Annotated in this window: 80 protein-coding genes, 1 tRNA gene, 2 rRNA genes and 1 pseudogene (1 of these 84 only partly in view); 63 read left to right on the top strand and 21 right to left on the bottom strand. The window is 60.4% G+C overall.

Going from position 1 to position 96,695, the window contains the following annotated elements:
- Nucleotides 1–297, top strand: a 23S ribosomal RNA gene (locus CFE47_RS11455); the annotation flags it as partial.
- Nucleotides 298–454: 157 nt separating this feature from the next.
- Nucleotides 455–570 (top strand): 5S ribosomal RNA (rrf, locus tag CFE47_RS11450).
- 153 nt (nucleotides 571–723) lie between these two features.
- Here the strand turns inward: rrf and CFE47_RS11445 are convergent.
- From CFE47_RS11445 to CFE47_RS11435, 3 genes are all read right to left on the bottom strand, one after another.
- Nucleotides 724–3,210, bottom strand: a complete 2,487-nt coding sequence (locus CFE47_RS11445; RefSeq protein WP_286837074.1) for a TonB-dependent siderophore receptor — start codon at nucleotides 3,208–3,210, stop codon at nucleotides 724–726.
- Between the two features lie 91 nt (nucleotides 3,211–3,301).
- Nucleotides 3,302–4,276 (bottom strand): FecR domain-containing protein, encoded by a 975-nt coding sequence (locus tag CFE47_RS11440; RefSeq protein WP_286837073.1) that lies wholly within the window; start codon nucleotides 4,274–4,276, stop codon nucleotides 3,302–3,304.
- A gap of 5 nt (nucleotides 4,277–4,281) precedes the next feature.
- Nucleotides 4,282–4,797 (bottom strand): sigma-70 family RNA polymerase sigma factor, encoded by a 516-nt coding sequence (locus tag CFE47_RS11435; RefSeq protein WP_286837071.1) that lies wholly within the window; start codon nucleotides 4,795–4,797, stop codon nucleotides 4,282–4,284.
- 280 nt (nucleotides 4,798–5,077) lie between these two features.
- Between CFE47_RS11435 and CFE47_RS31770 the strand changes: the two are divergent.
- Both CFE47_RS31770 and CFE47_RS31765 read left to right on the top strand, forming a co-directional pair.
- Nucleotides 5,078–6,055, top strand: a pseudogene (locus CFE47_RS31770) (cache domain-containing protein); the annotation flags it as partial.
- A 117-nt stretch (nucleotides 6,056–6,172) separates the two neighbouring features.
- Nucleotides 6,173–6,958, top strand: a complete 786-nt coding sequence (locus CFE47_RS31765; RefSeq protein ID WP_376750151.1) for a methyl-accepting chemotaxis protein — start codon at nucleotides 6,173–6,175, stop codon at nucleotides 6,956–6,958.
- Nucleotides 6,959–7,002: 44 nt separating this feature from the next.
- Here CFE47_RS31765 and CFE47_RS11425 read toward each other — a convergent pair whose 3' ends face one another.
- The 5 genes from CFE47_RS11425 to CFE47_RS11405 all read right to left on the bottom strand — a co-directional run bounded on the left by CFE47_RS11425 (nucleotide 7,003) and on the right by CFE47_RS11405 (nucleotide 13,584).
- Nucleotides 7,003–7,461, bottom strand: a complete 459-nt coding sequence (locus CFE47_RS11425; RefSeq protein WP_286837070.1) for an SRPBCC family protein — start codon at nucleotides 7,459–7,461, stop codon at nucleotides 7,003–7,005.
- A 19-nt stretch (nucleotides 7,462–7,480) separates the two neighbouring features.
- Nucleotides 7,481–10,858 carry an amino acid adenylation domain-containing protein gene (locus CFE47_RS11420; RefSeq protein ID WP_286837069.1) on the bottom strand — a complete coding sequence of 1,126 codons (3,378 nt, stop codon included), beginning with the start codon at nucleotides 10,856–10,858 and terminating at the stop codon, nucleotides 7,481–7,483.
- Nucleotides 10,855–11,802, bottom strand: a complete 948-nt coding sequence (locus CFE47_RS11415) for a diiron oxygenase (protein WP_286837068.1) — start codon at nucleotides 11,800–11,802, stop codon at nucleotides 10,855–10,857. The genes CFE47_RS11420 and CFE47_RS11415 overlap by 4 nt, the downstream gene beginning before the upstream one ends.
- A complete protein-coding gene (locus tag CFE47_RS11410; RefSeq protein ID WP_286837067.1) occupies nucleotides 11,799–12,557 on the bottom strand; it encodes a DUF3050 domain-containing protein in 759 nt (252 codons plus the stop codon). The genes CFE47_RS11415 and CFE47_RS11410 overlap by 4 nt, the downstream gene beginning before the upstream one ends.
- A 319-nt stretch (nucleotides 12,558–12,876) precedes the next feature.
- Complete coding sequence (locus CFE47_RS11405) at nucleotides 12,877–13,584, bottom strand: GntR family transcriptional regulator (RefSeq protein ID WP_286837065.1); 708 nt, start codon at nucleotides 13,582–13,584, stop codon at nucleotides 12,877–12,879.
- A 244-nt stretch (nucleotides 13,585–13,828) separates the two neighbouring features.
- Between CFE47_RS11405 and CFE47_RS11400 the strand changes: the two genes are divergently transcribed.
- The 12 genes from CFE47_RS11400 (at nucleotide 13,829) to CFE47_RS11345 (ending at nucleotide 27,565) form a co-directional block, all read left to right on the top strand.
- The gene (locus CFE47_RS11400; RefSeq protein WP_286837064.1) at nucleotides 13,829–14,722 is read left to right on the top strand and encodes a TauD/TfdA dioxygenase family protein; all 894 of its coding nucleotides are present in this window, start codon (nucleotides 13,829–13,831) and stop codon (nucleotides 14,720–14,722) included.
- A gap of 14 nt (nucleotides 14,723–14,736) precedes the next feature.
- Complete coding sequence (locus CFE47_RS11395; RefSeq protein ID WP_286837062.1) at nucleotides 14,737–15,762, top strand: ABC transporter substrate-binding protein; 1,026 nt, start codon at nucleotides 14,737–14,739, stop codon at nucleotides 15,760–15,762.
- A 1-nt stretch (nucleotide 15,763) separates the two neighbouring features.
- Nucleotides 15,764–16,615 (top strand): ABC transporter ATP-binding protein, encoded by an 852-nt coding sequence (locus tag CFE47_RS11390; protein ID WP_286837060.1) that lies wholly within the window; start codon nucleotides 15,764–15,766, stop codon nucleotides 16,613–16,615.
- 10 nt (nucleotides 16,616–16,625) lie between these two features.
- Nucleotides 16,626–17,474, top strand: a complete 849-nt coding sequence (locus CFE47_RS11385) for an ABC transporter permease (protein WP_135290068.1) — start codon at nucleotides 16,626–16,628, stop codon at nucleotides 17,472–17,474.
- 131 nt (nucleotides 17,475–17,605) lie between these two features.
- Entirely contained in the window at nucleotides 17,606–18,232 is a 627-nt protein-coding gene (locus tag CFE47_RS11380) for a TonB family protein (RefSeq protein ID WP_286837056.1), read from the top strand.
- A gap of 52 nt (nucleotides 18,233–18,284) precedes the next feature.
- Nucleotides 18,285–19,205 carry a LysR family transcriptional regulator gene (locus CFE47_RS11375; RefSeq protein WP_286837054.1) on the top strand — a complete coding sequence of 307 codons (921 nt, stop codon included), beginning with the start codon at nucleotides 18,285–18,287 and terminating at the stop codon, nucleotides 19,203–19,205.
- A gap of 231 nt (nucleotides 19,206–19,436) precedes the next feature.
- Nucleotides 19,437–20,972 carry an MFS transporter gene (locus tag CFE47_RS11370; protein WP_286837053.1) on the top strand — a complete coding sequence of 512 codons (1,536 nt, stop codon included), beginning with the start codon at nucleotides 19,437–19,439 and terminating at the stop codon, nucleotides 20,970–20,972.
- 15 nt (nucleotides 20,973–20,987) lie between these two features.
- A complete protein-coding gene (locus CFE47_RS11365) occupies nucleotides 20,988–22,046 on the top strand; it encodes an HlyD family secretion protein (protein WP_286837051.1) in 1,059 nt (352 codons plus the stop codon).
- A complete protein-coding gene (locus tag CFE47_RS11360; RefSeq protein ID WP_286837049.1) occupies nucleotides 22,043–23,488 on the top strand; it encodes an efflux transporter outer membrane subunit in 1,446 nt (481 codons plus the stop codon). Before CFE47_RS11365 ends, CFE47_RS11360 begins: the two co-directional genes overlap by 4 nt.
- A 73-nt stretch (nucleotides 23,489–23,561) precedes the next feature.
- Nucleotides 23,562–24,071 carry a sigma-70 family RNA polymerase sigma factor gene (locus tag CFE47_RS11355; RefSeq protein WP_286837048.1) on the top strand — a complete coding sequence of 170 codons (510 nt, stop codon included), beginning with the start codon at nucleotides 23,562–23,564 and terminating at the stop codon, nucleotides 24,069–24,071.
- Nucleotides 24,068–25,018, top strand: coding sequence for a FecR domain-containing protein (locus tag CFE47_RS11350; RefSeq protein WP_286837046.1), 951 nt, complete (start codon nucleotides 24,068–24,070; stop codon nucleotides 25,016–25,018). The genes CFE47_RS11355 and CFE47_RS11350 overlap by 4 nt, the downstream gene beginning before the upstream one ends.
- A 93-nt stretch (nucleotides 25,019–25,111) precedes the next feature.
- Nucleotides 25,112–27,565, top strand: coding sequence for a TonB-dependent siderophore receptor (locus tag CFE47_RS11345; protein WP_286837044.1), 2,454 nt, complete (start codon nucleotides 25,112–25,114; stop codon nucleotides 27,563–27,565).
- Nucleotides 27,566–27,680: 115 nt separating this feature from the next.
- Here CFE47_RS11345 and CFE47_RS11340 read toward each other — a convergent pair whose 3' ends face one another.
- Both CFE47_RS11340 and CFE47_RS11335 read right to left on the bottom strand, forming a co-directional pair.
- The gene (locus CFE47_RS11340; protein ID WP_286837042.1) at nucleotides 27,681–28,385 is read right to left on the bottom strand and encodes a DUF3142 domain-containing protein; all 705 of its coding nucleotides are present in this window, start codon (nucleotides 28,383–28,385) and stop codon (nucleotides 27,681–27,683) included.
- A complete protein-coding gene (locus CFE47_RS11335; RefSeq protein ID WP_286837040.1) occupies nucleotides 28,382–30,553 on the bottom strand; it encodes a PA5441 family protein in 2,172 nt (723 codons plus the stop codon). Before CFE47_RS11335 ends, CFE47_RS11340 begins: the two co-directional genes overlap by 4 nt.
- A 193-nt stretch (nucleotides 30,554–30,746) precedes the next feature.
- Between CFE47_RS11335 and CFE47_RS11330 the strand changes: the two genes are divergently transcribed.
- The 19 genes from CFE47_RS11330 (at nucleotide 30,747) to lepB (ending at nucleotide 61,303) form a co-directional block, all read left to right on the top strand.
- Nucleotides 30,747–32,357, top strand: a complete 1,611-nt coding sequence (locus CFE47_RS11330; protein WP_286837038.1) for a glycosyltransferase family 39 protein — start codon at nucleotides 30,747–30,749, stop codon at nucleotides 32,355–32,357.
- A gap of 34 nt (nucleotides 32,358–32,391) precedes the next feature.
- Nucleotides 32,392–32,631 (top strand): DUF2789 domain-containing protein, encoded by a 240-nt coding sequence (locus tag CFE47_RS11325; RefSeq protein WP_286837037.1) that lies wholly within the window; start codon nucleotides 32,392–32,394, stop codon nucleotides 32,629–32,631.
- A 103-nt stretch (nucleotides 32,632–32,734) separates the two neighbouring features.
- Nucleotides 32,735–34,207 carry a Fic family protein gene (locus CFE47_RS11320; RefSeq protein WP_286837036.1) on the top strand — a complete coding sequence of 491 codons (1,473 nt, stop codon included), beginning with the start codon at nucleotides 32,735–32,737 and terminating at the stop codon, nucleotides 34,205–34,207.
- A 536-nt stretch (nucleotides 34,208–34,743) separates the two neighbouring features.
- Complete coding sequence (locus CFE47_RS11315; RefSeq protein WP_124526276.1) at nucleotides 34,744–35,154, top strand: MarR family winged helix-turn-helix transcriptional regulator; 411 nt, start codon at nucleotides 34,744–34,746, stop codon at nucleotides 35,152–35,154.
- Nucleotides 35,151–37,229: an FUSC family protein gene (locus CFE47_RS11310; RefSeq protein ID WP_286837035.1), complete on the top strand. Its 2,079-nt coding sequence runs from the start codon at nucleotides 35,151–35,153 to the stop codon at nucleotides 37,227–37,229. Before CFE47_RS11315 ends, CFE47_RS11310 begins: the two co-directional genes overlap by 4 nt.
- On the top strand, nucleotides 37,226–37,435 hold the full coding sequence (locus CFE47_RS11305) for a DUF1656 domain-containing protein (protein ID WP_010214247.1): 210 nt from the start codon (nucleotides 37,226–37,228) through the stop codon (nucleotides 37,433–37,435). Before CFE47_RS11310 ends, CFE47_RS11305 begins: the two co-directional genes overlap by 4 nt.
- Complete coding sequence (locus CFE47_RS11300) at nucleotides 37,432–38,322, top strand: efflux RND transporter periplasmic adaptor subunit (protein ID WP_286837033.1); 891 nt, start codon at nucleotides 37,432–37,434, stop codon at nucleotides 38,320–38,322. The genes CFE47_RS11305 and CFE47_RS11300 overlap by 4 nt, the downstream gene beginning before the upstream one ends.
- On the top strand, nucleotides 38,319–39,761 hold the full coding sequence (locus tag CFE47_RS11295) for an efflux transporter outer membrane subunit (protein ID WP_286837032.1): 1,443 nt from the start codon (nucleotides 38,319–38,321) through the stop codon (nucleotides 39,759–39,761). Before CFE47_RS11300 ends, CFE47_RS11295 begins: the two co-directional genes overlap by 4 nt.
- Nucleotides 39,762–39,842: 81 nt before the next feature.
- Nucleotides 39,843–40,487 (top strand): NADH:ubiquinone oxidoreductase subunit N, encoded by a 645-nt coding sequence (locus CFE47_RS11290; protein WP_286837031.1) that lies wholly within the window; start codon nucleotides 39,843–39,845, stop codon nucleotides 40,485–40,487.
- 147 nt (nucleotides 40,488–40,634) lie between these two features.
- Nucleotides 40,635–42,131: a YdgA family protein gene (locus CFE47_RS11285; RefSeq protein ID WP_286837030.1), complete on the top strand. Its 1,497-nt coding sequence runs from the start codon at nucleotides 40,635–40,637 to the stop codon at nucleotides 42,129–42,131.
- Nucleotides 42,132–42,430: 299 nt separating this feature from the next.
- Nucleotides 42,431–44,911: a poly-beta-1,6 N-acetyl-D-glucosamine export porin PgaA gene (gene pgaA / locus CFE47_RS11280; RefSeq protein WP_286837029.1), complete on the top strand. Its 2,481-nt coding sequence runs from the start codon at nucleotides 42,431–42,433 to the stop codon at nucleotides 44,909–44,911.
- Between the two features lie 12 nt (nucleotides 44,912–44,923).
- Nucleotides 44,924–46,921, top strand: a complete 1,998-nt coding sequence (gene pgaB, locus CFE47_RS11275) for a poly-beta-1,6-N-acetyl-D-glucosamine N-deacetylase PgaB (RefSeq protein ID WP_185704454.1) — start codon at nucleotides 44,924–44,926, stop codon at nucleotides 46,919–46,921.
- Between the two features lie 2 nt (nucleotides 46,922–46,923).
- Nucleotides 46,924–48,264 (top strand): poly-beta-1,6-N-acetyl-D-glucosamine synthase, encoded by a 1,341-nt coding sequence (gene pgaC, locus CFE47_RS11270; protein ID WP_185704456.1) that lies wholly within the window; start codon nucleotides 46,924–46,926, stop codon nucleotides 48,262–48,264.
- A 2-nt stretch (nucleotides 48,265–48,266) separates the two neighbouring features.
- Nucleotides 48,267–48,749, top strand: a complete 483-nt coding sequence (pgaD, locus tag CFE47_RS11265; protein ID WP_185704458.1) for a poly-beta-1,6-N-acetyl-D-glucosamine biosynthesis protein PgaD — start codon at nucleotides 48,267–48,269, stop codon at nucleotides 48,747–48,749.
- A gap of 366 nt (nucleotides 48,750–49,115) precedes the next feature.
- Nucleotides 49,116–50,837 carry a ShlB/FhaC/HecB family hemolysin secretion/activation protein gene (locus tag CFE47_RS11260; RefSeq protein WP_286837028.1) on the top strand — a complete coding sequence of 574 codons (1,722 nt, stop codon included), beginning with the start codon at nucleotides 49,116–49,118 and terminating at the stop codon, nucleotides 50,835–50,837.
- Between the two features lie 30 nt (nucleotides 50,838–50,867).
- Nucleotides 50,868–59,264, top strand: a complete 8,397-nt coding sequence (locus CFE47_RS11255) for a two-partner secretion domain-containing protein (RefSeq protein WP_286837027.1) — start codon at nucleotides 50,868–50,870, stop codon at nucleotides 59,262–59,264.
- 2 nt (nucleotides 59,265–59,266) lie between these two features.
- Nucleotides 59,267–59,797: a hypothetical protein gene (locus CFE47_RS11250; RefSeq protein WP_286837026.1), complete on the top strand. Its 531-nt coding sequence runs from the start codon at nucleotides 59,267–59,269 to the stop codon at nucleotides 59,795–59,797.
- Nucleotides 59,798–60,088: 291 nt separating this feature from the next.
- Nucleotides 60,089–60,454: a hypothetical protein gene (locus CFE47_RS11245; RefSeq protein ID WP_286837025.1), complete on the top strand. Its 366-nt coding sequence runs from the start codon at nucleotides 60,089–60,091 to the stop codon at nucleotides 60,452–60,454.
- 60 nt (nucleotides 60,455–60,514) lie between these two features.
- A complete protein-coding gene (gene lepB, locus CFE47_RS11240; RefSeq protein WP_286837024.1) occupies nucleotides 60,515–61,303 on the top strand; it encodes a signal peptidase I in 789 nt (262 codons plus the stop codon).
- 96 nt (nucleotides 61,304–61,399) lie between these two features.
- Here lepB and CFE47_RS11235 read toward each other — a convergent pair whose 3' ends face one another.
- Nucleotides 61,400–61,987 (bottom strand): hypothetical protein, encoded by a 588-nt coding sequence (locus CFE47_RS11235; protein ID WP_286837023.1) that lies wholly within the window; start codon nucleotides 61,985–61,987, stop codon nucleotides 61,400–61,402.
- A 3-nt stretch (nucleotides 61,988–61,990) separates the two neighbouring features.
- Nucleotides 61,991–62,602: a hypothetical protein gene (locus CFE47_RS11230; protein ID WP_286837022.1), complete on the bottom strand. Its 612-nt coding sequence runs from the start codon at nucleotides 62,600–62,602 to the stop codon at nucleotides 61,991–61,993.
- A 392-nt stretch (nucleotides 62,603–62,994) separates the two neighbouring features.
- Here CFE47_RS11230 and CFE47_RS11225 point away from each other — a divergent pair, with 392 nt between their 5' ends.
- The 7 genes from CFE47_RS11225 (at nucleotide 62,995) to CFE47_RS11195 (ending at nucleotide 68,318) form a co-directional block, all read left to right on the top strand.
- Entirely contained in the window at nucleotides 62,995–63,576 is a 582-nt protein-coding gene (locus CFE47_RS11225) for a hypothetical protein (RefSeq protein WP_286837021.1), read from the top strand.
- 41 nt (nucleotides 63,577–63,617) lie between these two features.
- Nucleotides 63,618–64,298 (top strand): CsgG/HfaB family protein, encoded by a 681-nt coding sequence (locus CFE47_RS11220; RefSeq protein WP_185704472.1) that lies wholly within the window; start codon nucleotides 63,618–63,620, stop codon nucleotides 64,296–64,298.
- Between the two features lie 29 nt (nucleotides 64,299–64,327).
- Nucleotides 64,328–64,690 carry a DUF4810 domain-containing protein gene (locus tag CFE47_RS11215; RefSeq protein ID WP_192298535.1) on the top strand — a complete coding sequence of 121 codons (363 nt, stop codon included), beginning with the start codon at nucleotides 64,328–64,330 and terminating at the stop codon, nucleotides 64,688–64,690.
- Entirely contained in the window at nucleotides 64,687–65,337 is a 651-nt protein-coding gene (locus CFE47_RS11210; RefSeq protein WP_185704476.1) for a DUF799 domain-containing protein, read from the top strand. The genes CFE47_RS11215 and CFE47_RS11210 overlap by 4 nt, the downstream gene beginning before the upstream one ends.
- Before the next feature lie 133 nt (nucleotides 65,338–65,470).
- Nucleotides 65,471–67,111: a vWA domain-containing protein gene (locus CFE47_RS11205; protein ID WP_286837020.1), complete on the top strand. Its 1,641-nt coding sequence runs from the start codon at nucleotides 65,471–65,473 to the stop codon at nucleotides 67,109–67,111.
- A gap of 44 nt (nucleotides 67,112–67,155) precedes the next feature.
- Nucleotides 67,156–67,728: an RNA polymerase sigma factor gene (locus tag CFE47_RS11200; protein WP_185704482.1), complete on the top strand. Its 573-nt coding sequence runs from the start codon at nucleotides 67,156–67,158 to the stop codon at nucleotides 67,726–67,728.
- On the top strand, nucleotides 67,725–68,318 hold the full coding sequence (locus CFE47_RS11195; RefSeq protein WP_286837019.1) for a hypothetical protein: 594 nt from the start codon (nucleotides 67,725–67,727) through the stop codon (nucleotides 68,316–68,318). The genes CFE47_RS11200 and CFE47_RS11195 overlap by 4 nt, the downstream gene beginning before the upstream one ends.
- A 57-nt stretch (nucleotides 68,319–68,375) precedes the next feature.
- On the opposite strand, the gene CFE47_RS11190 is transcribed toward CFE47_RS11195, so the two are convergent.
- A tRNA-Arg gene (locus CFE47_RS11190) sits at nucleotides 68,376–68,452 on the bottom strand.
- A 369-nt stretch (nucleotides 68,453–68,821) separates the two neighbouring features.
- Between CFE47_RS11190 and gabD the strand changes: the two genes are divergently transcribed.
- The 3 genes from gabD to CFE47_RS11175 all read left to right on the top strand — a co-directional run bounded on the left by gabD (nucleotide 68,822) and on the right by CFE47_RS11175 (nucleotide 73,074).
- On the top strand, nucleotides 68,822–70,264 hold the full coding sequence (gene gabD, locus CFE47_RS11185; protein ID WP_185704486.1) for an NADP-dependent succinate-semialdehyde dehydrogenase: 1,443 nt from the start codon (nucleotides 68,822–68,824) through the stop codon (nucleotides 70,262–70,264).
- A 184-nt stretch (nucleotides 70,265–70,448) separates the two neighbouring features.
- The gene (gene gabT, locus CFE47_RS11180; RefSeq protein ID WP_286837018.1) at nucleotides 70,449–71,726 is read left to right on the top strand and encodes a 4-aminobutyrate--2-oxoglutarate transaminase; all 1,278 of its coding nucleotides are present in this window, start codon (nucleotides 70,449–70,451) and stop codon (nucleotides 71,724–71,726) included.
- 139 nt (nucleotides 71,727–71,865) lie between these two features.
- Nucleotides 71,866–73,074 (top strand): HDOD domain-containing protein, encoded by a 1,209-nt coding sequence (locus tag CFE47_RS11175; RefSeq protein ID WP_286837016.1) that lies wholly within the window; start codon nucleotides 71,866–71,868, stop codon nucleotides 73,072–73,074.
- Between the two features lie 68 nt (nucleotides 73,075–73,142).
- On the opposite strand, the gene CFE47_RS11170 is transcribed toward CFE47_RS11175, so the two are convergent.
- A complete protein-coding gene (locus CFE47_RS11170; protein ID WP_286837014.1) occupies nucleotides 73,143–74,144 on the bottom strand; it encodes a sensor domain-containing diguanylate cyclase in 1,002 nt (333 codons plus the stop codon).
- A gap of 188 nt (nucleotides 74,145–74,332) precedes the next feature.
- Nucleotides 74,333–75,517: a delta-9 fatty acid desaturase DesA gene (gene desA, locus CFE47_RS11165; protein ID WP_185704495.1), complete on the bottom strand. Its 1,185-nt coding sequence runs from the start codon at nucleotides 75,515–75,517 to the stop codon at nucleotides 74,333–74,335.
- Nucleotides 75,518–75,683: 166 nt separating this feature from the next.
- On the opposite strand from desA, the gene dibA reads away from it, so the two are divergent.
- The 6 genes from dibA to CFE47_RS11135 all read left to right on the top strand — a co-directional run bounded on the left by dibA (nucleotide 75,684) and on the right by CFE47_RS11135 (nucleotide 82,023).
- The gene (dibA, locus tag CFE47_RS11160; protein WP_286837011.1) at nucleotides 75,684–77,594 is read left to right on the top strand and encodes a phosphodiesterase DibA; all 1,911 of its coding nucleotides are present in this window, start codon (nucleotides 75,684–75,686) and stop codon (nucleotides 77,592–77,594) included.
- A gap of 307 nt (nucleotides 77,595–77,901) precedes the next feature.
- On the top strand, nucleotides 77,902–78,084 hold the full coding sequence (gene oscA, locus CFE47_RS11155; RefSeq protein ID WP_010565387.1) for a sulfur starvation response protein OscA: 183 nt from the start codon (nucleotides 77,902–77,904) through the stop codon (nucleotides 78,082–78,084).
- Nucleotides 78,085–78,159: 75 nt separating this feature from the next.
- The gene (locus CFE47_RS11150; RefSeq protein ID WP_185704499.1) at nucleotides 78,160–79,170 is read left to right on the top strand and encodes a sulfate ABC transporter substrate-binding protein; all 1,011 of its coding nucleotides are present in this window, start codon (nucleotides 78,160–78,162) and stop codon (nucleotides 79,168–79,170) included.
- A 164-nt stretch (nucleotides 79,171–79,334) separates the two neighbouring features.
- Complete coding sequence (cysT, locus tag CFE47_RS11145; RefSeq protein WP_104995186.1) at nucleotides 79,335–80,153, top strand: sulfate ABC transporter permease subunit CysT; 819 nt, start codon at nucleotides 79,335–79,337, stop codon at nucleotides 80,151–80,153.
- Between the two features lie 13 nt (nucleotides 80,154–80,166).
- A complete protein-coding gene (gene cysW / locus CFE47_RS11140; protein ID WP_185704501.1) occupies nucleotides 80,167–81,039 on the top strand; it encodes a sulfate ABC transporter permease subunit CysW in 873 nt (290 codons plus the stop codon).
- Nucleotides 81,040–81,042: 3 nt separating this feature from the next.
- On the top strand, nucleotides 81,043–82,023 hold the full coding sequence (locus tag CFE47_RS11135) for a sulfate/molybdate ABC transporter ATP-binding protein (protein WP_185704503.1): 981 nt from the start codon (nucleotides 81,043–81,045) through the stop codon (nucleotides 82,021–82,023).
- A gap of 109 nt (nucleotides 82,024–82,132) precedes the next feature.
- Here the strand turns inward: CFE47_RS11135 and CFE47_RS11130 are convergent, their stop codons facing one another.
- The gene (locus tag CFE47_RS11130) at nucleotides 82,133–82,660 is read right to left on the bottom strand and encodes an Mpo1 family 2-hydroxy fatty acid dioxygenase (RefSeq protein WP_286837000.1); all 528 of its coding nucleotides are present in this window, start codon (nucleotides 82,658–82,660) and stop codon (nucleotides 82,133–82,135) included.
- Between the two features lie 83 nt (nucleotides 82,661–82,743).
- Between CFE47_RS11130 and CFE47_RS11125 the strand changes: the two genes are divergently transcribed.
- Complete coding sequence (locus tag CFE47_RS11125; RefSeq protein WP_286836999.1) at nucleotides 82,744–83,436, top strand: Crp/Fnr family transcriptional regulator; 693 nt, start codon at nucleotides 82,744–82,746, stop codon at nucleotides 83,434–83,436.
- 1 nt (nucleotide 83,437) lies between these two features.
- On the opposite strand, the gene uraH is transcribed toward CFE47_RS11125, so the two are convergent.
- Together uraH and CFE47_RS11115 are read right to left on the bottom strand one after the other, a co-directional pair.
- Nucleotides 83,438–83,848 carry a hydroxyisourate hydrolase gene (gene uraH / locus CFE47_RS11120; RefSeq protein ID WP_286836996.1) on the bottom strand — a complete coding sequence of 137 codons (411 nt, stop codon included), beginning with the start codon at nucleotides 83,846–83,848 and terminating at the stop codon, nucleotides 83,438–83,440.
- Nucleotides 83,849–83,871: 23 nt separating this feature from the next.
- Complete coding sequence (locus CFE47_RS11115; RefSeq protein WP_286836995.1) at nucleotides 83,872–84,345, bottom strand: GlcG/HbpS family heme-binding protein; 474 nt, start codon at nucleotides 84,343–84,345, stop codon at nucleotides 83,872–83,874.
- Between the two features lie 100 nt (nucleotides 84,346–84,445).
- Here CFE47_RS11115 and CFE47_RS11110 point away from each other — a divergent pair, with 100 nt between their 5' ends.
- Nucleotides 84,446–84,811, top strand: coding sequence for a response regulator (locus CFE47_RS11110; RefSeq protein ID WP_286836994.1), 366 nt, complete (start codon nucleotides 84,446–84,448; stop codon nucleotides 84,809–84,811).
- Nucleotides 84,812–84,926: 115 nt separating this feature from the next.
- Here the strand turns inward: CFE47_RS11110 and CFE47_RS11105 are convergent, their stop codons facing one another.
- Nucleotides 84,927–85,931: an AraC family transcriptional regulator gene (locus tag CFE47_RS11105; RefSeq protein ID WP_286836993.1), complete on the bottom strand. Its 1,005-nt coding sequence runs from the start codon at nucleotides 85,929–85,931 to the stop codon at nucleotides 84,927–84,929.
- Between the two features lie 101 nt (nucleotides 85,932–86,032).
- Between CFE47_RS11105 and CFE47_RS11100 the strand changes: the two genes are divergently transcribed.
- A complete protein-coding gene (locus CFE47_RS11100) occupies nucleotides 86,033–87,127 on the top strand; it encodes a fatty acid desaturase (protein ID WP_286836991.1) in 1,095 nt (364 codons plus the stop codon).
- On the opposite strand, the gene CFE47_RS11095 is transcribed toward CFE47_RS11100, so the two are convergent.
- Together CFE47_RS11095 and CFE47_RS11090 are read right to left on the bottom strand one after the other, a co-directional pair.
- Nucleotides 87,018–87,953 (bottom strand): LysR family transcriptional regulator, encoded by a 936-nt coding sequence (locus CFE47_RS11095; protein WP_286836989.1) that lies wholly within the window; start codon nucleotides 87,951–87,953, stop codon nucleotides 87,018–87,020. The genes CFE47_RS11100 and CFE47_RS11095 overlap by 110 nt on opposite strands.
- 97 nt (nucleotides 87,954–88,050) lie before the next feature.
- Nucleotides 88,051–89,220, bottom strand: coding sequence for a CynX/NimT family MFS transporter (locus CFE47_RS11090; protein ID WP_286836987.1), 1,170 nt, complete (start codon nucleotides 89,218–89,220; stop codon nucleotides 88,051–88,053).
- A gap of 108 nt (nucleotides 89,221–89,328) precedes the next feature.
- Here CFE47_RS11090 and CFE47_RS11085 point away from each other — a divergent pair, with 108 nt between their 5' ends.
- The 9 genes from CFE47_RS11085 to CFE47_RS11045 form a co-directional block, all read left to right on the top strand.
- Entirely contained in the window at nucleotides 89,329–90,195 is an 867-nt protein-coding gene (locus tag CFE47_RS11085; RefSeq protein ID WP_286836985.1) for a LysR family transcriptional regulator, read from the top strand.
- Between the two features lie 224 nt (nucleotides 90,196–90,419).
- Nucleotides 90,420–91,232 (top strand): energy transducer TonB, encoded by an 813-nt coding sequence (locus CFE47_RS11080; protein ID WP_185704533.1) that lies wholly within the window; start codon nucleotides 90,420–90,422, stop codon nucleotides 91,230–91,232.
- A 51-nt stretch (nucleotides 91,233–91,283) separates the two neighbouring features.
- Nucleotides 91,284–92,006, top strand: coding sequence for a MotA/TolQ/ExbB proton channel family protein (locus tag CFE47_RS11075; protein ID WP_286837079.1), 723 nt, complete (start codon nucleotides 91,284–91,286; stop codon nucleotides 92,004–92,006).
- 1 nt (nucleotide 92,007) lies between these two features.
- A complete protein-coding gene (locus CFE47_RS11070) occupies nucleotides 92,008–92,409 on the top strand; it encodes an ExbD/TolR family protein (RefSeq protein ID WP_105698355.1) in 402 nt (133 codons plus the stop codon).
- Nucleotides 92,410–92,659: 250 nt separating this feature from the next.
- Complete coding sequence (locus CFE47_RS11065) at nucleotides 92,660–93,241, top strand: alpha/beta hydrolase (protein WP_185704535.1); 582 nt, start codon at nucleotides 92,660–92,662, stop codon at nucleotides 93,239–93,241.
- A gap of 49 nt (nucleotides 93,242–93,290) precedes the next feature.
- The gene (locus tag CFE47_RS11060; RefSeq protein ID WP_286836982.1) at nucleotides 93,291–94,217 is read left to right on the top strand and encodes a sigma 54-interacting transcriptional regulator; all 927 of its coding nucleotides are present in this window, start codon (nucleotides 93,291–93,293) and stop codon (nucleotides 94,215–94,217) included.
- A 127-nt stretch (nucleotides 94,218–94,344) separates the two neighbouring features.
- Nucleotides 94,345–95,127: a MetQ/NlpA family ABC transporter substrate-binding protein gene (locus CFE47_RS11055; protein WP_105698359.1), complete on the top strand. Its 783-nt coding sequence runs from the start codon at nucleotides 94,345–94,347 to the stop codon at nucleotides 95,125–95,127.
- Between the two features lie 488 nt (nucleotides 95,128–95,615).
- Nucleotides 95,616–96,281, top strand: coding sequence for an amino acid ABC transporter permease (locus CFE47_RS11050; protein WP_003187615.1), 666 nt, complete (start codon nucleotides 95,616–95,618; stop codon nucleotides 96,279–96,281).
- On the top strand, nucleotides 96,262–96,695 hold the 5' portion of the coding sequence (locus CFE47_RS11045) for an amino acid ABC transporter permease (RefSeq protein WP_017736877.1). The gene runs 226 nt beyond the window's last position; only the first 434 of its 660 coding nucleotides appear in the window; it begins with the start codon at nucleotides 96,262–96,264; its stop codon lies off the right edge, out of view. The genes CFE47_RS11050 and CFE47_RS11045 overlap by 20 nt, the downstream gene beginning before the upstream one ends.

The raw sequence follows: 96,695 nt of genomic DNA, 5'->3' as shown, positions 1-96,695 counted from the left end.
GTCCCTATCTGCCGTGGACGTTTGAGATTTGAGAGGGGCTGCTCCTAGTACGAGAGGACCGGAGTGGACGAACCTCTGGTGTTCCGGTTGTCACGCCAGTGGCATTGCCGGGTAGCTATGTTCGGAATAGATAACCGCTGAAAGCATCTAAGCGGGAAACTAGCCTCAAGATGAGATCTCACTGGAACCTTGAGTTCCCTGAAGGGCCGTCGAAGACTACGACGTTGATAGGTTGGGTGTGTAAGCGCTGTGAGGCGTTGAGCTAACCAATACTAATTGCCCGTGAGGCTTGACCATATAACACCCAAGCAATTTGCTGACCTGAAAAGGCACCAGATTGCGGTGTGTGAAGACGAAATGAACCGAAAGTTCGACGTTCACAAAACACCGAAAGCTGTCACATACCCAATTTGCTGAAGCGAGACCAACAGGTCACGACTCAGTACCCGAATTTCTTGACGACCATAGAGCATTGGAACCACCTGATCCCATCCCGAACTCAGCAGTGAAACGATGCATCGCCGATGGTAGTGTGGGGTTTCCCCATGTGAGAGTAGGTCATCGTCAAGATTGAATTCCGAAACCCCTGTCTGCTATCGCAGACAGGGGTTTTGTCGTTTAGGGGCGTGCGTCTTGTTATACCCCCTAATCCCTGGAGCGTACGGCAGACACAAAAAAACCAGCGCCTGATAGTAGACGCCGGTTTGGTTTAGGGCTGATGGATCAGAACTGATAGCTCACCGTCGCGCTCACGTTACGTTCTTCCCCCAGATAGCAGAAGTTAAGGCTGGCACAAGACGCCACATAGCTCTCATTGGTCAGGTTGTTAGCATTGAGCCGTACATCAACCCCCTTCAACCCAACCTTACCCAAGTCATACCCCACCGAGGCATCCAGTAAGGTGTAGGACGGTACCTTCATCGTGTTCTCCGCATCCGCCCAGCTGTAACCCACATATCGCACACCACCGCCGAGCCTCAACCCGTTCAGGGTTCCACTATCAAACTTGTAATCCGCCCACACAGAGGCCATATGCCGAGGTGCTTGTGTCGGTGAGTTGCCTTTGTTTTCAATAAGGTTGCCAGCAGTACTCAAGGTGCTGACCATCGATTTGGAATACGCGATGTCGGTAAAGGTATAGCTACCCAAGAGCTTGAGATTATCGGTCAGTTGCATATGCGCTTCCAATTCCAACCCTTGAGAGCGCACAGCCCCCACCGCACGATAGAAGTTCTCCTGAGGTAGTTTGGTCGCCAGGTTTTCCTGATCAATGCGAAACCACGAAGCGGTGAACAGGTTGTCGGTGCCTGGCGGCTGATACTTCACTCCCACTTCCCATTGCGTTCCATCAGTAGGGGCTAGCGGGTTGCCAGAGCTGTCTGAATAAGAGTTGGGGTTGAAGGATTCCGAGTAACTGACATAAGGGGCAAGGCCGTTATTGAACAGATACAACGCTCCTGCGCGGCCTGTAAGCTTGGTCCGCTTGTCACTGATCTCGGTGCCTACTGGACGGCTCGCCTCGGCGATTCGATTTTCATCGGACGTCTCTACCCAATCCTGGCGCAACCCAAGGGAAAACCGCCATTTATCCATTTCAATCAGGTCTTGCAGATAAACACCGGTCTGTTCCAATCGCCGTAGATAACTGGTGGGGCTGTAGTAACTAATAGCGGAATTACCGTAGACCGGGTTGAACGCATTGATTGGCTGAAGCGACCCACTCGTCCAATCGACAACTGTTTTACGCCGCTGATAATCGGCGCCCATCAACAGGGTATGTTTGGTCGCCCCAGTAAAAAATTCAGCCTGCAGCATGTTATCGATGATGAACGCATGCAGCTTTTCATCACCCCCTGAATAGTACCGATTGAGTTCGTTACTGGTCGGCGTGGTCCAGCCATAGGCGTACACCTGATCCAGTCTCACCTTGGAGTCCAGGTAGCGAAAGTTTTGCCGCGCGGTGAAGACATCATTGAAGCGATGTTCAAACTGGTAACCAAAGGACTGCTGATCTCGCTTGTAACCATCAACCCCCGGCTCACCTTCAAAGAAGTGGTTGGAGATGCGCTGACCATTACGCTGATGCAATGCGCCATCCGCCGGCATGCCGCCATGGTAGCCACCGTCAGGATCATGTTGCAGATAGGCTTGCAGTGTCAGCGACGTGTCATCGGTGAAATCGATGCTGAGAGTCGGTGCCAACGCGTAGCGCTTTTCTTTGGCATGGTCGAATTGCGTGTCAGACTTGTCCGCCAACCCCGTCAGTCGATAAGCAATGCGCTTGTCGTCATCCACGGGCCCGCTGAAGTCAAAACCCATGCCTCGTTGCCCGTTGCTTCCTACTGTCGCCTGTACCTGATGATAAGGCTCAAACAAAGGCTTCTTACTAGTCAATGCCACCAGGCCGCCAGGCGAACTACGGCCATATAGAACGGAGGATGGGCCTTTGAGAATATCCACTCGCTCCAGGAAATACGGATCAACCTGCATCGTACTGTAGGTACCGCTGTCACCCATGGACTTCAGTCCATCCAGGTAGATGTTATCCACCGAGCCATCATTGAAACCGCGCATCGCTACATAGTCATAGCGGTGCGTCGCGCCATAGGGGTTGGTCAACACGCCTGGCGTATAGCGCATAGCTTGGGCAACGGTCTGGGAGCCTTGATCATCCATTTGCTCGCGCGTTACCACGGAGACAGTTTGCGAGGTCTCCAGCAAGGCCGTGCTGGTCTTGGTGGCGATCTGGCTGTGCGTCGCGTTGTAGCCTTCCATGCTGCCAAGGGCGTTGCCGAGGGCGAATCCCTTGATATCGGTGGTGGGCAGGGTGAGCGCGCTATTCTCCGGCGGCACATGCAAGACGAAGCTGACGCCATCATCGGAACTTGCCTGCAGCCCAGAGCCGTTGAGCAGATGACTCAGCCCTTGTTCGACGGAGTATTCACCCTGCAGCCCAGCTGATTGCCGGCCCTGAGTTTGCGCGGGTGTGCTGGAAAGGGTGATCCCGGACTGTCGTGCAAACTGATTGAGCACCTCACTCAATGCTCCAGCAGGGACCTGATAGCGCTGTTTGACGTGCTCGGTACCGGGTTCTGCAGCCGTGACGGTGATCGGTACCACGCTGATACCCATCGCGGTCGATAGCAGTGCTGCACGAACGGCTTTTCTTAATAGCGGGTAGGAAGTGTTAGGGGGAAAGCACACAGTCATGATCAAGATCCGTAGAGGCCGGTGAAGGCAAAGTGAATGGCTTACTGTCTAAGCCGGACTCACGGAAAAAAGCCGCCAAAAAAACAATCAATCAGGCCGAACGCTCCAGACTCACCCACCAACGTGTGCGATAACGCACTTGAACCGGCAGCGTTTGCGGAAGGATCGCCAGTAACTTATCGGTATCCTCCAGACGAAAAACGCCCGATAGTCGTAAATCGGCGATCTCTGTTGAGCAGCCCAGATAGCCGTGCCGATAACGGCCAACTTCCTCAAGGAAATCAGCGAGGCGCATGCCCCGCGTAACAATCAGCCCATCGGCCCAGGCGCCCACATCCATGTTCATTGGTGGGGCTGGGATGGCTTCGGTCTGACGCACAAGGTAGCTTTCCCCGGCCTGAACTCGGGTCGAAAGCCCATCTGCCTGGTGCGGTGAACGTATGGTCACGTTGCCGTTGACCACACTCAGCCGCGTGCAATCACTGGCCTGGCGTACAGCGAAACGCCCATCGATGCCTTCGAACAAGCCGTGGCGTGTTTCAACCAGCAATGGCACCGACGCAGTCGCGCCGCAATTCACCAGGATTTCCCCACGCACCAATCTGATCAGCCGCTGCTGCGGGCTGAAGTCCAGGTCCACCGCACTGTCAGTATTGAGTTGCAAGCGCGTGCCATCCGGCAGTTGGATACTGCGGCGTTCGCCGGTGGCCGTCGCGAGGTCGGACGTCCAGCGCTGCCAGCCCGTGATGTCACGGCTGATCCACGCCGCCGAGCCTGCCAACAGCACGCCGGACAACATCTTCATTGCCTGGCGCCTGCCCAACCCTTGCGCGCTGTTTTCCAACGCCACATGTGCGCCCGGAATCGCCGTGAGCTGACTGCTCAACTCCTGTTGCAATGCCTGCACCCGCTGCCAAGCCAATTCGTGATCGCGATGGGCTTCGCGCCAGTGCTCACACTGTGTGCGCAAGCGCAGATTGGCACGGTTGTTACGCAGGCGCAGCGCCCAACTGATGGCTTGTTTGACCACCTGGGGATCAGGCCCTGGGCGTGTGGCGTTTTCCATCGCCGTCACGCCCCATACCGTAGGACGTAACAGTGGTAGAGCGCCTCAGCGACGTAGCGCTCAACCGAGCGCAATGACACGCTCATCTGCTGTGCGATTTGCTTGTACGTCAGCCCATCGCACTGTGCCAACAGAAATGCCTTACGCACCTTAGGTTTCAGTCCCTCAAGAAGCCGCGCTATGGCTTCCAGTAACTCCAGCACAAGCGCGCGGTCCTCAGCGCTTGGGGCCAACGCTTCGGGCAAATGGGCGATGGACTCCAAGTACGCGCGCTCGATCTCCTCCCGGCGCCAGTGATCAATCACCAATCCTCGGGCAATGGTGCGTAAAAATGCCCGAGGTGCCTTGAGTTCAAAGCGTTCGGTTTTTTGCAGCAAGCGCACGAAAGTGTCTTGGGCCAGGTCCGCGGCATCGCAAGCGTTGCCCAGCCGGCTGCGCAGCCATGTGTTCAGCCAATTGTGATGAGTGTGATAAAGCGTCTCTACGACGCGCTCACCCGGGATGTACTCAGTAGATGGCATTCACACAGACCTGGCCAAACGTCACAAATGATAATTACTCGCATTGTTTGTGAGGCAGAAAAATTTTGCAACTCTGATCCTTGTACGACAACCACTGGTCGGTTTCCTACGTAAAACAAGGATGGTTCCTACAAAGCGCTAAGTTTTGCCTCGGCTTGGCCGAAAGCCTGACGAGCCATGCGTGCACCGAAATAGAGCAGCCCAAGAAGCTGCCTATGCCTTTACATGGAATGTTCCACCCGGCACGCAATCCCCCCTTTGGCAAAAAGAAGTCGATGAAATGAATCTAAAGTTCAGTCATAAAATTCTGTTGGCCGCGTCAGGCGTAGTGGTTCTAGCCTTCGCGTTATTCACCCTCTACAACGATTACCTGCAGCGCAGCACGATCAAGCAGAACCTGGAGTCGTCTATTCAACAATCCGGTGAGCTTACCGCCAGCAGTGTCCAGAACTGGCTCAGTGGCCGAATCCTGGTGCTCGAAAGCCTGGCGCAAAACGTCGCTCATCAAGGCAGCGGTGCAGACCTTCCCGGGCTGGTCGATCAACCCGCGTTCACCTCGAACTTCCAATTCACCTATGTGGGTCAAACCAATGGCGTGTTCACCCAACGGCCTGACGCAAAAATGCCTGACGGCTACGACCCCCGCCAACGCCCCTGGTACAAGCAAGCCGTAGCCGCCGATAAACCCATGCTCACTCCGCCTTACATGGCCGCAGTGGGTGGGCAGATCGTGACCATTGCCATGCCGGTGAAAAAGAATGGCGAACTGCTCGGCGTCGTCGGCGGCGACCTGAGCCTGCAAACCCTGGTGAAGATCATCAATTCGGTGGACTTCGGCGGTATCGGCCATGCGTTCCTGGTGAGCAGCGATGGCCAGGTCATCGTCAGTCCTGATCAGGACCAGGTGATGAAAAACCTCAAGGACATCTACCCTGGCATCCCGGTACGTATCGAGAAAGTCAGCCAGGATGTCGTCCTTAATGGCCAAGACCGCATCCTGTCATTCACCCCTATCAACGGCTTGCCTGGTGCTGATTGGTATATCGGTCTGTCAGTTGATAAAGACAAAGCCTACGCACCGCTGGGCAAATTCCGCACCTCCGCGTTGATTGCCATGCTGATTGCCGTCGTTGCGATCGCCGTGCTCTTGAGTCTGTTGATCCAAGTGCTGCTGCGCCCCCTGACGACCATGGGCGTTGCCATGCAGGATATTGCGCAAGGCGAGGGTGATCTGACTCGCCGTTTGGCCGTCACCAGCAAGGATGAATTTGGCGAAGTGGGCAGTGCCTTCAATCAGTTTGTGGAGCGCATCCACGCCTCGATTTCCGAGGTGTCTTCGGCTACCCGCCAGGTCCACGATTTGTCTCAGCGCGTTATGGCGTCGTCCAACGCCTCGATCATCGGCTCCGACGAGCAAAGTGCGCGCACCAACAGCGTGGCTGCTGCGATCAACGAACTGGGTGCCGCCACCCAGGAAATCGCGCGTAATGCCGCCGATGCTTCACAGCACGCCAGTGGTGCCAGCGAGCAGGCCGACGATGGGCGCAAGGTGGTTGAGCAAACCATCCTGGCGATGTCGGCGTTGTCACAGAAAATCAGCCTGTCGTGCACGCAGATCGAAACCCTCAACGCCAGCACCGACAACATCGGCCATATCCTGGATGTGATCAAAGGTATCTCCCAGCAGACGAACCTGCTGGCACTCAACGCCGCGATCGAAGCAGCACGCGCCGGTGAGGCTGGGCGTGGGTTTGCCGTGGTCGCCGATGAGGTACGCAACTTGGCGCACCGTACGCAGGAATCGGCCGAAGAAATCCACAAGATGATCACCTCATTGCAAGTGGGCTCGCGTGAGGCGGTATCCACCATGAATGCCAGCCAAACCTCCAGCGAAGAAAGCGTACAGGTTGCCAACCAGGCCGGTGAGCGCCTGGTCAGCGTGACGCAACGTATCGTCGAGATCGATGGGATGAACCAGTCCGTCGCTGCGGCCACCGAGGAGCAGACAGCGGTGGTGGAAACCCTCAACGTCGATATCAATCAGATCAACCTGCTGAACCAGCAGGGCGTCACCAACCTCAATGAAACGCTGAAGGACTGCGATGCACTGTCGCAGCAGGCCAGTCGTTTGAAGCAACTGGTCGACAGCTTCAAGATCTGAACCGGTAGCAGATGGGCAGAAGCGAATGGATTCGCTTCTGCCATTCAGCCGAGTAACCGGCGCACGTTTTCCAGAGCGCTGTAGGCAAAGCCCTCTATAAATTGCTCAAACCCCACCTGCGTCACATCCACTGGCTCGGCAATGATGGTCCAGGTCACTTTGGAACACGCTGCGCCAAGTGCTTCCACGTGCATTGCCGCCCACAACCTGGCTATGCCCAGGGTGTTGTAGATCGTGGTCCAGGTCATATGCATGGCGTGCTCATCCCGGCTATTGAGCTGCTCCACCACGCGATGGCCATCACGGAAATATTTGGTGCGCAAGGCGCCCACGCCGGTGCCGGTCATTTCGGTGTGCGTCATCTGCGGGATGAAGGCATCAAAGCCACTAAACTGCCCCACCAGTTGCCACAGGCACGCGGCAGAGCAGTTCACTGTTACACAGGCGACGATTGGAGCACCGTTGGGGTTGCGAATTAACGTATCGGGTTGCAGCGTTTTCATGAGGTTGTCCTGAGGCGTTTCAAAGAAAGCCGATGGTCTTGAGGTACTCGCAGCCTTTGCTTAACAACGCCGGGTTTTTTTTGGGGTACTGCTCCCCCATCGCACGAACGCCATGACGTGCGTTGTCATGACGAATCATCGAGGTGTCGCCAATGTCTTCATCCAGCCGGCCGAGGTAAAACCCAAGTACGCCAAACAACGCATTGTCCTGGCTCACCGTTCGCAGCGCCCGCTGCCACTGCGCAACGCTTACCCGCTCAAACTTGTGGCCCGCCCGGCTGAACGCGTCCAGGTAATGCTCCCAGCTCAAGGGTTCTGGATTGTGCAGGTTGAATACCCGCCGATCAGCATGGAACGCGCCGCAATGAAATGCGATAAAGCGCGTCAGGAAATCCACCGGCATCAGATCGAAATTCACCTCCAGCCGAGGCACCAGACCCAATTGCAGTGAGCCCTTGAGCATCAGCATCAAGCGGTTTTTTTGCGGCTGGCACACGCCGCTGTGACGGTTGAAACTGATATTGCCGGGGCGATGAATATTCACCCAGGCACCTTGTTCTACCGCCCGCTCCAGCAACCGTTCGGCGACCCATTTGGACAGGTTGTAACCATTCTTGATGTACAGCGGCAGCGTGCCTGCGGCGGGGGTTTCGAGGACATTTCCCAGAGCGTCGATGCTGCTTGAAGCCGACAATGTCGAGATAAAATTGAGCACTTTCTTGCGTTGGCTTTCGCACAACTTCAGGCATTCAACGAGCGGGTCGACGTTATCCCTGGCCAGCGATGCGTAGTCCAGCACGTGGTTGACCCGCGCTGCGTTGTGTATCAGTACGCCAAAGTTTTCGGCGAGATAGGCATACGCTTCACAGGTCAAACCCAGGCGCGCCAGGCTGATATCGGCGGCGTATACCTGCACCCGGCTCACGTCCAGGTGTTCCAGACGGTATTCGCGCAATGCCTGGGTAAACCGGGCCATCGCCGATTGCCCAGGCTCTTCACGCACCAGGCATGCCACCGTTGTTGCACCATTGGCCAGCAGCGCTTCGACAATATGGACACCGACAAAGCTGTTGGCACCGGTCACGATCACATTGTGCGGATCGCCCGCGCGGTCCTCGGGCAGCGTCTCGATCACCCATGGACGTTGTGCGTCCTGCACGGCTTGGCTGGAGGGCGCGCCGCAGGGCTCACGGTCTTCAATCAGGGTGGCGAGTGTGCGAATGGTCGGCGCCTCAATGAAGCGGCTCAAAGCAAAGCTGCGACCAAATTGCTCGCGAACCCGTAGCAACAAGGTCGATAGCAAAATCGAATGGCCACCCAGGTCGAAAAAACTGTCATCAATCGACAGCTCATCAACGGTCAGCCCTAGCAGTTCGACCCACAGGCTGTTCAATCGGGTTTGAAGCAGCGTTTGTGCGCCGCTGCCAGTCGCCTTCGAATTGGACTGCAACGGCAACGCCAACAATGCTTGCCGGTCGATCTTGCCGTTGCTGGAGTACGGCATGTCTGCCAGTTCGACCCAGTAACCGGGCTGCATATAACCCGGTAAACGCTGCCGTGCATGCTGCTGCAGCGCCGTCAATGCAGCTCCCGGTTCGGGCTGGGCGACAAAGCTGCGAATCCGACATTCCTGGTCGATCACCACTGCCACCTGACGGTACAGCCGGCTGTTGCGCAGGGACTGTTCAATTTCCTGGGGTTCGACACGAAAGCCACGGATTTTCACCTGATCATCGCGGCGTCCGCCCAGCACGATTCCATCGGCGGTCCACTTCGCCATGTCACCGCTGCGCAAGGCTCGCAAGGTCTCACCGCCGGGCAGAGTGAGCTCGACGAATGGACTGTCGCCCTCCGGTGGCGCGTTGATATACCCCAGGCTCACACCAGGACCAGCGAGGTACATCTCGCCCATCACCTGTTCGTCCACTGGTTGTAGATCCTCATCGAGGATCAGTACCCGGCTGTTGGCAATTGGCTGGCCGAGGTTGCGGTTGCCGTCACCGGTGCGCAACGTCCGATGGGTGATCAGCACCGTGGCCTCTGTGGGCCCGTAGAGGTTGTGAAACCGGCACTGTCCTGCAAGTCGATCGATGACATGGGGTTCGCACACATCGCCACCGGTCAGCAGGTGCGTAAGCCCCAGCGGTTGATCCAGCGGCAAGATACTGAGCAGTGCGGGCGGCACAAACGCATGGGTGACGCGCTGCTGGTGCAGCAGATCCAGCAACAGCCGGGGATCGCGCTGTTGCACTTCGTTCGGGACGATCAGCACGGCGCCTGCAAGCAGGGTGGGGAAAATGTCGATCAGTGACGAGTCAAAACCCAGCGGCGAAAACTGCAGGACGCGGCTCCGCTCATCCAACGCCATACAGGATCGAAACCACGCCGTGAAATGCGCCAAATTACCCTGGCTGAGCAACACACCCTTGGGCTGCCCGGATGTGCCCGAGGTGAAGAGTGCCATGCACGGCGCGTCAGACGGCGGGCGATGGTGCATCAGCGCGTGGGTGATCTCGGTGGCGCGCACGTCCACAGCGGTCACATCCAGGGCATTGAAATGCCCCCGCATAGGGTGGTGGCCAGCGTCCAGTAGTACGTGGGCACCGGCGCTTTCGAGCATGGCCTGATGGCGCTGAGGGGGATGGTCCGACCCTAGTGGCAGATACACTGCGCCACAGCCCAGCACCGCGAGGATGCTTGCATACAACTCGATGGATTTTTCCAGGCATACGCCAATCACCGGCGGCGTTTCAGCGGGTCTGAGTAGCGGACGTAAACGCGCCTGAATCGCCAAGGCAAGCACCCGCAACTGATCGTAGGTCACCTCGTTGCCGTCGATGTTCAGCGCCGGTCGTTCAGCAAAGATCCTTAAGCTCGCCTGCAACCGTTCGATCACAGGTACCTGGGCTTCCCGCATCAGTTCGGGGTTCGCCGTGCCGTTGAATCGATGCAGGAACGCAAGCGCCTCAAGCTCGCTTAGGTCCTTCTCCGGCCAGTCGTTAGCCACCGCTCCTGTCGAGAAAAAACCAGGGTCACGCGCGAAGCCACTGACGTGCAGCGCCACCCATTCCATCAGCGTATTCGTCACTCGCAGGCGCAGCCGCTGGCCGTTTCCGCTGGTTTCTTCAGCGATATCCAGCACCGCATATAAGCGTCGATATGCGTCGTAAGCACGCAGTTGCAGCGCAGGCAGCCCGCAATTGGATACTGGGCCAACACCCAGGCGCAAGCTTATCCGTGGGGCTTGCTCAGGGTCATCCGTCAGCGGTTGGCTTCCGTCGTCAACCCACAGGTCGACGGCGGCTTCGCCACAAACATGCCCGTACTGCTCCAGCATCTGCCTGAGGCTGTTTGTGGCGTTGCTGCTGCCGTTCCATCCAATCGTCAGGCGCCTCATGCGGACCTCCCCGGCATCGGCAAGTAGGCGCTCAGCGCGTGTGCCACGCTCGGGGTGTGCAGCAATCCACTCTGTTGCAGAAAGCCCAAAATATTGGCCAGCAATGGGTGTTGGTGAGTGATGGGGAATGCCAGCGCCGTCACTTCATCGCTCAGAGCGCGACGTGAACTCGCACTGATGTCGAGGTTTTCGATCAGGAGCAAGTCGAAGTTTTTCTGCAAGTCGTTGGTCAAGTAATGCGCAAGGAAGGTCGGTAGTGCTCGAGCGATGCTGTCGCGGTCATCCGAGGGCGCGGTTTGCCAGTAAAGGCGTACCAGCCGTGTCCAGAATCGCGCGTGGCGGCCCTCATCAAACAGGTGGTCGGCCATCAAGCCACGGATGGAGGCCTTGATGCTGTCATCCTTGGAAAATGCCGCCACCTCTTGGGTCACGGTATTTTCGGCGATGGCCACGCCAATCAACTCCATCGCGCCATGCAGGTGCGCGGGCACCTGCGCCTGTGCTGCTGGCAGGGCGTGGCTCAGTTCGATTTGCCCGGGCAGGTCGAGCGGTTGGATACCGGTCAGCGCGACGGTCTGTTGCAGGAAGTCCAGTGCGACCAGCGCGTGATAATCCTCGTCTACCACGACGGTCATCGCGTCGTAGCGACAGGCGAGGGGGAAGGGCAGCGAGAAACGATTCTTTGCGATGCTGCGCGCGGTCCTGTCGACGATTTCAGTTTCGAATATCACCACGTCGTTAAGAAATTTGTAGAAGCTTTGCACCAGCACGAAGTCGCGGCACTGGGGACAGTGCTCCAGGAAGGCCGCGCTGAGCACCAGCGGCTGACGGCATAGCGGGTAGATCAACTTGTCATCGTTTTCCAGCAAGCGGCGAGGGCGTGTACGAATGGTGGCGCGGCGCTCCCAGTCGTCGGCGATGGTTTGGTATTGCGCACTGTTCATGGGCGCGCCTCTTGCAGTGCGGCTCGCACCTGGTCCCAGAAGGTGATGCGGCTTTCCACTGCGGCGAGGGCGGTGTCGTGAGCCTGAGATGGGTATGTCGGGTCTGCGCTGACCAGGCGTTCAAGCAACAACTGCGCTGCCGGTGCGTGATCTTCGGTGTCCAATTCGATGTGGCGTGCGAGGTAACCGTACAACGTAGGGGCTTGGTGCTGGATAAGCTCCTCAGATTGCAGGATGTGCTTGAACATCGCCGGGATGACGTGCTCGCGGCCATGCAAGAATGCTGCGGCGACGCAATGGGTCGGGGCGCTCAGCGCAATATGCAACGTGGCGCTGACGAAACGGGCCACGCCAGGGGGGGCAGCCGCTTCCTGCAAGGCTGCGCTTGCGTCCAGGCCCTGACGTTGCAGGGCAATAAAGCGGTTGATTGCACAGGTGCTCGCGCCGACTTCGGCCATGGCTTCGAGGTACAACTCGAAGTGGCTGCAATAGCCTTGCCGGGGGTGCTCGTCCGATTCTTCACCCAGCACGATCTCGTTGATCAGCCGTGCGGCGTGGGGGTCAGCGGGGGGGAGCCAGGGAAGCTGCGTGCAGGTCAGGTCCTGTTGCAGGCGTTTGGTGAGTGTCATGAAATCCCAGACAGCAAATACATGGCTCTCCATGAATAGTTGTAACTTATTAATAGAGGTTATTTCATTAAATAACGGATGGCTGCATAGCTGCAGTTGTTTTTGTTCAAGTAGCGTGTGATGCATGGTTGATGCCTATAAGTTGTTGCGTCTGCTGTAAACACAGCGATGAGCTTTTGTGGTCGGCAAGAAAGATAAGGGGTCGTAAACCCGTCAGAGGGCGCAAGGGCGCTCAAGCGTGTGGGTGTGCGATGAAAGAGGTGTCTGGTTTAGTGCGGGAAGATAATAAGCGGGTTAAACAGTTCGGCGAACATATGAATGTATTAGATGTTTTTCTAAATAATATTAAATGTAAGTTGATGGCGTCGATTGCGGTGGGAAGTTTCTTAAGTGCGGGGCGTTACTACAGTGAGTAGCGCTACCCCGCAGCCTTTTAATCATTCGATTACGCGTTTTTATTGCCGGCGGCGTCCAGCCCGCTGAGGTACGTCGTGATCACTTCCATCCCCCGCATCAAGTGATTGCGCAGTGTCAGGATGCTTTCCTCGGTTTTCTTTTGTGCCACCAGGTTCAGCAACTCACGGTGGTCTTCCTGAGAGGTCTCGCCCAGCCCCATTGCCTCAAGGTTGAAACGCAGAAAGCGCTCCTCCTCGTTCAGCCCATGCTCCACTAGCTTGAGCAGGCGTTGGTTGGGGGCCTTGCCGTAGAGGGCCATGTGGAACAGTCGATTGAGGCGACCAATCTCGGTGTAGTCTTTTTCGCGCTCCAGCGCGTCAATCAGGGCATCCGCCTCGGCAATATCGGCTTCGGTGAGCAAGGGAATCGACAAGCGTAACGCTTCAGACTCCAGCAACATCCGCAGCCCATAAGTCTCTGCCGAATTGTCCTCGATCAACGGTGCAACCACGGCGCCCTTGTGCGTCACCACATGCAAAAGTGACTGCGCCTCCAGCTGGCGCAAGGCTTCACGCACTGGCATGCGGCTGACCCCAAACAAACTGGCCAGCTCTTGCTGGCGCATGGCTGTACCGCAGGGCAAGCGACCATCGAGGATGGCATTGCGCAAGGTTTCTTCAATCACGGAGCGAGCGAGATGGGCGGGAATAGGACCGCTGATCTTGATGCTGTTCAAAGGGCTCGGCTTCTGCGTCACGGTTACGCTATCCTCCTTGTCGGAATGGGGTGGCTAATTGGATCCAATGCACACTAGAGACTGCCCTCATGCTTGTCAAACGGGTACGGTTTCGGGTTGTAAGCGCTTCAACATCGAACTCCCGGCGCCCACATTGCGCGTTTCCTGCGTCTTACATTCCCGTCTATCGATATTCACTATCGGTATTTAAACTGACGTTCTTATATCTATAAAGTTACTCCCCTGTCTGACCGGGAGTGACCTCATGTCCGCCACCTCTACTGTTCCAACAGCGACCCCAACCGCCCAAGCGTTCGAGATTCGCCCACTGCCCGGCAGTGTCGGTGCAGAAATCATCGGCCTGGACTTGTCTCGACCGGTCAACGACGAAGATTTCGCGCGCATCCACCGAGCGCATCTGGATCACCATGTAGTGGTCTTCCGCGACCAACGCATCACCCCTGAACAACAGATCGCCTTCAGCCGCCGTTTCGGCGTGTTGCAGATCCACGTGCTCAAACAGTTCCTGTTGGCCAACCATCCGGAAATCCTGATCGTCTCCAACATCATCGAAAATGGCCAATCCATCGGCCTGGGGGACGCTGGCAAATTCTGGCATTCGGACCTGTCCTATAAAGAGCTGCCGAGTTTGGGTTCGATGCTGCACGCCCAGGAATTACCTTCCGAAGGCGGCGACACCTTATTCGCCGATATGCACAAGGCTTGGGAGCAACTGCCTGATCACCTGCGCAAAGCCGTTGAGGGCCGCAGCGCAGCGCATTCCTACACCGCGCGTTACAGCGAAACCAAATTCGAAGGCAACTGGCGCCCGACGCTGACGCCCGAACAGTTGGCACAAGTGGCAGAGGTGGTGCACCCCATCGTGCGTACCCACCCGGAAAACGGCCGCAAGGCGCTGTTTGTCAGCGAAGGTTTCACCACCCGCATTGTTGGCCTGCCCGAAGACGAAAGCCGCGACCTGCTGGCCCAGCTCTATGCCCACAGCGTGCTGCCGGAAAACATCTATCGCCACCAATGGCAGCCCCACGACCTGGTGTTCTGGGACAACCGCTCGCTGATCCACTTGGCCGCCGGTTGCCCCAGCCACCTGCGCCGCAAGCTGTTTCGCACCACCATCCAGGGCGACGCGCCTTTCTGATTCGGAGCATGACCATGTCCAGGAAAATTCCATTCGCACGGCTCGCCGCGACTGTCGGGCTCGGTGTCAGCCTGCTGACCGGCAGCCTGGTTGCACCCACCGCTGCGCAGGCCGAAGGCGAGATCCGCATCGCCGAGCAGTTCGGCATCGTCTACCTGTTGCTCAACGTGGTACGCGACCAGAACCTGATTGAGAAATACGGCAAGCAGGAAGGTATCGACATTAAAGTCGACTGGACCCAACTGTCCGGCGGCGCAGCCGTCAATGACGCGTTGCTGTCTGGCTCCATCGATATCGCCGGTGCCGGCACTGGCCCTCTGCTGACTATCTGGGACCGCACTCGTGGCAAGCAGAACGTCAAGGCCGTGGCATCCCTGGGCAACTTCCCTTACTACTTGGTGAGCAACAATCCCAAGGTCAAGACCATTGCCGATTTCACCGAAAAAGACCGCATTGCGGTGCCTGCGGTCGGTGTGTCGGTACAGTCGCGCTTCTTGCAATACGCCGCTGCCAAGCAGTGGGGCGACAAGGAATTCAATCGCCTCGACAAGTACACCGTCGCCGTCCCGCACCCTGACGCCACCGCTGCCCTGATCGCCGGCGGCACCGAACTGACCGGGCACTTCTCCAACCCGCCGTTCCAAGAACAAGCCCTGGCCAACCCCAACGTACACGTGGTGCTGAACACCTACGACCTGTTCGGGCCAAACTCGCCGACCGTTCTGTTTGCCACCGAAAAATTCCGCAATGACAACCCGAAAACCTACAAGGCGTTCGTTGAAGCATTGACCGAAGCCGCGCAATTCGCGCAGAACGACAAAGGCGCTGCGGCCGACACCTACATCCGCGTCACCAAGTCCAAGATCGACCGTGCAGAGCTGCTGAAAATCATCGACAACCCGCAGTTCGAATTCACTGTCACCCCGAAAAACACCTACCCGCTGGCGGAATTCCTCTACCGCGTCGGCGCCATCAAGAACAAGCCTGAATCGTGGAAGGACTACTTCTTCCAGGACGCCAAGCCCCTGCAAGGAAGTTGAGATGAACGCGCCCTTGCAAGGCCACGAGGCCAGCAACCTGCACACCACCGCGCCGCTGCTGGCGGTGGATAACGTCAGCCTGGAATACCGCACCCCCGAGCGCGTGGTGCGGGCCACCCACCAGGTCAGTTTCGAGATCGACCCGGCCGACCGCTACGTGCTGCTCGGCCCGTCGGGCTGCGGCAAATCCACGTTGCTCAAGTCCATCGCGGGCTTTATCAAACCCTGCGAAGGCGAGATTCGCCTGCTGGGGCACAAGGTCGAACAACCGGGCCCGGACCGCATCGTGGTGTTCCAGGAGTTCGACCAACTGCCGCCGTGGAAAACCGTCAAGCAGAACGTGATGTTCCCGCTGCTGGCGTCCAAAACGCTCAAGCGCCACGAAGCCGAGGAGCGTGCACTGCACTACCTCGAAAAAGTGGGCCTCAGCGCCTTCGCCGATGCTTATCCACATACCCTTTCCGGCGGCATGAAAGCCCGCGTAGCCATCGCCCGTGCGTTGGCCATGCAGCCGAAAATCCTGCTGATGGACGAACCCTTCGCCGCCCTCGACGCCCTGACCCGACGCAAGATGCAGGAAGAGTTGCTGCTGCTGTGGGAAGAGGTGCGCTTCACTCTGTTGTTCGTCACCCACTCCATCGAAGAAGCGCTGGTGGTGGGCAATCGCATCCTGTTGCTGTCGCCACATCCGGGGCGTGTGCGCGCAGAAATCCACAGCCATCAATACGACCTGCACAGCCTCGGCGGTGTGGAGTTCCAGGCGTCGGCACGGCGGATTCATCGTCTGTTGTTCGATGAAGCGCCCGAGGCCGAACAAGAGTTGGGCTTCGCTGATATACGCATCGCTTATTGAGGGACAACCCATGCGCCAGGAATACGAAATACAACTCGAACCGCTGCTCAGCGTCCCCGTGGAACGCGAACTCCCCCTGCGCCAGCGCCTCTGGCAACAAGGCTGGCTGCGCAAGGGCCTGATCCTGATTGTGCTCGCAATCCTCTGGGAAGCCGTTGCGCGCTACCAGAACAATGATCTGCTGCTGCCGAGCTTCCTACAGACTTCGCATGCGCTCTACGACGGCCTGCTCAGCGGCGAATTACTGAGCAAAGTCAGCATCTCGCTGGTGGTGCTGATCAAGGGCTACCTGATCGGCATCGTGCTGGCGTTTGCCCTGACCACCCTGGCTGTGTCGACCCAATTGGGCCGCGATCTGCTTAGCACCCTGACCTCGATGTTCAACCCGTTGCCCGCCATCGCACTGCTGCCGCTGGCATTGTTGTGGTTCGGCCTGGGGCAGAACAGCCTGATCTTTGTGCTGGTGCATTCAGTGCTGTGGGCGCTGGCGCTCAACACCTATTCGGGTTTTCTCGGCGTGTCCGAAACCCTGCGCATGGCGGGTCGCAATTACGGCCTCAAGGGCATGCGATTTGTGCTGTTCATCTTGATCCCGGCGGCGCTGCCGTCGATCCTCGCAGGCCTCAAGATTGGCTGGGCGTTCGCTTGGCGCACGCTGATCGCCGCCGAGTTGGTATTCGGTGCAACCAGCGGCAAGGGCGGCCTGGGTTGGTACATCTTCCAGAATCGCAATGAGCTGTACACCGACAAGGTATTTGCCGGCCTGGCCGTGGTGATCCTGATCGGCCTGTTGGTGGAGAACCTGGTGTTCGACACTTTCGAGCGGCTCACCGTGAAGCGGTGGGGGATGCAGCGCTGATCCCATAGGCCTGTAGGAACCTTCCCTTACAAATAGGAATCGTTGCTCTTGGAATGTGCGTAGTCCGATAATGCCGCCCGCACCTGACGCCACGCTGGCGTCAGCTATGACCGGTAGAAGGATTTACCCCTATGCGTTTTGTTGTATTGGCAGCAGCCATTTTCCTGTCGACCACAGCGTTTGCCGAGTTCGCGCCCGAAGCGGTGTCCATGCCCAAGCCGCGCTACCCCCAAAGCGTTTCCGGTGTTCAAGGGCACGCGCGCATCAGCCTGAAAATCCACAGTGACGGTACGGTCAGCGATGTAAAAGCGCTCTCAGCGACCAAGCCGCAGTTCGGCGAGGCTGCCGTAAAAGCAGCCGAGCAATGGCGCTTCAAATCTTGGACGGTGAGTGCTGATCGGCCAGCGGTTATTGACGCGCATAACGACATGATTTTTTCACCCGTGCCGGAAAACGGTGAACCTGTTCAACTGACATTTACCCAAACCACCTATCAATCCTGCAGCGCGCTAAATGATGAAGTCAGCCAGTTCCGTCGCGACCATCCTACTCGCCCGCTGATTGCCATGAAGAGCTTTGCGATCACCCGTGTGGCGGTGATGTTCTCCGCGTTCAGCGGTAAAAGTGACTATGACGCCGCACTGACCATGGCCGATAAACTCGAAAACGCCCTGCCGGAAATCGTGCGCAAGTGCCAGGCTCGTCCCAAGGCCACTTACGCCGATTACCTTCCGCGTGGCGTACGGCTTTACCTGTAAACCCTGCTAGGATTGCGCCCAGTTCACTCCCCACCGACCACGAGTGCTTGGCATGCAACTACCGGACATGAACCTGCTGGTCGCCCTCGACGCCCTGCTCGACGAGGGTAGCGTGGTAGGCGCCGCGCGCCGCATGAACCTCAGTCCCGCCGCCATGAGCCGCACCCTCACGCGCATTCGCGAGGCGGTGGGCGATCCGATCCTGGTGCGCGCCGGCCGCGGCCTGGTGCCGACGCCCAAGGCGCTGCAGTTGCAAGGCCAGGTGCGCAGCGTGGTGGAGCAGGCGGCGCTGGTGTTTCGTTCGGCGGATGAAGTGGACCTGAGTACGCTGCGTCGGCGGTTCAGCGTGCGCGCCAATGACTTTTTTATCGGCGTGTATGGCGGTCGTCTGTTCGACACCATGGAGCGCATGGCCCCGCTGTGCGAGTTGTGCTTCGTGCCCGAAGGCGACACCGACGACGAGGCGTTGCGTGAAGGCCGGCTAGACCTGCGAGTGAGCAACACCATGCCCATCAGCCCGGAAGTGAAGGTGCAGAACCTGTTCTCCACCACCTTTGTCGGCCTGGCGCGGGAAGACCATCCGTTGTTCGATGAAGAAATCACCGCTGCACGTTTCGCCAGCTATTCCCACATCAGCATCTCGCGGCGTGGCATCGCCCGTGGGCCCATCGACACGGCATTGAATGCCCAGGGCCTGGAGCGCCGCGTGGCGATGATCGCCCCGGGTTTCCATGGCGCAATGTTCATGTTGCCCGACTCCGACTTGATCCTGCCGGTGCCCAAGGAAGCGCTGCTCAGCGCCAATCGCCTGAAGCTGCCGTTGCGTGCATTTGCCCTGCCGATCTCGCTGCCGACGCTGGTATTGGCCCAGTCCTGGCACCCGCGTTTCGACAAGGACCCTGCGCACAAATGGCTACGCGAGACCATGCGCGAAAGCTGCCATGCGACTTGGCTGGAAGCGCAGCCAGCTTGAATCTCACGCTGACTCGGTCCATGTGGGAGCTGGCTTGCCTGCGATAGCGGCCTGTCAGCTGACGCACCGTGGCTGGGCCACCGTAATCGCAGGCAAGCCAGCTCCCACAAATATTTGCGTTAGATTCAAGGGTTGCGTCTGGTGCACTTATACCCTGCCGACATGTAACTTTTTGTCATGTGTGTGCCTGATTAAACTGCTCGGGTATTGATCATTCCGAGTTGCCTGTTCATGACTTCCCTCGCTGCTCCCACCCTGGCGGCCGCAGCCAAACCCACTGCAATGAGCCCGCCAGTATTCGGCCCGCGCATCATCATCGGCCTGGTCGGCGTGTTGCTCGCGGTGCTGGTGTCCGGTCTCAACGAGATGGTCACCAAGGTCGCCCTCGCCGATATTCGCGGTGCGTTGTACATCGGCTTCGACGAAGGCACCTGGTTGGTCGCCGCCTACACCGCCACCTCCGTTGCAGCAATGGCGTTTGCGCCCTGGTGTTCGGTGACGTTTTCCCTGCGCCGTTTCACCCTGTGCGCCATCGGCTTGTTCACCGTACTCGGCATCCTGTGCCCGTTTGCGCCGAACTATGAAAGCCTGCTGGTGCTGCGCACCGTACAAGGCTTGGCCGGCGGTGCATTGCCGCCGATGCTGATGACCGTGGCGCTGCGATTCCTACCGGCCAACGTCAAGTTGTATGGTCTGGCAGGCTACGCGCTCACCGCCACGTTCGGGCCCAGCCTCGGTACGCCGCTGGCGGCGTTGTGGACCGAGTACGTCGGCTGGCAATGGGCGTTCTGGCAAATTGTCGGGCCGTGTCTGCTGGCGATGGTCGCCGTGGCCTACGGTTTGCCACAAGACCCGCTGCGCCTGGAGCGCTTCAAGCAGTTCAACTGGCGTGGTTTGCTGCTGGGGTTCCCGGCGATCTGCATGCTGGTGATCGGCATTCTGCAAGGCAACCGCCTGGACTGGTTCGAGTCGGGCCTGATCACCTTCCTGCTCTGCGGCGGTACGGTGTTGCTGGTGCTGTTCATGGTGAATGAATGGTCGCACCCGCTGCCATTTTTCAAGTTGCAGATGCTTGGCCTGCGCAACCTGGCGTTTGCCTTGATCGTGCTGGCCGGGGTGCTGATGGTGCTGACCTCGGTGATCATCATCCCGTCGAGTTTCCTCGCCCAGGTCCAGGGTTATCGCCCGCTGCAGACCGCACCCGTGATGCTGTTGATGGCGCTGCCGCAGCTGATCGCACTGCCGTTGGTAGCTGCGTTGTGCAACCTGCGCTGGGTCGATTGCCGTTGGGTGCTCGGGATTGGCCTGGGCATGCTGGTGCTGTGCTGCGTGGGCAGTGCTCACCTGACGTCAGAGTGGATTCGCGATGATTTTTACGGCCTGTACCTGCTGCAAATCTTCGGGCAACCGATGGCGGTGCTGCCACTGCTGATGCTGTCCACCGGCAGCATCCAGCCCATGGATGGCCCGTTCGCCTCGGCCTGGTTCAATACCGTCAAAGGCCTGGCTGCCGTGGTCGCCACCGGCGTGCTGGACGCGCTGACCACCCAGCGCCTGCATTTTCACTCAACCATGTTGGTGGACGGTCTGGGCAATTCGCCCCTGGCCGATGGCGACGCACCGGGCCTGGCGCACCGCCTGCACGAACAGGCTGTGGTGCTGACTTCCTCGGATCTCTATTACGTCATGGCCGCCGTCGCGGTGGCGTTGATCCTGCTGATTTTCTGGATGCCCACGCGGATCTTCCCGCCTCGCGCACCGACTTGATTGAAAGGACTGTTCATGAAACGCAAAGATAAAATTGCCGTCTCGGTTATCGCTGTATTTGCCGTTGGCGTGCTGGTGTACCTGGTCGCGCCGGGCGTACTCGGCAGCAAGCGCCAGACCACCAACGACGCCTTCGTCGCCGCCGACTTCACCCTGGTGGCGCCACGCGTGGCCGGTTTCATCAAGGACGTGCTGGTGGAAGACAACCAGCGCGTCAAAGCCGGGCAGCTGCTGGCGCTGATCGACGACCGCGATTTTCGCGCCGCCGCCCAGGCTGCCGACGCCGACACCCTCGTCGCCCAGGCCCAACTGAAAAACGCCACCGCTACTTTGGAGCGCCAAAGCTCGGTGATCGCCCAAGCCCAGGCCACCGTTGCGGCAGACCGTGCCGAAGTGGCTTTCGCCGAACACGAATTGAACCGCTACAACCACCTCGCCGGCGTCGGCGCGGGTACCGTGCAGAACGCCCAGCAGGCCAAGACCCGCATCGACCAGGCCACCGCACGCCTGGCCAATGCCACGGCGGTGCTGGCGGCCGAGCGCAAGCAGGTGGAAATTCTCACGGCCCAGCGCGATGCCGCTGAAGGTGGGCTTAAACGTGCGCAGGCCGCGTTGGAATTGGCCAGTTATCAACTGTCTTACACGCGCATCGTCGCGCCGGTGGACGGCATGGTCGGCGAGCGTGCGGTGCGGGTTGGCGCCTACGTGACGCCGGGTAGCAAGATCCTCGCGGTCGTACCGCTGGAGGAGGCGTACGTGGTGGCCAACTTCCAGGAAACCCAACTTTCCCATATGCACGCCGGCCAAGCCGTGCAAGTGCGTGTCGACAGCCTCGACGGCGAGTTGCTCAACGGCCATCTGGAAAGCCTGGCGCCCGCTACCGGCGTGACCTTCGCTTCGGTCAAGCCGGACAACGCCACCGGTAACTTCACCAAGGTAGTGCAGCGTATTCCGGTGAAAATTGTGCTTGAGCCGGGCCAAGCGCATACCGAACGCCTGCGGGTCGGTATGTCGGTGGAAGCCAGCGTCGACACCCAGCCAGTTGGGAAGCAGCGCGAGGTGGCCCAGCAATGAAACGAGTCGCCTGGCTCACCCTGAGCCTTATCAGCCTGAGCGCCTGCACCGTCGGCCCAGATTTCCAGAAGCCTCAAAGCCCGCCAGTCACCCAATGGAGTGAGCCCCAAGGCCGGCAAGCCGCCAGCCGTGCGGTCAGCGATCCGCTGCAGGAGCGTTGGTGGGACGTGTTCCACGACGAGCAACTGTCGGCCCTCACGCGTCGTGCGCTCACCGACAACCTCGACTTGAAACTGGCCAGCAGCCGCCTCCAGCAAAGCCGCGCTGTGCGCCAGGTGACCACCGCCGAACGCTATCCCAGCGTCAGCGCCACGGGTGATTACCAGCGTCAACGCAACAGCGCAAAAGGCTTGAGCGATCCCTCCGGCAACAATGGGCGCTCTGCCTTCAACCAGTGGGACATGGGCTTCTCGGCCTCTTGGGAGCTGGACTTCTGGGGCCGCGTCAAACGCGAGACCGAAGCCGCCGACGCCACCTTGCAAGTCGCCGAAAACGACCGTCGCGCGGTGTTGCTTTCAGTGCTGGCCGAAACCGCCCAGGACTACATCCAGCTGCGCGGCGTGCAAAACACCCGCGCCGTCACCGAGCAGAACCTCGACGTCGCGCGCCACAGCCTAAAGCTCTCGCAACTGCGCCTGGCCGACGGCGTGGCAACGGACCTGGATGTGGCCGAAGCCGCCGCCCAGGTCGCCGCCATCGAAGCGCGCCTGCCAGACTTACAGCAGCGCCAAGACCAGTTGATCAATGCCCTGAGCCTGCTGATGGGCGAACCGCCGCAATCCCTGCACGCGCAACTGTCCAAAGACGCCGCAGTACCGCAGACCCAGCGCCAAGTCGCCATTGGCCTGCCATCCGAGTTGGCTGAGCGCCGCCCGGACATTCGCCAGGCCGAAGCCCGTTTGCATGCTGCCACCGCCAACATCGGCGTGGCCAAGGGCGACTTCTACCCACGCATCACCCTGTCGGGAAGCTTGGGTTCCCAAGCCATGCAACTGTCGGATTTCGGCTCATGGGGCTCCCGCGCATTTGCCTTCGGCCCGCAGTTCAGCCTGCCGCTGTTCAATGGCGGGCGCCTGCAAGGCATGTTGAACCTGCGCGAAGCCCAGCAACAGGAAGCGGCCTTGGCCTACCAGCAAACCGTGCTGCGTGCCTGGCATGAAATCGACGACCAACTGACCCGCTACAACGCCAGCCAACTGCGCCGCGACAGCCTCGCCGAAGCCGTGCGCCAGAACCAGATCGCCCTGGCGACGGCGCAACATCAGTACGTTGAAGGCGTGGTGGATTTCGTCAACGTGCTCACCGTGCAAAGTGCGCTACTGGCCACGCAGGAGCAGTGGGTGGAGAGCTCCACAGGTGTTTCGCTGGCCATGGTTGGGCTGTACAAAGCACTGGGTGGGGGTTGGGAATCGGTGTATCCGTTGCAAACTGCCGCACGCTAATCGACAAAGAGTTTTGTCAGTCGCGAAATAAGGTGTAATGATAATTGCTCTCAATAGTGTATCTGAGCTTTTCATGGACACCGCGACTGACGGCCAGCAACAGCTTCATCTCCTGTACCGCGATCATCACGGCTGGCTGCAAGGCTGGCTGCGTAAGCGCCTGGGCGACCGCGAGCATGCGGCTGATGTGGCTCAGGACACCTTCCTGCGCCTGCTGGTGTCCGGGCGTTTTCCCGGCGACAAGGAAAGCCGCAGCTACCTGGCGCAGATCGCACGCAATCTGGTGATTGACCAGTGGCGGCGCTTGCGCATCGAGCGCGCTTATCTGGAAAGCATCGCGCATTTGCCGGAGCCCGAGTCGCCGTCTCTGGAAACCCGCGCGCTGATCCTCGAAACGCTGATGCAGATCGACGCCATGCTTGATCGCATGCCTGACAACGTGCGCCGCGCCTTCATGCTGTCGCAGTTCGAAGGGTTGAGCTACGCGCAGATCGCCGAGCGCCTGGACGTCACCGTCAGTTCCGTACAGAAGTACATGACCCGCGCCATCGTCGCCTGCTACCAAGTGGCCTTTGAGGAATGAGGCACGACGCGCCCATCGCCCCGGCCGTTGTCGAGCAAGCCAGCGAGTGGCTGATGCTGCAATGGGGTGGCGATCTGCACGGTGAGCAACGCCGGGCATTTGCCCAGTGGCAAGCCGCTGACCCAGAGCACCGTCGCGCCTGGCAACGCTTGCAACACCTGCAGCAAACCCTCGGTGGCGTGCCCGCCGACAGCGCTCGCGCCGTGCTGCGTGACGCGCCGGACAGCCAGCGCCGCGCCGCGCTCAAGTTGCTTGGCGTGTTGCTGGTTGCCGGCGGCAGCGGCTATCTGGTGCAGCGCAGCGAGCCTTGGCAAGCGGCGTTCGCCGAACACCGTACCGCCACCGGTGAGATTCGCCACGTCACACTCAGTGACGGCACGCGCCTGGATCTCAATAGCGACAGTGCCGTGGGCCTGCGTTTCAGCGCCACGGAGCGACGCATCCGCCTGATCCGTGGCGAGATCCTGCTGACCAGCGGCCACGACCCGCATCGGCCGCTGATCGTCGAAACCGCCGCCGGTGATGTGCAAGCGCTGGGCACCCGCTTTGCCGTGCGCGAACTGAACGATGGCAGTCGTGTCGACCTGTACGAAGGCCGCCTGCGCGTGACCCCGCTGCATGGCGCGGCGGTGCAGATGGAGGCCGGCGATAGCCTGTGGTTCAACCCGGGCCAAAGCTCGGCGCTGCCCGCAGTCGACGCCAACAGCAGCAGTTGGACCGAGCACCGTTTGATCGCCGAGCGCCAGCCGCTGGGCGAGTTCGTGGCGCAGTTGAGTCGCTATCGTCCGGGGCTGTTGCGCTGTGACCAGGCCGTGTCCGGGTTGCGGCTCACGGGGGTGTTTCCGCTGGACGATACCGACGCGATTCTCGCGGCCCTGGAGCGTTCGCTACCCGTGCAAGCACAGGCGGTAACGCGCTACTGGGTGACGATCAAGGCACGCGCCTGACATTTTTTTTCATCTGCGCTTGTCGGTTTTTGCGGCCCGTTCGGGATACCTCTTGAAAGCCAATCAAGAAGCGATCTCACGGGGAGTCCTGCAATGCCGCACCACCCAATCCAACCCTTGGCCCGCGCCCTGCGTCGTGGCCTGTTTGCCAGCCTGCTGGCGACGGTGCCACTGGTGCCGACCCTGTCCCACGCCGTAGAGGCCACCGAAGCTCTGCGCGCCTACAACATCCCGGCGGGCAGTCTTGACCAGGCGTTAAACCGGTTTGCCAGCGCCTCAGGGATCTTGCTCTCGGTGGACGCCACGCTCACTGAAGGCAAGCGCAGTGCGGGCTTGCAGGGGCAGTATGCTGTCCGTGCCGGGCTGGAGCGGTTGTTGGCAGGCAGTGGTTTGGTAGCGGTGCAATCCCAGGGCGGTTGGTCGGTACAGGCGATGCCCGCTGGCGGTACCTTGCAACTCGGCGCTACCCAGATCAGCGGCCAGCAAGCGCAGGAAAGCGCCTGGGGGCCGGTAGATGGCATTGTCGCCACGCGTAGCGCGTCCGGTAGCAAGACGGACTCGGCGCTGGTGGAAATTCCCCAGACGATCAACGTCATCACCGCCGACGAAATCAAGGCGCGCGGTGCGCAAAGCGTTACCCAGGCGCTGCTCTACACGCCTGGCATGGCGGCCGGCGGCTTTGCTGATCGGGTCAAGCTCTTCGATGAACCGACTTCGCGCGGCTTCTCGCCGACACCGTTGTATCTCGACGGATTGCACCTGCCTTACGGTGGTGGCAGCACCGGTGGTGCGTTGCAGATCGAGCCCTATTCCCTGGAGCGCATCGAGGTGCTCAAGGGCCCGGCGTCGGTGCTGTACGGGCAGAATCAGCCCGGGGGCATCGTCAATATGGTGAGCAAGCGTCCCAGTGAAACCCCGATACACCAGGTGGTACTGGAAGCGGGCACCTACGAACACAAAAGCGCGGCCATCGACCTGAGCGGCCCATTGGATGATCAAGGCGAGTTTCTCTATCGCCTGACCGCCTTGGCCAACGACGCGCAGGATGAAATCAATTACGTCGAAAACAAGCGCCAGTTCATTGCCCCCAGCCTCACCTGGCGTCCCAACGATGACACCAGCGTGACGCTGTTCGCGCAGTACCAGAAAGACAAAGGCGTCCCTGAGGCCCAGGGCCTGCCGGCATCCGGCACGGTGTGGGCCAACCCCAATGGCAAGATCAAGCGCGACCTGTTTATCGGCGAGCCTGGCGTGAACCGCTACAACCGCGAGCAGTACGCGCTGGGCTACGAGATTTCCCATCGTCTCAACGACACCTGGACCCTCAAGCAAAACGCCCGCTACGCCGAGGTCGATGACCATTACATCGCGCCGTTGCACGGCTATAGGTTTGCCGCCAACCCCGTCACAGGTGTGGAAGACCAGCGCTATCAGGAACGCTTCGGCGTGGACTGGCAGCAGAACAACAAAGTGTTTGGCGTGGACAGCCTCGCCCAGGCCGAATTCGACACGGGCGCGTTGTCCCACACGGTCATCGTCGGCCTGGATTACTACCACTCCGGCTCGCTGTTCAGCGGGCGTCGGGACAACAATCCGCCGGTGATCGACTTGTTCAACCCGGTCTACGGCCAGCGTCTGAACTTCGGCCCGGTTGCTCGCTGGGACCGTACCCTGAGCCAGACCGGGCTATACGTGCAGGACCAGATCAAGCTGGACAAATGGGCCTTGGTCCTCGGTGGACGCTACGACTGGGCCAGCGTGGTGAACAAGGACCCGGTGCAGGACACGCGCTTCGCCAGCAAGGACGAAGCCTTCACTGGTCGGGCAGGCCTGGTGTACCTGTTTGATAACGGCCTGGCGCCATTTGTGAGCTACTCCGAGTCGTTCCTGCCGTTGACCGGCACGGATGCCGACAGCAAACCGTTCGACCCTTCTACCGGCAAGCAATACGAAGTTGGCGTGAAGTACCAACCGCCGGGCCAGAAGAGCTTTGTGCAGGTGTCGGTCTACCAACTCGACCAGGAAAACGTGCTGACCACCAACCCGCAGAACCCGCTGTACAGCACCCAAAGCGGCGCCATGCGCTCACGCGGCGTAGAGCTGGAAGCCAAGGCTACCCTCAGCGACGCCTGGGACATCATCGCCTCGGCTTCGCGCAACGACATCAAATACACCAAGGACAATGACGGCCGCGAAGGCCGCCACCCCGCAGGCCTCTCGCCGCTCACGGCCTCGATGTGGGTTAACTACACCGTGCTCGGCGACACCCCGCTGGCCGGACTCGGCGCAGGCCTGGGCGTTCGCTACGCGCGCGAAAGCCTGGGTGACTACTATGAAGGCGCTTTCACGGTGCCGTCATACAGCGTCTACGACGCCAGCCTGAGCTATGACCTGAGCCGTTCGCCGCTCAAACTCAAAGGCGTGAAGATTGCGCTGAACGTGCAGAACCTGACCAACAAGACCTACGTGTCGCAGTGCACCAGCGACCTGGACTGTTATTACGGGCAAGGGCGCACGGCGGTGTCGAGCCTGACCTACGATTGGTAATCCTGTAGTGAGCGGGCTCGCCCCGCGCGGCGTTCTGCCAGGCGATCCGGTTTTGCCTGGCAGAACGCAGCGCGGGGCAAGCCCGCTCACTACAAACAGCGGGGGCACATGGGCGCTAGGGGTTTTGCAGAAACACCACATACCCCCGAAACCACTCATTGCCCTTCAAATACCCCGGTTCCTCCCATACCCCGCCCTGGATCAACCCCACCTTGAACGGCAACCCCATCCGGTTCAGGCGCGGCAAATACGCTGCGTAATCCGGGATGCTGTGCCGTCCCTGATAGGTCTGCACCACCACCTCATCCACCACGCCTTTGAGCTGGGCGATGGCGGCGGGGTCGGCGTTGCTGCTCCAGTCCATCAGGCCGGTGATGCTCAGGCGCAGATCAGAAGGCAGGCGTTGGCGCAGGTCGCGCAGGAAGTCGGCGTATTCGTGCAGGTATTGGGTGCGGGCATCGAAGTCGATTTGGACCCCGACGACCGGGTTGCCCGCGTCGCGCCAGCGTTGGACCTGGCCGAGCAGTTGGGTATAAACCGGTTCGGGCCAGTGCAGGGTGTGGGCGCGGTACACCACCCACACTTCGCCTCTGGTGATGCGTGGCACGCTCATGCCCTGGGCGATCATTTGCACGCCGCGTTGGGGCGCGCGGCGGGTGGAATTGATCTGGCCCTGGAGGATGTACAGCGTCTTGGCCTGCTTGAGTACTGGCTGAGGGGTGACGCCGCTCCACAGCCAGAAGGCGTCATAGTCCCGGGCGTCGACCGCGCCGAAGGCCGGGCTCGCCAGCAACAGCAAGCCAAGCCACAGCGACTTCACCAGTAGTACTGCAGGGATTTGCCCCACTGGGTGTCGGCAAAGCCGCTTTTCAACTGGCGGAACCAGGCCTTGCGCACGGCGGGTGTCACGTCCTGGCCGCCGCAGCTGTTGTAGCCGGCGGGTGCGTAGCAGTTGATGGCGCGGAACAGGGCATACGCCTTGTCGTTTTTCGGCGCCTTGGCGTCGGCGATCACACGCTTGTAGCCTTCGAGTCGCGAGAAGGTTTCACCCTTGAAGTCCGAGGCGGTGCTGCCCAGGCTGCCGGCGGCGCGGGCCTGTTCCAGAGGCATGCCGTCCAGGTTGTTGCGCAGGATGAACTCACCGAGGCAGTTCAGGCCTTGCGGGTTTTTTGCGTCGCCCTGCAAGGTCGCTGCGGTTTGCGCGATGCTTGGGCAGGCGTAACCGGACTCGGCTTTGTCACCGTTCCACTGGAACAGCTTCAAGGTCTGGCTGGCGCTGTAGACATAGCCCAGGCTGGTACCGAGCTTGTCCTCTGGGGCTGGTGTCGGCAGTTGCTTGAGGTCGTCGAGGAAGGTGGCGAACTGGCCGCGCAGCAGGTTTTTGTAGAGCAACACGAACTGCGCGGTCTCGCGCTCCAACGGGTCGCTGGCCTGGGCGATCTGCTGGCGCAGCAACTCGGGGCCGGCAACGCTGCGCAGCAGGATGTAGCGAACTTGCTTGGCACTGATCGGCGAGTCGGCCGCGAACACCTTGGCCAACTGGCCGCTGCGTTCGTAGTTCATGGCCAGGGCCAGTTCCAGTTGGTCGCGCTGCAACGGCAACTTGGCCAGAGGCAGCAGTTTCAGCCACAGCGCCTGAGCGCCTTGCCAGTCTTTTTTGTCTTCCAGGGCCAGTGCGCGCAGGGTCTGTTGGCTGAAGGCGAAATAGTCCAGGTTCGATGGCACCTCCTGGGGCAAGCGCTTCAGGGCACTGTCGGGCTGGTGCTCAACGTAGAGTGCGTAGGTTGCGAGCAGGTAGTCGTAGAGCGCGGGTTCGTTGGCAAACACTGCTTTTTGTTTGTCGAGGTCTTCGCGACTCAGGGTCGGCGGGGTGTGGGCACGCATCATCATCAGGTCGCTGACCAGTTGCATCACCGGCGTGTTGACGGTGTCGCGGGTGACCATGAGCAGTTTGTTGTCAGCCTCTGTCACCAGCTCATCTACGGTCACATTGCGCTGCGTGTCAGTCGCTTGGGTCAGTTCCCAGGCTAACGCTGCGGCGAGCTTGTTGTTGTCGTCCGCCAGCCAATACACCCGCCGCAACAGGCCGCGTGCGGAAGCGCTGTATACGCCCTGTGGATAAGCCTTCACGTAGGCGTCAAAGCCTTGCTCGGCCTTTGCCAGCGCGGCCTTGTCCACGCGGTCGAGGTGGGGCACCCCGTACTCGTCATACGTATTGGCCTGGGCCTGGTTCAGCGCCGTGCGTGCGGTCATGTACAGCGCGGTTTCTTTCAGCCACGGTGAGCTGGCGCTGGCGAGGGCCATAAAACCAGACTCAGCCTCGGCAAAGCGCCCGCTATAGAAGTCGGCGGCGGCCTGCAGGTAGGTGCGAAATAGCTGGCCGTCGGCGGACTGGATCTGCTGCGGGGCGGCCAACACAGGGCCTTCCCACTCGCAGGTGGCGAGCAGTTGCAGGCGTGCCTTGGCCAGTGAGGTCCGCTCGGCGGCGGGCATGTCGGCTTTGATCACCTGGCTGATAAACGCCGTGGCACTGTCGTCATCGTTACTGCGGCAGCGGCTGCCTTCGCCGTTGAGGAAGGCCGCGCCGGCGGTTTTATATTCTTCACGCTTGATGCCTAACGGTTCGAGCAACGTGTCGAGTTCGGCGGTGCGCGAATCGTCGGGTTTGGTGTCGGGCTCGGCGCTCGCGTCTGCACGAGGTGTCAGGCGATACACCGGAAACGGCACCGGGCCGAAACCCTGGGCCAAGTCATCGTCGTTCAAGGCGTCGGGCGTTAGCGGTGTGGTTTTCTTGTCGGCCAGCAGTAAGCGCAGGTTGACCCGACTGTCATTGCCTGGGCTCAAGAAAGGCAGGTTGCTGCAGGCATCAAGGTTGTCACGCGCGACCCGCCAGTCGGGGTAGCACGAATCGTCGCCGCTGGCCTGGGCTTGAAGAGAGACGCCGGCAAGCAGTGCCAGCGCCAGGGGTGACAGAAAACCGATACGCATGACGAGTCCTTGATCCTGAGTCCTTGAAAGGTGCCAATCATAGCTTGTTCCTACTATTGGTTCGGTAAAGCCCCACACAAATACAAGATTCATCCGATTCAAGCAGCGAATCCGGGGCTTTTGTCCTAGAGTGGCGGTTATTGATGCATGGGCAATATTTGCCGGCCAAAAGGGCAAGGGTAGGGGAATCGAGGTGCGAAGGTCTGTGGTAGAGCAAGATGAAAAGGTTGGGGCCTTGCCCGCATTCAATCGCCTTACGGGGACCTGGGAAGGTGCCGGTTGGATCAGTCGTCTTTGGTGGTTACCCATTTTGGCGCTGGCCATGGCCCTGCGTTTTTACGGGCTGACGTCGGCGGCGATCTGGGGCGACGAAGGGTCAAGCCTGTTGCTTAGCGAATACGCTGCGACCGACTTGTGGTTTCACGCGGCGCACGATGTGCATCCGCCGCTGTATTTTTTCTTGCTGCGCGGCTGGATCGAGCTGTTCGGTGACAGCATCTGGTCGATTCGCAGCATGAGTGCAATCCCCGGTGTGGTCGCCGTGGGCCTGGGCATCTGGCTGACACGGCAGTTGTCCACCCGCCGCGCCGCGGTGCTGGCTGGAATCCTGCTGGCGCTGCTGCCGACTGCCGTGCGTTACAGCCAGGAAGTGCGTATGTATTCGCTGCTGGGCGTCTGGCTGCTGGGCGCCACGTTGGCGCTGGTGTATTGGGTGCGGTCGCCGGAGCGCACACGCTATCTGGCGGCGTACACGTTGCTGATGAGCGCCGGTTTCTATACCCACTACTTCACCGCGCTGTGCGTACTGGTGCATTGGGCTTATCTGGGTGTGCTGTACGGCACTCAGCCGCGAGGCCAACGCCTGCTGGCGCGTCCATCGTGGTGGGTGGCCAATGCCTTGATTGTGTTGCTGTACCTGCCCTGGTTGCCGAACCTGCTGGACCTGGTGCAGCACGTCGAACAGCTCAAGGTGGGCGGTGACATTGGATGGGAAGACCCGGTCAACCTGTTCTCCGTCCCGTCGATGGTCTGGCAGTTCGTGCTCCAAGATGAAGGCATTGGCTTCTGGCTGCCGCTGTTCTGGTTGTTCCCGTTGTTGCTGGTCGGGATCGTGATCGCCACCGCCTGGCAGGAACGCGAGCGCTACCGTCCGGCCTGCCTGCTGGCGTTTTTTTTCCTGCTGCCACTGCTGCTGGTATACGCGGTGTCGTTTATTTCCCCGGTGTTTATCGAACGCTACCTGACGGTGTATGCGTTGAGTTTGCCGATCATCATCGCCCTGGCCATCGACCGCCTGCCATCACGCCTGTCGTTGTTGGGAGCGGGGTTGTTCGTGCTGTTTGTCGGGGTGGAACTGGTGGGGTTGAAGAACAACTTCACCGTCGACGAGCACGACCAGTTCAACGTGCCCGTGGAGTTCGTCAATCGCAATTACCAGGAAGACGACCGCATCGTCCTCAGCGACATGATGTGGTACCTCAGCTATGTCTATTACGACCAGACCGATGCCCAGCTGCAGCTCTACACCCCGTCCAAGCCCGACGGCACGCCGACCCGGCCAAACGCCTACGGGTTTGGCACCCTGGTGGACCAGGACGGTGGGCGCATCTATCTCGACCGTTTGTCGGCACTGCCTGCGGAAACGCGCCGTGTGTGGCTGATCAGCAGCAACGAAGCGCCGGATGATTTTGCGCCACTGCCCGACGGCTGGCGTGAACTCAGTCGCCAGGACGGTGGTGGTGCCCGGGCGCGGTTGTTTGTGCTGTGCCACGTGCCGTCGGCGCCGCCCGAGGGTTGCCGCTAGACTCGTTCAAATAACCCCTCAACAGGAGCCCGTCATGGAACCGCCAGTGCACAGCTTGTCGTCACTCTTCAAACAGCTGGGTTTGCCGGATGACCCGGTGAGTATTGATAAGTTTGTGGCGGTTCATTCGCCGCTCAAGCGCGACCAGAAACTGGAGGACGCGTTTTTTTGGACGGAGAACCAGAAGAAGTTTTTGCGTAATGAAATTCTGGAAGATGCGGATTGGGCTGAAGTTGTGGATGAGCTGAATCTTCTGTTGCATCGCGTGAAATGAGTGCAAAAAACTTAGAAAAAATCGAAAAAGTTGAAAAAATCTGGTGATGGTTGAAAAAAACTGCGCTTTAATCGCGTAAGTGAGCTTTTTCTGAGGTTACGCGATGTCCCTGGTTGGTTATGCCTATCTCCATCAATCCCTTGGGTTAAAAGCGATTGCCCCTAGTCGTGCCGCTGTGATCAAACCCGTTACGCGGCTCTCGATGATCGGTGACTGCCTAGCTGTTCCCCACGCCGTCGCACCGTCGGCCGGCTCAGTACTCGATCACATTCTTTTCGCACTCAAACACGAAGGCATCAACCTCGGTATCCTCGCACAGGCACTTGAAGCGGTCAGCCCGGAGCAACTGCTGCAAGAGCTGGAAAAAGCCCCTAACGGCGTATTCATCCGCAAGGTTTGCTATCTGTGGGAGGGTTTGACCTTTCAACGGTTGGATTACAGCAAACCGATCAACAGCCGCGTCACCCTCTTATTCGATCCTCAGCGCTATGTGACAGGACCCTCTACACGCAATTCCCGTTGGCGTATCGACTTCAACGGCCTGGGCTCATTGGCTTATTGCGCGACCGTTGAGCGAACGTCTGAAATAGATGCCCTGTTAAGCCTGGATATCTTAGGCCGCGCCAAGTCCTTCATGGATACCCTTCCCCCTGAAATGATGGACCGAGCAATCCAATGGGCCTACCTCCACGAAACGCGCGATTCGTTCGCCATTGAAAAAGAACAACCCAGCGAAGAAAAATCTCGCCGCTTCGTCCAACTATTACGCCAGGCCCACGAAGGCCGATTGCTGACGGAGGACTATCTGGTCGAACTGCAAAACAGCACCGTGTCCAACCCCTTCGACAAAGCCGCCGCATTCCGCCACGAACAAAACCATCTGCACAATGGCCTGCGCGGCGCAGCGGGCGTCAGTTACGTGCCGCCAGCACCCGGGTTATGCCAGGAGCTAATGGAGGAATTGATGGCCTTCGCCAATCAGCCCGTGCGTGAAGTTGACCCGCTTGTGGCCGCAGCTGTCACCGCCTTCGGCTTTGTGTTCCTGCACCCATTCATGGATGGCAATGGGCGCCTGTCCCGCTTCCTGATCCACCAGACCCTCTGCCACTACGGTGCCCTGGGAAACGGCCTGCTGCTGCCGGTTTCCGTCGCGATGAAACACGAAGAACAAGCCTACTTGGAGGCGCTTAAAGCGTTCTCCCAACCGACCCGGGACTTCTGGAACGTCACCTGGCTGGACGGTGATCAAATGGCCTTCGACTTCATCGGTCACCCGTCGATCTACCGCTACTGGGACGCCACCCGCTGTGTCGAATTTACCCTGCAAATGGCCCGCCGTGCGCTGGAAGTGGAACTGCGCGAAGAAACCGAATTTCTTGATCGCTATGACCGGGTGATCAAGGCCGTGAACCTGCGGTTTGACGTGCGCGGCAGTGACCTGTCGAAGCTGGTGATGATGTGCTTGGATAACGAGGGGAAGGTTTCAAAGCACCGACGCAAGCAGTTTCAGTACAGCGTGGCGGAGGAGGTGTTTGAGTTTATTGAGGAGGAGACCCTCAGGCTAATAGGGGAGTGAGAGGGCGATTCCGACACTTTGTAGGTGGTATCGGAAACGTTCTATATCTTTAGGGGAAATGGACGATAGTCGCAATGGGTAGTACTCAATGATTTCGAGGAACACCGCACGCGGATTCTGTCATACGTCGATATGGTGAGCTTCGGCGTACCCCGCAACGCATCCCCGCCTGTACGATCACGAATCGATGTAGGAAAAGGTTTGCCCGGTACAAACGGCGGCCACATTCTTGTAGTGAGCGGGCTTGTCCCGCGCTGGGCTGCGAAGCGGCCCTAATCCGGCCAATCCATTTTCCCACGTGCAACCCAGGTGCCTTGTTTTGGGGCCGCTTCGCCGCCCAGCGCGGGGCAAGCCCGCTCACTACAACTCTGTGTTGCAGCAATCGCTTAACCCGCTTTACTTACCCAACACCCTCCCACCACCCATCACTAATTTGTATCAAAACTTGACGGCCTCAGCTCCATCCACCATATTGATAGTTAGCAAACTAACTGTATGCGAACAATCCAGTGCCTCAATCCCTCGAACAACTCCAGATGAACCTCAGCAGCAGCATGGTGGTGGGCGCCCGTAATTGGCGCAAAATCTGCCAGACCACGCTGGTGAGCTACGGTATTTCCGAAGCCTGCGCCGTGCCGCTCTTGATGATCGGCCGTTTGGGCGACGGTGTGCACCAAGTCAAGGTCGCCCAGGCTTCCGGGATGGAAAGCCCGTCGCTGGTGCGCCTGCTCGACCAGTTGTGCAACGGCGGCTACGTGTGCCGTACCGAAGACATCCACGACCGCCGCGCCAAGGCACTGAGCCTTACCGAGCGTGGCCGTGAGCTGGTGCAAGCGGTGGAAGTGCAACTGGTACGCCTGCGCAAAGAAGTGCTGGCGGATATCGCTCCCGATGATATGGCCGCCGCCTTGCGGGTGTTGCGCGCCTTTGAGGCGGCGACACTTTGAACGGATTTTTTGCCGGCTTTCCACCCGCCCGCGACTGGTTCTATGGCGTGCGTACCTTCGCCGCCTCGATGATCGCGCTGTACATCGCCATGCTCATGCAAATGCCGCGTCCGTATTGGGCGATGGCCACGGTGTACATCGTCTCCAGTCCGTTTGTCGGCCCTACCAGTTCCAAGGCGCTGTACCGCGCCATCGGCACCTTCATGGGGGCGGCGGCAGCGGTGTTTTTTGTGCCGATGTTCGTGCAGTCGCCGTATGTGCTGGTGGTGGTGATTGCGCTGTGGACGGGGATTTTGCTGTTCCTTTCCATGCACCTGCGCACCGCGAACAACTACGCCCTGATGCTGGCCGGCTACACCTTGCCGCTGATCGCTCTGCCGGTGGTGGATAACCCCTTGGCGGTGTGGGATGTGGCCGAGGCGCGTACCGAGGAAATCTTCCTCGGTATCGCGGTGGCAGCGGTGGTGGGGGCGATGTTCTGGCCGCGCCGACTGATGCCTGTGTTCGATGGTTCGGTGGCCAAGTGGTTTGCCGACGCCCAGGTCTACAGCCAGCGCTTCCTGACGCGCAACGTGAACCCGGAAGAAGTCAGCAACCTGCGCGGCGGCATGGTTGCCACGTTCAACACCCTGGAATTGATGATCGGCCAATTGCCCCACGAAGGCGCTCGGCCGCAGACGGTACGCAACACCAAGGAACTGCGTGGGCGCATGATTCACCTGTTGCCGGTGGTGGAAGAACTCGATGATGCGCTGTACGCCGTCGAACACCGTGCGCCGCAGTTCCTGGAGAAACTCACGCGGTTGCTGCAAGCGGCCAATGAGTGGCTGGAGAGCAGTCAGAAAAACGCCTCGCTGGACAGCTGGCGCGCCCTGCGTGATCAGGTCGACGCCCTGCAACCCACGGGCGAAACGCTGGACGACCGGCACACGCTGTTGTTCTCCAACGCCCTGTACCGTTTGGCTGAGTGGATCGACCTGTGGCAAGACTGCCGCAGCCTGCAAGCCGCCATCGAATGTGAAAGCCAGGACACCTGGCGCGCCGTCTATCGCCACTGGCGCCTGGGACGGCTCACGCCGTTCCTCGACCGTGGCCTGATGTTCTACTCGGCGTTTTCCACCGTCAGCGCGATCATCGTCGCCTCGGTGCTGTGGATCTTGTTGGGTTGGACCGACGGCGGCAGTGCAGTGATCCTGGCCGCCGTGGCCTGCAGCTTCTTCGCCTCGATGGACGACCCGGCGCCGCAGATCTACCGGTTCTTTTTCTGGACCGCCATGTCGGTGCTGTTCGCCAGCCTCTACTTGTTTCTGGTACTGCCCAACCTGCACGATTTCCCGATGTTGGTGCTGGCGTTTGCCGTGCCGTTTATCTGCATTGGCACACTCACGGTTCAGCCGCGTTTCTACTTGGGCATGTTGCTGACGCTGGTGAACACCTCGTCCTTCATCAGCATCCAGGGCGCCTATGACGCGGACTTTCTCAACTTCACCAACGTTAACCTCGCCGGGCCGGTGGGGCTGTTGTTCGCCTTTGTCTGGACGCTGATCGCACGGCCTTTCGGTGCGGAACTGGCGGCCAAGCGCCTGACCCGTTTCAGCTGGCGCGACATCGTCGGCATGACCGAACCCGCCACCCTCGCCGAGCACCGGCACATGGCCGCGCAAATGCTCGACCGCCTGATGCAGCATCTGCCGCGCCTGGCGCTGACCAACCAGGACACCGGCATCGCCCTGCGTGACCTGCGCGTGGCGCTGAACCTGCTCGACCTGCTGGCCTATTCGCCACGCATCCTTGGCGTGCCACGGGTGTTGCTCAACCAGGTGGTCGAAGGCGTGGGCGGTTACTTCAAGGCTTGTCTGAAGGCCGGTGAACGCTTGCCGGCGCCGAGCGGTCTGCTGATGACCCTCGACCGCACGCGCCGCGCCCTCAACGGCCAGGGCCTGCAAGACGAAGACGACACCCGTGTGCACTTGCTGCACGCGCTGGCTGGCCTGCGCCTGGCGTTGTTGCCGGGTGTGGAATTCATTGGCGGCACCGAGATGGAAGCGCCGCTACCCGATGGAGCGCCTTTATGATCGGTGATCTGGATATCAGCGGGGTGTTCCTGCCCACGCTGCTGGTGCTGATGGGCATTACGTATGTGTTGTTCCTGGTGGTGCACGGGCTGTTGACCCGCCTCCACTTCTATCGCCTGGTCTGGCACCGGGCATTGTTCAACGTGGGGCTCTACGCGCTGTTGCTGGGCGCGGTGGACTCACTCAGTCGATACCTGATGACATGAAAAAACCTTTTTTGACCATCGGCCGTGTAGTCCTGACGTTATTGATCGTGAGTTTCGCGGTCGTCGTTGTATGGCGCATGGTCATGTACTACATGTTTGCGCCCTGGACCCGTGACGGGCACATCCGTGCCGACATCGTGCAGATCGCCCCGGACGTGTCCGGCTTGATCCAGCAAGTGGACGTGCGCGACAACCAATTGGTGACCAAGGGCCAGGTGCTGTTCGCCGTCGACCAGGACCGCTTCAAGCTGGCCCTGCGCCAAGCCCAGGCCGCCGTGGCTGACCGCCAGGAAACCCTGGCCCAGGCCAACCGCGAGTACAAGCGTAACCGTGGCCTCGGCAACCTGGTGCCCAGTGAGCAACTGGAAGAAAGCCAGTCCCGCGTGGCCCGTGCCCAATCGGCCCTGGCCGAAGCGCAGGTAACGGTGGATTCGGCCCAGCTCAACCTGGATCGCTCGGTGATCCGCAGCCCGGTGGACGGCTACGTCAACGACCGCGCGCCGCGTAACCAGGAGTTCGTCACCGCCGGGCGCCCGGTGTTGTCGGTGGTGGACAGCAATTCCTTCCACATCGACGGCTATTTCGAAGAGACCAAGCTCGACGGCATTCACGTTGGCATGGCAGTGGATATCCGCGTGATCGGCGACAACGCCCGTCTGCGCGGTCATGTGCAGAGCATCGTCGCCGGCATCGAAGACCGCGACCGCACCAGCGGCTCCAACCTGCTGCCCAACGTCAACCCGGCGTTCAGCTGGGTGCGCCTGGCCCAGCGGATTCCGGTGCGCATCGCCTTTGATGATGTGCCGGCAGACTTTCGCATGATCGCCGGGCGTACCGCGACGGTGTCGATCATCGGCGATAAGGTGAAAGACGGAGACAAGCCATGAATCGGCTCCTGGCAACCGCTGCGCTAGGGTTGTTGCTGTCGGCCTGCCAAATGGTCGGGCCGGACTACACGTTGCCGGATGAAGCCGCCGTCAAACGTGGCGACCTGCAAGGGCAGATCGCGGGCGAGGGCAGCAACGTGGTGTCGGCGCCGGTTCCGGCGGATTGGTGGAAGCTTTACAACGACCGACGCCTGGATGAACTGGTGCGCCAGGCCATGGCGTCCAATACCGACCTGCGCGTGGCAGCCGCCAACCTGCAGCGCTCGCGCTATCAGGTGCAGCAAGCTGAGTCCGCCGGCGGCTGGAATGCCGGCGTCAAGGCCGAGGCGCAGCGCCTGCAGGAGTCCGGTGAAGCGTTTTTGCTGACGGAAAAAGTCCCGGTGGCCAATATCGGCAGTGTCGGCATCAGTACCTCGTATCAGTTCGACCTGTGGGGCACCTTGCAACGCGGCATTGAAAGCGCCCAGGCCAGTGCCGACGCCGCGCAAGCCGCCGCCGATATCGCCCGTATCACCCTGGTGGCAGATGTGGTGCGTTCCTACACCCAGGTGTGCGCCGCCAACGAAGAGCTGGCCATCGCCAACGAATCCCTGGACCTGCAACGCCAGAGCACCGAGCTGACCCAACGCTTGCGTGATGCCGGGCGCGGCGATGAAACCCAGGTGACCCGTTCGCAAACCCAATACAAATCCTTGCGCGCCGACATGCCGCGCTACGAAGCGGCGCGCCAGGCCGGTTTGTTCCGCCTGTCGATGCTGCTGGCCAAGCCAGTAGACCAGTTGCCGGCAGGCACCGGCACTTGCGCAGAACTGCCGCACATCGCCCAGTTGTTGCCGGTGGGCGACGGTGCTGCGCTGCTCAAGCGTCGTCCCGATGTGCGCCAGGCTGAGCGCCAGTTGGCGGCTGCCACCGCGCGCATCGGCGTGGCCACCGGCGCGTTGTACCCAGACATCAGCATCGGCGCCACGATCGGCACCGTGGGTATCCTGGATGACCTGGGGACCGCACCGACCAACCGTTGGGGCTTTGGCCCGCTGATCAGTTGGTCGGTACCGACCAATGGCGCCCGCGCCCGCATCCACGAAGCCGAAGCCGCGACCCAGGGCGCCCTGGCGTACTTCGACGGCGTCGTGCTCAACGCCATCCGTGAAACCCAGACGGGCCTGGCGCAATACACTGCGCAACTGCAACGTCGCGACGCCCTCAGCGAAGCCGGCGAGTCGGCCAAGGAAGCGGCGGGGCAGACCCATCGCTTCTTCCAGGCCGGCCGCGCGTCGTTCCTGGCCGACCTGCAAGCCACCCGCACCTACACCGACGTACGGGCGCAACTGGCGGCGGCCAACACCCAGGTTGCCATGAGCCAGATCGACTTGTTCCTGGCCCTTGGCGGCGGCTGGGAAAGCGGACGAACGCACGCTGCACCGGTCAGCAAACCCTGAGCAAATAGCTATGCTTTGACAGGCGGGTCTCCGTGATGACCCGCAGGTCATAGCTCGCGTTTGCTCATGGGGATTCCAATAATGAAAAACCCTTATGCTCCCGCTTTCTGGTGCGTGGTCTTCGCACTGGTGTTGTTATCGGCTGCTTATTTCTACGGCGTCATGCTCGCCCATCAAATTGACAAGGCCATGGTGTTTCTCGACAGCGCCTGCCTGGTGATCGGCACCTTGTCGATTGGCGTGGTCGCCTGGGCTTCCTACCAAAACCAACGGGTGAAGCGAAGACTGCTCGAACAGGGCAAGACGCGCGTGGCGATCTGGGACACCAAGGTCGCGCTGCGCCGTGTCGAAACCGTGTTCGACCGCTATTTCTGGGGCAGCTACTGGCAACCTGGGCGCACCTTTCAGGAAGTGATGGGCGAGCTGACCGGCACCCCGCTGGAAAAAAGCCTCGAAGCCCTCAAAAAACAATGCGTCGCCCTGGACCAACAAGTCGCCGACGGTAGGCACTGGCTGAATAACGCGCGGGAATTGTCTGACGTCGCCACGCAAATGGCCCGTGAGCGCTACCAACTGGACTTCTGCGACCCCAAGGCCGACACGCCGGGCAACGCCGTGATACACCGCGAGTTTGAGGTGTTGGTGTACACCTGGACGGCGCGCTTGAAGAGCTTCGACCACCAGTTGGACGAGATCGACCAGGAGTATTCCTTAACGGCCGGGTGAACCATCTGCTGGCCTGACCCCTCTGAGAAAACTGGGCCGTTCGCGGCCGCCAGTGCTAATCTTCCCCCGTTTTCGGCGGGCTTGAGCCAACCCACACGGGTTCAAGGAAGACAGCCCACTTCTCACAGGATTTGATCAGGTCACTTCATGAATAAGCCAGCAGTTGTTCTTTTGGGTTTCGTTGTCGCCGTTGGCGTCGTCAGTGCAGGCGGCGCCTGGTACACCGGTAAACAACTGGAGCCGGTACTGCAAACCGCGATCCAGAATGCCAACAAGGAACTGCAGACCTCCATGGCCGGCGTCGATGGCACTGCGACGCTGGAGCTGGTGTCCCTGGACCGTGGCCTGTTCAGCAGCACCGCGCATTACCGCCTGAAGGGGCAAGGTTCGGTGTTCGGTGAAGAGAACCCTAACCCCGAGTTGCTGTTCGTCGACCACATCGAGCACGGCCCGCTGCCGTTCTCGCGCCTGGTGTCGCTGAAATGGTTGCCGGTCATGGCCACCAGTCACTACGCGCTGGAAAAGAACGCCACCACCGAAAAATGGTTCGCCGCCAGCAAAGACGTGTCGCCGCTCAAGGGCGTGGCCAATATCGGCTACAACCGCTCGGTGACGGGCAATGTCGAATTGCTGCCCCTGGAGCTCAAGGACGACAAGTCGTCGGTGAGCTTCTCCGGCGCCAACCTGGACTACGACAGCACCGCCGAAGGCCAGAAGGTCAAGCTTGATGGCTACATGAACAGCCTCAAGGTCGCCGTGATCGATGCCAATGGCGAACCGTTCGAAGCCGAACTGGCCGGCCTGACCGTGGCGAGCAACCTGGAGAAGTCCTCCTTTGGTTTCTACACCGGGCAGAACACCGTCGAGCTGACCGACACCAAGGTGACCTTCGGCCCACAGAAAGCCGTGCTGACCCTCAAGGGCTTTGAGCAAAAAGACACCAGCGAAACCAAAGACAACAACCTGGCCGGCCGTGTCGACTACAAGATCGACGAGATCGGTTACCAGGGCAAACCCGTTGGTTCGGCAGCCATGGCCCTGAGCATGAAGAACGTCGATATCCCGGCGATGCTGGTGCTGACCAAGCTGTATCAAGACAAGATGCAACCGGTACAAGCCGCTGCCGCCGCCGACCAGCCGGTTCCCGAGCTGCAACTGACCGACGCCGAGCAAGCCTTGGCCGAAGCCAACGTCAACCAGGTACTGGCGGCCAAGCCACAAGTGGCGGTGGAAAACCTGTCGCTGAAAACCACTCACGGTGAAAGCAAGTTCACCCTGCTGTTGGACCTGGCCAAGCCTGCATCCATGGAGCTGCCACCGGTTGAATTGGGCAAGCAGATGGTCGCCCTGCTGGACGCCAACCTGACCCTGTCCAAGCCGATGATCGCCGACGTTTCCGCCCTGCAAGCGCAGATCGGCGGCCTGACCGATCCTCAAGCCATCGAGCAACAATCCCAAATGGCTGCCGAGATGGTCAGCGGCCTGGCCGTTGGCACACAGCTGGCAACACTGGTGGGTACCGACGTCGTTTCCAAGCTGCATTACGCCAACAATGAAGTGACCTTCAACGGCCAGAAGATGACCGTCGAGCAGTTCATTGGTTTTGTCATGGCCAAGGTCGGTGCCGTGAGCCAGGCGCAGTAAGAATTTCGCCATCGCCCAGAAATAAATAATGGGGGAGCGGGATTGCCCGCGGTAAGGGTCAAACAATCGACACTCCAGTCGACTGGTAGCCCCTTAGCGCAGGCAAGTCCGCTCCCCCATTCATTTTTCAGATTCGTGGTCAATTCTGAACAATTGTTATGACTTGTCCTTTTTGATACAGGCGTCGGGGATAGTTCGTACAGGAAAGCTAGGTCGGGTCACTAGACGCCGACACCCTGATGCAAATTGCTCAGGACCACCTATCGTTACAGCTTTCCGTGTGTAAGGAAGCTCACGATATGCTGCGAAACCTACCATTCAGTGCATCAGGCCGGTTGCGATTGCTGATCGGTGCAGCCTTATGCGGCCAACTGCTGATGCCTGCGTTTGCCATGGCAGATCCTGCCTATGACGCCCTGATTATCCAGGCGCGCAACGGCAACTTCACACCCGCCCTTACCCAACTGCGCCAGCTACCTGCCGAACGCCAGACCCCTGGCCAGATCAGCGACCATATCGTGATCGCCGGCTGGGCCGGGCAGGATGCCGAGGTGCTGAAGGTATATGAGGCTCAGGGCAAGCATCGCAACCTGACCACCCAGGCACTGGCGACGGTTGCGCGCACGTACCGCAATCAAAAGCAGTGGGCGCAAGCCTCTGAGGTCTATCGCCAGGCGTTGGTGCGTGAACCCGATAATGTCGACCTGCAACTGGGCCAGGCCCTCACGCAGGCCGACGGTGGCCAAGCCAGTGAGGCCGTGCAACGCACCCGTGCGCTGGTGGCTGCCAAGCCCGATGACCCCAATCGACGCATGGCGCTGGGCTACGCGTTGACCCGTGCAGGCTTGCAGTACGACGCGCTGTTTGAGTTCGACCAGGCGTTCATCCGCGCCGGGGACAAACCGGAAGTCGCCCGCGAATATATCGTCGCCCTGCAAAAAGCGCGCTTGCCGGAGCCGGCACTGCGCCTGTCGGCCAAGCGTCCCGGCTTGCTGGACCCGGTGACTCAGCGCCGCTTGGAAGGTGACCTCGCCGCCGAGCGCGTGCGCATGGCTGAGTTCGCTACCCGCTCCGAAAAAGAACGCTATGTGGTCGCCGACCGCGCGCTGGCGGACTACGACAAACTGCTCACTCGCTGGACACCCGACGCCAGTGCCCACGACGATGTGGTGCGCTGGCGCATCGACCGCCTGGGTGCCCTCAAGGCTCGGGCGCGCACCGCAGAAGTGATCCGCGAATACGAAACCCTCCAGGGTGAAGGCGTGCAATTGCCCACGTATGCCGTGCGTTGGGTGGCCGCTTCGTACCTCGACCAACGCCAGCCGGAAAAGGCCGAGCCGCTGTATCGACAAGCGTTGAGTGCGCCGGATGCCGAGCCGGATGATCGGGTCGAAGATACCTCCGCACTGTTTTATGCCCTGCAGGAAAGCAACAAAGGCGAAGACGCCCGCGAAGTCGCCAACAGCCTCGCCAACAGCCAGAAGCCTCGGGTCGAACTCAAGGGCTTGCCCATCGGCAACCCCAACGATGCCTGGATGGACGCGCAGCAACTCTCGGCCCAGGCCGGCGTCTACGGCGGTGACCTGCCGGGCAGCGAAGCAGGGCTTGAGGCGTTGGTGGCCAAGGCCCCCGGCAACGTCGGCCTGCGCCTGGCCCAGGCCGACATGTATCGCGCCCGGGACTTGCCACGCCGCGCCGAAGGCGTACTCAAGGAAACCGAAGCCCAGGCCCCGCGTGACATTGGCCTGGAAGTCAGCCAGGCCTACACCGCGATGGACCTGCAGGAGTGGCGCCAGCTCGACGTGCTCACCGATGACGTGCTGGCGCGCAACCCGGACAACCGCCAAGTGCAGCGCCTGAGCCGTCTGCGCGATGTACACGACATGGCCGAGCTGCGTGTGGAGGCTTACACCGGTAAAAGCTTCGGCGGCGGCAGTGACAACGAGGCCGGCGCCGTGTCGGGTAGTCGCGACTGGGGTATTGAAAGCCGTATCTATACCCCGCCCATCGACGAAGACTGGCGCCTGTTCGCTGGCGCTGGCTATGCCCGCGCCGATTTCGAAGAAGGCACCGGCCAGCACCGTTGGCAGACGGTCGGGGTAGAACGGCGTACACGCGATATGACGCTGGAAGCCGAGGTCTCCAACCACTCCTACGGCGATGGTTCCAAGCAAGGCGCTGCGGTGTCGATTGCCCGCGATATCAACGACAACTGGCAATACGGCGGTAGCCTCGGCTACCTCCTGTCGACCACGCCATTGCGGGCGCTGAATGCCGGTATCACCGCCAACGGCGGCAGCGGTTTTATTCGCTGGCGCGCCAACGAAAGCCGCGAATGGAAACTGACCCTCAGCCCCTCCCACTTCAGCGATGGCAACGACCGTTTCGAAGCCTTGCTCAGTGGCCGCGAAGGCCTCTACAGCTCACCTCGGGTGCAAGTGGACCTGGGCCTGGAAGTTGGTGCCAGCCGCAATAGCAAGGAAGACACGATCTACTTCAACCCGAAGTCTGACTTCACCGTATTGCCCGTCATCAACATCAACCATGTGCTCTATCACCGCTACGAGACCCAGTGGAGTCAGCAGTTCCAGATCGGTGCGGGTACCTACAGCCAACAGGACTATTCCACCGGTGGTATTGGTCTGGTCGGCTACGGCCAACGTTATCGTTGGAACGATGTTCTGGAGGCCGGCGCCAACCTGAGCCTGATCAGCCGACCTTACGACGGTGATCGCGAACGCGATCTGCGTCTGCTCGTCGACCTCACTTACCGTTTCTAGAAGAGCCTGACCATGACCGTCCTCAGCCGTTGCTTGTTGATCCTGGGCGTATTGCTGGCCAGTGCCTGTGCCCAGCAACCCGCGCCATTCACTCCACCCGCCGAGCGGCCGACACCGGCTAATGAAGCGCCGTGGCCGAAGAACCATTTCCTGGGCATTGCCTACCACGACGTTGAGGATCGCGACCCCGATCAGGCTGTGGTGGCGGTGCGCACCGAGCGCTTGATCGAGCAGTTGGCCTGGTTACGGGAGAACGGCTATCAGGCGGTCAGCGTCGACCAGATCCTGGCTGCCCGTAACGGCGGGCCAGCGTTGCCGCCCAAGGCCATCATGCTCAGCTTCGACGATGGTTACTCCAGCTTTTACACGCGGGTGATGCCGATCCTGCGCGCCTATCACTGGCCAGCGGTGCTGGCGCCCGTGGGCTACTGGATCGACACGCCGCAAAACAAACCGGTGGACTTTGCCGGACAACCGCGGCCGCGTGGCGAGTTTCTTACCTGGCAGCAGATTCGCGAAGTGTCTCAGTCCGGCCTGGTGGAAATCGCCGCACACACGGATGCCAGCCACACCGGCATCCTGGCCAACCCCCAGGGCAACCTGGAGCCGGCGGCGACGTCGCTACGCTTCGATCCCGCCACGGGACGCTATGAAAGCCAAGCGCAATTCGACGCGCGGATGCGCGCCGACGTGACGGCGATCACCCACAAGATCCAGAGTGTCACCGGCAAGAAACCTCGCGTGTGGGTCTGGCCGTACGGTGCCGCGAAGGGGACTTCGCTGGCAATCGTCGGCGAACAGGGCTACCAGATGGCGCTTACCCTGGAGGACGGTCTCGACAGCTCCAATGACTTGATGAACAGCCCACGCTTCCTGGTGGCGTCCGACCCGGATGGCGAACATTTCGCCAACAGCATCGTGGCGGTGCAAACCCAGGCGCCTCTGCGGGTGTTGCATGTGGACCTGGACAACGTCTACGACCCGGACCCGGCGCAACAAGCACGCAACCTCGACCAACTGGTCCAACGGGTCGTGGACATGGGCGCGGGCACTGTGTTCCTGCAAGCGTTCGCCGATCCCAAGGGCGACGGCCTGGTGCACGAACTGTACTTCCCCAACCGCCATTTGCCTGTGCGCGCGGACCTGTTCAACCGCGTTTCCTGGCAACTGCACACCCGAGCGCATGCCAGTGTGTATGCCTGGATGCCGGTGCTCAGTTTCGCCCTCGACCCCAAACTGCCTCGTGTGACACGTTGGGACCCGGAAACCGGCAAGATCGGCCTCGACCCCGACCAATACAAACGCCTGTCGCCGTTTGACCCGCAAGTGCGCAAGATCATCGGCGAGATCTACGAAGACCTGGCGCGAAACAATGCCATCGACGGCGTGCTGTACCACGATGATGCGGTGCTCAACGATTTCGAAGACGCCAGCCCCGCCGCGCTCAAGGCTTATGCTGCCAACGGCCTGCCGGGCACCATCCAGGCGCTGCGCGCTGACCCAGCGGTGATGCAGCGCTGGACCCGCTTCAAGAGCCGTTACCTGATCGACTTCACTAACGAGCTGACCGCCAAGGTCCGCGCCATTGGTGGGCCGCAGGTGCAGACCGCGCGCAACATCTTCGCCGAGCCGATGCTCAACCCACAGAGCGAAGCCTGGTTCGCGCAGAACCTTGATGACTTCCTCCAGACCTATGACTGGACCGCGCCCATGGCCATGCCGCTGATGGAGGGCCAGGAGTACAAGACTTCCAATGCCTGGTTGGAAAAACTGGTAGCCACGGTCAAGGCGCGCCCTGGTGCGATGCAGAAAACCGTGTTTGAACTGCAAGCCAAAGACTGGCGCACCAAGGCCGCGCCCGATATCGACGGCAAGCAGATGGCTGAATGGATGGGTGTACTCAAGCGCCAGGGTGTCACGAGCTTCGGTTACTACCCGGATAACTTCCTGGAAAATTCCCCGGATTTGAAGACAGTGCGTCCGGCCCTTTCCAACCAATGGAATCCTTGACCATGTTCGACAGAATCCTGGCTTTATTCGTGTTGGCGCTGGTATTGGGCGTGCCGTTGGGCTTGATCTTCCTGGTCACCGGGCAGTTCCTGATGGACTTCGTGTTCTTCTACCCGCTGTTCATGTCGGCGCTGTGGATCGCCGGTGGCTTGTACTTCTGGCTGCACTGGGAGCGGCACTGGCCGTGGAAGGAAGACACCCCGGCGCCGGTCCTGGCTGGCAACCCGCTGATCTCGATCATCATCCCTTGCTACAACGAGGGCGATAACGCCGCCGATACCATCCATGCCGCGTTGGCCCAGGTGTATTCGAATATCGAAGTCATCGCGGTCAACGACGGCTCCAAGGACAACACCGCCGCGGTACTCGACGCGCTGGCGCTGGAAAACCCACGCCTGCGGGTACTGCACTTGGCGCAGAACCAAGGCAAGGCGGTGGCCCTGCGCATGGGCGCGGTGGCGGCGCGCAGTGAATACCTGGTGTGCATCGATGGCGACGCGTTGCTGGATAAAAACGCGGCGGCCTACATGGTTGCACCGATGCTCGACAACCCGCGCCTGGGGGCGGTCACCGGCAACCCACGGATCCGCACGCGCTCGACCTTGATCGGTCGGGTGCAGGTAGGCGAGTTCTCCTCGATCATCGGTTTGATCAAGCGCACGCAGCGAGTGTTTGGCCGGATCTTCACGGTGTCGGGTGTGGTGGTAGCGTTCCGTAAAAAGGCGCTGGACCGCATCGACTACTGGAGCACCGACATGATCACCGAGGACATCGATGTCAGTTGGAAGCTGCAACTCGATCACTGGGCCATCTTCTATGAACCCCGCGCCCTGTGCTGGATCCTGATGCCCGAAACCGTCGGCGGCCTGTGGAAGCAGCGTCTGCGCTGGGCCCAGGGCGGTGCCGAGGTGTTGTTCAAGAATATCCGTGGCATCTGGCAATGGCGTCATCGTTACCTGTGGCCGCTGCTGTTCGAATACTGCCTGTCCACCGGGTGGGCGTTCACCTTCATGTTGTCGGTGTTCTTCTACGTGCTGGGTAAATTCATGGTGCTGCCACCGGCCATTACCGTGGACTCCCTGGTGCCGCCGGCCTTTACCGGCCTGGTGCTGGCGATGGTCTGCCTGGTGCAGTTTGCGGTGAGCATCCTGATCGACCGGCGCTACGAAAAAGACCTGTGGAAAACCCTGTTCTGGACCGTGTGGTACCCGATGGTGTTCTGGCTGGTCAGCTTGTTTACCACCCTGGTCAGTTTTCCCAAGGTGCTGTTCAACCAGCATCAGAAACGCGCGCGCTGGGTCAGCCCGGATCGCGGTATCAGCCCTGCTGAAGAGGAGGCGTGATCATGAAACTGGTCAGAACTCGCCAACGTAAGGTGATGTGGCTTATCGACGTGCTGTTGACCCTGATGGCCTGGGCCGGGTTGATCTGGCTGTTGGCCCGGGGGATCAACTCGATGTTGGAGACCCATGGCGGCCCGCGCCTGGAGGCACCGATTTTCGCGGCGCTCAATACGCTGCAGGTTTACCTGTGGATTGCATTGTTCAACGCGGTGATTCTCGTGAGCTGGGCGCGTTACCAGCAACGCAAGGGGCGCAAGTTTGCCCAGCGTCGCGCGCAAGCCAACGCCTTGAGTGACAAGAACCTGAGCGAGAGTTTCAGCTTGGGCGAGGGCGACCTTGAGCAGTTGCGTCGGCCTGGGGTGCTGGTGATCCATAACGACGAGGAAGGTGGCGTGGCGCAGGTCAAATCCCATGTTTCCCGTGATGTGGAAAAACCGGGCCTGACATTGGTGCCTGGCAAAGATCAAAACAAAGACGCCAGTTAAGTTGGCCTGCGGATGATCGTTCCCATGCAATGTGGGAGCGATCTTGTTGAATACCGATAAGTGGGATCCAATTCACAAAACGTGCGCGAACTTTTCTGCTTTTTTCGGTACTAACTTATCTCGGCACTAACTTGACGGCCAAATAATGGCAAGTTTCAAGTTGTCCGACGAATCGCTATCAAAAGGGTTACCACTTGTCGGAATAATAGTGTTCGAAGTGGATGGCTTATCTTTTTGATAATTTTTTGTTGTTACTAATCAATGTGTTAGTCGGTTAATTAGTACGAATGTCCAACTAATCCAGTTTCTTGGATTGGTCCAAGTTCGATGTTAGTTTGCCGCCCCTTGATTTTCGATGGATCGAACATGTCTTTGTTATTACCACGGACTCGGTATTTTCTGTGCACTTTCCTGCTCGCTTACTTGAGCCTGAACAGCGCCGCTGCGGCCCCCACGCCAGGGGATCAAGACCTGATTCGTGACCGTCAGAACCGACTTCTTGAAGAGCAGCGTCGGCGTCTCGAAGAGCTTCAGGATCTGCCCGGTAAAGACACCAAGCCCCAGGCCCCGGCATTGCCTGCGGACACACGCTGCTTTCCCATCCAGGACATCGAACTCAAGGGCGCCGACAGCCTCTCTGCCGCCGAGCGCGCGCGTCTGCTCAAACCTTACATCGGCCAATGCCTGGGCGTTGCGCAACTCAATCAACTGCTCAAGGCCATCACCGATCACTACATCGACAACGGCCGTGTGACCAGCCGTGCGTACTTACCGCAGCAGGACCTGTCCAGCGGCCACCTGCAGGTGCTGGTGGTGGAGGGCAAGCTCGAAGCCTTGAAGGGCGCCGAAGGCAGCACTGTCACAGATCGCGAGCTGGCCATGGCGTTTCCCGGCAAGGTGGGCGAGGCGCTGAACCTGCGGGAAGTCGAGCAACTGGTGGATCAACTGAGCCGCTTGCCTTCCAAGCAGGCACAGATGGAACTGACCCCCGGCAGCCAGATCGGCGGCAGTGAAGTGGTGGTCAAGAACGTTGCGCAAAAGCCTTGGCGTGCGAGCTTGTCACGCAATAACGATGGCCAGAAAAGTACCGGCGAACAGCAATGGGGCGCCGGCCTGGAGTGGGACAGTCCGCTGGGCCTTGCCGATCAACTGATCCTGCGCGGCGGCCACGACGCCATCAGCGACCACCAGAAAACCTCGAAAAACAGCATGCTCTACTACAACGTGCCGTGGGGCTGGTGGAACTTCAGTTACACCTACAGCGAGAGCGACTACCGCACGCCAGGCGACCTCCAAGGCTTCAAGTACAAGCAGACCGGCGACAGCCAGAACCACCAATTGCGCGCCGAACGGGTGATTCATCGCGACGACCTGAGCAAGACCTCGGTCAACGTCGGGCTGACGCATTTGCGCACCAACAACTACTTCAACGATGAGCGCCTGGACGTCAGCAGCAACCGTCTCAGCGAATTCCAAGTCGGCATCAACCACGGGCGACGCATCGGGAGTGCCTTCGTCAACCTGGACGTGGGCATGCAGAACGGCACCGGTGCCTTCGACGCGCAAAAAGACGAGCAAGAGCGCATTCGCGGCATTCTCACGCCCACCCCGCGCTATCGCAAATACACCGCCACGATGAGCTACCTGCAGCCTTTCACACTGTGGGGTGAGTCGCTGAGCTTTTCCAGCCTGGCGACCGGGCAGCGCAGCGAAGACGTGTTGTACCCGGCGCAACGCATGAGTTTGGGTGGTTCGTACTCGGTGCGTGGTTTCAAGGACCAGCAATTGTCCGGTGACAGTGGTGGCTACTGGCGCAACGAAGTGCGCTGGGCGCGCCCGGTGACCGTTGATTGGCTACACCCGGCGTTCGCCGAATACGGCGCCAGTGTCGGCTACGACCAGGGCGTGATTCGCAACGACCGCTACAACGACGACCAGCACGGTCGCGTGTCGAGCAATTCCGTGGAGCTGTTCGCGCGGGGCAAACACGTGAGCACCAGCGTGACCTTTGCCCATTCCCTGGAGCGACCGGGTGTGGTGACCGAGCGCGAAGCGCCGATCTATTTCCACCTGGATTTCTACCTGTAATTAGACGCCCGCTGCCTTGAGATTCTGAATATGGATGTTCGCCCTGTTTCTGCCCTGAAAAGCCTTGCCCAACGTGGCATGGCGTTGATCCTGGCCAATGCGTTGTTCTGGCAACCGTTGCTGGCAAACGCCGACGGCATTGTGGTCAGCGGCCCAGGCACTACAGTGGGCCAGGCGGGCAACGGCGTGCCGGTGGTGAATATCGCCACGCCCAATGGCAGCGGTCTGTCGCACAACCAGTTCAAGGACTACAACGTCGGCCCCAACGGCGTGATCCTCAACAACGCCACAGGTGCGCTGCAAAACACCCAGTTGGGCGGCATCATCGTCGGCAACTCGAACCTCAAGAACGGCGCTGCCAGTGTGATCCTCAACGAGGTCAAAGGCGGCAGCCCCAGCCAGTTGCGCGGCTACACCGAAGTGGCGGGGCAATCGGCCAAGGTGATCGTGGCCAACCCTTACGGCATCAGCTGTAACGGCTGCGGTTTTATCAACACCCCCAACGTGACACTGACCACCGGCAAGCCGGTGATCGACAAGGTCGGGCGGCTGGACCATTACCAGGTGGACGGCGGGGCGGTCACCATCGACGGCCAGGGCTTGAACGCCAGCAACGTCGACCGTTTCGAGATCATCACCCGCTCGGCCAAGATCAACGCCAAGATCAACGCACGCCAATTGACCGTGATTGCCGGGCGCAATGACGTCGATGCCCAAAGCCTGAAAACCACGGTGCGTGCCGATGACGGCAGCGAAAAGCCCGAGTTGGCCATCGACTCGTCGGCCCTCGGTGGCATGTACGCCGGCGCGATCAAACTGGTGGGCACCGAAGCCGGCGTGGGCGTGAAACTCGACGGTACGCTGGCAGCCAGTGGCGGCGATATCCAACTCGACGCCAACGGCCACTTGAGCATGGCCCAGGCCTCGGCCGACGGTGCGGTGGAGATCAAGGCGGCGAGCCTTGACGCCCATGGCCCGGTCTACGCGGGCACCACCCTCAAGGCGCAGACCAAGGGCGAGCTGAAAAACCACAAGACCCTCGCGGCCCGCGACAGCATTACCTTGGCCAGCAACGGTCGATTGACCAACAACGGCATCATCGAAGCCGGGGTCAACGCCGATACCACCCGCAATGCGGGGGGGGACGTCAAGCTCGACAGCCAGCATCTCAACAACACCGGTTCTGTGATCGCCAACCGCACCCTCACGGCGACCGTCGCGCAAAGCGTGGATAACAAAGGCGGCACCGTGAGCGCCAGGCAGGCGCTGAACATCACCGCTGGTAGCGTCGATAACCGAAACAAAGGCCAATTGCTCAGCGACGGCACCCAAACCCTGAATGTCAGCGACCTGCTGGACAACAGCCAGGGCGGCATCATCGACAGCACCGGCGCATTCACCCTGCACGGCAATACCCTGGACAACAGCACCGGCAACCTCACTGGCGCCAGTTCCATCACCCTGGATTTGCTCGGTGACCTGATCAACCGCAACGGCAAATTGGCCAGTGTTGGCCCCCTGCTGGTCCAGCGCGCGGCCCATGTGGATAACCGGGGTGGCAAGATTGCCAGCCAAGGTTTGCTGACGCTGTTCGCCAACAGTGTCGATAACCGGAACAGCGGCACCTTGGCCGCCAACGATGGCCTGGCCCTCACCACAACCGGCCTGTTGCAGAACGGCGCCAACGGCCTGATCCACAGTGAAAAGGCTGGCATCACGCTCATCGCCGGCACGCTCGACAACGACGGCGGGCGCATCGCTGCCAAAGCCGGTGATGCGAGCGTCGACGCTACCGACTTCAACAACGGCAGCGGCAACCTGTTTGCCCGCGATCGCATCCTGTTGCGCGGCATGAATGTGGATAACGGCGGTGAGATCGCCGCTAACCAGATTGACGTGCTCTTGCACGGCGCCCTCGTCAACCGTGGCCTGATCGAAAGCGCCACCACCCTGGATGTCGATACCGCAAGCCTGACCAACAGCGGGCAGATGCGTGCCTTGGGCGCCACAGGCAAAACCCGCTACGCCATCGGCGGGCTGCTCAACAACAGCGGCAGCCTCGAGACCGCCAACACCCAATTGAGCCTGGCGGCCGGCAGCTTCCAGAACACCGGCGGCAAGGTGCTGCATGTGGGTACCGGCGTGCTCGACCTCAGCGGCATCAGCCTTGACGACGTGGGCGGCAGCCTGGTGACCCAAGGTGACCTGACTCTCGATAAAACCAGCTGGACCAACAGCACCGCGATCCAGGCCGGACACCTGACCGTCAACGTCACCCACCTGCAGCAGACTGCCACCGGCAAGCTGCTCGGCACCCGCAGCCTGGTGGGCAAAGGCGAGGACTGGACCATTGGCGGTAGCGTCGCCAGCCAAGGCACGCTCGACCTGTCGGTGACCAGCCTGCTCAATGACCATGGCCTGATCTTCAGTGGCGGCGACATGGGCCTGCGCGTGGAACGCCTGAAAAACCTCGGCGCCGCGATCTATGCCATGGGCAACCTGCGTATCGACCGCGATGGCCAGGGCGGGCGCGCCGAGAGCATCATCAACAGCTCATCAAGCATCGAGACCGAAGGCAGCCTGGTGATGGCTGCCGGGCGTATCGAAAACATCCGCACGGTACTCACCACCGAGTCCGGCATCTACAGCGCGTCGATCACCCCCACCGCGTGCATCTTCGGTGTGACGGGCAGCGACTGCGACGGCGGCAAGGAAACCTGGCCGTTTCTTATCAGCGAGCGCGACCGCTTTGTGGTCACCGACGCCTCGGCGGCGTCGAGCATCACCTCCGCCAGCCATATGGCGCTGACCGGTGACACGTTGCTCAACAGCAGCAGTAGCATCGCTGCGGGCGGCAACCTGACGGTGGCGGTCAACCAGCTGAGCAACATCGGCATCGTCACTCACGACATCCTCAGCGAGCGTATTTTCGCCACCAAGCGTGACCGTCATCCGGAGGCCTGGTACCAACTGGCAGCGGCCTTCAACCAACGCTATACGATGGGCGCCGCGGGTTATGACGCCAATAATCTCAGCGGTCTTGAAGGCGCACTCGCGGCCTTCATCGGCACTACCCAGCGTGAGTGGGGTTCGCGAAAAATCACCGAACTGGCCCCCTCCGACCAACGTTACGCCGCCGTTATCCAGGCGGGCGGCGCGGTGGACGTCAAGGCCCAGGCCGGGATCGATAACAGCGTCGTACGCCCGGGCTACACCTATGTCGGCAGCGGCGCCAACACCAACGCGCCGGGTTATTCGACTCAGGTCGCGCTCAACCCGCAACTGCCGCCAGACGTGGCCCAGCAACAGGTCAACCCACTGAGCCTGCCCGGCTTCGACCTGCCAACGGGGGAGAACGGGTTGTTCCACCTCAATGACGGCAAGGGTGTGAACGGTGTGCCCACCAGCCAGTTTGCGGCCAACCCACACAAATACCTGATCGAGACCAACCCGCTGCTCACCGACATGCGTCAGTTCCTGAGTTCGGATTACATGCTGACCAAGCTCGGCTACGACCCTGAGACCGCCCAGCGTCGCTTGGGCGATGGCTTCTACGAACAACGCCTGATCCAGCAGGCCGTGCTCGCCCGCACGGGCCAACGCTTCATCGACGGCCAGACCAGCGACGCCGAGCTGTTCAAGCACCTGATGGACAACGCCATCGGCAGCAAGGATGCCCTCAACCTGTCGGTAGGCGTCAGCCTCACCGCCGAGCAGGTCGCGGCCCTGACCCACGACATTGTGTGGCTGGAAAACGCCACCGTCGCCGGCCAACAAGTGCTGGTGCCGGTGCTGTACATGGCCCAGGCCAACAATCGCCTGGGCCCCAATGGCGCGCTGATTTCCGGCACCGATGTGAACTTGATCACCGGCAGCAACCTCAACAACGCCGGCACATTGCGCGCCAGTGGCAGCCTGCTGGCGAACGTCGCCGGGAACCTGAGCAACAGCGGCTTGATGCAAGCCGACAACCGCCTCGATTTGTTGGTCGGCAACAACCTGAGCAACCGCGCCGGTGGCGTAATCGCTGGCGGCGCCGTCAACCTCGCGGCCGGTGCCGACCTGCTCAACGAGCGCACGGTGACCACTCATGAGAGCGCCAGTGGCTATCGCACCGAGCGCAAGGACTTTGGCGACAGCGCCGCCCGCATCGAGTCAGCCAGCGCGCTGGCCCTGAAAGCCGGTGGCACTCTCAACAACGTCGGCGGCGTGCTTAAGAGTGGCGCCGACACCACCGTCCAAGCGGCGGGTGACGTTAACCTCACCGCCTCGAAAACCCTGGACAGCGGTAACGTCGGCACAAGTATCCGCTACGCCACTGTCGCTCAGCAGGGCTCAATCATCGATGCGGGTCGTGACCTGCATGTGGTGGCCGGACGCGACATCAGTGTTGTTGCCAGCCAGGTTGAAGCCAAGCGCGATATCCAGTTGGTTGCCACCGGCAATCTCAACGCTGTCGCAGGCGCCAACGAACAGCATTCGGCGTACGACTCGAAGAAAGTCAAAATCATCGAGGACCACGTGCAGCAAGTGTCCAGCGTGATCAAGGCCGGTGGCGACGCCACCTTGAGCGCCGGGCAGGACTTGCAACTGGTGGCGAGCCACGTCAACGCCGGCAACGAGGCATACCTGGTGGCCGGCAAGAACCTCAACCTTGAGACTGCCGCAGACCAGGACTACAGCTTCTTCAGCAAGACCAAAAAAACCTCCCAGGGCAAGAAATTCCGCCTGGATGAAACCGACGCAGTGAACCATGTTGGCAGCCTGGTGAGTGCGGGCACCCACAGCACGCTGATGGCCGGTGAAAACTTGCTGCTGGCAGGCAGTACCGTCACCGCCGACAAGGGCGCGACCCAGTTGGTCGCGGGCCAGGACGTGAGCATTCTGGCGGTGAGCAATTCCGACAGCGCGCGCCACGAGCGCAAGGAAAGCAAAAGCAGCTGGGGCGGGCTCAAGTCGAGCAAGGTCCAAGACCAGGTCGACGAAAAGCGCACCACCGCGATGGGCAGCATGGTCTCTGGTGAAACCGTCACCGTGGCCGCCAAGCGTGATGCCACCGTGACCGGTTCGGCCCTGGTCAGCACCGGCGACCTCGCTGTGCAAGCAGGCCGCGACCTGACCATCGATGCGGCGCAAAACACCTTCGCCCGCACCGACATGCACAAGGAAAAGAACCGCGACCTCACTGGCGTGTTGACCGGCAACAGCCTCGGCCTGGATGACCTCACCGGCAATCAGAAGCTGTACATCAACAGCTCGAAACACAACGGCACGGCCAATGAAATGACCTTGACCGGCAGCACCATTGGCTCCAGCGCGGGCAATGTGTCGCTAACGGCGGGGCGTGAGTTGACGGTGGTGGCCAGTGATCTGGTGAGCACCAAAAACATGGCGCTCACGGGTGCCAACGTGACCATTACGTCCGGTATGGAAACCGCCAGCCAGACCAGCCAGGACAGCTCCAAAAGCCTGGCCGTTGGCCGTGTGATCGCCGGCACCGTGGTCGATACCGCCAACAGCATCCGTGACGCTGCCGAGGCGGCGCGCAGCTCCGATGATCCGCGGCTCAAGGCCGTGAAAATCGCCCAGGCGGCGCTGTCGTTGTACAACCTCAATAATCAGGCAGGGGAGGTCGCCAAGCAGAGTACCGGCTTCAAGGACAAGACCGGTGGCTCCGCCGGTAACGGCTCACTGATCAAGATCGGCACCGAGCTGGCCAACACCCGTACCAAAAGCAGCAGCGAATACACGGCGCAGACGGCGCACCAGAGCAGCCTCAATGCCGGGGAAAACCTGTCGATCGTGGCAGCGGGCGACGCGCCTGGGACCTTGGGTGACTTGAATATCACCGGCAGTTCGTTGAAAGCCGACAGCCTGCTGTTGTCCGCGAAAAACAACATCTTGATGCAAAGCGCACAGGACACTACCGACCGCAAAAACGATGGTTCGCGTAACAGGACGGCCATCGGTGCCAGCTTCAACATTGGCGAGCAAAACGGCTTCACCCTGGACCTTGGTGCGCAAACGGCCAAGAACCTGGGCTCGGGCGGTTCGGTGACTCAGGTGAACACCACCGTGGACGCCCGCTCGCTGCTGTTACGCAGCGGCCAGGACACTACCCTGGCCGGCGCCCAGGTGCGGGCTGACCGCATCGATGCGGATATCGGCGGCAACCTCACTGTCCTGTCCCGCCAGGACACCGACACGTCCAAGAGCAAGCAGGACAGCGCGGGCTTCGGCGCAAGCATCTGCATACCGCCGTTCTGCTACGGCTCCACTGTCTCGGCGTCTGCAAACCTTGCGGCGTCGAAGATGAACAGCGATTACCAGGCTGTCACCGACCAGAGCGGTTTCTTTGCCGGTACCGGCGGCTACACCATCGATGTGGCCAAGAACACCACCCTGCAAGGGGCGGTGATTGCCAGTGAGGCCACGGCCGACAAGAACCTGCTGTTGACCGACCGACTGTTGGTCAGCGACATCAAGAACAAGAGCGAGATCAAGAGCCAGTCGGCGGGCGTGAGCGTCTCCGGTACTTACAGCGGTGGTGTAGGCACCCTGTCGCCGGGAGCGCTGTACGGCATGGCACTCAACGACTCGGACCACAGCTACACCCGAAGTGCCGTCAGCGAAGGCACGATCGTGGTGCGCAACCCCGAAGGCGCCGGTGACTTGGTCGGCCTGAACCGCGACACCGCGAATGCCAACGAGCATCTCGACAAGCCCGATCAAAAAGCCATGCAGGAACGCATGGACCTGATCAAAAGCTCCATGGAGTTGACCAAAGGCATCGGCGACGCCATCGCGGCAGCGCGGATCAAGGCAGCCAACGACGAAAACAGCGACATCAGCAAAGCGACGAAGCAGAAGCTGATCGACGAAGGCGTCGTCAGCCCGACCCAGGCCCAGATCAGCCAGCGCGCCCAAGAGGATTATGGCGTTGGCAGCAGCTTCCAGAAGGCCAGCCAGGCGGTGACCGCCGTGGTGCAAGCGGCCATGGGCGGCAGCATCGGTGGCGCCATGGCGGGCGCTGCGGCGCCGTATCTGGCGCAGACCGTCAAGCAGATGACCGAGGGTGATCCAAATGCCAACCTGATGGCTCACGCCGTGTTGGGTGCGGTGCTGGCACGTGCCGGTGGAAACTCGGCGTTGGCGGGGGCGGCGGGGGCTTTGGCAGCAGAGGAAACCGCACGGCTGATCAAAGAGAACCTGTATGGGAATGTCAGCAGCGATAACCTGACGCCAGCGCAAAAACAAACCATCTCGAGCCTCTCTACATTGGCGGCCGGGCTTTCTGGGTCGTTGAGCGGTAAGGGGGCGTTGGATGCGGTCGCAGCGGCTCAGACCGGGAAAAACGCAGTTGAAAATAACTATCTGAGCGTTCCGGAGGCCAAGCGCAAGTTCTCGCTTCGGTACAAGCAAGCCCAAGGCACCATCACCGACGCAGAAAAAGAAGAACTCGTACAACTGGACCTGACCGACAAAAGCCGCGATAGCGCCATCAAGGCAGCCTGTACGCCCGGCAATCTGTCCAGTACCGCCTGCAGCAACTTGATCGGGCCTGCGCAGAAAGCCCTGGCTCAATACGACGAGTCCGTCGCCGTGCGCTTGCTCTACAAAGAGCTTTACCCGGCAGATGCAAAAAATGCGGAGGCGGCCCTACGCGGCCTGAGCGCTGAGCACATTCTGCGTGATGTCGTGTTGAACAACCTTACGGAAGGCTCTGGTCTGACGCGCGCAGAGATGGAACAGCGCTATGACTTGGCCATGACACTACAAACCGTGGTCGGGGTGCTTGCCGGGGGCTATGGATTGAAGGGCTTGGGAGCCGGTTCAAAAGTACCGACGACGGCCTTGGTGTCCGGGGAAACCAAGGTTGTGGGAAGCACAAAACCGGCAGCCAACGACGCGAGCTTTGATGTTCCCAAGGGCTATACCCAGGCAAATGATGGCAGCGTGACAGGCCCCGGTGGCGGGGTCTACAAAGCCACCGGTACGCAGGATGCCACTGGCAATCAGATATACCTGGCCGCCAATGGCAACTACTACACACTGACGGCAGAGCGTTCAACGCGCATTGCTTCACCTAATCCGCCGTCCGAAATTGGTTCAACAGGCAAGGTTGGAGAGGATGCACTCAAGCCGTTGGGCGGCCAGTCCCAAGCCTTTTTCGATACGAGTCTGGGGCCTCGGTTTGTCGACCAGTTGGCCCCAGGCGCCAAGGCGCATGAGTCCAAGGTGGGCTACACATCACTCGATGCCAATACCGCCCTGCAAGTGGCCAAGGATGCGGAGTTGATACAACGAGGTTTGGTCAATGACGTAACATGGAATTTTTTCAGAAGCCCTATTACCGGACGTGTAGGCCCGGCGCCAGCACTTGAAAAAGCGTTGTCCGATGCGGGCATTAAGATAAAGGTGCATTGAACATGACATTTACCACGGCCTATACGCCCGTCAGCGCAGCGTTTGCATCTATGGGGGCCCAGGAACTCAAGAGCTTCTACGAGGGGTTTATGCTCAATAAACCCTACTGCCTTGACGATCTGATTCAGGCGGTTTGGCAGACACCGGGGTACGAGCAGTGGAGCGCGGATTTCTCTCCAGAGTCGCTGGATGTGCTGGGCGAATGGTTTGCCGCGCGGATATCCGATAGCGCTCAAACCGCAAAGGATGCAGCGGTGCGTGATATGTCCGACGAAGAAAAAGCCCTGGCTGTGGCAGTTGGCATGTACTACGGCGAAGTGGCCGTTAGAAATAACCCGCAACTGGGTTGGCATCAATTGAAAGGCAACAAGAAACAAGCCGATTACGGTCAGCCGGTTATTTCTGACTCGGGCAAGCTTCCCACCAACCCCGTGCGGGTCGCGCATGCCTTTGCGAGTGGTATTGCAGATGGATCAAAGGCAGCCGGTCGACTTAGAGAAACATATGATTACTGGATGCAATTGATCCGGTGAATTCAGTCGGGCGGGTACTGGCTAGGGGCGCTGTTGTTGGTCGCCACGTTGCTCAATTGCTTTTTGAGATTTGGCGACGGGGGGAAGCCTTTTATCAGCGCCCTAATGCTCCAGTTGTGGTTTGGACAAGCGGTATTTGCCTATTTTCGGGGCGGCTGGGTATCTATCGGCCCGGGCGGTTTAGGTAAAGATGCCCCTGCTGTGGCGCGAGCGTCTCTGGCGGCGGTCGCTTTTTTTATATACCTGTTGGGTTTTTTTCTGGCGTTTGGTAGGTGATAGGGAGGTCGGCCCATGAGTATTGAGCAACAAGTCGAAGTGTTGAATGCGCTGACGCAAATCATGCATGACTCAGCGTCTGGGCAGTACGACGAGATGCGCTGTGAATTTGATTATGAGGTCTACGACGATGGATGGTCTGTGGGCTCAAAATTTTCATTTGTCCGAGACGGTTTGTTTGTCAGCGAACTACTGGACGACCCTGAGGATGAAGCCTCCAGCCTCGTCCATAAATTGCATGGGTTGATGACGTCGCACACCGGCGGTGATTGGACAAAATTCGTGTTGGCGATCGATCCAACAGGCAAGGCGACGACTCAATTCGCCTATGAGGCAAGTATGGGGGAAAACAAAACCTTACAGGAACCGGGTCATCAGTGATCTGCGTTAACAACAGCCTTGATGTACCGAGGCACTCAAGCAATTTATCAAGGACGGTCAATGAAACCCGCAAAACTCTCCCTGCAAGCCTTTCTGATGTCCTGCCTGGTGGCAGGCTGGGGCCTGGTCTACGTGGGCCGCATCAAATGGGCGATTTGGGTCGCTGCATTCATGTACACCGGCGTGGTGTTGCTCGGCGTGTCTGGCCTGAGTGCGTCGCCTGTCGGGCTCTACGTTCTCTTCGGGTTTATTGTCACGGTCAAGCTTGCGTCGGCGATCGTGTCGGCAGTGTTGGCCCGTCGCTACAACGGCCCGCCGGATGTGCCGCGTAAACGTTTCCATGCGCTGTACGTGGGTGTGCTGATCGTGATCACCTTCGTTTTGATGGAGGTGTTGCGAGTACCGCTGATGGGGTTCAAGAACTACTACATCCCGACTGGCTCAATGTCGCCGACGGTGTCGGTAGGTGACTACATCGTGACCGATCTCAAGCCCGGTACGCCCCAGGTTGGCGATATCGTGGTGTACCGCTGGAACGGTACCGAGGCGATCAAGCGTGTGGCGGGTGTTGGCGGCGATACCTTGGCTATCGTCAACGGTGAGCTGATCCGCAACGGCGAAAACCTCGGGTTGTTTCATGCGCCCGCAGACCGGGTGGAAGGCCCGGCGTCAATGACGCTTGCACCGGTCAAGGTTGAACCCGGGCATGTCTATCTGCTGGGCGATAACCGCTACAACAGCAACGACAGCCGCTTCATGGGGCAAGTGGCGGTCGAGGACGTGGTGGGCAAAGTGACGGGGATCTGGTTTTCCGAAGATCGCTCGCGAATCGGCACCCGGTTTCCCTGACCTGTAGTGAGCGGGCTTGCCCCGCGCCGCGGTGTGTCAGGTAAGCATGAGGTTCTGACACACCGCAGCGCGGGGCAAGCCCGCTCACTACATTGATCAGAGGAGTTTGCGTTGTACGGCTTCGTCCAGTGTGCTGCGCGTCAGCGCTTCCACCACTTCCCGGCCGTCAGCCTGGAACGGGATGCCCACGATCAGCACCAGCTGCATCCAGGTGCGCACCGACTCGCTCTTCTTGACCCGGCCCAGCTCTTTGCCGTCCTTGTCCTTGAACACGGTTTCCAGGGTGAAGGTGTTTTTCGCCGTGGTCGGGATGATGAAGAACGTCACGCCGGTGATGATCGCCGAGGCCATGCTGAACTGTTCGTTGTTGTACAGGGTGGCGTCGGCGTAGATGTCCGATTCGACCTTGTCAGTGCTCACCCGTGCAAAGCGGTTGGACTGGCGAAACGAGTCGGCCACGGCCTTTTCCCACAGTGCTGCCGGTGCGCCGGGAGCCGCATTGCCCGGGCCGCTGTTGACCTGGTTCAGGGTCGTGGTGCGTACGTACGCTGTCGGCTTTTGTGCCGGCGCGTTGGCGGTCGGTGGCCAGGTCTGCACGGCGGGCAATTCGTGTTGCGAGTAGGACACGCAGCCGGTCAGCAAGACTGCGGCGAGTACCAGGCTGTGCTTGATCAATCCTTTCATGTGTTACTCCTTGGGCAGCTTGGCGGTAGCGGAATCGAGCAATTGGGACACCAGATCATTCAACTGTTTGGCACCCATGGTCGGTGCCCAGTATTCGCGGCCATACAAGCCCACATTGCGTTCGAACTTGACCTCTTCTTTCGCGCTGGCCAGTTCCTTGCCGTCACGATCGACGATCACCAGGTTGCCTGCTACGTCGAAGGTATCGACGAAGATGGGGCCATTGACCCAGATCCAGATGGTCAGCGTCAGCAATGCACCCGGCACGTAGGCGGGATGCACACCACGGTGGCCCTTGAGGGAGGTCATGTTGAATTTCAGCGACACATCGTTCTCCCCCAGGCGCGTAGGGAATTCGGTGACCTGCTTGAAGTAACCGGCGCTGCGCACGTACTGGTTGAGCTGAACCGTAAGGGAGTGGCTGATCGCGGTCTTGTTGGCGTCGTTGACGTCGCTGGCCGTCACGCTCACATCGGCGATTTGCGCGCTGCGCGGGCTGCTGGTGGACGCCTGATGGGGCGGGGCACCGATGGGACCGGTGACGGTGTAGGACACACAGCCAGTCATCGATAATGCGGCAACGAGCGCCGTCGCCCGGAAGAGGGTTTTCAACACGCTATGTCCCTATAAGTGAACGAACCAAGTCACTGTTTCGACCTGCTGGCGCGGAACTTGAGCGAGTCATTTTTATATTTGAAAAGCACCCTCGGCTGGGTTTCGAGCGGCAGAACACAGGAGTACAGTCGCGGCCAATACTCCCTGGCTGGCCTCTGTGGTGCTGCGCAAAAGTGACGGTTTTTGGTTTGCTGACAATGCCTTACCGCTGATATCGGCGTTTTTCATTGGTGCGGTTGGCTGCGGATTGATGGCGCTTATCGTGCTGCCGGCGCCGCCAGGCGTAGATGAAACATTCGGGCAGGCCCCTCAAACCCCTTGAGAAGCCCTCTCAACTCCGTAAAATGCCGCGATTGTTTAAAACACGATACTTTTCAGGGACGAAATCAGACATGCGTGCGTTTGCCGTATTCCTCATCGCTGGCCTCATGGCGGGCTGCGCCTCCAAGCCGGCGTATTACATCTCACCGGCACCGGTCACTATTCCCAAGACGGCTACTTACTGGGTCGACACGTTCAATGTGGAGGTGGGCGGCAAAAGTAAGCACTTCATGCCCGACGACAAGGTTCGCAAAGAACTCGGTGTCGATCTGGTCGACCGTTTGCTCAAGGCCAAGCGTTACGCCACCAGCAAGGAAAGCGCCGACTATTTGCTGGAGGTAGATATCGTCTATGTGCGCCATATCATCGACTCCAACGGCGGACTCTCGACCCTGGTGATTGATGACGGCACCATCCTGCAAAGCATCGACTTCGGCTACAAGGTCAAGGTCAAGAAAGCTGGGGCCGAAGTGCTGCACTTCGCCCAAGACCGCTCAGGCCTGGTGCCCAACAACTGGGCCGGCCAAGCGCAGCAATGGCGGACCATCGGCGGCATCATCACCAACTCCGGCAACGCCAGTGTCGAGCGACATTTCACTGGCGGGCTTAGCCGCTACATCATCGACGACCTGCGGGATATTCCCTCCCGCTAGCGATACCTGCTGCATCCGATCTCTCACCCCAGGAGCACCGCGTGAAAACACTGTCCAAAATCCTGCTGTCGGGCCTCACCGCCGCAGCGCTGTTGACCGTGGCCGGTTGCGCCACGGAGAGCAACCGCGCGTTGCCGGTGGAACAAGTTGCCAGCGCCAACGTGGCTTATTCGGGCGTACGCGTACCGATTGCCGTGGGCAAGTTCGATAACCGCTCCAGCTACATGCGCGGCATCTTCTCTGACGGCGTCGACCGCCTCGGTGGCCAGGCCAAGACGATCCTAATCACTCACCTGCAGCAGACCAACCGCTTCAGCGTGCTGGACCGCGACAACATGGGCGAAATCTCCCAGGAAGCCGCGATCAAAGGCACCGTGCAGAAGCTCAAGGGCGCTGACTACGTAGTGACCGGCGACGTGACCGAGTTCGGCCGCAAAGAAACCGGTGACCGCCAGCTGTTCGGCATCCTCGGCCGTGGCAAGACCCAAGTGGCCTACGCCAAAGTCGCGTTGAATATCGTCAACATCAGCACCTCTGAAGTGGTGTATTCCACCCAAGGCGCCGGTGAGTACGCGCTGTCCAACCGTGAAGTGGTCGGCTTTGGCGGCACCGCCAGCTACGACTCCACCCTCAATGGCAAGGTCCTCGACCTGGCCATGCGCGAAGCCATCAACCGCCTTGTCGACGGCATCAATGCCGGCGCCTGGAACCCGCGCAACTGATCAGCAGCCTCTAAAGGAGCAGTACAAGGATGAGCAAGGCAGTCAAGTTGGCGCTGATGCTGACAGCAACCGCAGTAGTCGCCGGGTGCCATACGGCGCCCCAGCCCCTGTATCAATGGGAAAGCTACCAGCCGCAGGTGTATGAGTACTTCAAGGGTGAGCCCAAGGAAGCGCAGGTCGAGGCATTGGAGCGCGATCTGCAGAAGATCAACGCCAGTGGTCGCAAGGCCCCGCCGGGCTACCACGCCCACCTGGGCATGCTGTACCTGAGCATGGGCAAGGATGACCAGATGGTGCAGGAGTTCCGCACCGAGAAGGCGCTGTTCCCCGAGTCCGCCTCTTACATGGACTTCCTGCTGAAAAACGCCAAGACCGGAGTCGCCACTAAATGAGCCTATTGAAACTCACCGGCGCCTTGCTGGCCCTGGCCTTGCTCGGCGGTTGCGCCGCGCCCAAGACCATCGACTACACCGCGTACAAACAGGCGCGGCCAAAGTCGATCCTGGTATTGCCGCCACTCAATGAGTCGCCGGAAGTACAGGCGTCCTACAGCCTGGTGTCGCAAGTGACCTACCCGTTGGCAGAAGCCGGCTACTACGTGCTGCCGATTGCCCTGGTGGACGAAACCTTCCGCCAGAACGGCTTGACCACCGCCAACGACATCCAGGCCGTGCCGCCGACCAAACTGCATGACATCTTCGGTGCGGACGCGGCGCTTTACATCACCGTCACCGAGTACGGCACCAAGTACATGCTGATCTCCAGCGACACCGCGGTGACGGCCTCGGCCAAACTGGTCGACCTGCGCACCGGCACCACCCTGTGGACCGGTTCGGCGCGCGCCTCCAGCGAGGAAGGCAACAACAACAGCGGCGGCCTGATCGGCATGCTGATCACTGCGGCGGTCAAGCAGGTGATCAACAGCTCCACCGATGCGGCGCATCCGATTGCTGGCATTACCAGTGCGCGCTTGCTGTCGCCAGGGCAACGCACCGGGATCCTGTACGGTCCGCGTAACCCGAAATACGGCACGGACTGATCTCACTGTGGGAGCGGGCTTGTCCGCTCCCGCATTGATTGAAGTGTGTCAGCAAGCAACTCGAATTAACCCGAATCTTGCACATCCTGCGTCTGACCTTGTGAACGGATTATTCATTCACGAGGTTCAGCCCATGTCCCGTCCTTTGCTCTTCCTGCGTCCTGCTGCCCATGGCTTTGCCGTTACCTTGCTGGTGGCGCTGGCCGGGTGTGGGCTGTCTTCTTCGCGTGATGTGGCCAAGCCGTCCGAGGCTGCGCCTGTTTCCGAGCTGCAAAGCGAACCGGTGCTCGGTACGCTGAGCAAGCGCATGGCGTTACCTGCACCGATGACCACGCGCCTGGTGATGCAGGAATCGGCAGCCATGGCGTATCGCAGCGAACCGCGCGAGCAATACAAAAACCTGCCCGACAACCCAGTGCATCGCGTGGCCGAAACGCCAGTGTCCACGTTCAGCGTCGACGTCGACACAGGCAGCTACGCGAACGTAAGACGCTTCCTCAACCAAGGCCGCCTGCCGCCCGAGGGCGCTGTGCGACTGGAAGAAATGGTCAACTACTTTCCCTACAGCTACGCGTTGCCTACCGATGGCTCGCCTTTTGGCGTGACCACCGAAGTCGCCGCCACGCCGTGGAACCCGCACACCCAATTGCTGCGTATCGGCATCAAGGCGTCCGACCGCGCCGTGGCGGACCTGGCGCCGGCCAACCTGGTATTCCTGGTGGATGTGTCCGGCTCCATGGACCGTCGCGAAGGCTTGCCGCTGGTGAAAAGTACGCTGAAATTGCTGGTGGATCAGTTGCGCGATCAGGACCGTGTTTCGCTGGTGGTGTACGCCGGTGAATCGCGAGTGGTGCTCACACCCACCTCGGGCCGCGACAAGACCAAGATCCGCAACGCCATCGACCAACTCACCGCTGTCGGCTCGACTGCAGGTGCATCGGGCATCGAGCTGGCTTACCAGATGGCCCGTGAAGGCTTTATCGACAAGGGTATCAACCGCATCCTGCTGGCCACCGACGGTGACTTCAACGTGGGCGTCAGCGACTTCGACAGCCTCAAGCAGATGGCCGTGGACCAGCGCAAAAGCGGCGTATCGCTGACCACCCTGGGCTTCGGTGTGGATAACTACAACGAACACCTGATGGAGCAGCTGGCCGATGCCGGCGACGGCAACTACGCCTATATCGACAACCTGCGCGAAGCCCGCAAGGTGTTGGTGGAGCAACTCAGCTCGACCCTGGCGGTGGTGGCGCGGGATGTGAAGTTACAGGTGGAATTCAACCCAGCACGAGTCAATGAATATCGTCTGCTTGGTTATGAAAACCGTGCGTTGAAGCGTGAGGATTTTAATAACGACAAGGTCGACGCGGGTGAAATCGGTGCAGGGCATACGGTTACTGCGCTGTACGAAATCGTGCCGAAGGGCGAGAAGGGGTGGTTGGAACCTTTGCGTTACGCTGCTGCGCCTGCGGCCGAGGAAAAAACCGGCGAGTTGGCGATGCTGCGTGTGCGTTTCAAGCCTGCGACGGGCGGTGACAGCCAGTTGATCGAGCGTCCCATCAGTGATGTAACGCGCAAACCTAGCGACGATCTGCGCTTTGCCGCAGCCGTGGCAGCCTTCGCCCAACAGCTCAAGAGCGATGGCCGCTACACTGGCAGCATGAGTTTGCGCGACACCGCCGCACTGGCCCGCTCGGCCCGAGGCGATGACCCGTTCGGGCTGCGTAATGAGTTTGTGCAATTGGTGGAGCTGGCCGAGAGCCTCAAGCGCTGATGCTGAGCGCAACAACGATCCCCCGAAAGGAGTCCGCCACCCACATGGCCGTTCCAGATGACCTACCCAGCGACGAGTCGCTGCTGGCCCGCTATCGAACCGGCGACAGCGCCGCGTTCGAAGCCTTGTACGCAAGGCACCGCCAAGGCCTGTACCGTTTCCTCGTGTCCCTGAGCAACAAAGCCGAACTGGCCGAAGAAATCTACCAGGAGACCTGGCTCAGCCTGATCCGCAGCACCACCCAGCCACAGGGCCGCGCGAGTTTTCGTACGTGGCTGTTCCAGATTGCCCGCAACCGCCTCATCGATTACTGGCGCAAGCACGGCATCCACAACCCCTTGCACGACAGCTACGACGAGCAACTCCACGCCCAGCCCGATGACAGCGCCGGCCCCGAGCAGCAACTGAGCCTGAGCCGCGACCAGGCGCGGCTCGACGCCGCGCTGCAAGACTTGCCCGAAGACCAGCGCGAAGTCTTCCTGCTGCGTTTGCACGGCGACCTCGAAGTGCCGCAAATCGCCGCCCTCATCGGCGCCCCGCTGGAAACCGTAAAAAGCCGCCTGCGTTACGCCCAGCAGAAACTGCGTCGTCTGCTGGCCGAGGAGATACCCGCATGACTGACTCTCGACATACGCCAGATCCCGATGACGTGCTGCTCCAGCACTATCGTCAACACACCACCGGCGAACCGCCTGCGTCCCTCGACGCCTTCATCCTCGCCACCGCCCACCGCGAAGCCCCGGCCCCGCAGCCGAGCGTGTGGCAACGCTGGCTGCAAGCCTGCCCGCGCCCGCGCTGGCAAATGGCATTCGCCACCGTGGCCGGTTTGGCACTGATGATCGGCGTAGTCATGCGCTCGCCCGTGCCGCAACCGGAGATATCCACAGCCACCTTCTCCGCGCTCCACGAAGAGGCCACCCGCCCGGCACCGCCGATGATGTCCGCTCCCGCCCCGGTAGCCCGTCTTGCCGTTGCCCCTCAAGCAGAGAGTGCGCAGGCCATGGGCTCGATGGCAGATCAGCCCAGCGCCAAGCTGAGCAAGCGTGCGCCTGTGGCATTGCCTTCGTTGGAGGAAGGGTTACAGGAGATTGTGAGGCTGCGTGAGGCCGGGCAGGCGAGGGCGGCGGATGAGAAGCTGCTGGCGTTGCATGAGCGCTTCCCGGAGGAGGATTTGCCGGCGAGGTTGGAGGCGTTGGTGCAGCATTGAAATGGACACCCACAAAAAAGCCCCAGGTCTTTCGACCTGGGGCTTTTTCATCGTATCTGGTGCACCCGGCGGGATTCGAACCCACGACCCCTGCCTTCGGAGGGCAGTACTCTATCCAGCTGAGCTACGGATGCTTGTGCGGGCGACATCATACCCATGTCGACCTTGGGCGTCCATGCTGGGTTTTGGCCGTTGAACGGTAGGAAATCGGCACGCTACGGCCCTAAGCCGGGCGCCGTCGGTCAAGGTGTTGGAACCTGGCCCGAGTACGCTGATCAGAAAGATTCGGCAAATGCGCCGTTTTCGTTCTTTTTTTCGAACAGACTATTGCCCTGTACCCCCATTGATCCTAGGATTCGTTTGAGATTTCAAACGCTCCGTGTCCCGTGCGCCATTTACTTCCTCGCGTGCTGGGGCTGATTTCCCTGACGGCAGCCCACAAGGCGCCTTTCAACAACTCTAATTCGCTCCGCGTGCGCGCGGTGCTGTTAAGGAAAGCCGACATGCAGCTTAAAGATGCCCAGTTGTTCCGCCAGCAAGCCTTTATCGATGGCGCTTGGGTCGATGCGGACAACGGTCAGACCATCAAGGTCAACAACCCTGCCACGGGCGAAATTCTCGGTACCGTGCCGAAGATGGGCGCCGCTGAAACTCGCCGCGCCATCGAAGCCGCCGACAAGGCCTTGCCGGCCTGGCGTGCGCTGACCGCCAAGGAGCGGGCCAACAAGCTGCGCCGTTGGTTTGAACTGCTGATCGAAAACCAGGAAGACCTCGGTCGCCTGATGACCCTCGAACAAGGCAAGCCGCTGGCAGAAGCCAAGGGCGAAATCGTCTACGCCGCGTCCTTTATCGAGTGGTTCGCCGAAGAAGCCAAGCGCATCTATGGCGACGTTATTCCTGGGCACCAGCCGGACAAGCGCCTGATCGTGATCAAGCAGCCTATCGGCGTGACCGCTGCCATCACCCCGTGGAACTTCCCGGCGGCGATGATCACCCGTAAAGCCGGCCCGGCCCTGGCTGCCGGTTGCACCATGGTGATCAAGCCAGCTTCGCAAACTCCGTTCTCGGCCCTGGCCCTGGTTGAGCTGGCGCACCGCGCCGGTATCCCAAAAGGCGTGTTGAGCGTTGTTACCGGCAGCGCCGGCGACATCGGTGGCGAGCTGACCAGCAACCCGATCGTGCGTAAATTGTCCTTTACCGGTTCCACCGAAATCGGTCGCCAGTTGATGGCCGAATGCGCCAAGGACATCAAGAAAGTCTCCCTGGAACTGGGCGGCAACGCGCCGTTCATCGTGTTCGACGACGCGGACCTGGATAAGGCCGTCGAAGGCGCGATCATCTCCAAGTACCGCAACAACGGCCAGACCTGCGTCTGCGCCAACCGCCTGTACATCCAGGATTCGGTGTACGACGCCTTCGCTGAAAAACTCAAAGTGGCCGTGGCCAAATTGAAGATCGGCAACGGTCTGGAAGAAGGCACCACCACTGGCCCGCTGATCGACGAAAAAGCCGTGGCGAAGGTGCAGGAACACATCGCCGACGCCCTGAAAAAAGGCGCCAAGCTGCTGAGCGGTGGCAAGGTCATCGACGGTAACTTCTTCGAGCCGACCATCCTGGTCGACGTGCCGAAAGACGCTGCCGTGGCCAAGGAAGAAACCTTCGGCCCACTGGCACCGCTGTTCCGCTTCAAAGACGAAGCCGAAGTGATCGCGATGTCCAACGACACCGAGTTCGGCCTGGCCTCCTACTTCTATGCTCGCGACCTGGGCCGTGTGTTCCGTGTGGCTGAAGCCCTGGAATACGGCATGGTTGGCGTCAACACCGGGTTGATCTCCAACGAAGTGGCGCCATTCGGCGGTATCAAGGCTTCGGGCCTGGGCCGTGAAGGGTCCAAGTACGGGATCGAGGACTACCTGGAAATCAAATACCTCTGCCTGGGCATCTGATTCGCTCGGCAAGGCATTGCTGTAAACGCAGAGGGCACGAGAGCGCTGACCCTTTGCGTGTTTCGCCCGTTATTCGTAGTGGCCGGGAAAGCTGTGGCAGTCGATCATCGCATGCTGCCGTAGTCTCCTCCCCGCCACGTATTCCTTGGACCACGCCACCCGATGAGTGGCGAATGAGGACTTTATGAGCAAGACCAACGCATCCCTGATGAAACGCCGCGAATCCGCTGTTCCGCGCGGTGTTGGCCAGATCCACCCGATCTTCGCCGAGTCGGCCAAGAACGCCACCGTGACCGACGTTGAAGGTCGCGAGTTCATCGACTTCGCCGGCGGTATCGCCGTGCTGAACACCGGCCACGTGCACCCGAAAATCATCGCGGCCGTGACCGAGCAGCTGAACAAGCTGACCCACACCTGCTTCCAGGTACTGGCCTACGAGCCTTACGTGGAAGTGTGCGAAAAAGTGAATGCCAAGGTTCCAGGTGATTTCGCCAAGAAAACCCTGCTGGTGACCACCGGTTCCGAAGCCGTCGAAAACGCCGTGAAAATCGCCCGTGCGGCCACTGGCCGTGCCGGCGTGATCGCCTTCACCGGCGCCTACCACGGCCGCACCATGATGACCCTGGGCCTGACTGGCAAAGTCGTGCCTTACTCGGCCGGCATGGGCCTGATGCCAGGCGGCGTGTTCCGCGCGCTGTACCCGAATGAACTGCACGGCGTGAGCGATGACGATTCCATCGCCAGCATCGAACGCATCTTCAAGAACGATGCCGAGCCACGTGATATCGCGGCAATCATCATCGAGCCGGTGCAGGGCGAAGGCGGTTTCTACGTCGCGCCTAAAGCCTTCATGAAGCGCCTGCGTGAGCTGTGCGACAAGCACGGCATCCTGCTGATCGCTGACGAAGTGCAAACCGGTGCCGGTCGTACCGGTACTTTCTTTGCCATGGAGCAGATGGGCGTTGCTGCCGACCTGACCACCTTCGCCAAATCCATCGCAGGCGGCTTCCCGCTGGCCGGTGTGTGCGGCAAGGCTGAATACATGGACGCCATTGCTCCAGGCGGCCTGGGCGGCACTTACGCCGGTAGCCCGATCGCTTGCGCGGCTGCGCTGGCGGTGATGGAAGTGTTCGAAGAAGAGCACCTGCTGGACCGCTGCAAGGCAGTCGGTGAGCGTCTGGTTACTGGCCTCAAGGCTATCCAGGCCAAGTACCCGGTGATTGGTGAAGTGCGTGCCCTGGGCGCGATGATCGCGGTCGAGCTGTTCGACGATGGCGACACCCACAAGCCAAACGCTGCTGCTGTCGCCTCCGTGGTGGCCAAGGCGCGTGACAAGGGCCTGATCCTGTTGAGCTGCGGCACCTACGGCAACGTGTTGCGCGTACTGGTTCCGCTGACCTCGCCGGACGAGCAGTTGGACAAAGGCTTGGCGATCATCGAAGAGTGCTTCTCGGAGCTGTAAGCCGAAGCTGACCTGATCGACAGAAAAAACCCGCTTCGGCGGGTTTTTTTGTGCCCGATGCAGCACATTCAGGCGTTGTTCATTGTACGTAGGCAGCTCCATTGTCTAAGGTGCAAACATTGCCGATGGAGCGTGCTGGATGAGTGTTGTTGATTTACCGGCTGTACCCCGAGTGCTGATTGCCGAGGCGGACCCTTGGTCACGGGATCTGCTCAAGCAAGTTTTACTGGCTGTGCGTTGCGACGCACGGTTGGATGTGTGTGCCGATGGGCAGCAAGCGGCTGCACTGCTGCGAGAAAAGGCCTACGACTTGATCCTGGCGGATTGGGAGTTGCCGGGCGTTGATGGCCTGAGTTTGCTACGCAACGTGCGTCAGAAGCGCCGTACACCCTTGCTGCCGTTCATTCTGCTGAGCAGTCGCAATGACAGTGCCAGCGTGCGTGAAGCCTTGCCGCTGGCGCCTACGGCCTACCTGACCAAACCCCTGAACATGGAAGGCCTCACCCAGCGTCTGCAGGACTTGCTGCTCAACGAAGGTGAAAGTGTGTACTGCGAGGTGCCACCGCTGGCGCCTGGCATGACCTTGCCGGTGTTCCTTGAGCGTCGTCGCGAAGCCTCTGACGGCGCGCCGTTGCGGGTCGACGTAAAAGCCGCCGTGCAAAGCAGCCTGGGGGCCAATGGCTTGGACCTCAAGCGCCTGGAAGACCAGGTGCGCATGGACCCACAAATCACCGCTGTGTTGATTGCCGCTGCGAACAGCGCCGGCCATCACGGCACACCGGTGCAGACCTTGCCGGCGGCGTTGCACAAGCTCGCTGCCGGTCAAAGCATGAACCTGATCCTGGGCCTGGCCCTCAAGCACAACGTGGTGCTGGGCGACCCGGCGCTGGTGGCCTATGCCGAGCGCCACTGGCAGTTGTCCCAGGACACCGCCGACTATGCCCGCCGCCTTGCGCGCATGCTGGAGCTGGACCACGAGCGCTGCTACAGCGCGGGCATCCTGCATCGCCTGGGTGACCTCGCGTTGTTGCGCTGCCTGGAAGACTGGCGTCAGGGCGGTGGTGCGCTGGATGACGAAACTATCGGCGAGTCTCTCTATACCTTCGGTGCGGCCTATGGCTCGGCGCTGCGGGCGCGCTGGCGTTTGCCGCTGGAGTTGCGCCAGTTGATCGCATCGATCTATTCGTTGGACGGCGGGGTGTACGCCCGAGATGCGCTGGTGGTGAACCTGGCGGCGCAAATGGCGCGGCTGACTGAGCATGAAGGGTTGGAAGCGCTGGCGGCGAGCAAGACCGCACGCTTGCTCAAGGTGGGCTTGTCGGAGCTGACGCGAGTGCGTAAGCGCTAGTACCCAACGCAGAGCCCGCTCACTACAAAAGCCGATTTTAGGGGCGGTCCCCCCGCATTTGTTAGGCATTAGCCCGCGACCACACGGTTCTTGCCCAAGCGCTTAGCCTCGTACATCGCCGCATCGGCACGGGCGAACAGGCTGTCCAGGGTCGAATCTTCTTCATGCAGGTTGGCCAGGCCCTGGCTGATGGTCACGCTGAAGTCCCGGCCTTCATAGCTGAAGCCCAACGCCTGAATCTCTTTGCCCAGCCGCTCGGCCACCTGCAACGCCATCTCGGGCGCGCAGCCCGGCAGCACGGCGGCGAACTCTTCACCGCCAATGCGCCCGAACAGGTCGCCACGGCGCAGTACGCCACGACCACTCTCGGCGATACGCCGCAGCACCTGGTCGCCCTCCAGATGGCCGTAGGTGTCGTTGACCTCCTTGAAGTCATCAATGTCCAGCAGCAGAAAGGCCAGCGGTGCACCTTGGGCGCAGGCGCTGTCGAACGCCTGGTTGGCGCATTCGAAGAAATGCCGGCGGTTGCTGCTTTGGGTCAGCACATCGGTGGTGGCGAGGCGGTGCAGCTCGATTTCAAGCTGCTTCTTTTCGGTGATGTCTTCGGCCATGCCGACCACAATCACCGGTTCGCCGGGCTCGACCTGCTGGTTGATGTAGCACTTGTCACTGAGCCAGCGGATCTGCCCATCGGCCGTGATGATGCGGTACTCGCGGTCTTCCACAGTGCCCTGTTCCAGCACGCGCGCCAGGCTGTGTTCGGCGTAGTCGAGGTCTTCGGGGTGGATGCTGTTGCGCCATTCTCGATGGTCGGCCAGCAACAGGCCGGCAGAACGCCCGAACACCCGCTCGTAAGCCGGGCTCACGTACAGCACGCGACGCGTTTCCCAATCGATGGCCCACAGCACCGCGTTCACACTCACCAGCAGTGAGCTCAGCAGCTGTTCACGCTCGCTTAGCCGTTCGACTTCACCCTGGGCATGCATCAGCGCCAGCAGGGTTGCGGCCGCTGTTGGACGTGGATGTTCAGCGGTGGAGGTGTCGGCTACGTAAGGCTTTTCGTGAACCATCGGCACAACTCTCTCTGGGCGCGCCGCAGGATGGAGCAGCGGTCACTACAAGGGGCCACCATGATGGCGAAGTGTTCATTGAGAGAGGGGAATTGCAGTGAAGTTCCGTCAACGGGACCGATTGCCGGTGTCCGAGAAATGACGCCAAAAAGCTGATGGGAGGGACAAGTTGCCCTCCCACCGCTTGTTCAGACGGCTGCAGGTCGCAGCGAGTAGGTCTTCAATTGATGGGCAAAATCCCGCAGGGATTGGATGCCACTGGCTTCGGCTTCATGCACCCATTCCTTGATGGCGGCGAGCATGTCGTGGCCGTTGGAGCTGGTCTTGAGCCAGATCTGTTGCAGCGCCAGACGCTTTTCGTAGATCACTTTCAGTGCGTGGCTGTGTTCCAGCATGCTCTGGATGCGCACGTGATGGCGGTCATCCAGCAAGCTGGTCTCGCGTGACAGCAGGCGCTTGGCGCGATGGAACTGGTGGCGTACCGAATGATCGACCTTTTCCAGCTCTTGCTTGACCAACGGTCCGATCACCAACTTGCGGTACTGGGCCATGATCTGGAAGCGGTTGTTGAGAATCGCCATGGCCGTGTCCATGTCCAGGTGACCCTTGCCCTCGACGCGGTGGGCAATCGGTGCCACACGTTGCACCTTCGCCAGGCGCAGCCAGCTGAATACTTTGATCCACGCCCAACCCAGGTCGAATTCCCACTTTTTCACCGACAGCTTGGCCGAGTTCGGATAGGTGTGGTGATTGTTGTGCAGCTCTTCACCGCCGACGATGATGCCCCACGGCACCAGGTTGGTCGCCGCGTCACGGCATTCGAAGTTGCGGTAGCCCACGGCATGGCCCAAGCCGTTGATCACACCGGCGGCCCAGAATGGAATCCACATCATCTGGATCGCCCAGATGGTGATGCCGATGGTGCCGAACAGCAGCAGGTCGATCACGCCCATGATCGCCACGCCCAGCAGCGGGTAGGGGGTGTAGAGCTTGCGTTCGATCCAGTCGTCCGGGCAGTTCTTGCCGTAGATGCGCAGGGTTTCGGGGTTTTCTGCCTCGGCGCGGTACAGTTCGGCGCCTTTGCGCAATACCGTGGACAAGCCCTTGATCACAGGGCTGTGCGGGTCGTCGACGGTTTCGCATTTGGCGTGGTGTTTGCGGTGGATGGCGGTCCACTCGCGGGTGTTCTGCGCCGTGGTCAGCCACAGCCAGAAGCGGAAGAAGTGTTTCAGGCCGGCATTGAGCTCCAGGGAGCGATGGGCTGAATAACGGTGCAGATAGACGGTGACCCCAACGATGGTCACGTGGGTCATCAACAGAGTGACTGCCACCAGTTGCCAGGCTGACAGGTCAAGAAAACCGTTGTACCACATAGGCTGTATGGCCCTCAGATAAAGAAAAAAACAGCTCACGCATTATCACTAAGCCTACAGAGAAAACCAGCCGGCCTTTCAGATAGGAGTGACTGGATGTTTCTTATTCTATAATCCGCAGCCTTCGTAGGGCGATTCTGTTTTTTTGGTAAGGATTACTGACCATATGCTGTTTTCATACCGAGGTGCCCTGCGAGCGGGGCTGGTATACCTGCTGGTTTCGATTGTGTGGCTTCAACTCAGTCATCAGATATTGATCAACTTTCTTGATGAACCGAGGGAGTTGGTGCAGTGGCTGCAAGTGCGTGGTTATGTGTGGGTGGCCTTGAGCGCCTTGGCCATCTACCTGATTTGCGTACGTTTCGCCCGCGCCAACCTGCTGCAGCAACCGTTGCGGGAAAACCGCGAACGCCTGCGCCAGGCCGCTGCCGTGTTCGATTGCACCCGCGAAGGCGTGCTGGTCACCGACACCAAGGGGCTGATCGTGCACGTGAACCGGGCCTTCATGGAGATCACGGGCTACCGACGTGAAGACGTCATGGGACATAAACCCAGCCTGTTCAAGTCAGGGCGCCATTCGTCGAATTTCTACCAACGAATGTTCCAGAGCCTGGAGCGCACCGGCGAATGGAGCGGCGAAATCTGGAATCGACGCAAAAGCGGCGAAATTTATCCACAGTGGCAAACCATCCGCGTGATTCACGATGACCAGGGCCAGGTCAGCCATTACGTTGCAGTATTTTCCGATATCAGTGCGATCAAGGATTCCGAGCACGAGCTGGCCCACCTCGCTCACCACGACCCGCTGACTGACCTGCCCAACCGCTTGCTCTTCACCGACCGCGCCGAGCAGGCGCTGGCCTCGGCGCAAAACCACAAGCGCGGCTGCGCCCTGCTGTTGCTGGACCTGGACCACTTCAAGATCATCAATGACAGCCTCGGCCACAACGTCGGCGACCAATTGCTCAAACTGGTGGGCGAGCGGCTTCAAGGGCTGTCCGGCCCCGGTGTGACCCTGGCGCGCCTTGGCGGTGATGAGTTCGCGGTGCTGGCGGAAAGTTGTCCACAGGTGGTGCAGGCTGCCGCGCTGGCACAGCGCATCCTGGATGCCATGAAACAGCCGTTCATCTTTGACGGCCATCAGCTGTTTATCAGCGTGAGTATCGGCATCAGCTTGTTCCCCAGCGATGCCCTGAGCGCCGAGCAATTGCTGCGCAACGCCGACTCTGCGCTGTTCAAGGCCAAGAGCGCGGGTCGCGAAGGCTACGCGCTGTACACCGAGGAGCTCACCGCCCACGCCCAGAACCGCGTCGAAATCGCCAGCGAACTGCGGCGTGCCCTCGAGCAGCAAGAGCTGTGCGTCTACTACCAACCGGTGCACGACCTGCAAGGCAGCCGTTTGATTGGCGTTGAGGCGCTGGTGCGTTGGCAGCACCCGGAGCGTGGGTTGGTGCCGCCGGGAGAATTCATCCCTATCGCCGAACGTACCGGGTTGATCGCCGAGATCGATGCCTGGGTGCTGGACCAATCATGCCGCCAGATGTGTCAGTGGCTGGCGGATGGTGCGCCGTTGAGCTTTATTGCCGTGAACGTTTCCAGCCGGCTGTTTGCCCGGCGCGAGCTGTACGAACAAGTCGCCCAGGTGCTGCATAACACCGGGTTGGATCCGGCATTCCTGGAGCTGGAAGTCACCGAAAGCGCGGTGATGGACGACCCGGAGGTGGCCCTGGAGCAACTGCACCGCCTGCGCGAACTGGGTTTGCGCCTGGCCATCGACGACTTCGGCACGGGTTATTCATCGCTGCTGCGCCTCAAGCGCCTGCCGGTGCAGAAGCTCAAGATCGACCAGGGGTTTGTCGCCGGGTTGCCGTCGGATGAAGACGATGCCGCGATTGTGCGTGTGGTGATCGCCTTGGCGAAAAGCATGGGCATGCAGGTGCAAGCCGAAGGCATCGAGCAGGTGGAGCAGGCGCGGTTCCTGTTGGATCACGCGTGCGATATGGGCCAGGGGTATTGGTTTGGTCGGCCGATGCCGGCTAATGAAATCGACTGGGACCGGGCCCCTCCAATTCGATAGGCACACCGCGGTCAATGTGGGAGCCGGGCTTGCCAGCGATGAGGGACTTTCAGGCGAAATATACTGCGCCTGATACACCGCAATCGCGGGCAAGCCCGGCTCCCACAGGGTTCACCAGTGTCTCTGTATCAGTATTTTCACCCCGAAAACCCGCGCAACCCCTCGTCCCATCAGAAAATTCTTTCTAGTTATATAAACATTCTTAAATAGTATTTTTAAGAATATCCGCGCTTATCTACTATCGCCCTCACGCCACAAGCAGTGCCGCCACTGCAAGGCACGCACTTTTCATTTCAGGAGCGAGACCATGAGCGCATCTCTACGTAGCGTCGACGGCCAGGACGAAGCAGCCATTTTGCGTGAGATCCAGAGCGCATTGCGCGATCTGCGGTTTGGCGCGGTGGAAATCACTGTGCATAACGCGCAAGTGGTACAGATCGAACGCAAAGAAAAATTCCGTCTGCAGAACCCGGGCAACAAACCGGCTTAAGCACGTTCGGCGATTCGCATGCTAGACCCGCAACTATAAGAAAAAAGCCAACACCCAAGAATTTCAGGAGCTTCTATGTCGTCGATTCGCCGTTACGCCCTGGCCGCCCTGGCCAGCGCCGTGTTTGCAGGTTCCGCCGTTGCCAAGGACTACGAGTTGCTCAACGTCTCGTACGACCCAACCCGTGAGCTGTACCAGGACTACAACGCAGAGTTCACCAACTACTGGAAGCAGTCCCACCCGGGTGACAACGTCAAGATCCAGCAATCCCACGGTGGCTCGGGCAAGCAAGGCCGTGCCGTGATCGACGGCCTGCGCGCCGACGTCGTCACCCTGGCCCTGGCCGGTGACATCGACGAAATCGCCAAGCTGGGCAAGACCCTCCCGGAAAACTGGCAGACCCGCCTGCCGGACGCCAGCACCCCATACACCTCGACCATCGTGTTCCTGGTGCGCAAGGGCAACCCTAAAGGCATCAAGGACTGGGGCGACCTGATCAAGAAAGACGTCTCGGTGATTACCCCGAACCCGAAAACCTCCGGCGGTGCGCGCTGGAACTTCCTCGCCGCCTGGGCCTACGGCCTCAAGGCTGGCGGCAGCGAAGCCAAGGCTCAGGAATACGTGAAAGAGCTGTTCAAACACGTGCCTGTGCTGGACACCGGTGCTCGCGGTTCGACCATCACCTTCGTCAACAACGGTCAGGGTGACGTGTTGCTGGCGTGGGAAAACGAAGCGTTCCTGGCGCTGAAAGAAGACGGCGGCGCCGACAAGTTCGATATCGTCGTGCCTTCCCTGTCGATCCTCGCGGAGCCGCCAGTGGCCGTGGTCGACAAGAACGCCGAGAAAAAGGGCAACACCGAAATTGCCACTGAATACCTGAAACACCTGTACAGCCCGGCTGGCCAGGAGATTGCGGCAAAGAACTTCTACCGCCCACGCGATGCAAAAGTGGCCGCCAAATACGCCCAGCAGTTCCCGAAACTGGACCTGGTGACTATCGACAAAGACTTCGGCGGCTGGAAAACTGCCCAACCGAAATTCTTTAACGACGGTGGCGTGTTCGACCAGATCTACACGGCGCAGTAACCAACACAATCTGGTGGCGAACGCTTCCCTCTGTGGGAGCTGGCTTGCCTGCGATAGCATCACTGCGGTGTGACTGACATACCGAGGCGCTTGCATCGCAGGCAAGCCAGCTCCCACAGGACGTGTGTGCCTTCAGTGGTTTTTCCCGCTAACCAAGGACTCTTATGTCGCGTCGTATCTCCCCCGTCATACCCGGCTTCGGGCTGACGCTGGGCTACACCGTGGTGTACCTCAGCCTGATCGTACTCATCCCCCTTGCGGCGATGTTTGTACACGCCGCTCAACTCACCTGGGATCAGTTCTGGAACATCATCTCCGCACCGCGCGTGCTGGCGGCTTTGAAGCTGAGCTTCAGCACCGCGCTTTATGCCGCGTTGATCAACGGCGTGATCGGCACGCTGCTAGCCTGGGTGCTGGTGCGCTACACCTTCCCCGGCCGCAAGATCATCGACGCGATGATCGACCTGCCGTTCGCCCTGCCTACCGCCGTCGCCGGTATCGCGCTGACGGCCTTGTACACGCCTAACGGCCTGGTCGGCCAGTTTGCCGCAGACCTGGGCTTCAAGATCGCCTACACCCCGCTTGGCATCACCCTGGCGCTGACCTTCGTCACGCTGCCGTTCGTGGTGCGTACGGTGCAACCGGTACTGGCCGATATCCCTCGGGAAGTCGAAGAAGCCGCTGCCTGCCTGGGTGCCAAGCCGTTGCAGGTGTTTCGCTACATCCTCGTACCCGCGTTGCTGCCTGCCTGGTTGACCGGCTTCGCCCTGGCGTTTGCCCGTGGCGTCGGCGAGTACGGTTCGGTAATTTTCATCGCCGGCAACATGCCGATGAAAACCGAGATCCTGCCGCTGCTGATCATGGTCAAGCTGGACCAATACGACTACCGCGGCGCCACGTCCATCGGCGTGCTGATGCTGGTGGTTTCCTTTGTTTTGCTGCTGCTGATCAACTTGTTGCAGCGGCGCATCGAACGTCCATAAGGAGGCGCGGAACATGTCCCAATCGTCTATTTCCGCCGCGTCCTCGGCCAACGCTGCCCGCCGTGGCAGTGCTGCGTCACGACGTATCCTGATCAGTCTTGGCTGGCTGGTGTTTGCGCTGTTCCTGCTGTTGCCGCTGTTTATCGTGGTGACCCAGGGCTTGAAGAACGGCCTCGGCGCGTTCTTCACCGCGATCCTCGAACCCGACGCACTGTCTGCGCTGAAACTCACGGTGATCGCCGTGGCGATTTCGGTGCCGCTCAACGTGGTGTTCGGTGTCAGCGCCGCCTGGTGCGTCAGCAAATACTCGTTCCGTGGCAAGAGCATCCTGGTGACGCTGATCGACCTGCCGTTCTCGGTGTCGCCGGTGATCGCGGGCCTGGTCTATGTGCTGATGTTCGGCGCCCAGGGCTTTTTTGGCCCGTGGTTGCAGGACCATGACATCCAGATCGTGTTCGCCCTGCCCGGCATTGTGCTGGCAACCATCTTCGTCACCGTGCCGTTCGTGGCCCGTGAACTGATCCCGCTGATGCAAGAGCAGGGCACTCAGGAAGAAGAAGCCGCACGGTTATTGGGCGCCAATGGCTGGCAGATGTTCTGGCATGTGACCGTGCCGAACATCAAGTGGGGCCTGATCTACGGCGTTGTGCTGTGTACCGCGCGGGCCATGGGTGAGTTCGGCGCGGTGTCGGTGGTGTCCGGCCACATCCGCGGCGTGACCAACACCCTGCCGCTGCACGTCGAGATTCTCTATAACGAATACAACCACGTTGCCGCGTTTGCGGTGGCCAGCCTGCTGCTGATCCTGGCGCTCTTCATCCTGCTGCTCAAGCAGTGGAGCGAGAACCGTATCAACCGCCTGCGCAACAGTGCCGGTGAGGAATAAGTCATGTCGATCGAAGTCCGTAATGTCAGCAAGAACTTCAACGCCTTCAAGGCCCTGAACAGCATCAATCTGGACATCCAGAGTGGCGAGCTGGTGGCGTTGCTTGGCCCGTCCGGCTGCGGCAAGACCACCCTGCTGCGCATCATTGCCGGCCTGGAAACGCCAGATGACGGCAACATCGTGTTCCACGGTGAAGACGTTTCCGGCCACGACGTGCGTGATCGCAACGTCGGCTTTGTGTTCCAGCACTATGCGTTGTTCCGCCACATGACCGTGTTCGACAACGTTGCCTTCGGCCTGCGCATGAAGCCGAAAAACCAGCGCCCGACCGAAAGCCAGATCGCCAGCAAAGTTCACGAACTGCTGAACATGGTGCAGCTCGATTGGCTGTCCGACCGTTACCCGGAACAACTCTCCGGTGGCCAGCGCCAGCGTATCGCCCTGGCCCGCGCCCTGGCGGTGGAGCCTAAAGTGCTGTTGCTGGACGAACCGTTCGGCGCCCTCGATGCAAAGGTACGTAAAGAACTGCGCCGCTGGCTGGCGCGCCTGCACGAAGACATCAACCTGACCTCGGTGTTCGTGACCCACGACCAGGAAGAGGCCATGGAAGTCGCCGACCGCATCGTGGTGATGAACAAGGGCGTGATCGAGCAGATCGGCTCACCGGGCGAAGTCTACGAAAATCCGGCCAGCGACTTTGTCTACCACTTCCTCGGCGACTCCAACCGCCTGCACTTGGGTGAAGACAATCACGTGCTGTTCCGTCCCCACGAAGTGTCGCTGTCGCGCCATGAACTGGAAGACCACCACGCTGCCGAAGTACGCGACATTCGCCCTCTGGGTGCGACCACGCGCGTGACCTTGAAGGTGGAAGGCCAGAGCGAGCTGATCGAAGCCGAAGTGGTGAAAGACCACGACAGCCTGACCGGCCTGGCCCGTGGCGAAACGCTGTTCTTCAAGCCCAAGGTCTGGCAAAAAGCCTAACGCCTTGCGCAAGACCCCTGTGGGAGCGGGCTTGCTCGCGAATGCGGTGTATCAGTCGGTAAATGTGCTGACTGATACACCGCATTCGCGAGCAAGCCCGCTCCCACATTTAGACCTCACTAGGTTTTAGATCACGGCGTGCGATTGGCCCTGAGCGCTCGTCGATCTGCTGCTTGAGGTCATGGCGCAACCCCACCAGAAACGCCAGCTCCGCCACCACAAACAACGGCCCCACAATCAGCCCCGACACATCATCCACAAACGCCGGCTTCCTGCCTTCGTAGTAATGCCCGACAAACTGAATCACCCAGCCCACCACAAACATCCCGATGCCGCTGCTTAGCCACACCAGTGTGCTCTGCGCTGCCAGCACATGCCCGGCCCACACCGACAAACCCATCAACACGGTCATCAGTGCGCCCAGCGCGAGTTCAAGTCGCAGGTAGAACCACGCCGAAAACAGCGCCAGCAGCACCGCTGGCGATAGCCACAACCCTCCCACCGCCCATTCGGGGCGCGATAGCAGCACCGCCACCGCGACGACAATCAACGGAATGCCGATAAAGTGGCTGGCGATATTGCGTGGGTCGCGGTGGTAGGCGGCGTATTGACTGAGGTGGTCGACGAGGCTTTTCATTGTTATTCCTCCTGTAGGATGTTTGATCATGCCTTGTCGGCCAGTGACTGACTGTCAACTGGGCGACACTCTGTGGAGTTCTCATGATTGCGTCGAAATGGCACGCCCGGTTGGTCGCCGGTCAGTGGTTCAGCCACTTGCCCAGTGAGCTACAGCGTAGTCTGTTGGCGGCCGCGCGGTTGCGTTCGCTGACGGCAGGAGAGTACTTGTTCAAGCGCGGCGATCCGCCGTGTGGCCTGTATGCCGTACTGGAAGGTGCGGTGCGGGTCAGCGCGGTGAATGCCCAGGGCAAGGAAGCGGTATTGAGCCTGGTCGAATCACCTTACTGGTTCGGTGAAATCTGCCTGTTCGACAGCTTGCCGCGTACCCACGATGCGTTGGCGATGGGGCCTTGCACGTTGTTGCAGGTGGCGCAGGCGCCGATGCTTGAGATCCTGGCTGAGCACCCGGTGTATTGGCGGGATGTGGCGCTGTTGATGAGCCACAAATTGCGCTTGTCGTTGATCAATATCGAGCAGATCAGCTTGATGAGCACGTCGCAGCGCCTGGCCCATCGGCTGCTGATGATTGCTGAAGGCTACGGGGAGATCGCCCAGGCGCGCCGCGTGTTGCAGTTGCCCCAGGAAGACCTGGCGGCGATGTTGGGCCTGTCGCGCCAGACCATCAACAGTCTGCTCAAGGCGCTGGAACAGCAGGGCGTCATCGGCTTGAGTTACGGTGCGATTGAGGTACTGGACCTGCAACGCCTGCGGCAGGCCGCAGGCGTCGAGGGTTGAACTAGGAGCCGCGATACGTCGAAAAACCGTAAGGGCTGAGCAACAGTGGGATGTGGTAATGCTGGTCGGCCTGCTTGACCTGGAAAATCACTGGCACTTCTGGGAAGAACGTCTCGCGGCCAACTTTTTTGTAGTAATCGCCGGTCTTGAACACCACGCGGTATTCACCCGGCTGCATGCTGCGGTTGGCCGGGAACAGCTCGGCGATACGTCCTTGCTGATTGGTAACGCCTTCTGACAGCGGCTGCCATTGATTGCCCACCTGTTGTTCGAGAGTGACACTGACACCGGCAGACGGCAGGCCGTTTTCCAGGTTGAGCACGTGTACGCTCAGCGGGTTGCCGTCCGCCAGTGCCAGGTTGCACAGGCCACTTAGACTGAGGGCGGCGAGGGTCATGCTTAGGGTTTTCATCGAGAAGTCCTTTTGAGGAGGGATCAGCGGGTGATTTTCAAGCCCAGTTGCTCGGCAGCTTGTACGGCGCAGGCTTCATCCTGAGCCGCACCGCCGGCACCGGCGATGCCCAGCGCGCCGACCAATTCGTCATCGGCAAACAGCGGCACGCCGCCACCGAGCAACAGCAGTTCGGGCAAGCTGTTAAGGTTGGCCGCTTCGGGGTTATTGCGAGCGCGCTCGGCAAAAGAGCGGGTCGGGGTTTTAGTCGACAGCGCGGTGTACGCCTTGCGTTGGCTGGCGACACTGTTGTGCGGGCCAACGCCATCGGCCCGCAGGCCCAGTAACAGGTTGCCGCCGCGGTCGAGCACGGTCAGTGCTGCGGTGCAGTGGGCCAGGCTGGCATCGGCCAATTGGCGCGCGGTGCGCAGATCAAGCTCGGCGTGACGCGGCAGTTGCGGCGTTGCCTGGGCGGCAGTGCAGAAGGCGAGACTCAAGAACAGGGCAGTGCGATACATGGTGAGGGCTCCATAAAGCAGGCCGTCACGGTAGCCAGCGGACGTGGTCACAAACCGCACAATTTGATGACAAAGTTGTAATCAAAACACGAGGTAAGGCATGCAGGTGTTGTTAGTGGAAGACCAGCCCCAACTGGCCCGGCGCATGGCCCAGGGCCTCAGTGAGGCGGGCTTCACGGTAGAAGTCGCGGCCAATGGCATGGCGGCGTTGCGCTTTGTTGAAAGCGCTGAATACGACCTGGTGATCCTGGATGTGATGTTGCCGGGCTTGAATGCCTGGAAACTGCAGCAGGCGATTCGGCAGAAGGGCGACACGCCGATGTTGTTCCTGACCACGCCCGATGGGATTGAAGACCGCCTGCGTGGGTTGGAGCTGCATGAGGATGACTATTTGCTCAAGCCGTTTGAGGATAAGGCGTTGGTGGCGCGGGTGAGGAAGGTGTTAAAGCGTGACCGTGGGCGGTGACCGCTCTGACGCTATCGTAGGCAAGCCAGCTCCCACATTTTTGAATGTATTCACAGATCAAAATGTGGGAGCTGGCTTGCCTGCGATGAGGCCCTCAAAAACACCACAAGCCTACCTACCGCAACCCCTCCCGAAACTGCCCCGGCGTCATCCCCGTCCACCGCTTGAACGCCCGGTTGAAGCTGCTGGTATCGGCAAACCCCAGCAGGTGACTGATCTCTGCCAATGAACACTGCGGATCGCGCAGGTGCAGCAGCGCCAAATTCTCCCGGCACTCATTAAGCAACGCATCAAACCGACAGCCTTCATCCGCCAGATGCCGCTGCAAGCTTCGCAGGCTCAAGTGCAGCGCATGGGCAACGCGTTCAGCACTCGGCTCACCATCAGGCAATTGCGCTTCGATCACCCGACGCACCTTGCGCTCCCAGGTCAACGGCTGCAGTTGGGCGAGGGTGCGCTTGAGCACGGTTTCGTTGTGCTCGGCCAACTCGGGGTTGGCGTCGTCCAGGTGGCTGTCGAAGTCTTGGGCGGCGAACTCCAGGCGGTCTTCCTCGGCGCCGAAAAATACCGGCGCGCGAAACACCGTGTGCCAGGGCTTGGGGTCTTGCGGCTCAGGCCTGCGCAGGTACACCGCCAGCGGCGCGTAGTCACGGCCCAGGCGATTGCGGCAAGTGCGCACGTAGATCGCCGCAAAGGCATCGATGGCCTCGAGCGCCGGCGCCGGGCTGCCCGGCGGTTGCAACAGGCGAAAACGGTAGCGCTCGCCGTCGCGGCTGAGCTCCAGGGTCAGGGCATCGCTGACCACCTGGTGATAACGCACGATGCGCTCGAACACCTCGCGCAGGCTGCCGCTGGCCACTAGCGCGTACCCCAGGGCATGGAAGGTGGTGGGGCTGACAAACCGCGACACCCGCAACCCAATCGCCGGATCGCCGCTGGCCTGCACCGCCAGTTCCCACAGGCGTGTGGTAGCCGATAGCGGATAACGCGCATTGGGGTCGTCCATCTGCAGTGGATCAAGCCCGGCCTCCGTGCACAGCGCGGCGCTGTCCAGGCCCAGGGCGTCGAGTTGCTTGCGCAGGGCGCGGGTCCAACTGGCGAGGGAGGTGGGTTCGGTCATGACGATTGGCGCTTGCGGTCAACAGGTTGGCGCCTGGGGCTAGCGTCCTGCCAGATCGCTTGGGGCAGGATGGGCGCATCAATACATAAGAGGATGGGAGCATGGACGGTACTTCTGCAAGTCCCCAACAGATGAACGCACAGCAGCGCTCGGCCAGAATCCGTGAAGTGGTGCTGGCCGAAGGCGTGCGCTTGCGCCAGCAACACCCCTGGCTGCTGCATCAGGACGCCATCGGCGCGGGTATCCTCGCGTTTGCGTTAGTGGGCATGATCGGCTCGGCGGCGCTCTACATCACCGGTCACCTGGCCTGGTGGGCGTGCCTGCTGCTCAACGCGTTCCTCGCCTCGCTAACCCACGAGTTGGAACACGACCTCATCCACAGCATGTACTTTCGCAAGCAGCGCCTGCCCCACAACCTGATGATGGGCCTGGTGTGGCTGGCGCGCCCCAGCACCATCAACCCGTGGATTCGCCGCCACCTGCACCTCAACCATCACAAGGTCTCGGGCACCGAAACCGATATGGAAGAGCGCGCGATCACCAACGGCGAACCGTGGGGTTTTGCCCGGTTGCTGATGGTTGGCGACAACCTCATGTCGGCATTTATCCGCATGCTGCGGGCCAAGACCTGGAAGCACAAACTGACCATCCTCAAGCGTTCGTTGCTGGTCTACGCACCGCTGGCGCTGCTGCATTGGGGCGCGTGGTATGTGTTCCTCGGCTTTCATGCTGCCAATGGCATCGCCAGCCTCACGGGTGTGCCTATCGGCTGGTCAGCCGGCACTTTGCAGATGATGCAGGTGATCGACATCGCAGTAGTGGTGATCATCGGCCCCAACGTATTGCGTACCTTTTGCCTGCATTTTGTCAGCTCCAACATGCACTACTACGGCGACGTGGAACTGGGCAATGTGATCCAGCAAACCCAGGTATTGAACCCATGGTGGATGTGGCCGTTACAGGCGTTCTGCTTCAACTTCGGCAGCACCCACGGCATCCATCATTTTGTGGTGAAGGAGCCGTTTTACATCCGCCAGATGACCGCCAAGGTGGCCCATGAAGTCATGGCACAAATGGGCGTGCGCTTTAATGATTTCGGGACCTTTGCGCGGGCCAATCGGCTTGGGTTTCCACCGCCAACAGAGTTTCGATCAATGCCTTCGCAGCAGGTGACAGGCGCGTCCCCGCGCGGCTGATGATCCCGCAGCGGTTGTTCAAGCTGTCCAGGGCATGCGGCACATTGCGCCAGTGCAATACCTGCAACGTGCCGCTGGCGAACTCATCGACGAACGCCTCCGCAGCGCCCAGGCCTATGGCGTCGGACTGGCTTACGATGGTCGCCAGCGCGGCAAACTGCTCAAGCTCGATGGCCGGTGCAAAATCGATCCGCCCGCTGAGGTTGGCGAGCAGTTTTCGGATGCCGGGCGCAATCAACGGCGTGGCCAGCGGGAAGCCGAACAGGTCGTTGGTGGACAGGCTGTCCTTGGCCAGCAGCGGGTGTCCGGCGCGGCAGAAAAACACCGTGCGACGGGGTGTCAGAACCTGGGTGTGGAAGTTCGGATCGGCCTCGAAGTGGCGCACATCGGCAATAAAGAATTCGATCTCTTCGCGGCTCAGGCTGCGCCCGAGTTTTTCCCAGTTATCCACCTGCAATGCGGTGCGCACCTTGGGGTAGGCGGTAATGAATCGCGCCATGGCCAGGGGCACCAGGTTAACCGCCGCCACCGAATCGCTGCCCAAGCGTACTTCGCCGGCATCGAGCTTGGTCATGCGCGTGACTTCATGGCTCAAGCGCGCTGCGCCTTGCACCAGGCTCAGGGCGTGTTGCAGCACCACCTGGCCCTCGGGGGTGGGGCGCAGGTCTTTGTGGGCACGGTCCACCAGCACGCAGCCGAATTCCTGCTCCAGGCCCTGGATGCTGCGGCTGAACGCCGGCTGAGTGATGCCCATGGCGTCGGCGGCGCGCACGAAACTGCGGTGCTCGTTCAGCGCGATGAAGTAGCGCAGTTGACGGAGATCCATGGGGCGCCCGGCGTCCAAGAGGAGAGCCGGAATTTTAAGGTGTCTGCTTATTCCGTCAATGAAGCATGTTTGTTTTATCTAGATCTTAAATGCATATCTATAGAGCAGGCGCCGTGCGATAGGTGGCCGGGCTAAACACCCGCGTCACCACCAGCATTGCCACCACGGTCACCGTCAACACCACCCACGCGCTGACAAAGCTGCCGGTGAGTTCGCGCAGCCAGCCGGTCATCCATGGCGAAATCGCATTGATCAAAAAGCCCACACCTTGCACGAAAGCCGCCAATTGCCCGGCTTGTCGTGGGTCGCGATGGTGGTCGAGGGTCAGCAGCAGGCTGAGTGCGAAACACGCACCCAGGCCGAAGCCGCACAACGCCACCCACAGGTGTGGGAATTGCTGCGGCGCGATGATCAGGCCGAGGTAACCCACGGTCTGTGCCAATAGGCTGATAGCAAGCAGTGGGCGACGGTCGGCACCGCGTTGCGCCAACACCGGCATCAGCAGCGCGGCGATCACCTGGAAGATAGTCATGAACGCCAGCAGCGAACCGCTGGGCAATACGCCCCAGCCCAGTTGCTGATAGTAGGCCGGCAGCCATGCCACCATGCTCATATAGCCGCAATTCACCAGGCCGAAGTACAGCGCCAACAGCCACGCGCGGCGGTTGCGCAGGCCCTTGAATGCGGGCGTCTCTTTTGCGCTTTTGGCCGCGCCCAACGGCAACCAGGCCCATAACAGCAACGCCCCCAGCGCCGGCAACAACCAAACGCCCAACCCTGCCTGCCATTGCTGGAAATGCGTGGCCGCCATCGGGCTCAGCAACGCCGCGAGCCCGCCGCCCGCCATCAGCGACGCTGAATACACGCCCATCGCCACGGGCACGCGGTGGTGAAATTCGCGCTTGATCATCGCCGGCACCAATGCCTGGATCAGCGCCACACCCGCGCCGCCGAGCAAGGCGGTTACCAGCAGCGTCGAGCCCTGACCCATCAGCCAGCGGGCCAGGCACGCCAGCAAAATCATCATCAAGCCCAGGGCGATGCCGCGTCGTTCGCCCAATTGCGCTTCAACCCGTACGCCCACCAATGCGACCAGCCCCATGCACACCACCGGCAGGCTGGTGAGCAACGCGCTGCTTTGGAAACTCAAGCCAGTGGCCTGGCGGATTTCGCCGAGCAGCGGGCTGATAGAGCTGAGGATCGGCCGCAGGTTCAGGCCAAGCACTACGAGCAGGCCCCAGCCGGCGAGGGATTTATTGAGGGTCATGCAGGGCCCGTTCAACTGATAAATGAGGCGTGAGTATGGGCAGCGCCCCAGGTATTCTGAAATTAAATATAACCATGCCAACCAGTGGCAAATGGAATGGTGAGCGCCATGTTTGATCCCGTGTTGCTACGCAGTTTTGTCGCCGTGGTGGACTGCGGCAACTTCACCCGCGCCGCCGAGCGCCTGCACCTGACCCAGTCCACCGTGAGCCAGCAGATCCGCCGCCTGGAAGAAGCCGTGGCCTGCCAGCTGCTCGATCGCGACCAGCGGCGAGTGGTGGCCACTGCCGAGGGTGAGCGCTTGCTGGCCTATGCGCGGCGCATCCTGGCGTTGCATGAAGAGGCTGCCGATGTGCTGATCAACCAGCAAAGCGACGGCGTATTGCGCCTCGGTGTGCCGGAAGACTTTGCGTCCGAACGGTTGATGCCGCTGCTGTCGGCGTTTGTGGTGGCTTACCCGCGCGTGCGCCTGGAAGTCACCAGCGGCCTTGGCCCGGAGTTGCAGCGCCAGTACCGCGCCGGAGAGTTCGACGTATTGCTGGTCAAGCAGATGGGCGACAGCGCCGACTGCCTGGCCTCGTGGCCGGAGCCGCTGTGTTGGGTGGACAGCCGCAGCACGCCGTCCCTGGGGCGCGACCCGCTGCCGTTGGTGGCCTTTCCGGTGGGCGGGTTGTACCGCAATGAAATGCTGCAACACCTGGAAGTGGGCGGCTGGCGCTGGCGCATCGGGTACTCCAGCGCCAGCCTGGCCAGTGTGTGTGCGGCAGTGGCGGCGGGGTTGGGCGTCAGCCTGTTGCCGCTGCGCGTGGTGCAAGCCGGGCATGTGGTGTTGGGCGTGGACAGTGGCTTGCCGGTGGTTCAAGGCGTGCGGCTGGCGTTGTATGCCCGCAGTGGCTTGGGCGAGGCGGGGCAGTGTTTACAAAGCGAGTTGTTCGATTTGTGCGCAAAAAGCCCCGTTGACCCATGCCTTTACTGAATATTTTGTATGCCTGGAAAGCATCGAAAAAATGCACCTCGTCTGGAGCCCGCGTAAAACGGGGCTTTGACGTTTCTAGATGTTTCATTTATTCGTTTTGGGTCTATGTATAACTGTAAAGATTACTTTAAGAGATAAGCGTCTGGCCCCGATGATTCAGCCCACGACGGCCTTCCATGCAGGCCTGTCGGTTTTTTTGCTTAAAAACCGTAGGGAGTGAATCAATGGGCAATGTCCAAACCGCCGCCAGTGCACAAGAGGCGCAATGGCGCCAGGCACCGAGTGGTGAGTTGGTCGACCTTGGCCGGCCGCACCGCGCGCCGTTGGGGCAACTGCGAACGCAGAAGACCCCGAAGCGTTTCTCTAGCCGTCGCGAAGGGATTTTGCTGGGCTTGCTGGTGCTGGCCCTGCACGGTGCGGTGATTTACTGGGTGGCCCAGAAGCCGACCCCGGTGCTGCCGATTGTGCCGCCGGAAATTCCGCCAATGACCATCGAGTTCTCCCAGCCGGCGCCGCCGGTGGTTGAGCCGCCACCGCCTGTACCGCCACCACCACCGCCACCTGTGGTTGAACCACCGCCACCGGTCGTGGATGAGTTGGCCGCAAAACCTGCGCCCAAAAAACCGATTCCAAAACCCAAGCCCGTGCCCAAACCGGTGCCTAAGCCTGAGCCCGCCCCTAAACCGGTCGAGCAGCCGCCTACGCCACCGAAACCGGCACCGCCTGCGCCGCCCGCTCCACCCGCGCCGGCCCCGGTGACACCCGCTTCGGCCAACGCTGCGTACCTGAAGAACCCGGCGCCCGAGTACCCGTCACTGGCCCAGCGCCGGGGCTGGGAAGGCACGGTGTTGCTCAGGGTGCATGTACTGGCCAGCGGCAAACCGGGTGAGATCCAGATCCAGAAAAGCAGCGGTCGCCAGCAACTCGACGACGCTGCCTTGGCCGCCGTGAAGCGCTGGAGCTTCGTCCCGGCCAAGCAAGGGGATGTGGCGCAAGACGGCTGGGTCAGCGTACCGATCGATTTCAAGATTCACTAACTATTCGGCTGCGGTGTGTTGCACACGCCGCGACCTGCACAGAGGGAACACATCATGGCATTAGCATCTCCACTTGAATCCATCGAAAGCGCGGTGATCTGGCTGCTGGTGGTCTTTTCGGTCGCCACCTGGGGCTTGGCCTTGCTCAAGGGCGTGCAGTTCGGTCGCCTCAAGTCGCAGGATCGCAAATTCCACAAACAGTTCTGGGCGGCGTCGAGTCTCGACTCTGCCGCCGAACTGGCTGAAACCCAACCGGGCGCCGCTGCCCGCGTGGCACAGGCCGGTTACGCCGCGATCCAAGTGGGCGACGCCCCGCACGCGGCTGACCTGAGCCAGGCGATCAACCACCAGGACCGCCTCGAACGCGCCCTGCGTCAGCAAATCGTACGTGAACGCCGCTCGCTGGAAACCGGCCTGGCCGTGGTCGCCAGTATCGGCAGTACCTCGCCGTTTATCGGTCTGTTCGGCACCGTGTGGGGCATCATGGAAGCCTTGAAAGGCATCAGCGCCGCCGGTTCCGCCAGCCTCGAAACCGTGGCCGGCCCGATTGGTGCCGCACTGGTTGCCACCGGCGTGGGTATCGCCGTCGCCGTGCCTGCGGTGCTGGTTTACAACTACTTCCTGCGTCGCCTCAAGCTCACCGCTGCCGACCTGGACGACTTCGCCCACGACTTCTACAGCCTGGCGCAGAAAAATTCGTTCCGTGTGCTGCTGCACCCAACACTGAACAAAGCCGCTGCCGGTACCCCGCAAAAAGTGAAGGAGGCGTCCTGAAATGGCCTTCTCCACACAAGACAGCGATGAGGTACTGAGCGAGATCAACGTCACGCCGCTGGTGGACGTGATGCTGGTACTGCTGGTGGTGTTTATCGTCACCGCGCCGCTGCTGACCAACGCGATCCCGATCAACCTGCCCAAGACCGAGTCTGTGGCGCCGGTAGAGCAGAAGGACCCGCTGGTGGTGAGCATCGACGGCGCTGGCAAAGTGTTTATCAACAAGGACGAAATCCAGCCGGACCTGCTGGAATTCAACCTGCAGTCGGCGAAAGCCAAGGACCCGGAGGTTCGGGTGCAACTGCAGGCTGACGATGGAGTGAACTACGGCGAAGTGGCGCGAGCCATGGCGTCTATCGAACGCGCGGGCATTACCAAGCTGTCGGTGATTACCGCTCGTTAGTTGCAAATGCCTCGACAATTTTTTGGCCGTCTCCTTGGCAGGGTGCGGCCTTTTTTTTGCCTGTGATTTGAGGATTGCCACAGATGCCAATCTGAAATCAGGTCAGTGTGGGAGCGGGCTTGCTCCCACATTTGGATCTCCACTGCGGTTGAGTTTTTGGTTATTAATAAATAGCTTCTTATTCCTTAACGAATATAACCCTCGTCCCTATACTGTCCTACAACGTTAAACGCTGCAGGAGGGCACACCCATGCACAGCGAGTCGATTCGTTATCTGATCGTGCCGGGCTGGCAAGGATCGCCAGAAGATCATTGGCAAAGTCATTGGCAGAACAGCCTGCCCAACAGCGCTCGTGTGGAGCAGGCCGATTGGCTGACCCCGCGTCGCGAAGACTGGGTGGCGGCGCTGGCCGAGGCTATCGCTGCAGACAGCACGCCGGTGATCCTGATTGCCCATAGCCTGGGCTGCATCACCGTGGCCCATTGGGCGGCCACCGCGCCGGTGCAGTTTTTGCGTCAGGTGCGCGGTGCCTTGCTGGTGGCCCCGGCTGATGTTGAACGACCTGCTTGCTCGCCTGCCTTGCGTAATTTCGCGCCGATCCCGACTGACCTGCTGCCGTTCCCGAGCCAGGTCGTCAGCTCCGACAACGACAGCGCCGTCAGCGCCCCACGGGCCCTGGAGCTGGCACGCAACTGGGGTGCCGAAGCCGGCATCCTGTCGGGCGCCGGCCATATCAATGTGAAGTCCGGCCACCAGCGTTGGGAGCAGGGTTTCGCTTACCTCTATCGCCTGCAAAACCGCCTTGAGCATCACGCCCGGCGTAGTGCCTGAACATTTTTCAACGCCCCGTCCCTGAGTGGATCCGGGGCGGGAGCCTGCCATGAGTCTGCATGAAACCTACGGCCAGCCACTGCTGACCTTTCCCGACGCCGATAAAAGCCCGCTGAGCATCCGCGCCAAGGCGCTGGTGTTTGTCGACCCGCGCTCGCGCCAACTGCGCGAAGACCTCGAAAGCCTCGCCCCCCGCGCCTTGCCCGTGTTGATTCGCGGCGAGACCGGCAGCGGTAAAGAACTGTTGGCGCGCCATATTCACCGTGGCAGTGATCGCGGCGGTTTGTTTGTGTCGGTCAATTGCGGCGCCATCAGCCCGACTTACGCCGATGCCGAGTTGTTCGGCTATGCCGCCGGCAGCCACAGCGGCGCCGCCAGCAGCCGCGCGGGGTGGTTTGGCTCGGCCAACGGCGGCACGTTGTACCTGGATGAAATCGGCGATTTGCCGTTGCCGATCCAGGTCAAATTACTCGCCGCCCTGGAAAACCATGAAGTCACCCGCGTCGGTGCCCATCAGCCAAGCCCGGTGGATGTGCGCCTGGTGGCGGCCACCAGCATCGACTTGGCCCAAGCCGTGGCGGCGGGCAAGTTCCATGAACGTCTGTTCCATTACCTGAGTGAAGGCCAACTGGAGTTACCGGCGCTGCGTGAGCGTGTCGGCGATATTCTGTCCCTAGCTGAGTATTTCCTGGGCATCTACAGCCAGCGCCTGGACCTGCCAGTGCCGCTGATCAGCGACGCCGCCCAGCACGTGTTGGAACACCACAGTTGGCCGGGGAATACCCGCGAGCTGGAAAACGTTATTCACTTTGCGTTGCTGGTGAGCAGTGGCGACGAGATTCTGCCGGAGCACTTGAACCTGCCGGTGGCGGGGACGCCGCTTGAGCAAGTGCAGCGGATTTTTAACAGCGCGAGCCCGGCGGAGCAGGAAATATTAAGAAAATTCCTGCATGAACAAAATGGAATATCAACGTGAATAAAAGATATTGTTCGGGAATAAAAAATCTAGGTATTGTCACTCCCACGCCGCGATAGCACTTCGCTGGCACACCCTATAAAAACGGTCGTCACAGACGCCCTCGGAATTCCGATAAGGACACTGCATGAAAAAGGTTCTGTTGTTTACCGCACTGGCGGCTGCCCTGACTGCAAGCTTCGCCCAAGCCAACGAGAAGCTGGTGGTTGCGGCCACCCCGATCCCGCACGCGGAGATCCTCGAACTGGTCAAGCCAACCCTGGCCAAAGAAGGCGTGGACCTGGAAATCAAAGTCTTCACCGACTACGTGCAACCTAACGTGCAAGTGGCCGAGAAGCGTCTGGACGCCAACTACTTCCAGACCCTGCCGTACCTGGAAAACTTCAACAAGGGCAAGGGCACCAACCTGGTGACCGTGGTCGGCGTGCACGTTGAACCGTTCGGCGGCTACTCGAAAAAGATCAAGAAAATTGAAGACCTGAAAGACGGCGCCACCGTGGCCATCCCGAACGAAGGCTCCAACAGCGGCCGTGCCCTGTTGCTGCTGCAAAAGGCGGGCGTGATCACCCTGAAAGACCCAACCAACGCCCTGGCCACGCCGAAAGACATTGCCAGCAACCCGAAACACCTGAAATTCAAAGAGCTGGAATCAGCCCTGCTGCCACGCGTACTGGACCAGGTTGACCTGGACCTGATCAACACCAACTACGCCCTGGAAGCCGGCCTGAACCCAGCCAAAGACGCACTGATTCTGGAAAGCGCTGACTCGCCTTACGTTAACTTCCTAGTAGCGCGTCCGGACAACAAGGACAGCGATGCCATCCAGAAGCTTTCCAAGGCCCTGACCAGCCCTGAAGTCAAAGCCTTCATCGAGAAGAAATACAGCGGCGCGGTCGTGCCTGCGTTCTGATGTAACTGAAAACCCCCTTCAAGGTTTCAACGCCGATGGCTTGCATAGCGTCGGCGTTTTTTATTGGGTCTGGAATACGGTCAAAACTGTGGGAGCGGGCTTGCTCGCGAATGCGGTGTGTCAGAGACACATTCATCGCTGACCCAACGCATTCGCGAGCAAGCCCGCTCCCACATTTGAACTGTGTAGGCTCACACAATTCGGCTATTGATCGCCCTACGCAACGCCACCAACCATTTCACCAACTCCTGCGGATCCATCGGTTTCAATTCTTTCATCATTCATTCCCTCGAATCACAGACCCCAAGACCATAGCCGTCACCCGGCAAACCCGCGAATCCGGCGGTTATCTTTTTGGGTGATATCAATATGCTATTTGGGTATTTAAATTTTCTTTTTTATACCTTTAAAGTTCGCGCTACCCGACGTTACCCACGCCGGATCGAACCGCGCACGTCGCATTACCCCTGCGACGTTTTGGACTTCCGATGACCTTCGATTTCGCTTTTATCCTCAGCACCTTGCCGGCGTTTTTAAAGGCCGTGGGCGTGACGCTGCAAGTGGGCCTGATCGCCATTGCCACCTCCCTGCTGGTGGCGCTGATCAACGCCGCACTGCTGGTATTCCGCACGCCCTACCTGTCGCGCCTGGTGGCGCTGTACGTGGAGCTGGCGCGGAACACGCCGCTGCTGATCCAACTGTTTTTCGTCTACTTCGCGCTGCCGGCTCTGGGGTTCAATATCTCCGGGTTTTGGGCGGCGATCATCACCATGACGTTCCTCGGCGGTGCCTACCTCACCGAAGTGCTGCGCGCTGGTGTGGAAGCGGTGCCGCTGGCGCAGATCGAGTCGGGTAAATCCATCGGCCTGTCGGACTGGCAGCTGTTGCGCCATGTGATCCTGCCCCAGGCCGGCATCCTCAGCCTGCCGGCACTGTTCGCCAACTTCATCTTCCTGCTTAAGGAGACCACCGTAGTCTCCGCCGTGGCGGTGCCAGAGATTCTCTACACCACCAAGAGCTACATCGCCCTCTACTACAAGACCTACGAAATGCTCGCCGTGTTGACGCTGATTTGCGTGTTGCTGTTCTTGCCGCTGTCGCTGCTGCTCAGCCGCCTGGAAAGGAGGCTCCAGCATGGCCAGTTCGGGTCTTGAGTTGTTGTGGGTGTCGTTGCCGCAATTGGGCAAGGGCGCTGCGCAAACGCTGTCGATTTCATTCTTGAGCATCGCGTTCAGCACCGTCGGCGGCGTGCTGTACGGCGTGCTGCGCACGTTGAACAACAAGGTGATCAACGCGGTGCTGCGGGTGTACCTGGAGCTGTTCCGTGCGATCCCGGTGTTGGTGTGGTTGTACCTGCTGTTTTTCGGTTTGCCGATTTTCTTCGGCCTGAGCATCCCGAGCTTCTGGTGCGCCGTGTTGGTGCTGTCACTGTGGGGCGCCAGTGAAGTGGGTGAAGTGGTGCGCGGCGCGTTGCATTCGCTGCCCCGTGGCCAGCGCGAAGCGGGCTTGTCGATTGGCCTGTCCGACCCGCAACTGTACGGCTACGTGTTGCTGCCCCAGGCCCTCAA

Source organism: Pseudomonas sp. PGPPP1, from assembly GCF_002255865.1.
Lineage (GTDB): Bacteria > Pseudomonadota > Gammaproteobacteria > Pseudomonadales > Pseudomonadaceae > Aquipseudomonas > Aquipseudomonas cremoris.
This window is presented reverse-complemented; position numbering and strand designations above follow the sequence as displayed.

Excerpts from the sequence above, each read along its gene's own strand:
- CFE47_RS11320 (WP_286837036.1), top strand. The coding sequence starts at position 32,735 with ATGTCCCTGGTTGGTTATGCCTATCTCCATCAATCCCTTGGGTTAAAA.
- CFE47_RS11130 (WP_286837000.1), bottom strand. The coding sequence starts at position 82,660 with ATGAAAAGCCTCGTCGACCACCTCAGTCAATACGCCGCCTACCACCGC.
- CFE47_RS11370 (WP_286837053.1), top strand. The coding sequence starts at position 19,437 with ATGACTTCCCTCGCTGCTCCCACCCTGGCGGCCGCAGCCAAACCCACT.
- CFE47_RS11395 (WP_286837062.1), top strand. The coding sequence starts at position 14,737 with ATGTCCAGGAAAATTCCATTCGCACGGCTCGCCGCGACTGTCGGGCTC.
- CFE47_RS11135 (WP_185704503.1), top strand. The coding sequence starts at position 81,043 with ATGTCGATCGAAGTCCGTAATGTCAGCAAGAACTTCAACGCCTTCAAG.
- CFE47_RS11415 (WP_286837068.1), bottom strand. The coding sequence starts at position 11,802 with ATGAACAGTGCGCAATACCAAACCATCGCCGACGACTGGGAGCGCCGC.
- pgaB (WP_185704454.1), top strand. The coding sequence starts at position 44,924 with ATGACCGTCCTCAGCCGTTGCTTGTTGATCCTGGGCGTATTGCTGGCC.
- CFE47_RS11245 (WP_286837025.1), top strand. The coding sequence starts at position 60,089 with ATGAGTATTGAGCAACAAGTCGAAGTGTTGAATGCGCTGACGCAAATC.
- CFE47_RS11175 (WP_286837016.1), top strand. The coding sequence starts at position 71,866 with ATGAGTGTTGTTGATTTACCGGCTGTACCCCGAGTGCTGATTGCCGAG.
- CFE47_RS11060 (WP_286836982.1), top strand. The coding sequence starts at position 93,291 with ATGAGTCTGCATGAAACCTACGGCCAGCCACTGCTGACCTTTCCCGAC.
- CFE47_RS11410 (WP_286837067.1), bottom strand. The coding sequence starts at position 12,557 with ATGCATCACACGCTACTTGAACAAAAACAACTGCAGCTATGCAGCCAT.
- gabT (WP_286837018.1), top strand. The coding sequence starts at position 70,449 with ATGAGCAAGACCAACGCATCCCTGATGAAACGCCGCGAATCCGCTGTT.
- CFE47_RS11195 (WP_286837019.1), top strand. The coding sequence starts at position 67,725 with ATGACTGACTCTCGACATACGCCAGATCCCGATGACGTGCTGCTCCAG.
- lepB (WP_286837024.1), top strand. The coding sequence starts at position 60,515 with ATGAAACCCGCAAAACTCTCCCTGCAAGCCTTTCTGATGTCCTGCCTG.
- CFE47_RS11350 (WP_286837046.1), top strand. The coding sequence starts at position 24,068 with ATGAGGCACGACGCGCCCATCGCCCCGGCCGTTGTCGAGCAAGCCAGC.
- CFE47_RS11235 (WP_286837023.1), bottom strand. The coding sequence starts at position 61,987 with ATGAAAGGATTGATCAAGCACAGCCTGGTACTCGCCGCAGTCTTGCTG.
- cysT (WP_104995186.1), top strand. The coding sequence starts at position 79,335 with ATGTCGCGTCGTATCTCCCCCGTCATACCCGGCTTCGGGCTGACGCTG.
- CFE47_RS11215 (WP_192298535.1), top strand. The coding sequence starts at position 64,328 with ATGAGCAAGGCAGTCAAGTTGGCGCTGATGCTGACAGCAACCGCAGTA.
- CFE47_RS11255 (WP_286837027.1), top strand. The coding sequence starts at position 50,868 with ATGGATGTTCGCCCTGTTTCTGCCCTGAAAAGCCTTGCCCAACGTGGC.
- cysW (WP_185704501.1), top strand. The coding sequence starts at position 80,167 with ATGTCCCAATCGTCTATTTCCGCCGCGTCCTCGGCCAACGCTGCCCGC.
- CFE47_RS11425 (WP_286837070.1), bottom strand. The coding sequence starts at position 7,461 with ATGAAAACGCTGCAACCCGATACGTTAATTCGCAACCCCAACGGTGCT.
- CFE47_RS11115 (WP_286836995.1), bottom strand. The coding sequence starts at position 84,345 with ATGTATCGCACTGCCCTGTTCTTGAGTCTCGCCTTCTGCACTGCCGCC.
- CFE47_RS11225 (WP_286837021.1), top strand. The coding sequence starts at position 62,995 with ATGCGTGCGTTTGCCGTATTCCTCATCGCTGGCCTCATGGCGGGCTGC.
- CFE47_RS11085 (WP_286836985.1), top strand. The coding sequence starts at position 89,329 with ATGTTTGATCCCGTGTTGCTACGCAGTTTTGTCGCCGTGGTGGACTGC.
- uraH (WP_286836996.1), bottom strand. The coding sequence starts at position 83,848 with ATGAAAACCCTAAGCATGACCCTCGCCGCCCTCAGTCTAAGTGGCCTG.
- CFE47_RS11210 (WP_185704476.1), top strand. The coding sequence starts at position 64,687 with ATGAGCCTATTGAAACTCACCGGCGCCTTGCTGGCCCTGGCCTTGCTC.
- CFE47_RS11050 (WP_003187615.1), top strand. The coding sequence starts at position 95,616 with ATGACCTTCGATTTCGCTTTTATCCTCAGCACCTTGCCGGCGTTTTTA.
- CFE47_RS11205 (WP_286837020.1), top strand. The coding sequence starts at position 65,471 with ATGTCCCGTCCTTTGCTCTTCCTGCGTCCTGCTGCCCATGGCTTTGCC.
- CFE47_RS11150 (WP_185704499.1), top strand. The coding sequence starts at position 78,160 with ATGTCGTCGATTCGCCGTTACGCCCTGGCCGCCCTGGCCAGCGCCGTG.
- pgaC (WP_185704456.1), top strand. The coding sequence starts at position 46,924 with ATGTTCGACAGAATCCTGGCTTTATTCGTGTTGGCGCTGGTATTGGGC.
- CFE47_RS11440 (WP_286837073.1), bottom strand. The coding sequence starts at position 4,276 with ATGGAAAACGCCACACGCCCAGGGCCTGATCCCCAGGTGGTCAAACAA.
- CFE47_RS11305 (WP_010214247.1), top strand. The coding sequence starts at position 37,226 with ATGATCGGTGATCTGGATATCAGCGGGGTGTTCCTGCCCACGCTGCTG.
- CFE47_RS11445 (WP_286837074.1), bottom strand. The coding sequence starts at position 3,210 with ATGACTGTGTGCTTTCCCCCTAACACTTCCTACCCGCTATTAAGAAAA.
- CFE47_RS11400 (WP_286837064.1), top strand. The coding sequence starts at position 13,829 with ATGTCCGCCACCTCTACTGTTCCAACAGCGACCCCAACCGCCCAAGCG.
- CFE47_RS11065 (WP_185704535.1), top strand. The coding sequence starts at position 92,660 with ATGCACAGCGAGTCGATTCGTTATCTGATCGTGCCGGGCTGGCAAGGA.
- gabD (WP_185704486.1), top strand. The coding sequence starts at position 68,822 with ATGCAGCTTAAAGATGCCCAGTTGTTCCGCCAGCAAGCCTTTATCGAT.
- CFE47_RS11070 (WP_105698355.1), top strand. The coding sequence starts at position 92,008 with ATGGCCTTCTCCACACAAGACAGCGATGAGGTACTGAGCGAGATCAAC.
- pgaD (WP_185704458.1), top strand. The coding sequence starts at position 48,267 with ATGAAACTGGTCAGAACTCGCCAACGTAAGGTGATGTGGCTTATCGAC.
- CFE47_RS11435 (WP_286837071.1), bottom strand. The coding sequence starts at position 4,797 with ATGCCATCTACTGAGTACATCCCGGGTGAGCGCGTCGTAGAGACGCTT.
- dibA (WP_286837011.1), top strand. The coding sequence starts at position 75,684 with ATGCTGTTTTCATACCGAGGTGCCCTGCGAGCGGGGCTGGTATACCTG.
- CFE47_RS11345 (WP_286837044.1), top strand. The coding sequence starts at position 25,112 with ATGCCGCACCACCCAATCCAACCCTTGGCCCGCGCCCTGCGTCGTGGC.
- CFE47_RS11055 (WP_105698359.1), top strand. The coding sequence starts at position 94,345 with ATGAAAAAGGTTCTGTTGTTTACCGCACTGGCGGCTGCCCTGACTGCA.
- pgaA (WP_286837029.1), top strand. The coding sequence starts at position 42,431 with ATGCTGCGAAACCTACCATTCAGTGCATCAGGCCGGTTGCGATTGCTG.
- CFE47_RS11110 (WP_286836994.1), top strand. The coding sequence starts at position 84,446 with ATGCAGGTGTTGTTAGTGGAAGACCAGCCCCAACTGGCCCGGCGCATG.
- CFE47_RS11385 (WP_135290068.1), top strand. The coding sequence starts at position 16,626 with ATGCGCCAGGAATACGAAATACAACTCGAACCGCTGCTCAGCGTCCCC.
- CFE47_RS11170 (WP_286837014.1), bottom strand. The coding sequence starts at position 74,144 with ATGGTTCACGAAAAGCCTTACGTAGCCGACACCTCCACCGCTGAACAT.
- CFE47_RS11375 (WP_286837054.1), top strand. The coding sequence starts at position 18,285 with ATGCAACTACCGGACATGAACCTGCTGGTCGCCCTCGACGCCCTGCTC.
- CFE47_RS11200 (WP_185704482.1), top strand. The coding sequence starts at position 67,156 with ATGGCCGTTCCAGATGACCTACCCAGCGACGAGTCGCTGCTGGCCCGC.
- CFE47_RS11335 (WP_286837040.1), bottom strand. The coding sequence starts at position 30,553 with ATGCGTATCGGTTTTCTGTCACCCCTGGCGCTGGCACTGCTTGCCGGC.
- CFE47_RS11365 (WP_286837051.1), top strand. The coding sequence starts at position 20,988 with ATGAAACGCAAAGATAAAATTGCCGTCTCGGTTATCGCTGTATTTGCC.
- CFE47_RS11290 (WP_286837031.1), top strand. The coding sequence starts at position 39,843 with ATGAAAAACCCTTATGCTCCCGCTTTCTGGTGCGTGGTCTTCGCACTG.
- CFE47_RS11260 (WP_286837028.1), top strand. The coding sequence starts at position 49,116 with ATGTCTTTGTTATTACCACGGACTCGGTATTTTCTGTGCACTTTCCTG.
- CFE47_RS11360 (WP_286837049.1), top strand. The coding sequence starts at position 22,043 with ATGAAACGAGTCGCCTGGCTCACCCTGAGCCTTATCAGCCTGAGCGCC.
- CFE47_RS11250 (WP_286837026.1), top strand. The coding sequence starts at position 59,267 with ATGACATTTACCACGGCCTATACGCCCGTCAGCGCAGCGTTTGCATCT.
- CFE47_RS11090 (WP_286836987.1), bottom strand. The coding sequence starts at position 89,220 with ATGACCCTCAATAAATCCCTCGCCGGCTGGGGCCTGCTCGTAGTGCTT.
- CFE47_RS11100 (WP_286836991.1), top strand. The coding sequence starts at position 86,033 with ATGGACGGTACTTCTGCAAGTCCCCAACAGATGAACGCACAGCAGCGC.
- CFE47_RS11285 (WP_286837030.1), top strand. The coding sequence starts at position 40,635 with ATGAATAAGCCAGCAGTTGTTCTTTTGGGTTTCGTTGTCGCCGTTGGC.
- CFE47_RS11105 (WP_286836993.1), bottom strand. The coding sequence starts at position 85,931 with ATGACCGAACCCACCTCCCTCGCCAGTTGGACCCGCGCCCTGCGCAAG.
- CFE47_RS11300 (WP_286837033.1), top strand. The coding sequence starts at position 37,432 with ATGAAAAAACCTTTTTTGACCATCGGCCGTGTAGTCCTGACGTTATTG.
- CFE47_RS11095 (WP_286836989.1), bottom strand. The coding sequence starts at position 87,953 with ATGGATCTCCGTCAACTGCGCTACTTCATCGCGCTGAACGAGCACCGC.
- CFE47_RS11315 (WP_124526276.1), top strand. The coding sequence starts at position 34,744 with ATGAACCTCAGCAGCAGCATGGTGGTGGGCGCCCGTAATTGGCGCAAA.
- CFE47_RS11420 (WP_286837069.1), bottom strand. The coding sequence starts at position 10,858 with ATGAGGCGCCTGACGATTGGATGGAACGGCAGCAGCAACGCCACAAAC.
- CFE47_RS11355 (WP_286837048.1), top strand. The coding sequence starts at position 23,562 with ATGGACACCGCGACTGACGGCCAGCAACAGCTTCATCTCCTGTACCGC.
- CFE47_RS11390 (WP_286837060.1), top strand. The coding sequence starts at position 15,764 with ATGAACGCGCCCTTGCAAGGCCACGAGGCCAGCAACCTGCACACCACC.
- CFE47_RS11080 (WP_185704533.1), top strand. The coding sequence starts at position 90,420 with ATGGGCAATGTCCAAACCGCCGCCAGTGCACAAGAGGCGCAATGGCGC.
- desA (WP_185704495.1), bottom strand. The coding sequence starts at position 75,517 with ATGTGGTACAACGGTTTTCTTGACCTGTCAGCCTGGCAACTGGTGGCA.
- CFE47_RS11325 (WP_286837037.1), top strand. The coding sequence starts at position 32,392 with ATGGAACCGCCAGTGCACAGCTTGTCGTCACTCTTCAAACAGCTGGGT.
- CFE47_RS11295 (WP_286837032.1), top strand. The coding sequence starts at position 38,319 with ATGAATCGGCTCCTGGCAACCGCTGCGCTAGGGTTGTTGCTGTCGGCC.
- oscA (WP_010565387.1), top strand. The coding sequence starts at position 77,902 with ATGAGCGCATCTCTACGTAGCGTCGACGGCCAGGACGAAGCAGCCATT.
- CFE47_RS11380 (WP_286837056.1), top strand. The coding sequence starts at position 17,606 with ATGCGTTTTGTTGTATTGGCAGCAGCCATTTTCCTGTCGACCACAGCG.
- CFE47_RS31765 (WP_376750151.1), top strand. The coding sequence starts at position 6,173 with ATGGCGTCGTCCAACGCCTCGATCATCGGCTCCGACGAGCAAAGTGCG.
- CFE47_RS11125 (WP_286836999.1), top strand. The coding sequence starts at position 82,744 with ATGATTGCGTCGAAATGGCACGCCCGGTTGGTCGCCGGTCAGTGGTTC.